We start from the raw sequence: 115,343 nt of genomic DNA, 5'->3' as shown, positions 1-115,343 counted from the left end.
TCGCCGTCGCCGGCATCGTCCATCGCACCGAGCGCCTTGTCGAACATGGCCATGTTGCCGGCGGCCTTGCGCACTTCCGAAATCCCGCGATGGGCGAAGATGTCGCCGATCTTGCCGACGGCGATGACGCGGCTTCCCCGCGCCGTCAGCCGGTCAAGCAAGGTCGGCTCCGGCGGCGGCACGGCATAGTCATGGCGATTGTAGGTCCGCTGGAAGGTACCGGCGGTCTCGCCGACGAACGGCCGTGCGATCACGCGTCCGATTCGGAGCGGATCAACCAGCCGGCGCACCACCTGACAGAATTCATAAAGTCGCTCCAGGCCGAAATGGACTTCATGCGCGGCGATCTGCAGGACCGAGTCGACGGAGGTGTAGCAGATCGGCTTGCCGGTGCGGATGTGTTCCTCGCCGAACCGTTCAATGATCTCGGTGCCTGGCGCATGGCAGTTGCCGAGGATGCCTGAAACCTCGCCCTCGCGGATCATCGCCGCGGTCAGATCAGCCGGAAAGGCGGGAACCGTATCCGGGAAATATCCCCAGTCGAAACGCACCGGCAGGCCCGCGATCTCCCAATGGCCGGAGGGTGTGTCCTTGCCGCTCGAAACTTCCTGCGCCGCGCCATGGAAGGCATTGGCGAGCAGATCCGTCCCGAAATGGGCAAAAGCCAATCCTGTCGCCGTCCCGGCTGCCTTGCCAAGCCCGAGCGATGCCATGTGCGGGACGAACAGCGGCCCCTGTCTAAGCCGCTCGCGATCCGCGCGCCCTTCGGCGCAAGCTTCGGCGATGTGCGCGAGCGTGTTGGCGCCGGCGTCGCCATAGCGTTCGGCGTCGGCCGCGCCGCCGATGCCGAAAGAATCCAGGACGAAGAGGAAAGCACGCGCCATCGGTCATTATCGCCAGTGTGGACGCCCAGACATAGGATCCCACGGTGGCATTGGCAATTCGGAAACCAAACGGCAATTGCTTGGCGCGATAGTACCAGTGCATGTCGCCCAAAAGTGCATACCGGTTTTGGGGCGACGACAAGCTCAATCCAGGATGTACAGTATCGCGCGCAGCGGGCATGGATATGGATCGAAGAAAGCACAGGACGGTCTTGTCATGAATGCCGCGCGGAAGGCATGCGCTGCCCTGGTGATGGTGCATGGCGCGCTCTGGTGTGGTCCGGCGCGGGCCGACTGGCGCGATGATATCGGCACGTTTCGCATCGGCATCGTCGCCGAGCCCGGCGCGGCCAACACCGTCCCGGGGCTGGCGCTGTTGACTCAATCCTTTACCAACGCGCTTGGCATGAAGGTGGAGTTCGTCGTTGCGCGCGACTATGCGGCACTGATCGAGGCGCAGGCCAGCGCCCGGATCGAATACGCCATCTATTCGGCGACGGCCTACGCCACGGCGCTGCAACGTTGTGGATGTGTCGAGCCGCTTGTGGCTCCGGTCGATTCCGACGGCGCGGCCGGCATCCGCTCCGTGCTGCTGACCAGGGACGGCAAGCTGCCCGACCTTGCGGCGATGGCGACGCACCGCATCGCCATGTCGCCGCCGGACAGCGTCGGGGGCTCGCTTTTGCCGCTGGCGGAGCTGGCGGCCGAACACGTCAGGATCGCCGAGGATTCACCGTTTCTGGTCCATGCCGATTCAGCGTCGGCGGCGGAAAAAATGCTCTTCGACGGCCGGGCCGACGCTTTGTTCGGCTGGGTGACGGCGACGGCCGACGGCCAGCCATTATTGTCCAACGGCACGCAGGCAAGGTTGGAAGAGGCCGGGCTTTCGCCGTCGGCATTCCAGGTCGTGTGGACCTCAGGCTTGCTGAGATACGGTCCCCATGCCGTACGCAGCGATCTCGACCCGGAAGCCAAGCGCCGGCTGACCGTCTTCCTCACCAACCTCAAGTCGACGACCCCGGATGTCTACGATCTGCTGGAATCGAAGCACTCCGGCGGCTTTTTGACCGTTGCACCAAAGGACTATGCGACGGCGCAAGCCATCGTGCGCCTGGTCTCGACAGAAGGTGGTCGGCAGTAGAGATCTTCAGCAATCGGCGCAGGGGATCGTCAGGCTTCTGCGCGGGCGCAGATAGTACGTCTCACCCATCGGGATCGTGGTGGTGAGGGATTGGGTCAATCCAAGCTTCTGCGGGCTGTCCGTCGACCAGCTGATGATCGGCGCATAGCTGAGATTGCTTTCGACGCGGATCAGGAAGGTGCCGGCGACGTTGAGCGTTGCCGGAACCGTGGTCGCGGTCCCTGCGGTAGCCCCGACGCTGTTAACGCCGTTGGCCACCTTGCGCGACCACACCACTTTCACCTGGGGCGGCGTATCGGTGGTGACCTGTATTGCCGTGATGGTGATGTTCGGCACCGAGCGGTTGTAGGGCTGAATGGTCGAGGTGCCGATCTTCATGATGGCGTCGAGATCCGCCTTGACGATGGTCGGCTGCTGCGTGACCAGATCGGCAACCATGCTGCCGATGCGGCTGACCTTCTTGCTGGTCTCGATGGCCTGCGACGCCTCCATGGTCATGAAGTACATGATGAGCAGGATCGGCACGATAAGAGCGAACTCGACCGCTGCCACGCCACGGCGATTGGAGCAGAACCCGGCAGCCTTGCGCCAGATCCCTGCAATTCCCGGATGTGCCCCCGCACGCATCATGTCATTGCCTTTTTCTTGTTGGTACTTGCTAACTCAATTGCCGAACGGCTCGTTCTGCCAGGTCACCGAGGCAAAATGCAGCGTCCGGCCGCCGCTCAGATTGGCCATCGACTTGGCCATCAGATCGGTCATGACGGGCCATTTGTAGAAGACCCGCAGCATGTTCTTCGATTCCGCCAGACCAGGCGTGTTTGCGAAAGTCTGTGAGTTCGTGCCTTGCATCAGAACGACATCGCCGTTCTGGATAGTGAAGGTCGCGGTGGCCGCGTCCGCGAAAGTCGGATACTCGCGAAGGTCCACGAGCAACTGATCGGGGCAATCCGTGGAGACGATGATCTCCAGCCTGCCGCAGATCAGGGTCGTCAACTTGGTCCCCGCGACATCCGCCGGCCGCAACTGGCCCGTGCGCAACTGGCGCGCGACATCGTCGGTGATGTTGGCCATCACCTCCTGGCCGGCAAACGAGATGCAGCTTTCAAGAATGGCGAATACGAGGAGGGCGAAGGGCAATGCGAGCAGCGCGAACTCCAGGGCCGTGCTGCCACGCCGGTCGCGAACGAAGCGCCCCAAAAACCTGGCGCTCTTGACCTTCTGCTGACCAGTTGCGCTGAATTCTTTGCCCATGCCCTGTTCCTGCCACCCCTGGACGGTTCCGACAGGTCTATTAGCGCAAACCAATTGAGGCCCGGTTTGAATGATCGTTAAAGTCCGCGCAGACCTCTTAACTGGCTGGTAACTTGGATGGCTGCTGAGAGGCCGCGCAGCCTATTTGCTCACGCTCATCTCGGCTTCGGAGGATTTTTCAGCCTCGCTCTTGTAGGAGCTTTCGCAATAGGGCGTGCAAGACATGGTCTGGACCTCGGCGCGCCGGTAAATGCGAACCGACGAGGCTGCCTGCCGCACGACCGTAACCTGCGCGTCGACGATCGGGTTGCCCTCCTGGTCGAGAACGACGAGGTTGGTGACACCGAACCCCTTGCCGGTGAGCACGATCGTCGATGCGTCCTGGACGGAGGCATCGGCGATTGCCGGATTGCCGACGACGATCGTGTCGGCGGGGCGCGACAGTTTCACGATCTTGGCTTGATTCATGATGACGTCGATATCGGCGCCGGCTCTGGCTGGCGTGATCAAGCTCGTGGCGGCAAGAAGCACGGCAATCAGGACTGAGGATCTCTGCACGGCCATCGAGGCGCTCCACGGCAAGCGAACTGTTCAACGGAACATGAACGAGATTGGTGAACCAACGGTTAAGTAGGCTTGCCGGTGCCGGATGTAGCGAGCGGCATGGCAACCCGCATGGCCGGATCCGGGCCGGGTCGCGATTTTCCTTGAGCCCTTGCCTTTTGCGGTATTGGCCTGGGAAACGGTACTTTAGCCCGGACTTAGCATGCAGTTAACCACGCACCCTGTTCGAGCCGGGAAAGGAATCGGTAAGGCTGTTTATTAAGCCGATCGAAAGAGCTTGTCCCTAGATTGGCAGCATCCGATCAACCATCACAGAAGTTGACGGAAGTGCTGTAACACGTGGAGTAGGAGCTCTCGAATGTCTAACCTTTTTGCACGTTTCGTGAAGGACGAATCCGGCGCGACCGCTATCGAATATGGTCTGATCGCCGCTCTCATCGCGCTCGCCATCATCACCGGCGCCGGCGCTCTCGGCAATGCGATCAACGCCAAGTTCACCTCGATCGGAACCACGCTGAACTCCAGCGGCAGCTGATCGGCCGTATCGCTGGGTATCCAGATTGCGTTCTGGAAAAGGGCCGCCACGTCGCGGCCCTTTTTCTATATCTTAGCCAATACAGGCGTCTTTTCGTTTACGGATCTCATCAATCGTTAATCGAGACAGCCTAGATTGAGCCCCTTGGAATTCGCAAATAGGCATGAGCGCCGATGCTTGAAGCCCTGATCTTCGTGGTCTTTCCGTTCTGCATGCTGTTTGCCGCGATCTCCGACATGCTGTCGATGACCATCGCCAACCGCGTGTCGGTGCTGCTCGTCGTCGTCTTCGCGCTGGTTGCGCCTTTGACGGGTATGGAATGGGCAGCCTATGGCTGGCACTTCGCCGCCGGCGCCCTAGTCCTGTCCGTGACGTTTGGACTGTTTGCAATGGGGGGCATGGGCGGAGGCGATGCCAAGCTGCTGGCCGCCACGGCTGTGTGGATGGGGCTGAACATCCATCTCGTCGAGTACCTTGTTGCCTCGACAATGATCGGCGGTCTGCTGACGCTCGCCATCCTGGTTTACCGGAAGTCGCCGCTGGCGACTATTACTGGCCGCAATCCCTTCCTGCGACATTTCGCGGATGACAAGACCGGGGTTCCCTATGGGATCGCGCTCGGCCTCGGCGGGCTGCTGACCTATCCGGATTCGCCTTTGATGGTATGGGCGCTGGCAAGGCTTGCCGGCTGAGCTCGATCGGATTTCCGTTACCCCTTGCCGCGTTGCCTGACCGAGCTTCGAAGGGAGCCATCAGGCCACTTGTACGCGTGGCGGCGGGATCGAGCTAATTTATGTAAACCTTAAATTAATCACGATCGTAAGCATTAAATTAACCTTGTTTTGACGATTGCCGCTGCAAAGTCCGGCTTGGCTACGTGGTTTGCCAAGGGCGAGGGTTCGGACAGATGCCAGCATCCCGACTGATTATTCTGAGCGTGGCGGTGGCCGCGGCGGGAGGCGCTGGCTACGTCGCAAAAAACATGGTCGCGGCGCCGCCTCCGCAGATCGTCGTCGATTCGGGGCCTCAGGCTCCCGCCGTACCCCTGCAGGACGTGCTTGTGCTCTCGGGCGATGTCGCGATGGGCAACGCGCTGCAGAACAACATCTCCTGGCAATCCTGGCCGGCCGACGGCGTCAACGCGAATTTCATCACCAAGGCCACGGCTCCCGACGCCCTGGAGAAATTGAAGGCGTCGATTGCCCGTGTGCCGATGTACGCTGGTGAGCCCGTGCGACGTTCCAAGCTGATCGGCGAGGGGCAGAGCTTCATGTCGTCCATCCTGCCTTCAGGGATGCGGGCGGTCGCCACGACCATATCGGCCGACACTTCGGCCGGCGGCTTCATCCTTCCAAACGATTTCGTCGACGTCATCATGACCCGCAGGGCGGATGCCAGCAGCGGCGGCACCGGTTTCAACACCGAAACCATCCTCAAGAACATCCGCGTCCTGGCGATCGACCAGACCATCCAGGAGGACGAGGAGGGCAAGAAGACCAGGGTGGGCCAGACGGCCACGCTGGAGCTCACGCCCAAACAAGCCGAGATCATCACCGTCGCCCAGCAGATGGCCGATCGCCTGACCTTGGCGCTGCGGGCGATCACGGACACCCAGGAAAAGAATGTGGGCGAGGCCGACTATCTCGTTTCCGGCAATGGCCGCAAGGGAACGGTGAGACTGATCAAGTCGGGTGAAGTTTCCGAAGTAGGGGCAAGGAAATGAGGCTAAGCGGTAAACTGCCGGCAATCGTAGCCGCGGCATTCGGCCTGCTGCTCGTCGGAACGAATGTGCACGGCGTTGTCGAGGCAAAGAGCACGCGGGTAACGGCCACGACCGCCAACCAGCGCATCAAGCTTGGGCTCAACAAATCGGTGGTCATAGATCTGCCGAGCGATGCCTACGACATTCTTGTCGCCAACCCGACCGTTGCCGATGCGGTAACCCGCACCGCAAGGCGTATCTACCTGTTCGGCAAAGCGGTCGGCGAGACCAATATCTTCGTCTTCGGGCCGAACGGCGAACAGATCGCCAGCTTGGATCTGGCCGTCGAACGCGACGTTGCCGGCCTGGAGGACTACATCAAGCGCTTCCTTCCGACCTCGACCGTCAAGGTGGAACTGCTGAACGACAACGTCATACTGACCGGAACGGTCGACACGCCTCTGGACGCGAAGCGGGCGGTCGATCTGGCGACGATCTTCGTCTCGGGCGGTGAAGCGACGACCGGGCAATATTCGCAGACTGCGGCCGGCGGCTCGGCTCAGAGCGGTGTCGACATCAACAACCCCGACCAGCAACGCCGTACCAGCAAGATCGTCAATCTGCTGCAGATCATCGGTGACGACCAGGTCACGCTGAAGGTTACCGTCGCCGAGGTCAGCCGCTCGGTGATGAAACAGCTTGGTGTCAATATGATCGGCAACGGCGGCAGCAATGGCATCAGCTATGGTGCAATCAGCGACAATTTCACGGGATTGGGTAAGGCACTGTCGCATTCTGGCCTGAGCATCGGCAACTCTTCACTGATGGCCTACATCAATGCCATGGAAGAGTCCGGGGTCATGAAGACGCTGGCTGAACCAACGTTGACCGCCGTATCCGGCGAGAAGGCGACCTTCAAGGTCGGTGGCGAATACAACATGGTGAGCGGCGTCTCCCAGAATGTATCCACCGACAACCAGACCGGCCTGACAACCTATAACATCGACAAGATCGAGTATGGCATCGGCCTGGAATTCCAGCCGGTCGTGTTGTCTCCCGGCCGCATCAGCCTGAAGGTCAGAACCTCGGTTTCGGAGCCGACAACCGAAGGATCCGTGCCGCTTTCCAATGGCGTGACGAGTCCTGGCACGAATATTCTGTCGCTACGCAAGCGCCTTGCCGATACGACAGTCGAGCTCCCGTCGGGCGGCTCCATGATGATCGCCGGCCTGGTTCGCGATGATGTCAGGCAGTCCGTCAACGGCTTGCCGGGACTGACGAAGATTCCCGTACTTGGAGCGCTCTTCCGCAGCAGGGACTTCGTGCGCAACGAAAGTGAGCTCGTCATCATCATCACGCCCTATCTGACGAAGCCGGTGGCGCGCAACGATCTTGCAAAGCCGGACGACAATTTCAATCCTCCGAGCGACGGCGCCGGCATGTTCCTTGGCAAGGTCAATCGCGTCTACGGCACCATGCAGACCGACAAGCCCAACGGCCGCTACCACGGCGTTGTCGGCTTCATCTACAAGTGAATGGGAAAGCGGACATGTCTCAGTCAGCGTTGAAGACAAGCACCACCGTAGCGACGATGCGCACCAGCCGTTCGCGGGTGGGCCTGCGGGCGTTGCCGCTCCTGGCGGTCGCGGTGACGGCCTTGCTGGCCGGCTGCGCCCAGCGCGACAGCATCACCGTTGGCGCCATTCCGGACGACTATCGCACCAATCATCCGATCGTCATCGCCGAGAAGAACCAGAAGATCGACCTGCCTGTCGGCGCCGGCGACCGCGGCATGACCGGTTCGCAGCGCGACACGCTGCTCGGTTTCCTTGACGGCTATGACAAGAGTGCCTCTCCGACACTGACGATCCAGATTCCGAGCGGATCGGCGAATGAGGTTGCCGCAAGGGCGGCCGGCCGTGATTTTGCCAGGCTCGCGGTCGCCAGCGGCATCAAGCGCAACCGCATCGTCGTTGTCTCCTATCAGGCTGGATCGAGCGAGTCGTCCGCCCCGGTTCGCGTCTCCTTTATCGCGGTGAGAGCCCAGACCGACAAATGCGGCCGCTGGCCCGACGATCTGGCGGAGACGTCGGAGAACAAGCACTACGCCGACTTCGGCTGCTCCTATCAGAACAATCTTGCCGCGCAGATGGCCAACCCTGCCGACCTGCTCGGGCCGCGCAAGCAGACCACCATCGACGCGGAAAACCGTGGCGCGGTGATCGATGTCTACCGCAGCAGAGGTATTTCGGATGAATTCCTCGGCAATTCGGAAGTGACGTACTGAGCCGAGCTCTCGAGGAAAAAGAAGCCACGGAAAGAACAGGCCACGGAAAAGAGCATGACCATGAGCAACCTTGCCTATGACGCCACCGTGGACGGCGATACATCGCCGCAGGACATCGCCGCGATGCAGGCGCTGCGCCCGGTTCCGCGCATCTCGATCCAGGCATTCTGCGAGACCGAGGGCGTTGCCAATCCGGTCGAGCGCGCCGGCGAGGACCGCCGCATGACCAAGGCGCATCTCAAGGTCCACATGGGCGGCGTTCCCACCGCGATCGAGTTCTATCAGTCGGCGCCGACACCGAACCTGATCCTGCTGGAGTCGCGCAGCGAACCAAAGCAATTGCTGGAGCAACTCGCCCAGCTCTCGGAATACTGCGATCCATCCTCGAAAGTGGTCGTGATCGGCCACTACAACGACGTTGGTCTCTATCGCGAGCTGATCCGCTCCGGCATCTCCGAATATGTCATCGCGCCGGTGTCGATGGCCGACATCGTCAGTGTCGTGTCGTCGATTTTTGTCGATCCGGAGGCCGAACCACTCGGCCGCTCCGTCGCCTTTGTTGGCGCCAAGGGCGGCGTCGGCTCTTCCACCATCGCCCACAATGTAGCCTGGGCGATGTCCTCCCTGTTCAAGTCCGAGGTCGTCGTCGCCGACCTCGACCTCGCCTTCGGCACGGCCAACATCAATTTCGACCAGGATCCGGCACAAGGCATCGCTGAAGCGGTGTTCTCACCCGAACGTATTGACGAAGTCTATCTCGACCGGCTGCTGACCCAGTGCGCGGAACACCTGTCGCTGCTCGCGGCGCCCTCGACACTGGAACGCGTCTACGACTTCGATCCCGATGCCTTTACGCAGCTTGTCGATACCGCGCAGCGCAGCGTGCCGCTTCTGGTGCTGGACGTTCCCCATGTCTGGACAGGCTGGGCCAAGAACACGCTGGTCAAGGCCGACGAGATCGTCATCACCGCGACGCCGGAACTGGCCAATCTGCGCAACACGAAAAACCTGGTCGACATGCTCAAGCGGCTTCGCCCCAACGACCCGCCGCCGAAGCTGATCATCAATCAGGCCGGCGTTCCCAAGCGGCCTGAAATTTCGCCGTCCGATTTCGCCGAGCCGCTCGGCCTGACGCCGATGTCGGTCATCGGCTTCGATCCGTTGCTGTTCGGCAATGCCGCCAACAACGGGCGTATGCTCGGTGAAATGGACGCCAAGAACCCGGTTGTCGCGACCATCAACGAGATTGCCCATGTGCTGACCGGACGAAGCGAGATCCGGGCGAAAAAGAAGGCCGGCCTGGGCAGTCTGCTCGGCAAACTCTCACGCAACAAGAAGTGACGCTTTGGAACCGGTAGTCGATCATGTTCGGTAAAAGAGGCAACGACGACGGCAACCGGTTCACGCCGGAATTCCGCCAGCCAGCACCGGCGCCAGCCGCGCCGCCGCCGGCGGGTCCGGCGGATACGGCGGTTCTTGCCCGGCCAACGACGTCGCCGCAGCCAAGCGCACCTGTCGCGCCGCCGGCTCGCCGCGCGGTCGAAGCGCCGCCGATCGCGCCGGAGCCGAGGCGGGGCCGCGAAAAAAGCGAAACCTACTACGACACCAAGAGCCAGGTTTTCTCGGCGCTCATCGACACGATCGACCTGTCGCAGCTCGCCAAGCTCGACCCCGAAAGCGCGCGCGAGGAAATCCGCGACATCGTCAACGACATCATCGCGATCAAGAATTTCGCGATGTCGATTGCCGAGCAGGAGGAACTGCTCGAGGACATCTGCAACGATGTGCTTGGTTATGGACCGCTCGAGCCATTGCTCGCCCGTGACGATATCGCCGACATCATGGTCAACGGGTCCAAGAACGTCTACATCGAAGTCAACGGCAAGGTCGAGCAGACCACCATCCGCTTTCGTGACAACCAGCAGCTTCTCAACATCTGCCAGCGCATTGTCAGCCAGGTCGGCCGCCGTGTCGATGAATCCAGCCCGATCTGCGACGCCCGTCTTCCCGACGGCTCCCGTGTCAATGTCATCGCGCCGCCGCTCGCCATCGACGGCACCGCGCTCACCATCCGCAAATTCAAGAAGGACAAGCTGACGCTCGATCAGCTGGTCAGGTTCGGCGCGATCTCGCCGCAGGGCGCCGAAGTCCTCAAGATCATCGGCCGCGTCCGCTGCAACATCGTCATCTCGGGCGGTACCGGTTCGGGCAAGACGACGCTGCTCAACTGCCTGACCAACTACATCGACCGCGACGAGCGCGTCATCACCTGCGAGGACTCGGCTGAATTGCAATTGCAGCAGCCGCACGTCGTGCGCCTTGAAACCCGTCCGCCCAACCTCGAAGGCGAAGGCGAGGTGACGATGCGCGACCTGGTCAAGAATTGCCTGCGCATGCGGCCCGAGCGCATCATCGTCGGCGAAGTGCGCGGACCCGAGGTGTTCGATCTTCTGCAGGCGATGAACACCGGCCATGACGGCTCGATGGGGACGATCCACTCGAACAGCCCGCGCGAATGCCTGAACCGCATCGAATCCATGATCGCCATGGGTGGTTATTCGCTGCCACAGAAAACCGTGCGCGAAATCGTCGTCGGCTCCGTCGACGTGATCATCCAGGCGGCACGTCTGCGCGACGGATCGCGTCGCATCACCCACATCACCGAAGTGATCGGCATGGAAGGCGACGTCATCATCACCCAGGATATCGTCCTCTACAACATCAAGGGTGAGGACGCCAACGGCAGGCTGCTGGGCGAACACGTCTCTACCGGCATCGGCCGCCCGCATTTCTGGGAGCGTGCTCGTTACTACGGCGAGGAACAACGCCTCGCCACCGCGCTCGAGGCGATGGAGAAACGTGCTGACTGAGGTATCCGCGGGCGTGAAGGTTCTGGTCGATGTTTGGAATTGACGGCACCGTATTGGCGTTTGTCGTGCTCGCCGGCTTCAGCGCCAGCGCGGTCGCCTATGCTTTCCTGTTCAACCAGATCAGCAACGAGAAACAGGCGGGTAAGCGGCTTGAAACGATCAAGGCCGCGGAGACGGACCGCTCCGTCGTCAAGGCAACGCGCGACCGCGCGGTGGACGCTGCCAAGCGCCGTAAATCAGTCCAGGATTCCCTGAAGGAACTCGACGAGAAGCAGAAAACCAAGGACCTTGCCGTCAAGAAGCCGCCACTGAAGGCCCAGCTTCGCCAGGCTGGGATGAAGGTTACGGTCGAACGTTTCTACATCTATTCCGCCATATGCGGGCTCGCGCTGACGATTGTCGCCTTCATGGCCGGGGCGCCGATGCTTGTTCTGCCAGGCGTGCTGTTGGCTGGCGCGCTCGGCCTGCCGCGCTGGTTCGTCTCGTTTCGCCGCACGCGCCGGGTCAAGGCTTTCCTCAACGAATTCCCAAACGCCCTCGACATCATCGTCCGCGCGGTCAAGTCCGGCCTGCCGCTGAACGATGCCGTGCGCCTGATCGCCAACGAATCCCCTGAGCCGGTGAAGACCGAGTTTCGCCGTATCGTCGATTCGCAGCAGATGGGCCTGTCGATACCCGATGCGACCTTGCGCATGCCCGAAACCATGCCGTGCACCGAGGCAAGTTTCTTCGGCATCGTCATCCAGATCCAGTCGCAGGCGGGCGGCAATCTGTCCGAGGCACTGGGCAACCTTTCGCGCGTGCTTCGTGATCGAAAGAAGATGAAGGCAAAGGTTCAGGCGCTGTCGATGGAGGCGAAAGCGTCCGCCGCCATCATCGGTGCGCTGCCCTTCATCGTTGCCTTCCTGGTGTACCTTTCGAGCCCGAATTACATGTTGCCGCTGTTCACCACCAGCATCGGCAATCTGATCCTCGGCGTCTCGGGTGTCTGGATGATGATTGGCATCTTCGTGATGCGCAAGATGATGAACTTTGATGTCTAGGGCCGCGACATGAGCGAACAAGTCGTCAAGTCACTGACTGATCCCAGCCTGCTGATCGCGCTGCTGGTCGCCATCGCCGTGTTCGCGACCGTCGTTACTCTGCTGCCGGCGTTTGGCGGCAACCAGCTGAAGGCACGCATGAAGTCGGTCGCGCTGGAGCGTGACGAGCTTCGCGCCAAGCAACGCGCGCGGCTTGCAAGCGAGGCCGATCGCCGTCGTAAGGGTCTGCGTGAAGAGCAGTCGGTCGGCATGCGCAACGTCGTCGACCGGCTCGATCTGCGCCGCGCACTGGCCGACGAGAGCACCCTGCAGAAGCTCAAGGTTGCCGGCTTCCGGGGACAGAACCCGCTGACGCGGTTTCTCTTCTTCCGTCTCGTGCTGCCTTTCGTCGGCTTCGCGCTGGCTCTGGTCTACATATTCGTGATGGGAGGGTTGCCGGACAAGCCGCTGGTCGTCCGGTTGTTCGTCTGCATCCTCGTTGCCTATGGCGGCTTTTACGCGCCGGTCGTCTATGTCAACAACCGCGCCACCAAGCGCAAGCAGTCGATCCAGATGGCTTGGCCCGATGCGCTCGATCTGATGCTGATCTGCGTGGAATCAGGCATGTCGGTGGAGGCAGCGCTGCGCAAGGTCGCCGACGAGATCGGCGCGCAGTCGGTGGCTCTGGCGGAAGAATTCATCCTGACCAATGCCGAGCTCTCCTATTTGCAGGAGCGCAAGCAGGCCTACGAGAATCTTGCGAGCCGTACTGGGCTGGAATCGGTCAAATCGGTGTCGCAGGCGCTTGTCCAGGCCGAGCGTTACGGCACGCCAGTGGCGCATGCGTTGCGTGTTCTCGCTGCCGAGAGCCGTGACCAGCGCATGAACGCCGCCGAGAAGAAGGCGGCCGCCTTGCCGCCCAAGCTCACCGTGCCGATGATCCTGTTCTTCCTGCCTGTGCTTTTCGCCATCATCCTGGGCCCTGCCGGTATCCAGGTCAGCCAGCGCGGCATCTTCGGCGATCATTCGGGGGCGGCGGCGTCAACCAGCCAATAAACTGCACGGCAAATTCCTGTGAAAATGCGAAAGCCGCGCTGCATGCAACGCGGCTTGGACCTAGTGGCGAAATCGCTTTGTCAGTTGGTTGCCGGCTTCGACTTATCCTGATCCTTGAGCTGGCTCCAGGCATTCTGCTGGGCCAGCATCTGCCTGAGATAGGCGACATTGGCCTGTGCCTGCTCGGGCGAGAGTTCCTGCGAGGCGATCTTCTCGGCCTCGTCGAAGCGTCCCTGCAGGCCGACGACCAATGCCAGGTTCTGGCGCACACGGCTGTCGGCGCCCGGCTGCTGGGCTGCCGAACGCATATAGGTCTCGGCGGTGCGCAGATCCCCCTCCAGCACATAGGACATGCCGAGGTTGGAGAGAACCGAGGGTTCGTTCGGCTTGAGTTCAAGGGCCTTGCGGTAGAGCTGGCGAGCCTCGTCCTTCTGACCGATCTGATCAAGGATGGCGGCTTCCGCCGACACCAGCTTCCAGTCGGGATATTCCGGCGTCTGGGCGCGGCGCACGGCGTCGAGCGCGGCCTCGAACTGGCCGTTGGCGGCAAGCGCCTTGCCATAGGCGGCAAGCACGTCGCGGTCCTTGGGGTAGACGATTGCCAGCTTGCGCATCACGGCAAGCGACTGGTCGGCATCGCCGTCCATCTGCAACGCCGCGGCGAAATTGGTCGCGATGCGCTTGTCGTTGGGATTTTTCGCATAAGACTGGCCAAGCACGGCGGTGGCATTGTGCAATTCGCCCGCCGACATCGTGTCCAGCGGCTTGCCGCTGGTTCGGCCGATCGAACCGGTGCTCATCTTGTCGGTGCCGCAACCGGCGACTCCAGCGGCGAGCGCCAGCATGAGAGCCGTGGTGATGAGCCGCTTTCCCCTGAGAGTCATCGTGCGGTTGGTCGGCATCGGCACCCTGGCCTCCATTCATGCGCGCGGCCATTGCGTGGCCATCTTCCCTCCCGCAGAAATATTCTGTTAACCCTAACGGAGAGTTAAGAAGCGCCGACTCGCGAAGGGTCGGCAGGAGAACATCGGATGCCTGTCGAACTCGTTGAGACGAAGTTACAAGCTGCGCTGCCGGTCCATCTGGTGGCCCGTGATGGCCTGGAGGCCGCGGGCCTTCCGCCACCTGCCGTTACCTGGGCCAAGGCCAATGGCTTTTCCGGCGAGGCAGGCAGGACGCTGGCCGTGCCCGGCGAAAGCGGCGCGCTTGCCGGCGCGCTGTTCGGTATCGGTGACGGGGAGGGCGCGCTGGCGCTCGGCGCATTGTCGAAAGCCTTGCCGGAAGGCGACTGGCATTTCGCCTCGGCCCCTGCCGAGCCGGAACTCGCGGCAATCGCCTTGGCGCTCGGTGGCTATGTCTTTACCCGCTACGGCAAGAAACCGGGCAAGGCGCTGCGCTTCGGCCTTCCGGCCGGTGTCGATGCGGCGCGCGTTCGCCGCATCGCCGATGGCGTCTTTCTGGCCCGCGACCTCGTCAACACACCGACCAGCGACATGGGGCCGGATGACCTGGAGACGGCGGCGCGGACCCTGGCCGGCGCTCACAAGGCCGAAGTCTCGGTGGTCAAGGGCGACGAGTTGCTGACGCGGAATTTTCCGATGATCCACGCCGTCGGCCGGGCCTCCGTTGGGGCCCCGCGCCTGATCGACATGATCTGGGGACAAGAGGGCGCGCCGAAGGTGACGCTGGTCGGCAAGGGCGTCTGCTTCGATACCGGCGGTCTCGACATCAAGCCATCATCCGGCATGCTTTTGATGAAGAAGGATATGGGCGGCGCGGCCAATGTGCTCGGCCTGGCCTCGATGATCATGGCGGCTGGGCTGAACGTGCGGCTGCGCGTGCTGATCCCCGCGGTGGAGAATTCGATTGCCGGCAACGCTTTTCGGCCCGGTGACGTGCTGGCGAGCCGCAAGGGCATCACTGTCGAGATAGGCAACACGGACGCCGAAGGGCGGCTCGTGCTCGGCGATGCGCTGGCGCTGGCCGACGACGAGGAACCACAGCTCCTTGTCGACATGGCGACGCTGACCGGAGCCGCCCGTGTCGCGCTTGGCCCGGACCTGCCGCCTTTCTACACCGGGGACGAGGCGCTGGCCTCGGATCTGGCGGCGGCATCGCTCGCGGTCGAGGATCCGCTATGGCGCATGCCGCTGTGGCGGCCTTACGACGCGAAACTGTCGTCGAAGATCGCCGACATCAACAACGTCACCACGGACGGGTTCGCCGGTTCGATCACGGCGGCGCTGTTCCTCAAGCGTTTTGTCGAGAAGACGGCGAACTGGGCGCATTTCGATATCTTCGCCTGGAATCCCGCCGACCGTCCCTACGGTCCCGCCGGTGGCGAGGCGCAGGGCATTCGGGCCCTGGAACGGATCATCTCGACACGATTTGGCTGATGTTACAGCCACAGGCAGAGCCGGCAAATCGCTTAAACTGAAACGGAACCGAAACAATTTGCCGTCATGCTGGCGCGATGTCGATTGCGATGCGCCCGAGCCAGGCCTTGCGACTGTGGCAGCAGGTGATGCTGTCGCAGGTGCGCGACGACGCGCCCGACCTGACAATGCGCCAGACGGCGATCCTCTTCACCATCTATCTCGATCCGCCGCCGCATACCGTTCGCGGGCTCGCCGCCCGTCTCAACGTCACCAAGCCGGTCATCACCCGCGCGCTCGACACGATGGGCGCGCTGAAGCTGGTATCGCGCCATCGCGACGAACTCGACAAGCGTAACGTGCTGATCAAGCGCACGGTCGAGGGCGCGCTCTTTGTCGAGCGCTTCGGCGATGGTATCATCGCCAGGGCCCACGAACTGCCCATCTGACCAACCAACCTTTACCGAGTTGCCGATTTGACCGCCAGAGACGCTCGCCTGCACGCCTTTCGTTCCGATCTTGCCGATGCCCGCCTGCAAGGGGAGGTCACGGCGGATCGTTTCGTCGCCGGCCGGCCGGCGCGGATTGCAGTGCCGGTGGCCGATCTGCGCAAGGCGCCTCGCGCGGATGCCGGCATCAACACGCAGTTCCTGTCCGGCGACGATGTGCTGGTCTTCGAGGATATCAACGGCTGGGCCTGGGTGCAGGGCGAGCGCGACGGCTATGTCGGCTATGTCGCCGCCAATCAGCTCGGCGGGCGGGAGCAGGCGCCGACCCATATCGTCTGCGTGCCGCGCACCTTCCTCTATCCCGGCCCGGACCTGCGCTTCCCGATCGCCGGACACCTGTCGATGGGATCGACGCTGACCGTAACCGGCGCCGCCGAAACACGAGGCACGCACTATGCCGTCCTGCCATCCGGCGAATCCCTGATCGCCGGGCATTTACGGCCGCTCGGTGATATCGCTGCCGACTATGTTTCGGTTGCCGAGATGTTTTTGGGAACGCCCTATCTCTGGGGCGGCGTCTCCGGTTTCGGCATCGACTGTTCGGGCCTTGTGCAACTGGCCATGCGGATGGCGGGCAAGGATGTGCTGCGCGATTCCGACATGCAGGCGAAGAGCGTCGGCGAACCGCTCGAACCAGGCCCGGATTTTTCGGGTCTCCGGCGCGGCGACCTCGTCTTCTGGAAGGGCCACGTCGCCATCATGATCGACACTGAGACCATGATCCACGCCAACGGTCACACCATGCTGGTGTCACGCGAAGGGCTGAAGGAAGCGGTCGACCGCATCGGCTACCTCTATGGCGGTCCGACAGGATTTAGAAGGCCGTGATCTTCTTCCTTCTCCCCGTTCAACGGGGAGAAGGTGCCCGAAGGGCGGATGAGGGGCGGCGCGAACCTGCGATTGTTCGCGCTGACAGCCAGCTTGCAATCGCTGGCGCCGCCCCTCACCTGCCTGCCGGCATCCTCTCCCCGTAAACGGGGCGAGGAAATGCTTCCACGATCCCGTTTTGTTCCGATTCTTCTTGGCGATTGCCCCTGGCCGCGCTACCTCTGGCGCGTGACAGTTGAGCCGCGCCTAGCCGAACAGAATGCCACCATGGCCCTGCCCGAGCCATTCGTCAGATGGTTCGGCGAAAAGGGCTGGTCGCCGCGCGCCCATCAGATCGAATTGTTGGCCAAGGCCCGGAGCGGGCAATCCGTCCTCCTGATCGCGCCGACCGGGGCCGGCAAGACATTGGCCGGCTTCCTGCCCTCGCTGACTGAACTCGCCGTCAGGCCAAGGCGAAAGCCGGGGCAGGCGCATCGCGGCATCCACACGCTCTACATCTCGCCGCTCAAGGCGCTGGCCGTCGACATCGAGCGCAATCTCGGCAAGCCGGTCGAGGAGATCGGACTGCCGATCTCGATCGAGACGCGCACGGGCGACACGCCATCCCACAAGCGCCAGCGGCAGAAGCTGGTGCCGCCTGACATCCTGCTCACCACGCCGGAGCAATTGGCACTGTTGATCGCCGCCTCCGACGCCAGGCGGTTCTTCGAGGACCTGCGCTATGTCGTGCTCGACGAATTGCATTCGCTGGTGACGTCGAAACGCGGCCATCTCTTGGCGCTTGGCCTGGCGCGGCTGCGCAGCTTCGTCCCAGGCATTCAAACGATTGGCCTTTCGGCGACCGTGGCCGAACCGGACGAACTGCGGCGATGGCTGGTCAGCCAGAATCCACCGGGTGATATGTCGGAACTTATTGTCGTCACCGGCGGCGCGAAGCCCGAGATTTCCATCCTCGATTCCGAGGAGCGTGTGCCGTGGGCGGGGCATTCGGCCCGCTACGCCACGCCCGAGATCTATCGCGAGATCAAGCGTCACAAGACGACCCTGCTGTTCGTCAACACCCGCAGCCAGGCGGAACTGCTGTTCCAGGAATTATGGCGGGTCAACGAGGACACCTTGCCGATCGCACTACACCACGGCTCGCTAGACGTCGCCCAGCGCCGGCGCGTCGAGAAGGCGATGGGCGACAACGCGCTGCGCGCCATCGTCGCCACTTCTACGCTCGATCTCGGCATCGACTGGGGCGATGTCGATCTGGTGGTGCATGTCGGCGCACCGAAGGGGGCGAGCCGGCTGGCGCAACGCATCGGCCGCGCCAACCACCGTATGGACGAGCCTTCAAAGGCGATCTTGATCCCCGCCAACCGGTTCGAGGTCCTGGAATGCCGGGCCGCGCTCGATGCCAACTATCTCGGCGCACAGGATACGCCGCCGCTGGTCGATGGCGGCCTCGATGTGCTGGCGCAGCATGTGCTCGGCTGCGCCTGCGGCGCACCGTTCCGTGCCGATGATCTCTATGAGGAGGTGCGAACGGCGGCACCCTATGCAAGCCTCGACCGGCCGACATTCGACCGCGTCATCGATTTCGTCGCCACCGGCGGCTATGCGCTGAAGAATTACGAGCGCTACGCCCGCATCCGCCGGAACAAGGATGGCCTTTGGCGGGTTTCCAATCCGCGCGTTGCCCAGCAATACAGGCTCAATGTCGGCACCATCATCGAAGTGCCGGCGCTCAATGTGCGTTACGTCAAGGCTGGCAGCAAAGGATCGGCTGCGCGCGGCGGCGCGGTCCTCGGCAAGATCGAGGAGGCCTTCCTCGAAACGCTGACGCATGGCGACACCTTCATGTTTGCCGGCAAGGTGTTGCGCTTCGAAGGCATTCGCGAAAATGAGTGCTTCGTGTCGAATGCGCCCGGCAGCGACGCCAAGGTGCCCTATTATGGCGGCGGCAAGTTTCCGCTTTCGACCTATCTCGCCGAACAGGTCCGCATCATGCTGGATGACCCGCAACGCTGGAGGGAGCTGCCGGAACAGGTGGCTGACTGGCTGCGGTTCCAGGCCGACAAGTCGATCCTGCCCAAGCGCGATGATCTGCTGATCGAGACCTTTCCACGTGGCAACCGCTATTATCTGGTCGCCTATCCCTTCGAAGGCAGGCTGGCGCACCAGACGCTCGGCATGCTCTTGACCCGCCGCCTGGACCGGGCGGGCGCCAGGCCGCTTGGCTTTGTCGCCACCGACTATGCGCTGGCCATATGGTCGCTGGGCGACATGGGCGCGATGTTCAAAGCCCGAAAACCCTCGCTCGGCGCGCTGTTCGACCAGGACATGCTGGGCGACGATCTCGAAGCCTGGCTGGCCGATAGCTGGCTTCTCAAGCGTACCTTCCGCAATTGCGCGCTGATTTCGGGGCTGATCGAGAAACGTCATCCCGGCCAGGAGAAAAGTGGCCGCCAGGTCACCGTGTCGACCGATCTCGTTTACGATGTGCTACGCAGCCATGAGCCCGACCATATCCTGCTTCAGGCGACACGTGCCGACGCGGCGGCCGGTCTGCTCGATGTCAGCAGACTTGCCGACATGCTCTCGCGCATACAGGGTCGAATCATGCATAAGAATCTGGAGCAGATCTCGCCGCTTGCCGTGCCGATCATGCTTGAGATCGGCAAGATGCCGGTCAACGGCGAAGCCGATGAAACACTGCTGATGGATGCGGCCACGCTAGTCGAAGAGGCCATGGGGCCGGAAATGGTCGAGGAATGAATTTCTCACTGGCGCGCACATCGCTGATCGCCGAGGCCGACTTGGTCCGCATCGCCGGCGAGCGCGCGGTCTGCGATCCGCGCGGCGTGCTCTATTTTCCCGAGCTCAGGCTTCTGGCCGTTTCCGACCTCCACTTGGAAAAGGGCTCGTCGCTGGCACGGCGCGGCACGCTGATCCCGCCTTACGACACCGGTGCGACCTTGCTCAGATTGCAGGCGGTCATATCGGACTACCAGCCGTCGATCGTCATCAGCCTGGGCGATAGCTTCCATGATGACGGGGGCGCCGAACGCATGCATGCGAGTTTTCGCGAGCGGCTGGAAGCGCTGATGGCAGGTCGTGACTGGTTCTGGGTCGCCGGCAATCATGATCCGGAAGCACCGGCCGATCTGCCCGGCGAAACAGTGCGGGAACTCGCCATCGGCTCGCTGCTGTTCCGGCACGAGCCGTCGAAAGCGCGCGTCGAGGGCGAGATTGCAGGCCATCTCCATCCCTGTGCGCGTATCGTCCAGCGCGGCCGTTCTGTGCGGCGGCGCTGTTTCGCGGGCGATGGCGGACGCATGATAATGCCGGCCTTCGGCGCCTATACCGGTTCGCTCAATGTGCTCGATCGCGCCTATGCCGGCCTGTTCCGCCTGGAATCCCTGATGGCCTATATGCTTGGCACCGACCGGATCTTCGCCATCTCCCGCTCGATGCTGCGGCCCGGCTGACTTCAACGTCCGTAGTACAAGGTCACCGTATGCTTCGCCTCGGCGAAGAAGAGCCAGCGCTCGACCAGCATGCCGGCGAACTGGACCATTGCGGCTAACACGGAAAAGATTGCCGCAAACGGCCAGGGCAAGGCAAAGGTGGCGGCGAGGAGCAGGACGGGCAGGGCGAAGGCCAGCAATTGCGTGATCTGGCGCAGGCGTGCACTGTGCTTGCGCGCGATGCGAAAGCCCATTTCCTTGAGCAGATAGTTCTCCTCGGTATGCGGCCATTCCAGCGACCGCACGGTGCCGCCGGCCAACCCCGTCGCGGTGTTGGCGGTGGTCGGGATATCGAGCCGGTCATTGTACCGCCAGGTCGTCAGCTTCCAGCCCCAGCCGGCAAGAGTGGCGAGCAGTGAGAACGCCAGCACGGCCATCGAGGCGGCGCCGAAGGCTTGCAGTAGTGCGTTCAACAGAACGCTCCCGGTCATGGCGGAGAAGATGAGATAGCCGGGCAGTGTATAGCGGCTGTGCCATTGGGCGATCGGCCTTAGCGATGCGTAGATCATGCCGGTGGTGCAGACGGTGATGATCGCACCGATGGCGGCGAGCAATCCGGCAATGGCCACCCATCCGCCAGTGCGGCCAAAGAGCACCCAGCCGATGCCGAACAGTCCCGCCGGGGTGAAGGTGATGACCGAGGCGACACCTTCGCGCGACAGCCATGAGCTGCGCCACTGCGAGAACGCCTGCCAGGCGCGCTCGGGCCTGCCGAGATGACCGGTTGAGGACAACAGCCCGGCCGCGATCAGGCCGAGCGCCAGCCCCAGGCCGACGAAGCCGAGCCAGAAATCGGGCGCAATGACCTGGAAACCTCCAAGCACGCCAAGCAGTGCGAGCAGGCCATAGCCGGCACCGGTGGCGGTGGTGAAGAAGACGACGGAGAAGGCAGGATGCATGGCTAGTTCGAAAGCATGCGGTCGACCCAGCCGAGGAAACCGCCCTCGGCCCGCACCGGCTCCAGCGGCTTCGCCGGCACCGATGCGGCGCGCTGGGTGCGGGCGCGCGGCGGCAGGTATTTGTTCGTCGGCTGGTAGCCCAGTTCCGGCATCAGGTCGACGCCGCCGCGTTCCATCACCAATTGCGAGACGGCGGAATGGGGATCGCCGAGGTCGCCGAAATGCCGGGCGCTGGTCGGGCAAGCGGCGACGCAGGCCGGTACGCGGTCTTCTTCGGCCAGATTGTCATTGTAGATGCGGTCGACGCACAGCGTGCATTTCTTCATCACGCCAACATCGGTATCGAATTCGCGTGCGCCATAGGGGCAAGCCCAGCTGCACAGTTTGCAGCCGATGCACTTGTCCTCGTCGATCAGCACGATGCCGTCCGAAGCCCGCTTGTAGGAGGCGCCGGTCGGGCAGACGGTAACGCAGGCCGGTGTCTCGCAATGCAGGCAGGAGCGCGGGAAATTGACCGTGCGCCCACCCATCTCGGTCGTGTGCTCATAGCTGTGCACGCGGTTGAACCAGACGCCGTCGACATGGCCGCCATAGGGGTCGATGTCGGTCAGCGGAGCCATGTGGCCGCCGGTGTTCCATTCCTTGCAGGCGGTGACGCAGGCCTGGCAACCGACGCAGGTGTCGAGGTCGATGACGAGACCGAGCTTCTTGTCGGTGTTGGCGGGAAGACAGGTCATTCGGTGGCCTCTCTTGCCCGGCGGAATTCGGCGCCGAAGCTCAGTCTGTCGGGTGAAGGCTCGAAATGTGGCGGTTGGCTGAAACGCTCGAACTGCGGCTCGGTGAAGCCGGCCTCCTCACCAGCGCATTTGACGATGCGCACGCGCAGGTCGAACCACGCCGCCTGGCCGGTGACCGGATCGGAGTTCGAATAGCGTTTGCCCTGCGCATCTGCCGAGGTCTGGTCGCCGATGATGTGGTTGAGCAGGAAGCCGCGATTGCTCTCGGCGGCATCGTCCTTCAGCCCCCAGCTGCCGCGCCTTTTGCCGATCGCATTCCAGGTCCAGACCGTGCTTTCGTTCACCCCGTCGACCAGCTTGATCTGCCCCTTCACCCGGCCATTGATGCTTTCGATCCACACCCAGTCGTCGTCGGCAAGGCCGAGACCGGCGCCGGTCCGGTGATGCACGAACAGCCGGTTCTGGCTGGTGATCTGCCGCAGCCAGGCATTTTGCGAGCCCCAGGAATGATACATGTGCATCGGCCGCTGCGTCAGCGCGTGCAGCGGGTATTTTTGCAGGTCGACCACGGCCTCCTCGAAGGGCATGTACCAGAACGGCAGCGGGTCCATGTAGGTCTCGATGCGCTGGCGCTCGCCCTTGGGCGGCAGCACGCTGCCATGGCCGCGCGCGGCAAGCCGGAAGCGTTGCAACGGCTCGGAGTAGAGCTGGAAGACGATCGGCTCGGGCTTCGGGATAAAACCCATCTGCACCGCGAAATCGAGATAGGAGCGATTGGCCATCTTGTAGTAGCGCTGGTCCTCAGTGAAGTCGTGATGCCAGAAGCCGCCATTGTCGATGTAGCGCTGCAACTGATCCGGATTGGCCTCGCCCTTGCCGATCGCAGTGCCGTCCTTGCCGCGCCAGCCCGCCAGGGGGCCGATGCCCGGCGTACGCTCATGATTGACGATGTAGTCGGCATAGTCGGCATATCTGGTCGATCCATCGTCCCTGACGAAGCCGGGCAGGCCAAGCCGCGCACCCAGCTCGATCAGCACCGACTGGAACGGCCTGACGTCGCGGTCCGGCTCGACGACGGGATGGCGGATGGCGTCACCCGGCCCGTCGGCATGGCTGATCGGTCGGTCGAGCAGGCTGATGCAATCGTGCCGTTCGAGATAAGTGGTGTCGGGCAAAACCAGATCCGCAAACGGCACGGTCTCTGAATAATAGGCGTCGGAATAGATGATGAAGGGGATCTTGTAGCGGCCCTCGTCATCATGGTCGGTCAGCATGGCAATGGTCTCGACGGTGTTCATCGAGGAATTCCACGCCATGTTCGACATGTACATCATCAGCGTGTCGATCGGGTACGGATCGCCGGCCCAGGCATTGCGGATGACGGTGTGCATCAGGCCGTGCGCGGCCAACGGCGCCTCCCAGGAATACGCCTTGTCGATGCGGAGCGGCGTACCGTCTTCATCGACCAGCAGATCGTCCGGCCCGCAGACAAAGCCGAGCGGCATGCCGTCGAGCGGCGTCATCGGTTTGACAGTCTTGCCTGATGGCTTCGGACCCGGCGGCGCCGACCGGGGGTAGGGCGGCTTGAAGCGGAAACCGCCGGGAACATCCACTGTGCCCAGAAGCACTTGCAGCAGGTGGATGGCGCGGCAGGTATGAAAACCGTTCGAATGGGCTGAAATACCGCGCATGGCGTGCATCGACACCGGCCGCCCCTTGATCGTGTCGTGCCGGCGTCCGGCCCAGTCGGTCCACGCCACCGGCAGTTCGATCGTCTGTTCGAAGGCGACATGGGCGAGTTCGGCGGCGATCCGGCGGATCGTATCGGCTGATATGCCACAGCGCTCGGCCACGGCATCGGGTGCGTAACTGTCATCGAGGTAGCGGTCGGCGATCAGCTGGAACACCGGCGTACAGCGGTGGCCGCCGACTTCGAAGCTGCCGGTCAGCGCCGGCTTCGCCTCTGGATCGGCGCCCTTGACGGCGCTCTTCGCCACCCTGTCCCAGGCCAGCGGATTGCCGTCGCCATCGCGGACGAACAGCCCATCGTCGGCGGCCCCCGGCTCCTGCACGACGAGGGCATGGGCGTTGGTGTAGCGGAGCAAATAATCGAGATCGACGCGGCCGGCCTTCAGCAATTCGTGGATGAGCGCGAAGACGAACAGGCCGTCGGTGCCGGGCCGGATGCCGATCCAGTCGTCGGCAATCGCATTGTAGCCGGTGCGGCACGGATTGATCGACACCACCTTGGCGCCGCGCGCCTTGAGCTTGCTAAGGCCGATCTTGATCGGATTGGAATCATGGTCCTCGGCGACGCCGAACAGCATGAAATATCTGGTGTTGTCCCAGTCGGGTTCGCCGAACTCCCAGAACGAGCCGCCGATCGAGTAGAGCCCGCCGGCCGCCATGTTGACCGAACAGAAGCCGCCATGGGCGGCGAAGTTGGGCGTGCCGAACTGGCTCGCCCACCAGCCGGTCAAGGATTGCGACTGGTCGCGGCCAGTGAAGAAGGCGAGCTTCTTGGGATCGGTGCGACGAACCGCCGAGAGCCGCTCTGTCGCGATCGAAAGAGCCTCCTCCCACTCGATCTCGTGGAATTCACCCGAACCGCGAGGGCCGCTGCGCAGCAGGGGTTTCTTCAGCCGCGCCGGGCTGTAGTGCTGCATGATGCCGGAGCTGCCCTTGCCGCAGATCACGCCGCGATTGACCGGATGATCCTTGTTGCCGTTGATGTAGCGGACCTTGCCGTCCTTGATGTGGACGTCGATGCCGCAGCGGCAGGCACACATGTAGCAGGTGGTCTTGGCGATGCTGTCGGAAATGCCAGGCGAGGTGTCGACGCCGTCGCCTTCGTCGGGCGCGCGCGTGTCGACTAGCGGACGTTGCGATGGTGCCGAATTCGCGCCGCGCGGCGGTCGGTGCCTCATGAGCCGGCGGTACCCCCGGACTTGGCCCGCGTTTTCGGCCCCGGGCCGCGCATGTAATGCTCTTCCGGGTGATAACGATCGCCGGCGAGCCGCCGCCTTATGCCACGGGCCCAATGCGCAAAAAGGGATCTGAACCGCCCGATCATTTTATTCGTCGCGACCTGATGGCCAGTTTTTTCTAACTTCGGCTCAAAAAGTAGAATAATGATATCGATCCGTCTAATCAGTTGTTCTTGTAAATTCGATCGATATTGGTTCTTAATGCCGATATGACCCTGGATCAGTTGCGCATTTTCGTCGCTGTCGCCGAGCGCGGCCATATGACCAAGGCGGCGGAGCTTTTGGGCATCTCCCAATCCGCGGCATCGGCCGCCATCCGCGCGCTCGAGGAGCAGCACGGCGTCCATCTGTTCAACCGCGTCGGCCGTAACATTGAGCTCGCCCAGACCGGTCATCGGTTCCTGCCGGAGGCCAAGGCCGTGCTGGAGCGGGCTGCCGCTGCCCGCAATGTGCTGGAACATGTCTCACAGACGGTCGCCGGCAGCCTCTCCATCGCCGCCAGCCTGACCATCGCCAGCTACTGGCTGCCGCGCCGGCTGGCCTCCTTCCATGAGGCCTATCCCGCGGTAAGGCTGAGCGTCAGCATCGGCAACACGAGGCAGGTAGAGGCTAGCGTGCTGGATGGAACCGCCGATCTCGGCCTAGTCGAGGGGCGTACCGAATCCGACATATTGCGCCGCGCCAAGGTCGACACCGATCGATTGATGCTGGTGGTCGCCGCATCGCATCCCGAGATCGCCGAAATTGCGCCGGGCCGCCCCGACATCAGGGGCCTGCGCTGGATCATCCGCGAGGGCGGTTCGGGTACGCGAGAAGTGCTGGAGGATCTGGCGCGTCGCGAGGGGATTTCGCTTGCCGATTTGCAGGTATTCCTGGTGCTGCCCAGCAACGAGGCGGTTCGCCAGGCGGTCGAGGCAGGTGCCGGCGCCACCATCATTTCGGAACTCGTCGTCGGCCGTGCCGTCGCCGAAGGCAGTTTGAGAGCGGTGCCGATCGAGCTGCCGCAACGCGACTTCGCCATGATCACCCATCGCGACCGCCAGGCCAGCCTGGCCCAGATGGCGCTCAAGGCGCATCTCGGCGCCGAAACGACTGGAAACGGTTCGGCGTGATCAGCCGAACTTGCGCTGGGCATCCAGCGCCAGGCCAAGCCCGACCGAGCCGAACATGTCACCGTCGATGACGGAAGCCTGCGGCACCAGCGACAGGATTTCCCGTCTCGCCAGCGGGATCGCGGTCGAGCCGCCGGTCAGGAACACCGCCGTGATGTCAGACGGCTTGACGTTAGCGTCGCGGATGGTCTCAGCCACCGTTGCGGTGACCCGCTCGATGTCCCGGGCGATGGTGGCGTCCAGCCCGTCACGCGTGATCCCGGCGGCGAACGCCACGTCGGACAACTTCACCGCGACTTCGGCCGACGATCGCTCGGTCAGCTCTATCTTGGCCTTTTCGACCAACGCCGCCAGTGCGTGCCCGTAACGATGCTCGACGATGTGGATGAAGCGGTCGACCAGGTCGGCGCGGGCGGCTTCGTAGCGGATCTGGCGCAGATGCGTCATCGCCTTGGCGGTATAGACCAGGTTGATGCGCTGCCACGTCGCGAGATCGACGAAATAGCTGGCCGGCAGGTTGCGCTTGCCGTCCTTGGTCGGGGTTAGGTAACCGAGCTGCGGCATGACATGGGCGATGCTGAGCAGCCGGTCGAAATCCGTGCCGCCGATATGCACGCCCCGGCTGGCCAGGATATCGTCCTTGCGGTCGGCGGATCGGGCCCGCTCCGGCGAGACGCGCACGACCGAAAAGTCGGACGTGCCGCCGCCCATGTCGATGATCAGCGCCAGTTCCTCGCGCGTCACCCTCTGCTCGTAGTCGAGTGCGGCCGCGATAGGCTCGAACTGGAAGGCGATGTGCTTGAAGCCCTGGGCGTGCGCGGCCTTTTCCAGGTCGCTCTGGGCATTCGCGTCGGCTTGCGCATCGTCATCGACGAATTGCACCGGCCGGCCGAGCACCACGGTCTCGACCAGATCACCGCCATCCTCCTCCAGCTTTTTCCTGAGATGACCGAGGAACAGGCCGATGATCTCCATGAAGCCGATCGAGCGCGCCTTGATGCGCGTCTTTTCATGTGCCAGCGAGCTGCCGAGCACGCTCTTCAGCGAACGCATCAGCCGGCCTTCCACGCTGTCGGTGTAGTTGGCGATGGCCTGGCGGCCAAAACAGATGCGGCCGTCCTCGAAGTTGAAGAACACCGCGCTTGGCAGCGTGACCTGGCCGTCCTCGAGCGTGACGAGGCGAGGTTGTCCATTGCGGACCACGCCGACAGTGGAGTTCGAAGTGCCGAAATCGATACCGGCGAATGCTGGTCGCAACGCAGCCTCCTGTGTCATTGGCGGCAGGCAGCGGATCGGCGCTCGCGGGCGACGCGTGCGCTGCGGTTTCGGGCGACCGGACCGCTCTGGCGAATTGACCACTCTGCCGGATTGAAATGTGCGTGCTTGCCCGTTGGGCGGGGAGGTGCGGTCTATAGCATGACGCGGAAAAGGGAAACCCCTTTTGGACGCCTCAATCCTTGCGGAAGATCAGCCTGCCGAGCCAGCCCGTCAGCATGGCCAGGGATATGGCGAAGACGCCATAGAGGAAGGAGTAGTCGTGGGCGACACGGAAGATCGACTGTTCGAAGCCGGACTTGCGGATTTCGAGCTGAGCCGAGCTCTCCTTGATGAACAGGCCGCTCTTGAACAGAAAGGCGCGGGCCTTGTGGGTGCCGACAGGCACGTTCGGCGCCAGCCTGACGGTAGCGCGGAACAGATTTTGCGACAGGAATTGCACACCGCCGACATTCTCGCTGTAGAGGCCGGTGGCCGTCTTGCGTTCGCGCAACGCAGCGGTGAATTCCTCGATCGTCGCCGGGCTGTCGCCGGGATCGGCCGGCTGCATGTACAGGTTTGAGGCACCGAGCGACAGCTGTTTGTAGCTGTTGGGTTCGGTGATGTCCTGCAGCGGCCGCGTCGTCGCCACCGAATAGGACATCGGCACATTCTCGAAGGCTTCGGAATCCAGGTTGACCCAGACGCCAAGCACCCGGTCCTTGCGGCGCACGACCACCGGTCGCGGCGGGCCTTCGAGCACGACGATGACATCGTAGCGGTTCTGGCGGGCGACCAGCGGGTCGGGGTTTTCCAGCGAGCCGAAGATGGTCAGGTCGGCGCCGGAAAAGCCGGCGGTGATCGAGACGTTGTCGGTGGAGAGCCCGATCTGGATGCCTTCCGGCAGCGGCGACTGTGCCTTCGCCGGGGCGGCGGCGGCAAGCAGTGACAGGGCAATCGCGGCTGCGAACGCTTTCGGGCCCGCCATCAGTTGAGGCCCGCGCCGGACAGCGAATAAAGATTGGGTGGGGTGACGAAAAGATCGATGGCGAGCCGGATCGCCACAGCCAGCACCAGCAAGGCCAGCAGCGCCCTGAGTTGCTCTCCGCGCAGCCGCTGGCCTGCCTTGGCACCATATTGCGCCCCGGCCACGCCACCCGCCATCAAGATGAAGGCCAGCATCACGTCGACGGTCTGGTTGGTGCTGGCATGGATCAGCGTCGTGAAGGCGGAGGTGAAGATGATCTGGAACAGCGACGTGCCGATAACGACGTTCGTCGGCACTTTCAGCAGATAGATCAGCGCCGGCACCATGATGAAGCCGCCACCGACGCCGGTGACTGACGACAGAAAGCCGATGCTAGCACCAAGGCCAAGCACCGGTATGACACTGACGAACAACTTCGACGCCCTGAATCGCATCTTGAGCGGCAGACGATGGATCCAGTTGTGCTGGCCGGATTTCTTCAGCACCGGTGCGGCGCCGCTTCGCGTGGCACGCAGCACACTGACGCTCTCGATCAGCATGATCGTACCGACGGTGCCGAGCAGCACGACGTATGAGAGCGAGATGAACAGGTCGAGTTGGCCGAGCTGGCGCAGGAAGCCGAAGACAAAGATACCACCGGTGGAGCCGACGATGCCGCCGGCCAGCAGCACCCCGCCGAGCTTGAAGTCGAGCGTTCCTCGCTTCATGTGCGACAGCGCGCCGGAGAACGACGAAGCGATGACCTGGTTGGCGCCGGTGGCGACCGCGATCGCCGGAGGAATGTTGTAGAAGATCAGCAGCGGCGTGATGAGGAACCCGCCACCGACGCCGAACATGCCCGACAGGAAGCCCACCGCCGCACCCATGGCCAGCAGCACGAAGACGTTGACGGAAATTTCCGCAATCGGGAGATAGATGCCCACCCGTCAGTCTCGATCAGTTTGCCCGTCGGCGAATACAGCCGTTGTTGGCAGTCTCGCACCGAAAAGCCAATTTTTCCTTGCGCCGACGCGGCGGCGGGGGCAAACCCCGTCGCCGCGCCGAAACAAAAAATATCTCAATCAGTTAACAGGCAAATGTGTGGCGGGAGCGTCGTGGAAACGACGCTTCCCTGTTATTTGCGCGCCAGCAGCGCCTGGACCAGTTTTTCATCGACGGCGCCGGTCGCCGGCAGCTTGTTGTCTGTCTGGAAAGCGATAATCGCGTTCTTGGTCTTGTCGCCCATGACGCCGTCGGCGCCGCCGGCATCGTAGCCGTTCTTGTTGAGGATGAGCTGGATGTTCTTGACCGCCTTCTTCATGTCGATGCCGGCGGTCGTCTGTGGCGTGCCCTCCTGCCAGGATTCGGGAATGTCGGCCGAATTGGTCGCGGCATTGAGTGGCTTGGCCTTCCACAATTCGGTGGCCGCACGCGCCCGCTGGAGCTGCTCGGGCCGCAGGGCGTTGGCGATCTCGTCGCGCTTGGCGGCCGCGTCCTTGTCGCCGGACTTGGCTACGAGCGCGAACCATTTGTAGGATTCCTCGAGGTTCTGCTTCATGCCGACGCCCTTGGCGGCGAGGATGCCCAGATTGAACTGGCTGTCCTTGACGCCGAGGTCGGCGGCCGCCTGGAACCAATGCGCGGCCGATTCATTGTCGGTCACGCCGTCCGCGGCCATGGCGAACAGCACGGCCAGATTGTGCATGGCGCTGGCATTGCCCTGCTCGGCGGCGAGTTGGTACCAGGTCTTTGATTTCTTGATGTCGCGGGCCACGCCGATGCCCTTTTCATAGAAATTGCCGATGCGGTATTCGGCGGGTGCGAAGCCGAGTTCCGCCGATTTCTCGTACCACTTGGCCGCTGCCGCCATGTCTTCCTTGACGCCGCGCGACTCGGCGTAGCGCGAGCCGACCTCGAACAGTGCCTTGGCGTCGCCGCCGGCGGCGGCTTCACGCAGAGCGGCGGGGCCTGCATCCGCCGGAATGTCGAACTTGGCCGTCGCCGCCGCCGCCGGGGCATCCGTCGGCGCTACGGCGCCGGTGGTCTCCTTCGTGATGGCCTCGCTGGCTGCCGTCGGCGCGGCCGGCTCGGAAGCCGTCGCATCCATCGGGGTCGTGGCAATGGGCGCGGCTGGCGCCGCAGTGGCCGAAGCCATTGCGTTGGATGCCGCGCTCGGGCCAGAAGAGTTGGCCGAAGCGGCAGGGGCCGCGGCGGGCTCTGCAACCGGCGCTGTATTCGCCATTGCGTCCGTGTCCGACGGCATCGCCAGGGCGGTCTGCGCCACCATGTCGTCCTTGCTTGCCGGCGCTGAGGATTCGGCCTGCCTGACGGAGCGGGCCGGCGCGCTGTCCGTGGCGGCCGGCTGGGCTTCCGCCTTCGGCTGGCTCGCTGTGTCGACGGATGCCGTTTGCACCGGTTGCGCGACGGCGATCGGCGCCGCGTCGTTGCTTGCCATTTGGGCGGGATCCGAGAGAAACGCCTTGCCGAGCTGCAGTCCGGCAAGCGCCAGCATGATCGCTGCCGCCGCCATCAGGATCGGCTTGCGCCGCGCCTTGAGCAGGTCGCCGATCCTCAGCGCCTTCACCGGGCCTTTGACCGTCGACTGGCGCTTCAAGGCGTCGGCCTCCGCGGCGGCGGCCTGCGCCGCGCGCCGCGCGGCTGCGATGAAATCCGATTTCGCGGCGTCGCTTTCGCTGAGCTTTGCCGGCTGCCCGCGCTCATCGCGCACCCGCTTCATGATGGCATTGAGGTCGGGTGCGCCGGAGCCGGGCTCCAGCGGCCGGTTGGCCACTTTCGGGTCGAGCGGCTCGTCGAGATCGACACTTGGGATGTCGTCGCTCGGCGCCGAGCCGGCCAGTGGCGGAAGTTCCGCCGACTTCTTGCCCTTGAAGGCGCGGGCCAGCCCGCCGAACAACGATTTACGGCCCGCCGGTTGTTCCTTCTCGGCAATGGTGTCGGACCCGAGCGCGGCCATGGCGGCGGCGGCGGCGGCTTCAGCCGGCGAGCGAGTGCTTAAGTCACCGCGTGGCTCGCTGCGCGTGCCCAGGTCGCTACGCGTACCGAAATCGCCACGTAGGCCCGGCTCGCCGCCCAAAATGGCGGCGGCGCGGCCGTCGAGATCCGCCATGTCGCCGGTCAGCGGCATCGGCTCGTCGATATCCAGGGACGGCGCCTCGACAGCCATCTTGGCGGTGCGCGCGCGGCGCTTGCCGGCGGCCTCTTCCTGGCGCGTCTCCAGAAGCTCGCTGACCGCCTCCGACGGTTCGCTGGTTTCCAGCGAGCCCAGCCTGTCGACGATCTTGAGCAGCGTGTCGTGGATGGCCTCGAAGGTTCGCGAATTGCGCTCGTCGGAACGCCGCGTCAGCGCTTCCAGCGTCTTCAGGTCCTGGGCGAGGCCGGAAACGGCCGTCGTGTTGGCGTTCGAACTGCCCAGCGAGCGCACCGCGCTCTCGGCCGCCTCGCGTGCCGCGCCAAGGATGGAATCGCGGGTGCCGGCCAGCGCCTTCTCGATTTCGTCGAGGCGTGGGCTGATGTCCTCGAATTCCGGCAGCGGCGTGCTCGGCCTGGACAGATGGGCTGAAAGGCCGGCGACCTGTGCCTCCAGGCTGCGGATCAGCGCCGGATCGATGCCCGCCACCTGGGCCGCCGATGCGTCGAGCCGGCTGGAGATGTCCTCGAGCCGGCTTTCCAGTCCACGGATCGCCGCTTCGCCGGCAGGATCGGGAGCACGCGTCTCCATGCGCGTGGCGAGTGCGGTGAAGCGGGCGTCGATGGCTTCCATGATGCCGGCGCTGTCGACCTGCGGCACGATGCGCTGGTCGAGCCGGTCGGCAACCTCGTCGAGACGGCGCTCGAGATCGCGGAACAGTATGTTGCCCTGTTCGATGGCGTCGCCCTGGCGGCGTTCCATCATCCCGGACAGCACGTCGAAGCGCTGCTCGAGCCCATGGAAGATGTAGTCGGCGTCGGGCATGGCCGGCGCCTGGTCGATCTTGTCGGCGATGAGGGTGATCTGCTTGGCCAGCCGTTCCATCGCCTGTTCGGGCAGATTGGCGCGGCCGGCGAGTTCGTCGACCCGGTTCGACAACGTGCTCAGGCGATCCATGACCGCGTTGCCGGGGTGGTCCTGCGCCACTTCCTCGATCTGCCGGGCAAGCGAATCGATGCGCTTCTCGATGCGTTCAATGGCCTCGTGGTCGACCGAATTGGCCTGTGCCGCGACGGTCGAGGCTACGATGGCGCGGGAAATCTCGTCCAGACGCTCGTCGATCATGGCAAGCGTGTCGCCGCTGCGATTGTCCTGCTGACCCGCAAAGTGCTCGACGGCGCCGGCGAGCGTACGCACCTTCTCCTCGAGCGAGCGCAGCGACAATGATTCGGGCAGATTGTTGACGGCGTTGCTGATCTGCTCCAGCCGGTCGGTCAGTGCCGCAAGGGCGGGATCGTCGGAACGTTTGCGCTGGTCGGCGTCGACGCGGTCCTCGAAAGCGGTCCAGCGACGGTCGAATTCGTCCCAGCGGCGGTCGACTTTCTGCACGCTCTCCTCGCGTGCCAGCGTGTCGAGCGCGGCCTTGACCTGCTCGAGTTCCAGCCGCAACAGGTTGACGCTTCTGTCGTCACTCTTCTCCGACAGCGACTTGATGGCACCGGAAAGCCGTTCGAATTCCACGCCGAGTTCGGCGCTGCCCTTGCCTGACGCGCCGGGCTTGGCGTTCGCCTGGAAGGCGCGGTCTATGTCTTTGCGCAGCGCATCGAATTCGCGCTGCAGGCCTGCCGTCATCTGGTGGCGCAGTTCCTCGCGCATGCCGCGCAACTCGCCGGCGATTTTGCCGACCATGGCGACGCTGTCTTCCTGGCCGCGCACGCGGTCGATGTCGCGGGCGATCGCCTGGTAGTTCTGGTCGAAGCTGGGGGCCGGCGCCGGGCTCTGCGGCCGCGGTAACGGCTGCGTTGCTGGCTGCGGATTCTCGTACCAGCGCTGCTGGGCGGTTGGCTGGGCGGCCGGATAACGCGGGTCCGCGGCGGCAGAGCGCGGATCGGAGGCGGGATAGCGAGGGTCGGCGCCGTATTGGCGCGGAGCCGGACGTGCCGTCACTTCCTCGCGGCTCTGTCCCAGCCGCTGTTCCAGCGTTTCCAGCGAGCGGTTCAGTTGCTCGAGCGTGGTCTGCGGCCTGCGCTGCCTGCCGGCGTTGAGTGTATCGAGATAGGACCGCTTGCTGTTCATCGGTGCGTCCGTCTTTCAGATTGGCCGGCTTGCGACCAGCTCCCCAAGTCCCCGCCGGAACGAAGGCGACCGCGCTGCGACGGTGGAAGACAAGCTTCCCGGGGTTTCACCCGCGCTCCGAAAAACCGTGAAAAATTCGATACAGGATAAACACGGGTAGCCGACGCGCCCACATTTCCCCCAACGTGGTAAACAACGCGTTAACCAAGCTTAAGAAGTTGCAAGGAAGTTGGCTTCCGCTGCCGGCGGTGCGGCATAAAGCACCTTCTGCGAACGCCCCTTGCGTCATGAGGCGGCTATCGGTATAGAATTGACGTAAACGTAAAAGGCGCATTCGATTGTGCTGTTTGCGATTTTGTTTGTCGAAACCACGGCTGGAAGCACGCCCCCGCTTCCAGTCAGGCGACGCATGGTCCAGGACCGCGACGCCACCAGACGGGGAAAGCCAGTGACCATGAAGCTTATCTCGGCCGGCGAGACCGCGGCCAATACCAATAATGTATCTGTCGAAGCTGGCGAGGATCTCGCCCGCATCGGCGAAATGGCCAAGAAATACGGCGTGACGCTGCGCACGCTGCGTTTCTACGAAGACAAGGGCCTGCTCAACCCGCAGCGCGACGGTTCGACCCGTCTCTACACGCGCCGCGACAAGGCCCGGCTGAAGCTGATCCTGCTTGGCCGCAAGGTCGGGTTCTCGCTGCGTGACGTCAAGCAGATGATGGATCTCTACGATCCGACCGGTTCCAACACCAAGCAGCTGCGGCTGGCGCTGGACAAGTCGGAGAAGCAGCTTGCCCGCCTGCAGAAGCAGCGCGCGCTGATCGACGACGCCATCAGCGAGCTCTCGGGCTCGATGTCGGCGGTACGCCAGATGTTGACCGAGCGCACGGCGCCGCAGGCGAGCGTCGCCAGCTAAACATACCGGCAGTTCCGACCTGTCGGATTTCTGGGCATCAAAGCCGCGTGGCTCCGCCGCGCGGCTTTTTCGTTGTCTGCATCACTCCTGTGGTTCCGCGGTGCTGGCCTGCACGACGTTGCGCCGCTAGCTTCACCAGTCATGGGTAGAACGGAAATCTTGTCGCATCGAGAAAATTGACGTTTACGCAAACGTCAATTTTTGCTACTCCGACTTCAACATGGGTCCGATGCTGCCCTGACATGAATTCGGGGCTTTCGGATCAGGTCCGCAGGGTGGAGAAAAAGCATGCCGACATACAGGGCTCCGGTCCAGGATACGCTGTTCGTACTCAACGAGGTGCTGGGCTATCAGCGCTATTCGAACCTTCCCGGATTTGCCGACGCCACGCCCGACGTGCTGGAGGCGATCCTCGCCGAAGGCGCCAAGCTTGCCGAAAACGTCATGCATCCGCTCAACCGCGTCGGCGACATGGAAGGTTGCGTGCGCCACGACGACGGCTCGGTGACGACGCCGAAAGGTTTCAAGGAAGCCTTCGACCAGTATCGCGAGGGCGGCTGGATGGGGCTGGCGGCGCCGGTCGAGTTCGGCGGTCAGGGCCTGCCCTATGCCGTCCACACCGCAGTCGCCGAATACATGGTCTCAGCCAACATGTCGCTGATGATGTATCCCGGCCTGACGCAGGGCGCGATCGCGGCGATCATCACCCACGGCACCGACGAGCAGAAAGCCCAATGGCTGCCCAGGATGGTCGAGGGCGCCTGGACTGGCACCATGAACCTGACCGAGCCGCATTGCGGCACCGATCTCGGCTTGCTGCGCACCAAGGCGGTGCCGAACGGCAATGGCACCTACAGGATTTCAGGCCAGAAGATCTTCATCTCGGCGGGCGAGCACGACATATCGGACAACATAGTCCATCTGGTGCTGGCCCGCATCGAGGGCGCCCCGGAAGGCGTCAAGGGCATCTCGCTGTTCATCGTGCCGAAGTTCAAGCTCGACGCATCGGGCAATCCAGGCGAACGCAACACGCTCTCCTGCGGCTCGATCGAGGAAAAGATGGGCATCCATGGCAATTCGACCTGCGTCATGAATTATGACGAGGCCGAAGGCACGCTGCTGGGCGAGGCAAATGGCGGCCTTAAGGCGATGTTCACGATGATGAACGAGGCGCGCCTAGGCGTCGGCCTGCAAGGCCTGTCGCTGTCGGAGATCGCCTACCAGAACGCCGTCGCCTACGCCAAGGACCGCTTGCAGGGTCGCTCGCTGTCGGGCGCCAAGGCGCCGGACAAGAAGGCCGACCCGATCATCGTCCATCCCGACATCCGCCGCTCGCTGATGACCATGAAGGCCTTCAACGAAGCTGGACGGGCGCTGGCGCTGTGGACGGCGATCAAGTCCGACATCGCGCATCGCTCCGCCGACGACAAGGATCGCCAGGCGGCCGACGACTACACCGGCCTGATGACGCCGGTAGTCAAGGGCGTGCTCACCGACAAGGGTTTCGACCACGCCGTCATGGCCCAGCAGGTGTTTGGCGGTCACGGCTACATCGAAGAGCACGGCATGAGCCAGTTCGTGCGCGATGCCCGCATCGCCATGATCTATGAAGGCGCCAATGGCATCCAGGCGCTCGACCTCGTTGGCCGCAAGCTCGGCCTGAATGGCGGCCGCGCCATCCAGGCATTCTTTAAGGAAGTCGGCGAGTTCTGTGAGGAGAACCGTTCCGACGAGAAGATGGCGCCGTTCACCAAAGGATTGAAGAAAGGCCTCAACGATCTTCAGGCCGCCACCATGTGGCTGCTGCAGAACGGCATGGCCAAGCCGGACAATGCGGGCGCCGCCTCCACCGACTACATGCATCTCTTCGGCCTCGTCGCCCTGGGCTACATGTGGGCGCAGATGGCCAAGGCTGCGCAGGGCAAGACCGGCGCCAACGGCTCTCAATCTTTGCATGAAAATAAAGGGGCGTTCTACGACAACAAGGTCGTGACGGCGCGCTTTTTCATGGAGCGGATCATGCCGGAGACCTCGGCGCACCTCGCCCGCATTTCGAGTGGCGCGGACACGCTGATGGCGTTGCCTGCGGAAGCGTTCTAGGTTCGGCGGGCCGGCGGCGCCGGCCCACAATGTCGGAACGCGGAGGAAATCGTGGCGACAAATCCAGCCGAAGTGCTCTCTTTGCCGAAGCCCGCCTGGGCGGCGGACGAGGTCGGCATGCTCTACGACATGGCGACCCGCTTCATGGCGGAGGAGATCGCGCCGCGCTACGACGAGTTCGAGAAGAACGAGATGGTCGACCGCGAGAGCTGGCTGAAGGCAGGGGCCGCAGGCCTGCTCTGCGCTTCGATGCCGGAGGAATATGGCGGCTCGGGCGGCACCTTCGCGCATGAGAGCGCCATCATCGAAGCCATCGGCCATATCGGCGTCGACGGTTTCGGCATCGGCCTGCACAATTCGATCGTTGCCCCTTACGTCCTCCATTACGGCTCCGAGGAGCAGAAGAAGAAGTGGTTGCCGAAGCTCGCCACCGGCGAACTGATCGGCGCCATCGCCATGACCGAACCGGGCGCTGGTTCGGACCTGCAGGGCGTCAAGACGCGCGCCCAGAAGGACGGCAACCAGTACAAGATCAATGGCTCCAAGACCTTCATCACCAATGGCCAGCTTGCCAACTTTATCATCGTCGTCACCAAGACCGATCCGGACAAGGGCGCCAAGGGCACCTCGCTCATCGTCGTCGAGACCGACGAGGTCGAGGGTTTCGAGCGCGGCCGCAACCTCGACAAGATCGGCCTGAAGGCCAACGATACCTCGGAACTGTTCTTCAACGATGTGCGCGTGCCGACCTCTAACCTGCTTGGTCACGAGGAAGGGCAGGGCTTCGTCCAGCTGATGCAGCAACTGCCGCAGGAGCGGCTGCAGATCGGCACAGGCGCCATTGCCATGATCGAGCGGGCGCTGGCGCTGACCATAGACTATGTCAAGGAGCGCAAGGCGTTCGGCAAGGCGATCATCGATTTCCAGAATACCCAGTTCAAGCTGGCCGAACTGAAGACCGAGGCCACCATAGGCCGCGTCTTCTACAATGATTGCGTCACCCGCCACATCAATGGCGGGCTCGATCCGGTGACGGCCTCGATGGCGAAATACTGGCTTTCCGATCTGCAGGGCAAAGTCGTCGACGAATGCCTTCAATTGCATGGCGGCTATGGCTACATGAATGAATATCCGATCGCCCGCATGTTCCGCGACGCTCGCGTCCAGCGCATCTACGGCGGCACCAACGAGATCATGAAATTGCTGATCGGCCGCTCTCTTTGAGCGTGACGTCAGGCGAACCCAAGGAGCACGAAAATGGCTGACGCTTATGTCTACGACGCCGTGCGCACGCCGCGCGGCAAGGGCAAGAAGGACGGATCGTTGCACGAGGTGCCGGCGGTGCGGCTTGCCGCCAAGACGCTGGAAGCGCTGCGCGACCGCAATGGCCTGGACACCGGCAACGTCGACGACATCATCTTCGGCTGCGTCGATCCGGTCGGCGAAGCCGGCTCGGTCATTCCGCGTGCCGCCGCCTTCGAAGCCGGCTACGACACCAAGGCGCCCGGCATGCAGATCTCACGCTTCTGCGCTTCGGGCCTGGACGCCATCAATTTCGGCGCCGCCAAGATCGCGCAAGGGGCGGACGAGATCGTCATTGCCGGCGGCGTCGAATCCATGTCGCGCGTCGGCATGGGCGCCTCCGGGGGTGCCTGGTTCATGGACCCTTCGGTCGGCCTGCCAGGCTGGTTCGTGCCGCAAGGCATCTCGGCCGACCTGATCGCCACCAAATATGGTTTCTCGCGAGACGATGTCGACGCCTATGCGGTCGAGAGCCAGAAGCGCGCCGCCAAATCCTGGGCCGATGGCCGCTTCAAGAAGTCGGTCATCCCGATCAAGGACCAGAACGGACTGACCATCCTCGACCATGACGAGCACATGCGTCCTTCGACCGACATGCAGTCGCTGGCCTCGCTCAACCCGTCCTTCGTCATGCCCGGCGAAATGGGTGGCTTCGACGCGGTCGCGGTGCAGAAGCACCCCGAGGTGGAGGAGGTCAACCACGTCCATCACGCCGGCAATTCGTCGGGCATCGTCGATGGTGCCGCCGCCGTGCTGCTCGGCTCCAAGAAGGCCGGCAAGGCGATGGGCCTGAAGCCACGCGCGCGCATCCGCACCTTCGCCAATATCGGCTCCGAGCCGGTACTGATGCTGACCGGCCCTGTCGACGTCACCGAGAAGCTGTTGAAGCGCGCCAAGATGAAGCTGTCGGACATCGACCTGTTCGAACTCAACGAGGCCTTCGCCTCCGTGGTGCTGCGCTACATGCAGGCCTTCGAGATCCCGCATGACAGGATCAACGTCAATGGCGGCGCCATCGCCATGGGCCATCCGCTCGGTGCCACCGGCGCGATGATCTTCGGCACGGTGCTGGACGAACTCGAGCGCCGCGACCTCAACACCGCGCTGGTGACGCTGTGCATCGGGGCCGGCATGGGCACCGCAACGATCATCGAACGCGTCTGACGGGGAGAGAAATCATGAGCTACAACAATTTCACCCTCGACACCGATGCTGACGGCATCACGTTGGTCACCTGGAACAGCCCGGACCGCTCGATGAACGTCTTCACCGAGGAGGTGATGCGGGAGTTGAACAGCATCGTCGATCATGTGGCGGGAGATGCCGCCATCAAGGGTGCGGTGATCACCTCCGGCAAGGATACCTTCTCCGGCGGCGCCGACATCACCTTGCTGCAGAAGATGCTGGCGACCTACGCTGCCGAAAAGAGCAAGGACGCGGACAAGGCGATCAAGGCGCTGTTCGCCAATGCCGGCACCATGACCGGCCTCTTCCGCAAGCTGGAAACCTGCGGAAAGCCGTGGGTCTCGGCAATCAACGGCACCTGCATGGGCGGCGCTTTCGAGATGTCGCTCGCCTGCCATGGCCGGGTCGCCGCCGACAGCGACAAGGTGAAGATGGCGCTCCCCGAAGTGAAAATCGGCATTTTCCCCGGCGCCGGCGGCACGCAGCGCGTGCCGCGGCTGACCGACCAGCAGCAGGCGCTGCAGATGTTGACCTCGGGCCAGAACCTGTCGCCGCAGAAGGCCAAGTCGATGGGCCTGATCCACGAAATCGCCGAGCCGGCCAAACTGATCGAGACAGCCAAGGCGATGATCAGGAACGGCCTCAAGCCGGTGGCGCCGTGGGACGAGAAGGGTTTCAAGCTGCCTGGTGGCCAGATCTATTCGCCGGCCGGCTTCAATCTCTGGCCGCCGGCCATCGCCATCCTGCGTCGTGAAACCCATGGCAATTACCCGGCCGCCGCGGCGATCCTGAAATGTGTCTACGAGGGCCTGCTGGTGCCTTTCGACACGGCGCTCAGGATCGAACAGCGCTACTTCACCGAGATCATGCAGACCAAGGAAGCGGCGGCGATGATCCGCTCGCTGTTCGTCTCGCTGCAGGAGTTGAACAAGGGCGCGCGCCGCCCGTCTGGCGTGCCGGAAACCAAATTCAAGAAGATCGGCATTCTCGGCGCCGGCTTCATGGGCGCCGGCATCGCCTATGTCACCGCCAAGGCCGGCATCCCGGTGGTGCTGCTCGACCGCGATATCGAGGCCGCCACCAAGGGCAAGGCGCATTCGGACAGCCTGGTCGCGGATCAGGTCAAGAAGGGCCGCGCCAAGCCCGAGGAGCGCGACAGGCTCCTGTCGTTGATCACGCCGACGGCAGACTATGCCGACCTCGCCGGCTGCGACCTCGTCGTCGAGGCGGTGTTCGAGGATTCGGCCGTCAAGAAGGCCGCCACCGAACAGGCGGAAGCCGTGCTGAAGTCGTCGGCGATCTTCGCGTCCAACACCTCGACCATTCCGATCACCTCGCTGGCGAAGAATTCGGCGCGGCCGAAGAATTTCGTCGGCATCCACTTCTTCTCGCCGGTCGACAAGATGATGCTGGTCGAGATCATCTTGGGCAAGAAGACCGGCGACAAGGCGCTGGCCACCGCGATCGACTTCGTGCGCGCCATCAAGAAGACGCCGATCGTCGTCAACGATACGCGCGGTTTCTACGTCAACCGCTGCGTGCTGCGCTACATGTCGGAAGCCTACAAGATGCTGATCGAAGGCGTGCCCGCCCCGATGATCGAGAATGCGGCCAAGGCCGCCGGCATGCCTGTCGGCCCCCTGGCGCTGACCGACGAGACGGCCATCGACCTCGCCCAGAAGATCATGAAGCAGACCATCAGGGATCTCGGCGACAAGGCGGTCGACCCCAAACAGATGGCGCTGATCAACACCATGGTCGACGATCATGGCCGCTTCGGCCGCAAGAACGGCAAGGGCTTTTACGACTATCCGGCCAAGCCGGCCAAGAAGAAGCTGTGGCCGGGCTTGAAGGACCTCTATCCGCAGCTCGCGCCAGAGAAGGTCGACTACGAGGAACTGCAGCAGCGCCTGCTGGTCACCATTGCGCTGGAAGCGGCGAGGGTGATGGAGGAAGGCATCGTCACCGATCCGCGCGAGGCCGATGTCGGTTCGATCCTGGCTTTCGGTTTCGCGCCCTATACCGGCGGTGCGCTGTCCTACATCGACGGCATCGGCGCCAAGCGCTTCGTCAAGATCGCAAAGGATCTGCAGAAGAAGTACGGCGCCGAGTTCAAGGCGCCCAAGCTGCTCATTGACATGGCCGAGAAGGGCGAAACCTTCTACCAGCGCTTCGATCCATATGCGAAAGGCGACGTGAAGCAGGCCGCCTGACGGGCGAAGGAAATGTATGTCTGGGCGCGCATGGCACGCATGCTGGCCACGGCGCGCAGCCGTGGCCCCTATAGGATGGGCGGTGAAAGCCGGCTGGCTTTTCGCTGCCTGCCGACAGATATCGATTTCAACATTCATCTCAACAATGCCCGCTACATGATGCTGGCGGATCTCGGCCGCATCGATCTGTTCGTTCGTGCGGGCCTGATTTCGCTGGCGCGCAGGAACGGCTGGGCGCCGATGATGGGTGGCTTGCAGGCGGTCTACGCACGCGAGATCAGGCTGTGGCGCCGCTTCGAAGTGGTGTCGTCGATCGAAACCTGGGAAGGCAGCCAGGTCATCGGCAAGCATCGCTTTGTCCTCGACAATGGCGAAACGGCTGCCTTGATCCTGACGACTGCTGGTGTCTACGACCGCAAGGCGCGCCGTTTTCTCGACATCGACGAGGTTGTCATGGCGCTCGGCCGAGCTGTGAACCCGCGACCGCCGACGCAGGAGGAACGAATTTTCATGACATCGCATCAGGGTTTGCGCAGCCTCGCCAAGGCGGGCGACTGATCTCGGCAATCGGTCTTCCTCAGCCGGGAAGAATATGCGCCGCTGGCGCACCACCGGTGGACAAACCGGCGATCGCAGACTAGAAGGAAAAGGCATTTTTTCCTGTCTCGAAGGAGAGCACGACATGCTCTCGCACGACCGCGTCTGGGCCGCCATCGATGCTCTTGCCGAGCGTTACTCGCTTTCGGCGTCAGGCCTGGCAAGGCGCGCGGGCTTGGATTCGACCGCCTTCAACAAGTCGAAACGTCTGTCCTCGGATGGCCGGCCGCGCTGGCCTTCGACCGAATCGCTGGCCAAGATCATCGAGGCGACGGGTGCCTCACTCGACGAGTTCACCGGCTTGATCGAAGGCCGCATGGCCGCCGCTCCCGCGCATAGGCGAACCGTGCCTTTGCTCGGCTTTGCCCAAGCCGGCGCCGGCGGCTTCTTCGACGATGCGGGTTTTCCGGCGGGGCAGGGCTGGGATCTGGTCGAACTGCCGGCGCAATCGACCGAAAGCTCCTATGCGTTGCAGGTGCAGGGCGATTCCATGCTGCCGCTCTATCGCAATGGTGACGTCCTGATCGTCGAGCCGGGTGCTGTCACCCGCAAGGGCGACCGCGTCGTCGTCAAGACGACATCAGGCGAGGTGATGGCCAAGGTGCTCGAGCGCCAGACCGTTAAGTCGATCGCGCTCGTCTCGCTCAATCCCGATCATCCTGACCGCGACATCGCGATGCGCGACGTCGAATGGGTGGCGCGGATTGTCTGGGCAAGCCAGTAGGCCGGCTGGTGCGGTTTCCTCATCTTGCCCTGGCGGTTGTGATGGTTCCGGTGATGGCGGCCCTGGTCGTCGCCGGCGGCCGCACGCTGAAAGGAAGCGAGAGCACCGTTGCGGTGGATCAGATCGATCCTGGCGCGGACAAGACCTCGCAAGCCGGCACCACTGATACCGGGGCTGAAGAGCCGGTCACGTCAGCCATACCAGCGCCCGCCGCTGCGCAGCCGTCAACGCTGGCGGTGCATTCGCGGGCGATCGATCCCGACGTTGTCGCGCCACCGGAGCTGCCCACCGGGGAGCTGGAACGAGTCGAGCCGCGCGAACCGCTGAGCAAGCTGGCGCTGGCCATGCCGCCCAAGCCGAAGATGCCCGACGACTGGAACGGCACGAAGCTGTTCCAGCCGGTCGCGACGGCCGCCGGCCTGATCGAGGCGAAAGGCTATTCAGTCGCGGTTTCCGGCATAGATGTCGTGCCACAGGACGAGACTTGCACCACGGACGGCAAGTCCTGGCCGTGCGGCATCCGCGCGCGCACGGCGTTCCGTGCCTTCCTGCGCGGCCGCGCCGTGGTCTGCACGGTGCCGCCCGAAGGCGGCCGCGACCGCATCTCGGCTGAATGCCGGATCGGCAAGCAGGATGTCGGTCAATGGCTGGTCGAAAACGGCTGGGCACGCGCCGCCAAGGGCGGCCCCTTTGTCGAGGCCGGCGAAAAGGCACAAAGCGCCAAGAAGGGCATTTTCGGATCGGCGCCGAACCTCGCGGGCATCTCGGCGGCGCCGGCGGCAATCGCCCCGGCGCCTCAGGCCCCAGGCTCGATCCTGGAAGGGGGCTCGATCCAGGAAGAGGGCTCGATCCTGGAAGAGGAGGGCGGCGCCCTCAAACCAGCTGACCAGCCAGCGCCTGCTGAATGAGCGCGCGGGTCTCGGCGACGCCGTAAAGCGCGGCGAACGAGCCGAAGCGCGGGCCGCGTTCCTGGCCGATGAGCACCTGGTAGATCATCTGGAAGAAGGCACCCGAAACGCCCGGGCCGCCTTCCGGGCTCTGCTTGGAGTGATCTTGATAGCGCTCGATCTTGCGCGCCACGTTGAGCGAAGCGTTCTGGATCGCCTCGCCGCCGGCGTCCGCCGGCAGCGCGCCAAGGGCTGCGTCCAGGGCCCGCAGCGCTTCGCGCTCGACCTCGTCGGCCGGACGGAAGGTCTTCGTCGGCTTCACGAAGTCGTCGAAATAGCGGATCGCATAGCCCGTCAGCCTGTCGAGTTCGGGATGGGTCGCCGGCGTCACGCCCGTGGCGTGGCGCGAGATGAAGCCCCACAGCACATCCTTGTTCTGTGCATTGGATGCGCTGACCAGGTTGAGCAGCAGCGAGAACGGCACCGGCATGTCGATGGCGGGCGGGTTGCCGTCATGCATATGCCAGACCGGGTTGCCCAGCCGCTCCTTCCAGTCCTGCCTGGGGTAGGCGGCGAGGAAGGTGTAATACTCGTCCACGGCCCTCGGAATGACATCGAAATAGAGCTTCTTGGCCTGCCGCGGCCGTTGGTACATGTAGAGCCCGAGGCTTTCGGTCGGCGCGTAGGTCAGCCATTCGTCGATGGTCAGGCCATTACCCTTCGACTTCGAGATTTTCTGGCCGTTTTCGTCCAGGAACAGCTCGTAGACGAAATGCTCGGGCGCGCGGCCACCCAGGATGTTGCAGATGCGGTCGTAGACCACCGCATTGGTCTGGTGGTCCTTGCCGAACATCTCGAAGTCGACGCCAAGCGCTGCCCAGCGCATGCCGAAATCCGGCTTCCACTGCAGCTTCACCTTGCCGCCGGTGATCGACAGCGTGGTCTCGGTGCCTTCATCGTCGAAGGTGATGGTGCCGGCCTTGGCGTCGACATGCTTCATCGGCACGTAGAGCACGCGGCCGCTCTTCGGCGAAATCGGCAGGAACGGGCTGTAGGTTGCCTGCCGCTCCGGCCCGAGCGTCGGCAGCATCACCGCCATGATCTTGTCATAGCGTTCGGCGGCGCGCATGAGCATCGCGTCGAAACGGCCCGACTTGTAATACTGCGTCGCGCTGGCGAATTCGTAGTCGAAGCCGAACGTGTCGAGGAAGCGGCAGAGCATCGCATTATTGTGGTCGGCGAAACTCGCATAGTCGCCGCCGAACGGATTTGGCACCGACGACAGCGGCATATGCAGATACGGTTCGAGCGCTGCCCGATCCGGCACGCTGTCGGGAATCTTGCGCATGCCGTCCATGTCGTCGGAGAAACACAAGAGCTTGGTCGCGACCTTGTCCTGCGTGAGCACGCGGAACGCATGGCGCACCATCGAGGTGCGCGCCACCTCGCCGAACGTGCCGATGTGCGGCAGGCCGGACGGCCCGTAGCCGGTCTCGAACAGGATCGTTTCGGGAAAGTCGGCGCCCTTGTAGCGCTCGATGATTTTTTTGGCTTCCTCGAACGGCCACGCCTTGCTCTCGGCCGCTGCCGCCAGCAGTTCGGGGTTGAGATCGAGGATGTTTGATCCCGCCATGGCACGGTTTTCCAAATTATTGCCGGCCCAGATCATTCGAAGACGTGGCCGGAGCAGGGTTTTTTCAAACCGGTCTCTAGGCGCGCCTGCCTTGGGCGTCAACGATTGCAGCGCTTTTTCCTTGCGGGCCTGGAGCCCTGTTCCTACCTTCGAAGCCCGTTCAAGGAGCAAACAATGCCGTCGCCGACCCCGCATGAGGCCCTGATCTATCTGATGGTCATCACCTCGGCCTCCGATCGTGACATGACCGATGTCGAATTGGCCCGGATTGGCGACGTTGTCCGCTCATGGCCGGTGTTCGAGGATTTCAGGCAGGACCGGCTGGTTTCTGTCGCCCAGGCTTGTCAGAAGCACTTGCATGAGAAGGATGGTCTGGAGGGTGTCCTGGCCCAGATTGCCGAAGCTTTGCCGGAGCGCCTGCGCGACACCGCCTATGCCGCCGCCTTCGAGGTGGCCGCCGTCGATCTCGAAATGCGCATGGAGGAAGTGCGGGTGCTGCAGCTGATCCGCCGCCAGCTCGATCTCGACACGCTGACCGTCGCCGCCATCGGCCGTGCCGCCAAGGCGCGGCTGCGCACGCTGACCTGAATATCGGCAGCCCCTAGAAAAAGCTGACCGGGAAATAGCGCAGATAGAACTCGGCGAAGGTGCCTTTCATCGAAACCTCCTGCAGCGCGTAGTCGAGTGCGGCGGCCAGCGCCGGATTGTCCGCCCTGGTGGCTATGGCCATGCCCGTGCCCAGATATTCAGGCGCCAGGTAAGGACCGCCTGCAAAACGGCAGCAGCCGGCCGCATCGGAGCCGCCGAGCCAGAAGGCGAAGCGCATGCCGTCGCCGAAGGCGGCGTCGATCTTGCCTGCCTTGAGATCGCGGTAGAGGGCTTCCGGCCCGTCGAAGGAGACGATCTGAACCGTGCTGAAATAGTCGCGCAGCATCCGTTCATGCGCCGAGCCGGCGAGTACGCCGACGCGCTTGCTGCGGAGCTTGTCGAAAATCGGTTCCGCGAACGCCGTGCTCTTCGGCATGATGAAGCGCGCTGGAAACTGCAGATAGGAGCGCGAGAAGGCGTATGTCTGTCGCGACTGCGGGGTTGCCGCGATGCCGGCGATGATGGCTTCGCCTTCGCCCTTCTCGAGTGCCCCTTCGAGCTCGCCCCACGGCAATGCCTGGATCTGGCACTTGTCGACAATGCCGAGTTCGGCGCAGATGGCGCGCGCCAGGTCGATATGGAAGCCGGACAACTTTCCCGCGCCATCGAGGAAATTGAAAGGCGGAAAATCCGTGGTCGTCAGGAAGCGCAGCCGTGGCAGTGCTGAAAGGTCGGGCTTCGGCAATCGTTCCTTGGCGTCCCACAACACCGGCACCTGTGGTTCGGCCGAGCGCGCCCCGGAAGCCATTGGCAGCGCCGCGATCAGCAGCGACGCCAGCACCAGGGACCTCCATTGGAACGCCACGATAGAACTCCCCCGCACTCGTGTTCGCACCGGTTTTGGTACGAAAATGGTGCAGGCACAATGGTTTTTGATTTCAACGCGCCGATTTCAGGATATGCTTTGGCGCGTTTGCAAAACAGCGGTGGCTGCCCTGGTGGGGGTACCAGGGTCGAGAACCACAACCGAAAATATGCTTATTGCAATCCGTGGTCGGTGGCCAAATGCAGACAACGCATGGACCATTGATATCAATGCACAAGGCAACATGGGGTTGATGTTGCGATGGGTCAATTCGATCGTACGCTGGAATACATAGACCAACTGCAGCACGCCGGAACGGCGGCGGTGGTCTGCGAGAAACTGTTGGGCATAACGTCGGATTTCGGTCTGACCGCGCTGATGGCCGGGACGGTTCCGCAGCCGGGCACGCCGGCCGGGCAGCAGAAGCAGCATGTGCTGCTTTGCGACTGGCCCGTCGAATGGCTGGAGCGCTACGTGGCGCGCAACTATGTCGACCACGATCCCGTGGTCAGCCACATGAAGCAGTTGCAGGCGCCGTTCCAGTGGCGCGAAGCCGCCCAGGGCGTTCGCATCGACAAGAGCAGCGGCGAAGTGATGGGCGACGCCGGCGCTTTCAAGCTGCGCGACGGGCTGGCCTTCCCGCTGATCACGCTCGATGGCCAGATCGTCATGGTGTCGCTGGGTGGCGAGGCCGTGGAGCTGTCGGCCGCCGAGTTCGGCCTGGTGTCGCTGGTCTCGACCTATGCCGTTGGCCGCGCCATGCAACTCCACACCGCGGCGACCACGACAATCGACCATATCGAGTTGACACCGCGCGAGCGCGAATGCCTGAAATGGGCCGCCGTCGGCAAATCGGAATGGGAGATTTCGCAAATCCTCGGCATCTCCGAGCACACGTCGGAGAAACATCTTCTTAACGCCAAAAGCAAACTCGGTGCCGTCAACCGGGTTCAGGCCGTCGCCGAGGCGATAAGGCGCGGCTACATTAGTTAGGTCGGCCGTGCCGACCTAGAACTTCTTGCCTACGCGATCACGCAATTTTCTCACTGAAGCACGGCCGTATCTTCCTCTTAAACCCAGGAGACGACGGAATGCTTTTTTGTCTTACAACTCAAGAATTGATGGAACGCCCCGACCTTTGGGAGGCCGTTCATCGTCTGCGCTACCAGATATTTGTCGAGGAGATGGGGTGGGAGGACCTGAGGCGCCCGGACGGATTCGAGGTCGATCAGTTCGACCATGACGAGGCGGTGCATCAGATCGTCATCAGAGGCAACGAGGTCGCGGGTTATCAACGGATGTTGCCGACCACGCGGCCCCATCTTTTGACCGAGGTCTTGACCGACCTTTCCGAAGGGACGCCGCCGTCGGGCCCCAACATCTGGGAATTGACCCGTTATGCGGTGGCGCCCGGTTTTCGCGACGGCCGTCGCGGCGTTTCGACCGTCGGCACCGAATTGATCGCCGGCTTCGTCGAATGGGGGCTGAAGCGCGGCGTCGACAAGGTCATCATCGAATTCGAGCCGATGTGGGTTTTGCGCGCCTTGCAATTGCATTTCCTGGCGACCCCGCTGGGCTATCAGCGCACCTACGGCAACCAGCAGGTCGTGGCGACCCTGCTCTCCTTCAACGAGCACACGCTGGACGTGGTGCGTTCGCGCCGCAATCAACATGCTCCGGTTATGGCCAGGGGATACCCCGACATGTTCGGCCAAAGGAGGGCGTCATGACATCGCCGATGGGCGCGCACCCGCAACCCGAATTGCGCAACCACACGCTGATCGTCACCGTGTCGTCGACTGACGGCCGCCCGGTGCTCGACAGAAGGGCCTATGAGAGCCTTGCCCGGACGTTCCATGAAGCCGCCGAGAATGACGAAGTGCGTGTCGTCGTGCTTCGTGGCCTGGCGGGCTGCTTCTGCCTTGGCGGAGATTTTTCCGAATTCCTCGACGCCACGAAGCATCAGAGGCTGATCGCCGCCGTCACCGACATGTTCCGCACGCTGGCAACGTTCCCCAAGCCCATCCTCGCCTGCGTTGACGGCGATGCCGTCGGCGTCGGCTGCACCATCCTGTTCCACTGCGACATGGTGATCGCCTCCAATGGAAGCACCTTCCGGGTGCCGTTCGTCGATTTCGGCCTTGTGCCGGACGCGGCGACCAGCATCCTTGCGCCGCAGAAGCTCGGCTATGCCGGCGCTTTCCGCTTCTTCTGCCTCGGCGACACGCTTCATGCCGAGGACGCCAGGGCGCTCGGCCTCGTCGCCGAGATCGTGCATGACGGCGTGGAGGAGGCGACGCTCGGCCGGGCCAGGCAGCTCGCCAAGAAGCCGGTTGCCGCCTTGCTGCAGACCCGTGGCCTGCTCAAGGGAAATACCGGCCCGCTGTGCGATCGCATCGACCAGGAGATATCGCTGTTCCAGCAGGCACTGCAGGACGACACCACGCTGCGGCGCCTGCAGCGGATCGCCAGGCTGGCGGCCTGAGCGACTGTTAAGATACCGCGCCGCGCCGCCCAACGGCCGCGCGGCGCAGTAGAGCAATGCCAGGAAAAGTGTGAAACAGTTTTCACGGGAGAAGCGCATAGCGCTTCCCCTTGGGAATTGCGTTAAAACAACGAGATAGAGCGGTTCGGCGTTTCCGTGAAACGATGAACCGCTCTAGCGTCAACCTTCCTTGCCGAGGAATGACGGCCCTTCGCCGATGATCTTGTTGTCCTCCTTGCCGACGATATCGAGATCGCGTCCCTCATAGGGCAGCGACAACAGGATGCGCCGCATCACCGCCAGCCGGGAACGTCGCTTGTCATTGGCCCGCACGATGATCCACGGCGCGAACGCCTTGTGGGTGTGTTCGAACATGGTGTCGCGCGCCTTGGTGTAGTCATCCCATTTGGTAATGCCGGCGACGTCGATCGGCGAGAACTTCCAGCTCTTCAACGGGCTGTAGCGGCGATCGTGAAAACGCTCGAGCTGTGTCTCCTGGCCGATGTTCAGCCAGAACTTGAAGAAGTAGATATCGTCGTTGACGATCATCCGTTCGAAATGCGGCGTCTCGTCAAGAAACTTCTCATGCTGCTCGGGCGTGCAGAAACCCATCACCGGCTCGACGCCGGCGCGGTTGTACCAGGAGCGGTCGAAGGTGACGAATTCGCCCGATGTCGGGAAATGGTCGACATAGCGCTGGTAGTACCATTGCCCCACTTCGGTCGGGGTCGGCTTGGTCAGCGCCACGTTGCGCGCCGTGCGCGGGTTGAGGTACTGGCGCAGCACGAAAATCGTGCCGCCCTTGCCGGCGGCATCACGGCCCTCGAACAGGGCCATCACCCGCTTGCCGCTCGCTTGCAGCCACGCCTGCGCCTTGACCAGCTCGATCTGCAGTTTCTCAAGCGTCTCGTCATACTCGTCGCTCTTCATCTTCTTGTCGTAGGGGTAGCCGCCCGCCGTCAGCTTGTTCCCCTCGACCCAGTCCGGAAGCTCGGGATTCTCGATGTCGAACTCGCGTTCCTTGCCGTCAATTTTGATCTTCAATGGCCCGGACGCCGGTGTTACGGGATTTTCCTTGGCTTTTTTCATCGAAACGAACCCTTTTAAGCTTATGGACTCATGCTATTGGGAGCCACTACAGCGCCGCGCGTCCGTTTGGAGGCGCATAGGACGCTATAGCACTTTGGATTTTGCGCATGATCCCTTCCGAAAATCGATTCCCGATTTTCCGGGTCATGCGCGCACCGGTCCAGCGGAAGTCTCCGCTGCCGTGTGACGGATCGGGCATGGGACGCGGGCGCGCAAGCGAATGACCGAGCTGGACGCAGAACAGAAAGGCATGGCGCACGCCATTGCTGTCAGGCTGTGGCAGAGCCGCTGGCTGCTTGCGGCTGGCGTCTTGGCAGTCCTGATCGCCTTTGCCTTCGCCAGTGTTTCCGCCTACGTCCTGGTGCTGGCGCTGTTTCTCTTGCTGGCAGCCGCGATGCTCCCGGCCGGCGGCCTGCGCCAGTCCGCCGAGGATGCTTCCGCGATCGAGGCAATAGGCCTGCAGCGCCTGTCGGGCGAATATCTGGCCGCGGCCGTCGCCGACCCGCTCATCATTTTCGACCATGCCGCTACCATCGTGCACGCCAATGCCGCCGCCTTTGCCGCCTTTGGCGGCATTGCGCCGGGCATATCGCTGCCGCTGAAGTTCCGGGCCCCGGAAATGCAGGCCCTGCTTGACAGCGTGCTGTCGGGAACGGTCGCCTCGGATGTCGTCGACTATACCGAGAAGCTGCCAGTCGAGCGGGCCTACCGGGTCAGCGCGTCCTCGGTCGGGCACGGCACCGACCTCTATGTGTTGGTGTTCAAGGACCAGAGCGAGGCGCGGCGTATCGACCGCATGCGCGCCGACTTCATCGCCAACGCCAGTCACGAATTGCGCACCCCGCTCGCCTCGATCGCCGGGTTCATCGAGACGCTGCGTGGACCGGCCCGCAACGATCCGGCGGCGCGCGAGCAATTCCTGCAAATCATGCAGAACCAGACCGGCCGCATGGCGCGCCTGATCGACGATCTGTTGTCGCTGTCGCGGCTCGAGATGAAGCCCTATCTCAAGCCGGGAACCGAGGTCGATCTGCGCCAGACCGTCGACAGCGTCATCGACTCATTGGCCCCGCTTGCCCGCGAAAACGGCCTTGTCATCGAGCGCGATTTCGCCAAGGGCCCTCTCGACGTGCCGGGCGATCGCGACGAGCTGTTCCAGGTCTTCGAGAACCTCCTGGAAAACGCCTGCAAATATGGCCAATCGGGAGGTCGCGTCCTGGTGACGATCGCGCACGCCGATGACGTTTCAGAACCCGGCATCGAGGTGACCATCAGGGATTTCGGCCCGGGCATTCCCGAGGAGCACATTCCGCGCATCACCGAGCGCTTCTACCGCGTCGACGTCGAGACCAGCCGGACCCAGAAAGGTACGGGCCTAGGCTTGTCGATCGTCAAGCACATCCTGACGCGTCATAACGCCAGGCTGTCGATCAAGTCAGAGGTCGGCAAGGGCGCTGCCTTCTCGGTTTATTTGCCGGCGCACTGATATTGCCCTAGTTTTCCACGGGACCGTTTCTTTTTTCTGTCATCCGGCTAGCGTATCAGCGGGGATTCGAGGAAACGACTCAAAGTTCAAGAACACGTGGGAAGGCATTTCATCCATGCAGTCCGTGCACATAATGAGCGCCTATGACGAGGAGCTGAAATACCTGTCGAAGCGCATCGCCGCGATGGGCGGCCATGCCGAGCGTATGGTCGAGCAGGCGGTCGCCGCTCTCGTCAATGCCGATCCGGGACTAGCCCAGAAGGTCATTCGTGACGACGCGGTGCTGGACGAAGGACAGCGGGAAATCGACGACAAGGCGATCATCATCATCGCCAAACGCCAGCCGATGGCGACGGACCTGCGCGAGATCGTCGGCGCCATCCGGATTTCCGCCGATCTCGAACGGGTCGGCGACCTCGGCAAGAACGTTGCTAAACGCGTGGTGGCCGTCATCGACGGCCGCCAGCCGACCAGCCTGTTCCGGGGCCTGGAGGCGCTGGCCAATCTGGCGTTGACCCAGCTCAAGGAAGTTCTCGACGTCTATGCCTCGCGCTCGGTCGAAAAGATCGGCTTCGTGCGCGACCGCGACGACCAGATCGACGCCATGTACACGTCGCTGTTTCGCGAATTGCTGACCTATATGATGGAGGATCCGCGCAACATCACGTCCTGCACACATCTGCTGTTTTGCGCCAAGAATATCGAGCGCATCGGCGATCATGCCACCAACATCGCCGAGACCATCTATTATATCGTCACCGGCGACCAGATGCCGGCCGAGCGGCCGAAGGGCGACAAGACGGACAAGATCAGCCTGTCCGCGGCGCTTCCGGCGAAATGACGTTCGTCCTCTCGAACGCTGGATCATATTGCGCTAAACTACCCCGGCGTTAAGCTTCTCAGGCCTTGATGGAGGTCCTGCGTTCAGGAGGCTGCGATGGAATATGTCCGAGAGTTCAAGCCCGCGGCGTCGACATCAGGCATCATCGCCTCCAGTGTCTATACGGCTGGGCGGCGCATTGCCGACATTCCGATCGAGGAAGCTGGCGAATGGGCCAAGAAATCGGGACATGTCGTCTGGATCGGGCTGCTCGAACCGGATCGCGAACTGCTGTTGCGCGTCAGGGCGCAGTTCCATCTGCATGAGCTGGCTATCGAGGATGCCGAGCATCCGCACCAGCGGCCGAAGATCGAGCAGTATGGCGATGCGCTGTTCATCGTCGCCCGCACCGCGCAGTTGATAGAAGGACGGGTGACTTTCGGCGAGACGCATCTGTTCGTCGGCTCGGGCTACATCGTCAGCGTCAGGCATGGCCCGTCGACCTCCTACGCAGCTGTTCGCCAGCACTGGGAAAGCTGCCCGCATTCGCTGGCCAAGGGCGAGGATTTCGTCCTCTACGCCATTCTGGATTTCATCGTCGACAATTACATGCCCGTGCTCGAGCAGATCGAGGACGAGGTCGAGGCGATCGAGGACAAGGTCCTTCTGAAGCCGATGACCGGTCCCGACATCGAACGGCTCTACATGCTGCGCCGCGATCTCCTGCGCCTGCGCAATGCGGCACTGCCGCTGGTGGAAGTCTGCCGCCGGCTGACCAGCGCCGAGCTGCCGCAGATCCATTCGGCCATGCACCCGCTGTTCCGTGACGTGACCGACCACATCCGCACCGTCCAGGAAAAGATCGACAGTTTGCGCGAGGTGCTGGCATTCGCGTTCGAAGCCAGTCTGCTGGTCGGTCAAAGCCAGGAAACGGCGATTTCGAAGAAACTCGCCTCCTGGGCGGCCATCCTGGCGGTGCCGACGGCACTAGCCGGCATCTACGGCATGAACTTCACCGACATGCCGGAACTGAAGATGGAATATGGCTACCCTATCGTGCTGACCACCATCGCGCTGATCTGCGCGTTTCTCTACTGGCGGTTCCGCAAGAATGGGTGGCTGTGAAGACAGGGCGGTAGGTTAGCATAAGGCGCTCTTCAGCGCGGCTCGAAACATATTGCCCTACTGCCTTACTGCCCTATTCCCCTCAGCGATTGCGTCTGCGCTCCGCCGCCGGCTGGAAGGCGACGCGGGCGTGATACTTGCAGTAGGGGCCGGTTTCGGCGGCCTCGTTACCGCAGAAGTTGAAGTCCTCCGACAGCGGATCGCCGTTCGGCCATTTGCAGGTGCGCTCGGTCAGCTCCACGAGCTGCAGATGCCGTGAGATCGGTACCACGACGTTCTCGACCGGGCGGATATAGTGCCGTGTCACCGGTTCGGCGTCGAATTGCGTCTGCAGCGCCGTCGCGCCGATCGATGTCGTCACGTGGCGTTGCGTGCTTGCGGCGCGCGCCACCGATTTCTGAACGGTCGATCCCTGTGCCGTTTTCTTCTGGCGCGCAGGCGTCGCCGTTGCGCGGCCGCGGCCCGACAGCTTAAGCCGGTGCACCTTGCCGATGACAGCATTGCGGCTCACCCCTCCAAGCTGGGCGGCAATCTGGCTTGCGCTCAGACCCTCCGACCACAATTTTCTGAGAAGTTCGACCCGCTCGTCAGTCCAGTTCATGAGACCGCGCTCCTGCTAAGCGTGCGGCAGTCAGAATCCATTCCCGACCCAGCACCACTGCTGGGGCAGACACCACATATACCTGGTGATTAGGTCCGCCGCACGAAATCTAGTTATTTCTCGACTACAATTACCTTATGCGCTGACTCGGTGACAAGAGTCCCAAGTGCAACACGAATCGGTTTTTTCGGTTTTCCCCAACTTGCCCGGTCGCTGATGAGCCGGCGTCTTGTCGGAGTGCTTGCCGCGCGCCACTACGCGACGTTTTCGTTGACTTCATGGCCGAAAAACACGATAAGCCGCACAAGGCCGCCGCTTTGGCGGCTTTTTTGATTTTCCGGTACCGGAGACGCATATAATGAGCGGTTCGGCGCTTTACGAGACCTTTGCTCGCGCACCCCTGGCTTTCGACCATGGGGAAGGCACCTGGCTGGTTACCGACAAGGGCGAGCGATATCTGGATTTTGCCGGCGGCATCGCGGTCAATTCGCTCGGCCACAGCCATCCGCATCTGGTCGCGGCTCTCACCGAACAGGCGGGTAAGCTCTGGCATGTCTCCAATCTCTATGAGATTCCCGGGCAGAGCCGGCTTGCCGAGCGCCTGGCCGATGCCACTTTCGCCGACAAGGTGTTCTTCACCAATTCCGGCGCCGAGGCGCTGGAATGCGCGATCAAGACGGCGCGGCGCTACCAGTTCGTCAAGGGCCATCCCGAGCGCTTCCGCGTCATCACCTTCGAAGGCGCCTTCCATGGCCGTACGCTGGCGACCATCGCGGCCGGCGGCCAATTCAAATACCTCGAAGGTTTCGGTCCCAAGGTTGAAGGCTTCGACCAGGTCGGCTTCGACGACATCGATGCGGCCGAAAAGGCGATCACGGCGGAAACCGCCGCGATCCTGATCGAACCGGTGCAGGGGGAGGGCGGCATCCGCCCGGTGCCGACGCAATCGTTGAAGCGGCTGCGCCAGCTCTGCGATCAGCACGGCCTGCTCTTGATCTTCGACGAGGTCCAGTGCGGCATCGGCCGCACCGGAAAGCTGTTCGCGCATGAGTGGACGGGCGTGACGCCCGACATCATGGCGATCGCCAAGGGCATTGGCGGTGGCTTCCCGATGGGCGCGTGCCTGGCCACCGACGAGGCCGTGGTCGGCATGACGCCGGGCGTGCACGGCACCACGTTCGGCGGCAATCCGCTGGCCATGGCGGTCGGCAATGCCGTGCTCGATGTGGTGCTGGAAGATGGCTTCCTCGAAGACGTCCAGCGCAAGGCGCTGCTGATGAAGCAGGGCCTTGCGGCGATCGCCGACGAGTTTCCCGATGTCATCGAAGACATCAGGGGCACTGGCCTGATGCTGGGTCTCAAATGCGCCATGCCCAACGCCAAGGTGAACATGGCGCTGCGCGACCAGCATTTGCTGGCGGTTCCGGCCGGCGACAACGTCATCCGCCTGTTGCCGCCGCTCACTGTCACCGACGCCGAGATCCACGAAGCGCTCAATCGCATCCGCGCCGGTGCCAAAGGCCTGGCGGATGCCATCGCCGTGGCCGCCGCGAAGTAATTCCGGAATATTGCTGATGTCTGTTCGCCATTTCACCGATCTTTCCACCGTTTCCGAGGGCGACCTGCGCTTCATGCTGGACGACGCGGTGGTGCGAAAGGCACGCCTCAAGGCCGGTGAGCGCACCCGGCCGCTCGAAGGCAAGGTGCTGGCGATGATCTTCGACAAGCCGTCGACGCGCACGCGCGTCTCCTTCGACGTCGGCATGCGCCAGTTGGGCGGCGAAACCATCATGCTGACCGGCACCGAGATGCAGCTCGGCCGCTCCGAAACCATCGCCGATACCGCCAAGGTGCTGTCGCGCTATGTCGACGCGATCATGATCCGCACCACCTCGCACGACCGGTTGCTGGAGCTGACCGAGAATGCCACGGTTCCGGTGATCAACGGACTGACCGACGACACCCATCCATGCCAGCTGATGGCCGACATCATGACCTTCGAGGAGCATCGCGGTCCGGTGGCAGGCAAGACCATCGCCTGGACCGGTGACGGCAACAATGTGCTGCACTCGTTGATCGAGGCCTCGGCGCGTTTCCGCTTCAACCTCAATGTCGCCGTGCCCGAAGGCAGCGAGCCGGCGCAGAAGCATGTCGACTGGTCCAAGTCGCATGGCGGCAAGCTGCATTTCACCCGCTCGCCCGAGGAGGCAGTCGACCAGGCTGACTGCATCGTCACCGATTGCTGGGTATCGATGGGCCAGGAGCATCGCGCCCGCGGCCACAATGTGTTCTCGCCCTACCAGGTCAATGCCAAGCTGATGGCGCATGCCAAACCGGACGCGCTGTTCATGCACTGCCTGCCGGCGCATCGCGGCGAGGAGGTGACCGACGAGGTCATCGACGGGCCGCATTCGGTGGTCTTCGACGAAGCCGAGAACCGGCTCCACGCCCAGAAGGCGGTGCTCGCCTGGTGTCTTGGTGCTTGATGTGTCTTGGTGCTTGACGTGTCTTGGTGCTTGAAGTGCACGGGCGCTTGATCTGCGGGGGCGCGATGCCTATCTGCGCCGCATCACGCAAATCAAGCGCGTTTGGACGCATGCACCCCAGGAGGGCGGCATGGCCGCGCCCTGGAGTATTGTCATGTTGGAAACGCATCAAGTGACCGAATATCACCCCAAACTCGGCGAATTCGGCTATGCCGGCGACGATCACGTCGTGCCTTTTGAGGTCGGCCCGCTCGACGTGCGCGGCCGCACGGTCCAACTCGGACCGATGCTCGACGCTATCCTTGGCCGCCACGACTATCCCGAGCCGGTGGCCCGCCTGCTGGCGGAAGCCTGTGTGTTGACGGTGCTGCTCGGCACCTCGCTCAAATTCGAAGGTAAGTTCATCCTGCAGACCCGCACCGACGGGCCGGTCGACATGCTGGTGGCGGATTTCACGACGCCCTCGGCCCTGCGTGCCTATGCGCGCTTCGACGCCGATCGGCTCGAGGCATTGGTTGCGGCGGGCGAGACGTCGCAGCAGACGCTGCTCGGCAGCGGCGTGCTGGCGCTGACCATCGACCAGGGCGCTCACACCCAGCGCTATCAGGGCATCGTCCAGCTTGACGGCGAAACGCTGGAAGACGCGGCGCGCACCTATTTCCGCCAGTCGGAGCAGATCCCGACGGATATCAGGCTCTCGGTCGCCAAACTGTTGACGCCCGCCCACGGCGGTGCACGTGAGCAGTGGCGTGCCGGCGGCATCCTGGCGCAGTTCCTGCCCCAGTCGCCCGAGCGCATGCGCGTTCCAGACATTTCGGGCGGCGACGGCGATCCGCGCGACGTGACGAACGATCCGGCCGACAATTCCTGGCAGGAATTGCTGGCACTTCTCGGCACCATCGAGCCGACCGAACTGATCGACCCGACGGTCGGCGCCGAACGGCTGCTTTATCGCTTGTTCCACGAGCATGGCGTGCGCGTCTTCGGCGGCGTCCCCGTCGCTGACCAATGCTCATGCTCGCGCGACAAGATCCGCGGTATCCTCGAGGGTTTTTCCGCGCAGGAGATCAAGGACTCGACCGAGGACGGCGGTATCCACGTCGCCTGCGAGTTCTGCTCGACGCAGTATGACTTCGACCCGGCGGAGTTTGCGAGGCAGTGAGTCTTTTCCTTCTCCCCGTTCACGGGGAGAAGGTGCCCGAAGGGCGGATGACGGGCAGCACCGACTTTCGCTAGATGGCAGCAGTGCGCATCGAGCGGGAAGACAAGTCTCCCGAGTCGGCGCCGCCCCTGATTGTCCTGCCGGAGGTTCGTTACTCGAAAAGCCAAGCAATTGGCTTTTCGTCCGCTACGCGGACCGTTTCCTCAACGCCCCGTGAAACGGGGAGAAAGAGGCTAATTCACCGTGCGCCGCGTCCCCGGAAGGTCGAGCGAAAACGCCGGGATGGCGATATCGAATGTCTCGCCACGCTTGTTGCGCATCGTGTAGCGCCCGACCATGATGCCTGACGGCGTCGAGAGCGGGCAGCCGGATGTGTATTGATAGCTGTCGCCCGGATTGAGTTCGGGCTGGTCGCCGACGACGCCCGGGCCGCTTACTTCCTCGACCCGGCCGGTACCGTCGGTGATGTGCCAATAGCGCGACAGAAGCTGCACGAATTCGTCCGACTGGTTGTCGATCGTTATCTGATATCCCCAGACATAACGGTTCTCGGAAGGATCGGAACGGTCCTCGAGGTAGAACGGCCTGACCTGCACTTCGATGTTGCGCGTGACGGCGCGGTACATAAGCGGCTCCAAAACAATCCGATACCTTTCGGTGCTCCCGACGGGCAGGTCAACATGCGCGTCTTGTCGCGCCCTGTCCTGAAAGGCACGTGCCGGCAAACAATGTCATTTGAGTGACACATGACAATGGTGGTGTGCGCGGACGGGCGACTCGGGCGCCCTGTCTGTTGAAAGCGGCCACGATGCGGGCCGTCTCTTCTGGAGTGACCAAATCTCGATGGAACTCACTCTCATAGCCGCCTCGCTTTCGACTGCTCTTATCCTTTCAAACTCAGCCAGTATTTTGCTTGCCGCTTCGCAGCTGAAACGGCGCGCCACAATCGCGCGGCCAACCGGTAAATCGCCGCCGGTGTCGATTATCGTACCTGTGCGTGGCGTCGAGCCGTTCACGCGGGAGACGCTGGAACGCGCCTTCTCGCTCGACTGGCCGCGCTACGAGTTGATCTTCTGCGTCGCCCATGCCGACGACCCGGTGGTCAAATTGATCCGCGCCGCCATTGGCCGCTCTCCAAAAGTGCCGGCCCGGCTGTTGATCGGTGACGACCGTGTCAGCGCCAATCCCAAGCTCAACAATTGCGTCAAGGGCTGGGAAGCCGCGCGGCACGATTGGGTCGTCCTGGCCGACTCCAACGTGCTGATGCCGAGGGACTACATCCAGCATCTGATGGCGGCGTGGCGGCCAGGCACCGGCCTTGTCTGTTCGACACCGATCGGTTCGCGGCCGGATGGCTTCTGGGCCGAGGTCGAATGCGCCTTCCTCAACACGCTGCAGGCGCGATGGCAGTATGCCGGCGAGGCGCTCGGCCTCGGCTTTGCCCAGGGAAAGAGCATGCTATGGAACAAGCCGATGCTGGATGCCAATGGCGGTATCCGCGCGCTGGCCGCCGAAATCGCCGAGGACGCGGCCGCGACCAAGCTGGTCAATGGGCTTGGCCTGCGCGTCAATCTCGTCGCCGCGCCCTTCGAGCAGCCGCTTGGCCGGCGTAGGTTTGGCGAGATCTGGTCGCGCCAGGCCCGCTGGGCGCGCCTGCGCCGGGTCACCTTCCCGCTGTTCTTCGCGCCCGAAATCCTCACCGGCGCGGTTGTGCCGCTGGTGCTTGCGCTGGTTGCGGCGGCAAGCGCCGGCCTCAGCCTCCCGTTCACGGCCATCGCCGTGCTGGTGGCCTTCTACCTTCCGGAATGCGCGCTGGCCTGGTCCAAGGGCTGGTACCTGTCGCCGCGCATGGTCGCGGCGATCATGGTACGCGACCTGATCTTGCCGGCGATGTGGGCACGCGGCTGGCTCGGCGGTGCCGTCGACTGGCGCGGCAATGCGATGACCATAGGCACCAAGGCCGCCGAACTGGAAGAGACGCCATCGCGCGCTTGATTGCCGCGCGGCGCGGCCTGGCAACCCTACTTGGCGGCCTGCAATGCCTGCGCGATGTCCTCCAGAAGGTCGTCGGTGTCCTCCAGGCCGACCGACAGCCTGAGCGTCCCAGCCCCGATGCCGAGCTCGGCGCGCGCCTCGTCGCTCAAATTCTTGTGCGTCGTCGTCGCCGGATGGGTGATCAGGCTCTTGGCATCGCCGAGATTGTTGGAGATCAGCACGATGTCGAGCGCGTTTTGCACGGCGAAGGCCGTCTGCTTGCCGCCCTTGACGTCCAGGCAGATCAACGTCGAACCGCCGGACATCTGCTTCTTGACGATATCGGCCTGCGGATGGTCGGCGCGGCCGGGATAGATGACGCGGGCGATCTGCGGTTGCCCGGCGAGGAAGTCGGCGATCTTAGCCGCGCTCTCCGTTTGCTGGCGCACGCGCACCGGCAGCGTCTCCAAGCCCTTCAGCAGCGTCCAGGCATTGAACGGCGACAGGCTGGGGCCGGTGTGGCGGAAATAGTCGTGCAGGTTCTCGTCGATCCACTTCTTGTCCGACAAGATGACGCCACCGAGGCAACGGCCCTGGCCATCGATGTGCTTGGTCGCCGAATAGACGACGATGTGGGCGCCAAGCTGCAACGGCTTCTGCTGCAGCGGGGTGGCGAAGACATTGTCAACGACAAGCCGCGCGCCGATCGAATTGGCGAGCGATGCGACAGCGGCGATGTCGACCACTTCCAGCGTCGGGTTGGTCGGGCTTTCCAGGAAGAACAGCTTGGTGTTCGGCCTGACCGCCTTTTCCCAATTGGCGATATCGGTGCCATCGACCAAGGTCGCCTCGATGCCGTAGCGCGGCGCCAGCGTGTCCACCACCCAGCGGCAGGAGCCGAACAACGCGCGCGCCGCCACGATATGGTCGCCGGCCTTGACGCTGCACAGAAGCGCCGCGGTCACCGCCGCCATGCCCGATGCCGTGGCGCGTGCGTCCTCCGCGCCTTCCAGCGCGCACATGCGCTTCTCGAACATGTCGACGGTCGGATTTGCGTAGCGCGAATAGATGAAGCCAGGTTCCTCGCCCTTGAAACGGGCTTCGGCCGCCTGCGCCGTTTCATAGACATAGCCCTGGGTCAGGTACATCGCCTCGGAGGTCTCGCCGAATTGGGAACGCAGGGTTCCGCCATGCACGAGGGCTGTTTGAGGCTTCCAGTTGCGCTTCTTGCTGCTCATCGCTTTTGTTCCAGACACAAAAAAACCGGCCGCGAAAGTCGCAACCGGTCCATACGGCCTCGCGGCCAACGGTCCTTTAGCGACTTGTTTAACGTGGCTGCAAGCCGACCGGCCAAATCACCACGGGATAACGACCCTTTAGACCCGTACCACGCTTGCGTCAATTGCCGGCTTCATTAAGAGGTTTGTACCAGGCAGGTTCCGCAAGAGTGTCCAGCGGTTTTGCGGCAAGAACCTGCCACAAAGAGACCGGCCTTCGAGCGGAGCCAGACTTTGCGGCAGACAGGCATTCTTCCCGATCAGGACATTTCGGCGCTGTTCCAGTCCGGCGCGCTGAAGTCGCCGCGCGCGCTCGATGCCGACCAGATCCAGCCGGCGAGCCTCGATCTCAGGCTCGGCGACACGGCCTTCCGCGTACGCGCCTCCTTTCTGCCCGGCCCCGATCATCGGGTTGTCGACAAACTCGACCGGCTGAAGCTGCATGAGTTCAGCCTCGCCGATGGCGCCGTGCTGGAAACGGGTTGTGTTTACATCGTGCCGCTGCTGGAAAGCCTTGCGCTGTCGTCGACCGTGTCCGCTTCCGCCAATCCGAAGAGCTCGACCGGACGGCTCGACATCTTTACCCGTGTCATGACCGACCGTGGCCACGAGTTCGACAAGATCGCCGCCGGCTACAACGGTCCCCTCTACCTCGAAGTCAGCCCGCGCACGTTTCCGATCGTCGTGCGCACCGGCTCGCGCCTGTCGCAGATCCGCTTCCGCACCGGCAACGCCCTGCTCTCGGAAGCCGAACTGCATGAATTGCATACCGCGCAGATGCTGGTCGCGACCGAGCCGCCGAATATTTCGGGCGGTGGCATCGCGCTGTCGATCGACCTCAAGGGCGACAGTGACGGGCTGGTCGGCTATCGCGGCAAGCATCACACCGGCCTTGTCGATGTCGACAAGCGCGCGGCGCAGGATGTCGTCGATTTCTGGGAGCCGATCCACAAGAGCGGCGCCGGCGAACTGGTGCTCGATCCCGACGAATTCTACATCCTCGTCAGCCAGGAAGCGGTGCATGTGCCGCCGCTCTACGCCGCCGAGATGACACCCTTCGATCCGCTGGTCGGCGAATTCCGCGTCCACTATGCCGGTTTCTTCGATCCGGGCTTCGGCCATTCGGCGTCAGGCGGCACCGGCAGCCGGGCCGTGCTCGAAGTGCGCAGCCATGAAGTGCCGTTCATCCTCGACCATGGCCAGATCGTCGGACGGCTGGTCTACGAGCATATGCTCAAGCGGCCGCAGGCGCTCTACGGCACCGATCTCGGCTCCAACTACCAGGCGCAGGGCCTGAAGCTCTCCAAGCATTTCCGCGCGGCGCGCTGAGGTCCTAGTAAGAGAGATGCCCGGCAAGGCAGAAGGGAGCGCGGTCCCGCCGCCCCGTTCTCCGTCATTCTAGGGTCTGCGCGCGTCGCTTCGCTCCTTGCTCCGCCCTAGAATGACGAATGGATCGGCTGCGAACTCCCCTCTGGCCCGCCTCACAGCGCCTTCACCACCACCTTCACCGGCTTTTCGATCTCGAGCGGATTGCGCAGCGGCAGGCCGAAATCCCCGGCCTCTATCTCGAACATATCGCCGGCCTCGGTCTTGATGCCGTCGGCGAACGACAGCGTCGCCGTGCCGAACATGTGTACGTGCACGTCGCCCGGCTGGCGGAAGGCCGAATACTTGAAATGATGATGTTCGAGATTGGCGATGGTGTGTGACATGTTGGCTTCGCCCGACAGGAAGGGCTTTTCCCATAGCGTGTTGCCGTCACGCACGATGCGCGAAGTGCCCCTGATATCGGAAGGCAGGTCGCCGATCAGGATCTCCGGTCCGAACGAGGCGTTGCGCAGCTTGGAATGGGCAAGGAACAGATAGTTCACGCGCTCGGTCACATGGTCGGAAAATTCGTTCGACAGCGTAAATCCGACACGAAAAGGCGCGCCGTCATCGCCGATGACATAGATGCCGGCGATCTCGGGTTCTTCGCCGGCGTCCTTGGCGAAGGCCGGGGACAGGAGTGCGGCACCCGGCGCCACGGCCATGGTGCCGTTGCCCTTGTAGAACCACTCCGGCTGCACGCCGATCTGGCCCTTGGCGGGCTTGCCGCCCTCCAGTCCCATGCGGAACATCTTCATGGAATCAGTGAGCTGCTCCTCGCCATCGGTGCTGAGCTTCTTGTGCATGGAATCGCGCGTCGCCGCCGAGCCGAGATGCGTCAGTCCGGTGCCGGTGAGATGCAGGTGGGCCGGATCGGGGTGATTGATCGGCGACAACAGTCGCCCCTTTTTGTAGGCGGCATCGAGATCGATCGTCTCGCCGAGCCCCTTGCGCTCGATCAGGGTGGCAAGGCCGACGCCCGTGCGGGCGGCTTCCATCGCCAGCGAATAGACGCTGCGGGCGCCGTTGATGATCCGGGTCTTGCCGCCACTGCGGGCAACGACACGGATCGTCTCGGCGTCGTCGAGAATCTGCGAGATCAGCATGATCAATCCTCTCTCATGTGCCTTGGCATGGCTGCCGCTGCGGCAAACCTTCCCAAGCGCGGCCGGGTCGTCGCCCATGCCACGGGTGTAATTCTCCGTTCGGATTGCGATCGTGGGGCTTGGTTCCTTCAGGGAACTTCTTGGTGCCGGACGGTTGCCGGCAGCGCCGCGATGTGACCCGTATGCCTTTCTTGTTGCCTCGTCGGAGCGGTTCGGCCGCTCCAGTATTTTGTTCTACGCAATTCCTGTGGGAAACCGCGATACGCTTTCCTGGAACTGGTCCTGTCAGGCCTTGTTCTTGTTGTAGACGTCGAAGATCACGGCGCCGAGCAGCACCAGGCCTTTGACCACCTGCTGCCAGTCGACATTGACGCCCATGATCGACATGCCGTTGTTCATCACGCCCATGATAAAGCCGCCGACCACGGCGCCGATGACCTGGCCGACGCCGCCCATTGCCGAGGCGCCACCGATGAACACGGCGGCGATGACGTCGAGTTCCGAACCGAGACCCGCCGCCGGCACGGCCTGGCCGAGCCGCGCCGCGATGATCAGACCGCCTAGCGCCGACAGCACGCCCATATTGATGAACACCAGCAGCGTCAGCCGCTCGGTATTGATGCCCGACAGCTGCGCCGCCTTGGGGTTGCCGCCCATCGCGTAGATACGGCGGCCGATTGTCATGCGCTTGGTGACGAAGACGAACAACGTGATCAGCACGCCCATGACGAGCAGCACCACCGGCAACCCGCGATAGCTGGCGAACTCATAGACCAGGAACAGAGCCAGCGCGCTGGCAACCAGCGTCTTGATGACGAACAGGGCAAAGGGCTCGGCCTCGTAGCCATGGCGTTCGCGCTTGCGCCGAGTGCGGAGCCCGAAATAGGCATAGGCCACCACGGCGATCAGGCCAAGCACGACCGTCGTCATGTGCAGCGTCAGGCCACTGCCCAGGATGGTCTTTCCGGCCGCGTTCACCGTCGGCGGGATCAGCGTCAGCGGGCCGATCACATCCGGAATGAAGCCGGAGCTCAGTGCCTTGAAGTCGTCCGGAAGTGGCCCGACCGAGGATCCGCCGCCCAGCAGCGCCTGGCAGATGCCGCGGAAGATCAGCATGCCGGCCAGCGTGACGATGAAGCTCGGTATGCGGTGATAGGCGATCCAATAGCCTTGCGCCGCGCCGATCAGGCCGCCGACGATCAGGCAGACGATCGAAACCACCAGCGGATTGCTGAGCGGTCCGAGCTGCCAGATGACCATCATGTTCGCCGCCAGCGCGCCGATGAAGCCGGCGACCGATCCGACGCTGAGGTCGATGTAGCCGGAAACGATGACCAGCAGCATGCCCAGTGCCATCACGATGATGAACGAGTTCTGCTGCACCAGATTGCTGAGGTTGACCGGCTTGAACAGCGTTCCCGACGTGGTGAACTGGAAGAACAGCATGATGACGATCAGCGCGATGATCAGACCGTATTCGCGCAGGTTCGTCGTCAGCGCCGAGACGGCAATGCGTGGGCGCTGTTCTTCGGCGATGTTGCCCTGTGGGGCGGGGGCGCTTTCGGTGCTCATGCTGCTTTTCCTTCTCCGCGAACGATGGCGCGCATTATTTTTTCCTGGCTTGCGTCCGCCGCGGCCATTTCGCCGACGATGCGGCCTTCGTTCATGACGTAGATGCGGTCGGTGATGCCGAGCAATTCCGGCATCTCCGACGAGATGACCACGATCGCCTTACCTTCCGAGGCAAGCCGCGCGATGATCGTGTAGATTTCGTACTTGGCGCCGACGTCGATACCGCGTGTCGGCTCGTCGAGGATCAGAACGTCCGGGTCGGCGAACAGCCATTTCGACAGCACCACCTTCTGCTGGTTGCCGCCGGAAAGATTGCCGGTCAACTGATACACGCTGGAAGCGCGGATATTGGTCTTCTTGCGATAGTCGTTGGCAACGGCCAGTTCGCGCAAATCGTCGATCACGCTGTGGCGCGACACGCCGCCGAGATTGGCGAGCGTTATGTTGTGCTTGATATGGTCGATGAGGTTGAGACCGTAGGTCTTGCGATCCTCGGTCACGTAGGCGATGCCGTGTTGGACCGCCTTGCTCACCGACGAGACGTCGACCGGCTTGCCCTTGAGGAGCACCTCGCCGGTGATGCGACGGCCGTAGGAGCGGCCGAACAGGCTCATGGCGAATTCGGTGCGGCCGGCACCCATCAGTCCGGCTATCCCGACCACCTCGCCCTTGCGCACGTTGATGTCGATGCCCTTGATCACCTGCCGCTCGGCATGCAGCGGGTGATAGACCGACCAGTTCTTCACCTCGAACACGACTTCGCCGATGTTAGGCTCGCGCGGCGGATAGCGGTCGTCGAGCGAGCGGCCGACCATCGAGGTGATGATGCGGTCCTCGGAGATGTCCTTCTTGGCCAGCGTCTCGATGGTGCGCCCGTCACGGATGACGGTGACCTTGTCGGCGACCCGGTTGATTTCGTTCAGCTTGTGCGAGATCAGGATCGAGGTCATGCCTTGCCGCTTGAATTCGAGCAAAAGGTCGAGCAGCGCCTGGCTGTCCTTTTCACTGAGCGACGCGGTCGGCTCGTCGAGGATCAGAAGCTTGACGTCCTTGCTCAGCGCCTTGGCGATCTCGACCAACTGCTGCTTGCCGACGCCGATATTGGTGATCAGTGTCTTGGGGTCCTCCTTGAGGCCCACCTTCTTCAACAGGGCGGCGGTGCGCGCCTCGTTGGCATCCCAGTCGATCACGCCGTAGCGGGCGTTCTCGTTGCCGAGGAAGATGTTTTCGGTGATTGACAGCATCGGCACCAGGGCAAGCTCCTGGTGGATGATGACAATGCCCTTGTGTTCGCTGTCATGGATGCCCTTGAACTGGCATTCCTGACCCTGAAAGACGATCTGGCCGTCATAGGTGCCCGCGGGGTAGACGCCTGACAGCACCTTCATCAGCGTCGACTTGCCGGCGCCGTTCTCGCCGACCACGGCGTGGATCTCGCCTTCCTCGACGCTGAGGTTGACGTTCGACAGCGCCTTCACGCCCGGGAACGTCTTGGTGATGTCGCGCATCTCCAAAATCGTCGAAGTCATAAGGCCAGGCTCCTCCTGTCGCATGTCGCTCAAAAGTGCCAGCGGTTCGAGACAACGACATGCACGGAAACAAATACTTAAAGCGCATCGCATGGATCGGATCGCAACCGACGCGCTTTAAGTCCGGCTGAAACAATACCGGGGTCGCTTGCGAACGGAAAGGGGCCCTGCGTTGGGCAGGACCCCTATCTTTGTAACAGAGATTACTTCAGGTCTTCGGCCTTGATGTAGCCGGAGTCGACGACCAGCTTCTGGTAGTTCGACTTGTCGACCTCATGCGGCGTCAGCAGGATCGAGGGAACGACCTTGACGTCGTTGTTGTAGGTCTTTTCGTCGAGGCCGTCAGGCTTGCCGCCCGACAGCACCTTGTCAACCAGACCGACGGTGGCCTTGGCGAGGTCGCGGGTGTCCTTGAACACGGTCGAGTACTGCTCGCCCGTGATGATCAGCTTGACCGAGGCGGTCTCGGCGTCCTGGCCGGTCACGATCGGCCAGGGCTGAGCGGCCGTGCCGTAGCCGACGGCGCGCAGCGAGGCGGTGATGCCGCGCGACAGGCCATCATAGGGCGACAGAACACCATCGACGCGGCTGCCGTCCGAGTAGTTGGCCGACAGCAGGTTGTCCATGCGGGCCTGAGCAGTCGCCGCCAGCCAGCGCAGCGTACCGACCTTGTCCATACCCATCTGGCCGGACTTGATCTTGATCGAGCCGTTGTCGATCAGCGGCTGCAGGACGGAAATCGCACCATTGTAGAAGAAGAAGGCGTTGTTGTCGTCGGGCGAGCCGCCGAACAGTTCGACGTTCCACGGCTTGGTGTTCGGGAAGCGCTCCTTGAGGCCCTTGACCAGTGAATTGGCCTGGATCACGCCGACGCCGAAATTGTCGAAGGTGGTGTAGTAGTCGACATTCTTGGTCTTCTTGATCAGGCGGTCATAGGCAACGACGACGACGCCCGCATCAGCGGCCTTCTGCAGCGCATCCGAAAGGGTAGTGCCGTCGATCGAGGCGATGATCAGCGCCTTCGGGCCCTTGGTGATTTCGTTTTCCAGCTGGCTGAGCTGGTTGGGGATGTCGTCCTGCGCATACTGCAGGTCGACCGTGTAGCCGAGAGCCTCGAGCTGGGACTTGACGGCGTCGCCGTCGTTGATCCAGCGCTGCGAAGTCTTGGTCGGCATCAGCACGCCGACAAGACCTTTGTCGGCTGCATGCGCCGAATAGGTCATGGCAGCGATGCCAAGCGCCGCGACTGCGGCCAGTGTCTTGATGATTTTCACTTAAACTCTCCCTGGTTGATGGACGCGGCACCCCGGGGGTCGCGGGCCGCGCAATCGTGCAGAAGCGCCAAGGCGCCACTGCCGTCATATCGATCTCCGGTATCCTCCCATGGTCCCGAGCCGCTGATTTCAATCGATACGATTTTCATCGTCGGCGACCGTTGCGTCCCGGAACACGCTGACGTTGTGACCCTTTTGCCATAACTGTCAAATGCGATCTTTGATGGTTGCTATATCACAAGTGGTATACGCTATGGGGGATGACAGCTTGCCGGCACATGCCGGGGGTTGCAAGCGGAGGTAGGGAGAAACCATGGCGGCGTTACGGAATCCGGCTGCGGTCTCAAATAGTTATAATGATACCCCGGGTGATGGCGAAACCCTGCTGCGCAGCGGCCTCAGCCTGCGGCACATGCGCATGATCGTCGCGCTCGACGACCATGGCCGGGTGAGCGCGGCGGCGCAGGTCATGAACATTTCGCAGCCGGCGGCGTCGCGCATGATCGGCGAGATGGAGGCGGTGCTCGAGGTCAAGCTGTGCGAGAGGCTGCCGCGCGGCATCACGCTGACGCCCTACGGCAAGGCGCTGGCAAGGCGTGCGCGTTCTATCCTGCTGGAGATGCGAGAGGTCGATCGCGAGATTTCCGAGCTCAAGGCGGGCAAGGGCGGCTCCGTGTTTCTCGGTGCCGTGACGGCGCCGGCGATCGAGCTGGCGGTGCCGGCGATCCGCGAAATCCGCCGCATATATCCACGCATCGAGATCACCATGCAGGTCGAGACCTCCAATGTGCTGGCGCGCGAACTGATCGCCACGCGCCATGATTTCATCATCGCGCGCATCCCCGACGACCTCAATCCGCGGCTGTTCGAATCGCGTGTCATCGGCGTCGAGAAAGCCTGCCTGATCGTGCGCCGTGGTCACCCGCTCACCAGAGGCGGCGTGGTGCGGCTGGAAGACACCGCCGCCTATGACTGGGTCTTCCAGTCGGGCGGCTCGCCGCTGCGCCAGGCGATGGAGAGCAATTTCCTCAACCGCAACATCGCTCTGCCGGACCGGATCCTCAACACCAGCTCGTTGCTCTTGACGCTGGTCATGGTCGCCCAGTCCGACGCCATCGCGCCGGTTTCGGTGCAGGTGGCGAAGTTCATCCAGAATCCCGAGGGGCTCGCCGGCGCCATCGATGTCGTCCAGACCGAATTCGACATCGAGGTCAGGCCCTACAGCCTGATCACTGTCAGGAACCGCGCGCTTTCGCCGGCCGCCAAGATGCTGCACGATTTCATCCTGCGCGAAGTGGGATGATGGAACCGGAGCGGCACTGGCGCGTTCAGGCCAATCGGCATGCTCGCTGGAGTCCGTTTTGGGCGAGAGGGAATGAGCTGCCGGTGGTCAACAACTCGGGAGGTTTTGATGGAACGTCGGTTGTTTCTTACAGGACTGCTGGGCGTTGCGGGGGCCGTGGCATTCGCGGGCGTAGCTGGCCCCGGCCGCGCCGTCGCAGGTGTTCCCCAGGGCAACGGAATTCTCGATCAACTGGACAAGCCGGATCCGGCTGTCTTCGAAGGCGATGACGACGTCGAGGTGGAGCAGGTCTCCCATCGCCGCTGGCATCATGGCCACCACGGCCGGTGGCGCCGTCGCCACGGGCGCCGTCGCGGCTGGAGACGGGTTTGCCGTCGCTATTGGCGCCATGGGCGACGTCATGTCCGTTGCTGGCGCGAGCGTGTATGGCTCGGCGTTTGGCTGTAACGGCTCGTTGGCGAGACCGGCCACGGCAGCGTGGCCGGTGTCGTCACCACGGATGCCCGAGTTCAAGGTTTGCGTCGTGCAATCGGTCCCCGACAACCAACAGTGACGAAACGGTCTACCAGCCCAAGATTGATTTGACCGAATCACATTAGATGTTTCTAATTGAATTGCTGTCGGGCAGGGGGCCAGCAGAAGGAGCAGAACCATATCCTGGACCGGCCATACATTTACAGGTCAGCGGCAACCCCTACGCATGAGAGGTGTTGCGATAGTGACCGAAGCCCGCAGTGGCTCCGAATGGCTGGGCAGCCTGGCAAACAGTACCGGAATACTGGGCCAGTCGGCTGAATGGCTCGATACGGATACATTGGGCTTCAGGCCGAAATCCTTCGACGAACTCCTGTCGGCCGTGATTGATCGCGGCGGGACCGCCAATGCCAGGTTCGCTGTCAAACTGTTTCCACGGCACCTCGACTGGTCGCAGGCGAAGTACGGCACCGACTTCCTCGCCGAATGCGTCCGGCGTCATGCCATGGGCGTGGTCCTGCTCGAGCGCCGGGACCGTCTTCGCCAAGCGATCTCCTACTGCCGGGCGAAGGCGTCAGGTCGTTGGAGAAGCACGATGGACGGCGCTGATATGGTTCCGCAATACGACTTCGCCGGTATCTGCCAGGCCTACTTCCTGATCGGGCAGAGCTATGCCTTCTGGGAGGCCTATTTGCGCATGGCCGACCTGCCTTACGATCATCTGTTTTACGAAGATCTCTTGGAGGATCCTCGTCCCTACGTCGCATCCGTGGCTCGGCAGCTATCGGTTGAAATGCCGAACGGGGAGTTCAGAACGAATTTGCGGCTGCAGCGCGACAACCGCACCGAAGAGTGGGCCGAGCGGTTCCAGAGCGACGCGAAATCCAGGGGCCTGCTGGCGCATCTGCCCAAGAAGGTGGCGCCCCGGAATATCGAGAACCTTGCCCGGTTCCTTCTCAAGAAGCAGATGCGCATCGGCCAGGCTTAGATCCCGTGCCGGCTCTGCCTGCGCTTTTCGACCGCATAGGAAGCCCAGCGGCAGCACATGCCCGCTATCGACGTTGCCGCACCGCCGAGAAGGCATGAGGCAAGCATCGGATCTTGTGAGGCACTTTTCCAGCTGACCACCGCCAGCAATATGACGCTTATGGTCGAAATCACGTAGCCAACACCTTTCAGCGCATGGGGCGAAACCTTAGCCATCGAACTCTCCCTTTCGGTTACGGTGTGAACAACCGGCGTCCAAAGCAGTTCCCGCGTCGCTGGCAGAACGGGAACCTTTTGCCTCTTCGCGCGTGCTACTGCGAAAGAGAACTCGGATGGATGAGCCATGACAAACTTCTTGAACCTTCCGACGAAGTCCGGAGGCCTGTTTCGCGTCGTTGTCGAAACGCCGAGGGGGGCAGCGGCAAAACTCGCTTACGAGCCAAAAAGGGGCGTCTTCCAATATTCGCGACCGCTGCCGGTCGGCAACACATACCCCTATGATTGGGGATTTGTGCCATCAACCCTGGGCGATGACGGGGATCCGCTCGACGGCATGGTGATCCATCAGGCGGCCACGGCGCCTGGCGTCGTCATTCAGTGCGACTTGCTCGGCGCGCTGCGAGTGAAGCAGAAGGATTCCGATGGAAACGCAATCCGGAACGATCGCTACATTTTCTGCCCGCGCAAAGAGGATGCCCCAGACAAGCCCTTGGCCGCAGACCACGTGTCGCAAGATTTGCGCCGGGAGATCGAACAGTTCTTCTTGTCCTCCGTGCTGGGCACGGGCAAGACCATCAAGCTGAAGGGTTGGCAGGATGCAGCCGATGCCGCCAAATCGCTCAGCAAGGGTGTCAAGGCTTTTCGGCGCAGACACCAGCGTTAGCCTTGCCGGTACAAGGTGGAACCGCAGGCCTTTTCGCGGGCTAGATCAGCTCAACCCAAGCGGAAAGCAGATCATGGACCACTCGAACCACGCCCGCCTCGTTGGCCGGTTGCGGTTGTGCACGGCACGAACTGGTATGGAGCGGGTAGCGGGAATCGAACCCGCGCGTTCAGCTTGGGAAGCTGACAAGCTACCATTACATCATACCCGCACCCGCCCTCGTTACCATGAGGTTCGGGCTTCGGGCAATCGCAAAGCGATCTTCAAATTGATGCTTTCGCAGTTCCCTCGGCGCTGGTCCGCGATTTCTATTTTGCCTTCGCGACTTTGTTGCTGGCGGCAAAGCTTGGCCAGTATTTCGAGATGGCGAGCGTCGCGCCGGCGGAAGAGAAATGACCGTAGTCGAAGTAGAGAAACTGCCTGGTGCCGGCGTCGGCGTAGGAACAGCCGCCCGCGTCGCACAGATAGGCCAGCGGGTCGATGAAATCTGCCCCTTTGACGAACAGCTGCACCTGTTTGTTGATGTCCGGATCCATCGCCATCGGCCAGGACGTGTTTGCGACATGCTCCCGCTTGGCGAAGAAGGCGATCTTCTGGACGTCGGCGATGAATTCCGGAGATTGGCCGATGACATAGACCTTGACGCCCATGTCACGCAGCCGGTCGACCGTCGTCTGCAGGCCGTCGAAGCCCCTGGCCTGGTAGTCGGTCCATCGGCCGCTGAGGATCACTGCCTGGATGTTGGCCTCGCGGATGATCGACAGCGCCCGTTCGTTGAAGCGAGTGCAGGCTGGCCGGGCGTAGGAGAAGTAGGTCAGGTTGGGCGGGCAGCCGGCGTAGGTGTACTGGATGACATTGGCCTGGATTTTCTCGGCATTGGCCTCCAGCCCCGATACATAGTGCGCGGCGAAGGAATCGCCCCACAGCAGTACATTGGTTGCAAAGCCATGCGTGCGGGTGCAGTCGGCGAGGTTCCAGTTCTCGATGCGGCTCGCGCCCTCGTTGAAACAGACGCCGTTGCGCCAGTCGCCCACCAGCACCCGTTCCGTGGAGAAGTCCGGGAACCTTTGTGGAAAACCCTTGCCCAGCGCACCGGCCGCGCCGGCGGCGCACAGCAAGGCGATCGCCGTCGCCGAGAAGGCGAAGATCGGCAATGGAGCGGTGAAGGCGCCCTTCCGGCGGAAGGGCTGCTCGACATACTGCCACGAGAATGTCGCCAGGGCGATGCTGGCCACCGTCATCGCCATGATCGTCGGCACGCCGATGGCTTTCAGCGAGAGATAGTGGACGAACGAATTGATCGGCCAGTGAACGAGGTAGAGCGAATAGGAGATGAGGCCGACCCAGACCAGCGGGGCGAGCTGTAGCAACTGCGTGGCGACAGGCACCGGCCTGTCGGCGTGAGGGGTGCCCGCATAGATCAGCAGCGCCGTTCCGATGCAGGGAAACAGGGCATTGTAGCCCGGAAACGGGTCGCTCTCCGAAATCGTCAGGAAGCCGAAGCCGATCAGGCCAAAACCTGTCAGGCCGATCAGTTCCGTCAGCGGACGGCTGGCGGGCGCCGGCGGCTTTTTCAGCATCAGAATGGCGCCAAGCGCCAGTTCCCAGATGCGCGTCGGCAGCAGGTAGAAGCCGGCGGTCGGCGCCAGCGTGGTTGCCATGACCGCCAGCGCAAAGCTGCCGATGGCAATCGGCAGCAATATCGTCAGCCAGCGCTTCGAGGCGTATCGGTAGATCAGATACACGAGGATCGGCGCGAAGATGTAATACTGCTCCTCGACCGAAAGCGACCATGTGTGCAGCAGTGGCCGCAGTTCCGCGTCGATGGAGAAATAGTTGGTCGTCTTCCAGAAATAGATGTTCGACCAGAAGGTCGAGGCCGCGATCACGCTGAGGCTGTACTCGTGAAGGTCGGACGGCAATAGGATGAACCAGGCGGCGATGCTCGCAAGCACGATGACGAAGGTCAGCGCCGGCAGGATGCGCCGCGCGCGGCGCCAGTAGAAGCGGCCGATAGAGAACTGGCCGCGCTCGAGATCGTCGAGCAGACTGCCGCTGATCAGATAACCCGATATGACGAAGAAGATGTCGACGCCGGTGAAGCCGCCGGGAATGGCGGACACCCCGAAATGGAAGAGCACGACGGGCAGCACCGCCACCGCCCGCAGGCCATCGATGTCGCGCCTGTAGTTCATCTGGCCGCTCCGCATGATGTGCTCGGCGGTATTCGCATGGCGCAGCTTGGAGCACTGCTCATGCGGCGATGTGCCGATGCTGTGAAAAATGCCGGTTCATTGGTCACACAGGCCCATCCTCTGTTGCGCAACTTTGCTGCACTGCAACATAGGTGTCAAGGCAAACCGGCATTCGATTGGCGAACCCGATTTGCGCAGGCGCCGAAAAATCAGGCGCCGGGCAGGTAGATCACGGCATCGTCATCCGCATAGGCCCGCTTCCAGCCCAGCTCGGCGAAGAAGGGGATCCGGGTGTCGTCGGCTGTAAGAAGTGCCCAGCCGATCGCGTATGTCTTCAGTTGGGCCTCGAGCAGCGTTTTTCCGTCGCTGTGCCCCGTCGCCTCGTCGGTTTTCGTGAACCCGCCCAGGAACAACTGGTCCGTCCTGCCGTCGATGTAGGTCCTGATGCCGTGGAAAATCAGCGTGCCGCCGAAATTGTAGGAATTCAGCACGTTGCCGGACAAATGATGATCCCGGGCGAATGCGAGGGCGCCGCTGGCGGATGTCTTCGGGCTCGGCGCCACCTGGTAGGCACCGCCGAGGATCAGGACCGCGCCGACCAGCAAGACAGCCATGGCGCCGCAGATCGCGTAGAACCGGCTGGCGAAGAGTTTTTCCAGCCCGTCACGCTTTTCCGCCATCCAGGTCGTGGTCGAGAGTGACGGGTATTGCAGTGCGACCTCGGCCGCGATCACCACGGGGATCAACAGGAAGGGCAGATACACAAATCGCAGATGGGTGAGATAGACATGCAAGGCGAAGACGATGAACAACGCCTTGGCCCAGCCGATCCGCGGCCTCGAGACCAAAAGCCCGAAGAGCGCCAGCAGAATCGCCGCTTCCTGGAAGAGTTGCTCCTGCGCATTGAACGGTCGCCATTCCAGGATAAGCGGCACCGCCTCGTTGCCATAGGCCACGGTGAACGTCGCCAGGATGGCTTTCACGCCATAGGGATGGATCAGGCTGACCAGCGGGCAGAGCAGGCCGAAGGCGACCCATTTTGCCAGGAGTCCAGGTTTCGACAGGCCGATCCGCGACAGCAGGTCCAGCCCGGCGAAGCCGGCGATGACGAAGCTCAGGGTGAACGTGGCATGCAGATTGGCCCACAGGACGACAAGTGCGAGCAGCCACAGAGGCGGGCCTCTCTCTTCTCGCGCGGCCCGAAACAGCATTGCCGTCCAGACGACGATGATCGGCAAGGTGAAGACGTGGGGGCGCGCCGTGTAGATCGGGGCGACCAGGAAAGCCGCGGCAAAGGCCAGCGCTATCGCCAGTATCGGCTTCAGCCAGGCGCTGAGAAACCATCCCGTCAGGAAGACGGTCAGGCCGACCGTGGCGATGATCAATGTGACGACGCCATTCCAACCGCCCGCCCGGTAGGCAAGGGCCAGAAACACCTGCCCCAGCCATTCCTTGGCGATCCAGGGTTGGCCGGCAAACGTATAGGAATAGGGATCGACGACCGGAAACGTCCGGTTTTCAAGGAAGTCCAGTCCGACCTTCACCTGCCACCAATTGTCGGGATCCTGCAGGATCGCACCGGCAAAGGCGGTGAGGACAGCAGCGACGAAGCAGGCGCAGACAAAGCAGAATATCAGCCTGATGCGTTGCGCGTCCCCGAGCGACGGCGTCGCCGTCGCGATTGCAGCGGCCTGGTTCATGTTTGCGGCTCCGGGCCACTTGCGTTCGTTGCCGCCAGCGCGTCGGCGTCATCCGCGCCGCCGACAAAGACGAACCGGGCCGAGCCGAGATAGAAGATGACCGAGTAGAGGCAATTTCCCGCCAGATGCACAAACGGGTTCTCGATGAAGCCGGCAGACATGCCTCCGATCACGACGCTGAGATTGGCGCCATAGGCGACGATGAAGGTGATCGCGTATCGCGCGACCGCGCCGGAGCGAAAGCCGCCGGCACGCGCGAACGTCCACTGGCGGTTGAGGAAGAAGCCAAGGGTGAGGCCCGCGGCGTAGCCTGCCGCGTTGGAGACGATATCGCCGAGGCCCAGCGTCAGCCCGGCCAGGATCAGCGAATATCCAAGTGCCGTGTTGAGAAGCCCGACGACGCCAAAACGCAGCATCCGCGAGACATCAGACGGAAGAGCCGACCGCATCCTGCCGTTCCCGTTGCATCCGGTCGACCTTCGCCTCAGCCACGCGCGGCTCTTTTCGCCATCTCCTGCAGGCGATGGACGGGCAGGTCGCTGTCCTTGGCCGGCCGGTCGCGCGAAACGATTTCGCTGACGAAATAGAGAGGTCGCCGCTTCGTCTCCATATACATGCGGCCGAGATACTCGCCGAAGATGCCAAGCACCAGAAGCTGGACACTGCCCAGGATCAGCATGATCGCGGCAAGGCTCGTCCAGCCGGGCACGACGTTACCCCTCGACCATTCGAGCAGCGTGTAGCCAAGCACGACCAGGCCGAGCAGGCCGAACATCATCCCCAGCAGCGAGGCAAACCGCAACGGCACGATCGAAAAGCTCGTCATCGCGTCGACCGCCAGAAGAACCATCTTCTTCAGCGGGTAGTGGGTGGTGCCGGCAAAGCGCCGATGCCTTTCATAGGGGAAGGCGACCTGCCTCAGTCCGATCCAGCTGACCATGCCACGGATGAACCTGTAGCGTTCGGGCATCGCATTCAGATGGTCGAGCGCCCGGCGGCTCATCAGCCGGAAGTCTCCGGAGTCCGGCGCGATGTCGACATCGACCATCCGGCCGAGCAAGCGGTAGAACATCGAGGCTGAAGCCAGCTTGAACCAGCTTTCGCCGTCGCGCTTCACCCTCTGGCCATAGACGACATCGAAGCCTTCATCCATCGTCGCCATCATCGCGCCGAGCAGTTCGGGCGGATCCTGGAGGTCGGCATCGAGAATGAGAATGCGCTCGCCGCGGCAGAACTCCAGCCCCGCGCTGAGCGCGATCTGGTGGCCGTAATTGCGGGCAAGGTCGATGGCGACCACATGGTCGTCCTTTTCGGCCAGTTCGAAAATGGCCTCTCGGGTGCCGTCGGTCGCCCCGTCGATGACAAGCACGATCTCGTAGGAAGGGCTGTGCTCGAGGCATACGGCACTGACGCGTCGGTGAAGCTCGGCCATGCCGTCGCGCTCGTTGTAGCATGGCACGACGACCGACAGCGTGACTGCGCGGTGCGCGCCGATTTTTCCCGTTCCCACCAAAGCCTGGCTCCCGCTCTTGCAATGGCAATAGCGGCAATTGGTTAGAAAACAGATAAGCCAGGGATCGACATGGGGCCGTCGACCGGCCGGCGCCATGGGCTCGGCACCGTCACGAACGCACCGGCAACTCCATGCGGATGCGGGCACCGGGCCATGAGCCGGTCAGGATGCGGATCGTTCCGTCATGCAGCAACGCGATCTGCCGGGCGAGGTTCAGTCCCAGCCCCGCTCCGCGCGACTGTGGCTGCAAGCGGTAGAAGGGCTCGAAGACGTTCTCGCGCTCTTCCGGAGGGATGCCCGGGCCTTCGTCACGCACTTCGATGCCGCCGCTGCCATCGATGGCGATCGTGATCGTGCCGCAGCCGCCGCCATGCTCGATGGCATTGCGCACGAGGTTGGCGAGTGCCCGCTCGATCTGCAGCACGTTGACCTCGACATGTCCGTTGTCGGGCGATGGCTCGAAGGCGAGGTCGTAGCCGGCCTCGATGGCCAGCGGGGCGAAGTCGGCGGCGACTCGGCTGACGAGGTCGCGGAGGTCGACGATCTGGCGCTGGTCCGACGGGCGGTCGAGCAACTGATAATCGAGCAGTTGCTGGGCAAGGTGCGACAGGCGCTCGATGTCATGGAGCAGGCGCGCGCTCTGTGGCTCCTGCTTCAACAGTTCGGCGCGCGTGCGCAGGATGGCGATCGGCGTGCGCAGTTCATGCGCCGCGTCGGTGAGGAAGCGGTTATGCCGGTCATAGCCCTGCGCGAGGCGGGCGAGCGCTTCGTTGAAGGCATGCACCAGCGGCGCGATTTCCTGCGGCACCTGCTTGACCGGCAGTTGCATGGCGCGGGTGCCGATATCGATGCGCGCCGCCTGGCGAACGGTGTCGACAAGGCCGGCGAAGGAGCGGCGCACCACGGCCGGCGTGGTCACCAGCGTCGTCGTGCCCATGACGAGGATGATGGGCAACAGCAGGATCGCGATCACGATCGCGATCGCCGGCAAGGCGCGCTCCCAGTTCCTGCTGCCGTCCGGATTGCGCACGACCTCGACGGTGGCCGAAATGTTGATCTCGAGGCCGTCGGTCTGCTGGCGCGACGACTGCGTCGCGGCGACGATCTGTACCGTTCCGGCCTTGGTCGCGGCGTTTTCGATATAGGCTTCCGGCCGCATGTCCTTGTCGGAGAATCCGATCGTGGCGTGATCCGCCTCGCCAAGCAGGTCGCCGAAATTCTTCGTATAAACGTCAGGGATGGTGCCGGAGCGCACGCTCTCGCCGCTGCGGTCGCGGACGATGTACCATACATTGGGGAACCCCTTGCGAAACGCGGCGAGTTCTTCCGTTTCGCGCACGATCAGCCTGCCGTCCTCGTCCCGGTCGACGGCATCCTTGACGGCCGCGACCGCAGCCTCATTGTCGATCAGCAGGCGCGGATTGGCGATCCACAGAGCCGCCGCGCAAAGCACGATGAAGATGAGCAAAGTCGCCGCCTGCAGCAGGATCAGCCGCCGGACCAGGATCCACTGCAGCGAGCGCGTGCGCACCTTCTTCACGAGGCTGCCCGCAGCAGATAGCCGAGGTTGCGGATCGCCCGGATCTCGATGCCGGCGGCGACATCGTCGAGCTTGCGGCGCAGCCGCGAAATATGCGCATCGAGCGCGTTGGACCCGATCTCGTCGTCCAGTGCGTAGACGGCCTCCTCAAGCGCGCCGCGCATGATGGTCCGCCCCGGGCGGCGGATGAGCGTTTCGAGCACCAGCCTTTCGCGCCGCGGCAGATCGAGCGCCTGGTCTTCGACCAGCGCCTCGCGGTGGCGAAAATCATAGGTGAGGCGGCCGACCATCGTCTGGTTGGCGCGCGAGGTGAACGATCGCCGGTGCAGGGCATGAAGCCGCGCGACGAGCTCCACCGTGGCGAAAGGCTTGACCATGTAATCGTCGGCGCCGGCGTCGAGCCCGGCGACGCGCTCGTCCAACCCACTCATTGCCGTCAGCGCGATGACGGGCACATCCAGGTGCAAGGCACGCAGGCGCGGTATGAGGCTGAGGCCGTCGCCATCGGGCAGCCGGCGGTCCAGCACCACGGCGTCATGATAGCCCAGACGCGCCACGGCCTCGGCGTCGGCCAATGTCGCGGCGTGGTCGACGATGATGTTCAGACGCTCGAGAGCGGTCTTCAGCACCGAGGCCATTTCCGGTTCGTCCTCGATCAACAGGACGCGCATACGTATTCTCCTTTATCCGCGGCCAATGGGTGCCGGTGGCCGCGGCAATTCATTCGCATTCGAGCTTCGGCTGGCGGAAATTGGTGATGAACCAGCGGCCGCCGGAGGCGCGGGCGTAGAATGTGTAGAAGCATTCCCGACGGTCGATATAGCCGGGCGTTTCGGTCTCTTCATAGACGGTTCCGTGCTTTGTCTGGCGAACCTCGCCGCTCGATGTCCCGGAAACCGCCGAGGTCGACACTTTGCGCCACTGATAGGCGCGTTCGCCCTGGCCGAGATCAACGATCGCCGTTGGCGGACCGTAATCCAGGACGACCGATTCGACCGGCTGCCCGACATAATTCTTCATGATGTCGGAGGCGCAGCCCGCGAACGTCAGCACGATTGCGATGAACGATGCCTTCGAGGCTCGAATGAGATGGTGCGCACCGTGCATGAACATGGCTGATTCCCGTCGTGAAATTCATGCGCGGGACCTAGATCGCGAAGATTACATCGACATTGCGACGACACGCTTGGACCCGGCCTGTCGCCTGAAAAGGTCGTCTGGTACATTCTGAAAACAGCGCGTCTGCGCGACGCCATTCAACGGCATCGCGCAATCGCATTTAAACAATTCCATTCCTAGAACCGGTAGTTGATGCCGGCCTTCAGCTCATGGCTGCCGATCGTCGTCTTGGACTTGCCAAGAGCCGATGTCGCCTCGACGTCGGGGGTGCGGACATAGTCGTACTCGACCTTGGCGGACAGCCCGCCGGCAAAGCCCTGTTCGATACCGGCGCCGAGGAGATAGCCGACCTTCCACCCGTCGACGCTGCCGACATTGTCGCCCTTGCCGAACTTGGTCAGGGCAACGCCGCCGGTTCCAAACAGCAGCGTCTGGTCGAAGCTCACGCCAGCCTTGGCCTTGGCGGCGCCGCGCCATTTCTCCTTGATCTTGCCGCCCCGGACGTCATGTTCGGCGCCGCCCAGATACGAACCTTCGATCTCGGCGCCCAGAACCGCCGGACCCATCTGCTGGTTGTAGCCGGCCTGGACGCCGCCACTGAGGCCATTTCGGTCTGCAAAGGGATTTGGCATCCCCGTGAATGCCGTGCCGCCATGGACGCCGACATAGGCGCCGCTCCACTGGAAGGCGGGGGGATCATTGTAGGCGGGTGAAAGGTCGGCGGCCATCGCCGGCCCGAGAAGGCCCAAAGCGAGGGTACCCGCCGTCAAGACGATCTTTGCTTGAGAGGACACGAGCATTACTCCAACACAAAACGCGCATCCGGCAATCGGTACGCAGGTTAATTCCCGGGAGCACGACCGTTGCGGCGGTCAGGCTCCGATTTGGCGTCTTTCAGGGACGGCTGCGCGGATTTGGGGCCGGCTCTTTTGCCGGCTGGGGTAAGGGGGAGAGCGCCGCGCGGCCCATCACCTGAAAGACGTGGAGTGTCTCGCAGGTGAAAATTGCACGCACATTGCGCGATATTGGAGAATGACGATTTTGTTCTTTATTTTCAATAAATTAAAATTATCTTGTTTACTTCTATTTAAGAATTTTGGCCTTCGGAAGCCTGCGGTCTCGATCACTTGTTCGAGATGAACAGCCTCTCCGATTGCGCGGCTGTCTCGCGGCGACGTACAGAATCCGCTAATCTCTGGCCGAACGCCAGGGTTCGCTGTGATCAGGGCAATTCGGGGGGATTTGCTTTGCGGATCGTCTATTTCCATTCGGATACGCATCCCTATGACAAGGCGATCTATCCCGGCGTGGGCCCGGCCTTCGCCAAGCCACTCTCCTGGGAGGCTCGGCCGATCAGCCAGCTAGGCCGGGGCGATTATGATTGCGCCATCGTCGACAACCGTCTCGAACCAGGCGACGTCGAGATGCTGAAAGCGCATCTGGCGGCTCCCGCGAGCCGTCGGTCGCCGCTTTTCTTCCGGGTCAGCGATCCGGACATGCCGGAGACGACCAATCCTTGTGTCAGGTTCATTTTCGATTGCGCCGACCATCCCGGCGTTCATTATGCCACGACCTATGATCCCGAGGGACCCTTCCTGGCCTTCGTGACGACGCTGAAGGTCTCCCGCGTCGTCCATCTGCCCTACCCCTACGATTCCTCGCGAGAGGTCGAGGTTCCGTTGGCTGGCCGCCGGCGCAAGATCTTCCTGTCGGGCAGCAATTCCAAAACCCTGTATCCGCTGCGCTACGTGCTTCGTCGCCGACGCTCGCGGCTGCCATGGCTGAAATTGTTGATCTTCGACCTGAAGCATCCCGGCTATCCGGAGGCCGGAAAGCCGCCGCGTCACAATATCACCCATGCGCGTTTTGTCGGCCTTGCCGCTGAGTTCACCCATTTCTTTCTCTGCGGGGCGCGTTACAATTCCGAACTGATGAAATACGCCGAATGCGCCTATGCCGGCTGTGTGCCGGTTGGCGTGCCGGCCACTTCGCTGAATGCGGCCGCAGGGCGGTATTTTCGACCATACACCGCTCGCGGATTCGATCTTCTGAGGGATGTTTACCAGGCAATCCCGGCGCTCGAAGAGCGGGCGGCCGGCTACAGGGCCGCTATGCGTGACTTGAGGTCGCCCGCCAGGATCATCCGGGAGTTCACGGCCGAGGTCAGGAGCATCGAGCGCCAGTGACTGTCATGGATGCGGAATGTTCAGAGGCAGGGCCGGACGGCGCCATAGAGCCCGTCGTCAACGCCCTCTGGATCGGAGCATCGCTGGACGACCTGCATGCCGCCTGCCTGCGTTCCTTCGTGCTGGCGGGGCATCGGATGCGTCTTCATTGTTACGACGTCCCACGAAATGTTCCCCCCGGCGTCGAAACGGTCGACGCCTCGAAGCTGATGTCGAGGGACCAGGTCGTCTATTACCGGTCGAACGGAAGTCCGTCGCTCTTTTCCAACCTATACCGCTTGAAGATTCTGGAAGCCGGCTTAGGGCTCTATGTCGACTGCGATGTGTTTTGCCTCAGGCCAATCCCGAAACAGGACTATATTTTCGGTTTTCAGGCGAGTGATCAGCTCAACGGCGCGGTGCTGAAATTGCCGGTTGGCAGCCAGATACTGCTTGAGATGCTGAAGTTCGCTGACGATCCCTACTATATCGTGCCATGGCTCGTCGGCTCAAAGCGGCTGCGCTACAAGCTCCGCAAATTCATCGGCCTGCCGATCCACATCTCCAATTACGGGTGGGGTAAGTTGGGGCCTGAGGCGATCACTTATTTCGCCGGCAGCACCGGCGTCATTCGTCACGCGGCGCCTATCGACGTCTTCTATCCGGTCAGCCACCATCAGGTCGCGATGTTGCTCGATCCGAACCTTTCGCTTTCGCATATCGGCACGCCACGCACGCTGTGCATTCATTTGTTCGACCATACGCTGCGCCAATGGATGACGGGCCGCGCTGTCCCGGATCGTTCACCGCTCGGTCAGATGCTCGAGCGATGCGGGTTTTCAACGGCTGGCGGAAGCTAGCAGCGAATGCCGGCTTGACGCGGCAGTTTTCGCGCACCAACGACGCTGGCTTGATGGATGGTCGCCGAGCACGTATCTCTGGGCCGTGCCCTTGAGTCTGGGCGTTTCAATCGGGAGACGGCCTTGTCCGCACTGACGCGCTTTCTCGGCGACTCGCCGCTCAGGGTAATCCTGAAGCTGCTGGTGGTGTCGTTCCTCGTCGGCCTTGTCATGAATGCCTTCGGCTGGTCGCCGATGGATGTGTTCTATGCCATTCGGAGGTTCTTCACCGACCTCTGGAACCTGGGCTTCCACGCCATCGACCGCTTCCTCGGCTACATCCTGCTCGGTGCCGCGATCGTCGTGCCGGCTTTCATCCTGCTCAGGATCGCCAACTACCGCAAATAGAAGCATGATCCCGAAAAGTGGGAACCGGTTTCGCGGACAAACGGTTTCCGTTTGTCCAGAGATCATGCTCAAGAAAGATCGTCAGGCGTAACCCGACGCGGCCTCGAACAGGATGGCGTGGCGCGCGGCAAGAGCGGGCACGTCAGTGGAATAGCCGCCGCCGATGACGCCGCAGACTGGAATGCCGAGCCCGCGAAAATGGCCGATGACCATCTCGTCTCGGCCGCGCAGGCCGTCATTGGAAAGTGCCAGCCTGCCGAGCCGGTCCTCGGCATGGACGTCGACGCCGGCATTGTAGAACACGAGATCCCAGTGCGCCTTGGCCGATAGCTGCGGCAGGATCGTGGTCAGCCTTTCCAGATAGGCGGTGTCGCCCGTCCCGTCGGGCAGCGCGATGTCGAGGTCGGAGGCGATCTTGCGCACGGGGTAGTTGCGGTCGCCATGCATGGAAAAGGTGAACACGCGCGGATCGCCGGTCAGGATATCCGCCGTGCCGTCGCCCTGATGCACGTCGAGATCGACGACCAGGATGTTTTGTGCCGCGCCCTCGGCGAGCAGCACCAGCGAGGCGACGGCGACGTCGTTGAAGGTGCAGAAGCCGGCACCTTGCGCGCGCCGCGCATGATGGCTGCCGCCGGCGGTGTTGCAGGCGATGCCGTGGCGCAAGGCAAGCCGCGCCGCCAGGGCCGTGCCGCCGGTGGCGAGCTGCGCGCGAAGCGAAACGCGCGGGCCGATCGGAAAGCCGATCTCGCGCTCGATTTTTTCCGGCACCGAGCAACTGATGACCTGGTCGACATAGCCGGCCGCATGGGCAAGCGTCAGCCATGATGCCGGTGCCGGGGTCGCGGTGTTGAGCGCCTCGGGCTCGGCCATGCCGCGTCCGCGCAAGGCCTCCATCAGCAGCGGGTACTTGCTCATCGGGAAGCGATGGTTGGTGGCGAAGCCGGCGTCGTAGTCGGGATGGTGGACGATCTGCAGGGGCATCAACGGAATCCGGCGGCTTCACGCCAGACCGGGATTTCGGTTGGCCGTCGCGGCAAGAATGATTGCGCGGTGGCCGGTAAATGGGGCACATCGGCTTCTCGATCAAGCCGCAACCAGCAAGGTAGCTATCCCTTGGACAAGGGTGCAACCCCAGCCGACGTCAGATCCTTTGACGTCACCAACCGATCCGTGCTCGCCATTGCGGTGCCGATGACGCTCGCCTATCTGACCACGCCGATGCTCGGCCTGGTCGACACGGCTGTTGTCGGGCAATTCGGCGACGCGGCCCTTCTCGGCGGCCTGGCCGCGGGCGCGCTGGTCTTCGATGTCGTTTTCACCAGCTTCAATTTTCTGCGCTCTGGCACCACCGGCCTCGTTGCCCAGGCGTTCGGGCGTGGCGACCCGCTCGAGGAACAGGCGGTGTTCTGGCGCGCCGTGCTGATCGCGGTCGTTGCCGGCGTGGTGTTTGCGGCGCTTTCGCCGTTGATCGCCGCCGGCGGCCAGTGGTTCATGGATGTCGGGCCGCGCGTCAGCGAAGCGATGGGCGTCTACATCAGGATAAGGCTGCTTGCCGCACCTTTTTCGCTGATCAACTATGCCATCCTCGGCTATGTGCTGGGGCGCGGCGAGGGCGGGCTCGGTCTGCTGTTGCAGCTGGTGCTCAACGGCATCAACATCGCGCTTTGCTTCCTGCTCGGCCTGAAGCTCGGCTGGGGCGTTGCCGGCGTCGCCTGGGCGACCGTCATCGGCGAATTCCTGGCCATGCTGCTGGGTCTGGCGATCGTCGTGCGCCGGTTTCGCGCGACACCGCCCTTGCCCCGCCATCGGCTGCTCGACCTGGCTGCATTTCTGCGCATGCTGTCGCTCAACCGCGACATCATGATCCGCTCGTTCTCGCTGCTTGCCGCCTTCGCGCTGTTTACCCGCCAGGGCGCGCAGTTCGGTACGGTGACGCTGGCCGCCAATGCGGTCTTGATGAATTTCTTCCTTGTCGCCGGCTATTTCCTCGACAGTTTCGCCACCGCCGCCGAGCAGCTCGCGGGTCGTGCCGTCGGCGCGCGCGCCGAGTTGCCCTTCCGCCGGGCGGTGCGGCTGACCCTATTCTGGGGGTTAGGGCTGGCCGGGGCCGCGACGCTGGTGCTGCTGTCGGCCGGCGCCAATCTGGTTGCCATCGTCATCACCTCGCAGGAGGTCCGCGCGGTGGCCGACATCTACCTGCCGTGGGCGGCGTTCACCGCGTTGAGCGGCGTGCTGGCGTTCCAGATGGATGGCGTCTTCATCGGCGCCACCTGGTCGCGCGACATGCGCAATATGATGTTGCTGTCGTTCCTCGTCTTCACCGTCGCGCTGCTGACGCTGGCGCCTGCTTTCGGCAATCATGGCCTGTGGGCGGCGCTGCACGTCTTCCTGCTGGTGCGGGGCTTCAGCCTGTTGACGATTTTGCGGCTGCGGGTGCGCACGGCGTTCAGCTGAGGGGCTTCGACGCCCATTGATCGAGGTGGCTATCGCGCAACTCACGAATGGATCTGAGCCGCTCCTTTTCCATCAGGCCCGCCATCCCGGCGACGATACGGCCGGGAAGCGCCGGCCCGGCATAGATCATGCTGGTGTAGAGCTGGACGAGATCGGCGCCCGCGCGGATCTTTTCCAGCGCCGTGTCGGTGGAATCGACGCCGCCAACGCCGATGATGGCAATGTTCGGGCCGAGCAGCTTGCGCATCCTGGCCAGCACGATGGTCGAGCGTTCGAACAGCGGTTTGCCCGACAGCCCGCCAGCCTCGCGCGCGGCATCGCTGCTGCGCAAGGCCGGCCGCGAAATGGTGGTGTTGGAGACAATGACGCCGTCGATCCGTTTTTCGATGATCTCGGCGGCGATGTCCTCCAGTTCTGCCTCGACCAGATCCGGCGCGATTTTCAGGAGAACCGGCGGCTGCGCTGATGCGGCGGCGCGCGCGGCCATGACGCGTGACAGCAATTCGCCGAGCTGCTCGCGCGCCTGCATGTTGCGCAGGCCGGGCGTGTTGGGCGAGGAGATGTTCACCGTCAGATAGCCGGCAAGGGGCGCAAAGCGGGCGACGCCGCGCTCATAGTCGCCGATGCGGTCGGTGCTGTCCTTGTTGGCGCCGATGTTGACGCCGACGATGCCGGGGCGCTCCTTGCGCGCCGCGAGGCGCTTTTCGGCCGCGGCATGGCCTTCATTGTTGAAGCCCAGCCGGTTGATCACCGCCTCATCCGCCGTCAGCCGGAAGATGCGAGGCTTCGGGTTGCCGGCCTGCGGCAGCGGCGTGACCGTGCCGACCTCGGCAAAGCCGAAACCGAGGCCAAGCAGCGCGTCGGGCACCTCGGCGTTCTTGTCGTAGCCGGCGGCCATGCCGAGCGGATTGGGGAAATCGAGGCCGCAAAGACTGACCTTCAACCTGATGTCGCGCACCGGCCGCGCACCGACTGGCAGGCCGCAGCGCAGCGCCGCGATCGACATGCCGTGCGCGGTTTCCGGATCGAATGTGAACAGCAGTTTCTGGCCGAGCCGGTCGAGCACGCTCATTGCCCCTCCAGCGCAGGGAATTGGTGCGTGCCATCGGCGCCGAGCGGCAGCGGTCGCACCCATTTGACGGCTGTCAGTTCCAGCACGCCGTAAAGATGCGGGAACAGCGCGCCACCACGCGAGACCTCATATTTCAGGGCATCGCCCAGGCTGGTGCCGTCGATGGCGACCAGCAGCAGGTCTGTCTGGCCGGAAAAATGCTTTGCCGCGGTTTCCCGGACCTGTGCTGCCGTGGAGAAGTGGATGAAGCCGTCGGCGATATCGATCGGCGCCCCGGTGAAGCGGCCATCGGCTTCGGCCTCGCGCCAAGGCGCTTGCGGGGTTATCTTGTAGATAATCTGTGACATGGTTGCGCTATAGAGCAATTCTAGGAAAAGTGTGAAACGGTTTTCCGTCCGGAATTGCGTCAAAAAGATTCCGAACCAGTCGTGCGGGAAAGGCCATGCCAAGGGTCTTCCCCATTTCCGGCGCAAACATGCGATATTTCAGGCTTTTGCCATGGAGGACAACATGCGTCTGCAACACATCTTGATCCCCGCCGCGCTCGTTTCACTGGTCGCGGTATCAGCCTATTCCGAAGAAACCGACCGTTACCGGCTGGAAAAGTCGGCCACCGGTTATATCCGCATGGACACCCAGACCGGCGCGATGTCGATCTGCGAGGAGCGCTCCGGCCAGCTCGTCTGCAAGATGGCGGCTGACGAACGCGCCGCGTTCCAGGACGAGGTCGACCGCCTGCAGACCTCGATGAAGGCGATGGACGAGCGCCTCACCAGGCTCGAGAATTCGCTCTCCGCCCGGCTCGAATCGAAATTGCCGAGCGAGGAGGATTTCAACAAGACGATGAGCTACATGGAACGCTTCCTGAAGGGCTTCATGGGCATCGTCAAGGATATGGACAAGGACAATGGCGGCGGCGCCCAGCTCAATTTGCAGAAGACCTGAGGGCTACAAGCAAGGGAAAACGCCGCGCGCTGGTTTTGCCGCTTGAAAACAGCGCGCCGCCCCTCATAATCGTCCAACTGATCCCGCAAAAAGCAGTAAATCGGGGATTCGGGGAGGGACATTTGCCGTCAGGCTATTCTTTCGTCATCGCCGACGATCATCCGCTGTTTCGCGGTGCGCTGCGTGAGGCGCTTGCCGGCATCGGCAATGTCGCCGCGATCCACGAGGCCGGCGATTTTGAAAGCGCCAAGGCATTGGTCGTGGCCAATGAGGATATCGATCTGGTGCTGCTCGACCTGTCGATGCCGGGCGCCAGCGGTCTCTCCGGCCTGATCTCGCTGCGCGGCATTCATCCCACGGTGCCGTTGATCGTGGTGTCGGCGCATGACGATCCGGCGACTATCAGGCGCGCGCTCGATCTCGGCGCTTCCGGTTTCATCTCCAAGTCGGCCAGCATGGAGGAGATCCGCGACGCCGTGCAATCGGTACTTGCCGGCGACATCGCGGCGCCTGTCGGCGTCGATCTCGGCGTCGAGCGCGATCCCGAAATATCCGACCTGATCAAGCGGCTGCAGACGCTCACGCCGCAGCAGACCCGCGTGCTCGGCATGCTGGCGGAAGGCCTGCTCAACAAGCAGATCGCCTATGAGCTCGGTGTCTCCGAAGCGACCATCAAGGCGCATGTCTCGGCCATCCTGCAGAAGCTCGGCGTCGACAGCCGCACACAGGCGGTCATCCTTCTATCCAAGATCGGCGGTGACCCACTGCAACAGGCGAACTGACGCCGGAATCCGACGCCTGCGACCTATTCGGCGGCCGATGCCAGCGGCCTGACCCTGGCCATCATCGAGCGCAGCACCGCCGGTTTCAGCGGCTTGTTGATCACCGGAATGTCGAGCCCGCTTGCCGCTGCCCGGACCTCGTTGGACCGGTCGGCGGTGACCAGCACGGCCGGCAAGTCGTCGCCATGGATCGCACGCAGCCGGGCAATAATGTCGAGACCGGTTTCGCCGTCGAGATGGTAGTCGGCAAGCACGATGTCGGGGCGGTGTAGCGCGGCGTTCTCCAGGTCCCGCGAGCCGGTCACCGTGTCGACATTGCATCCCCAGCCTTCGAGCAACAGCCGCATGCCTTCGAGGATGCGGGCGTCGTTGTCGATGCAGAGCACATGCAGCCCCGCCAGCGAAGCCGCGGCGCGGGCGGGTGCCTTGGCCTCGACCTCGCGCTGCGGTTGCTGCACCGCCGCCACGGGGAGGATGACGGAAAATCGCGTGCCTTTGCCGGGATTGGAGAAGATGCGGATTTCGAGCCTGAGCACGCGGGCGATGCGGTCGACGATGGAGAGGCCGAGGCCGAGGCCCTCGGCTTCCCGCGCGCCTTCGTCCAGCCGGGTGAATTCATGGAAGACGGTGTTCAGCTTGTCGCCGGCGATGCCAATGCCGGTATCGATGACCTGGATTTCTGCCAGTTCGCCGCGCCGCCTGACGCCGACCAGGATGCGGCCCCTGCGTGTATATTTGATGGCGTTGGAAACGAGATTCTGGATCAGGCGGCGCAGCAAATTGCGGTCGGTCATCACCGTCAGGGAAGACGGCATGATCGTCAGGCCGAGCTTTTTCTCCGCCGCCATTGGCCGAAAATCATTGCCGATCTGGCGCAGCAACCCGTCGAGGCTGAAGGCAGTGTCGTCGGGCTTCATCGCGCCGGCGTCGAGGCGTGAGATGTCGAGTACGGCGCCGAGAATTGTCTCCACCGATTCCAGCGAGGATTCGATATTGACCGCCGCCTTGCCGGCCGGTCCCTTGCCGGCCTTCTCGATCAGCGAGGAGCAATAGAGCCGGGCGGCGTTCAAGGGCTGCAGAATGTCGTGGCCGGCGGCGGCGAGGAAGCGCGTCTTGCCGAGATTGGCCTCCTCGGCCAGCATCTGGGCCTGCGCCAGCTCTTCGTTGACCCGGGTCAACTCGATGGTGCGGGTCTTGACGCGTTGCTCCAGCGATTCATTGGCACGCTTCAGCGCCAGATCCTGTTCGACGCGTCCGGAGATGTCGGCATAGGTGGCGACGATGCCGCCATCGGGCATCGGGTTGGAGCGCAGTTCCAGGATGCGGCCGCTGGTCTTCAGCTCCATCTGCCAGGGGCTGACGAAGCTGGTCAGCCGGTTGAGCATCGTCACGCGCTGGTCGGCCGGGATGTCGCCGCGCTCGGCGAGATGACGCAGGATCTGGTCAAGCGAGACGCCGACCTGACCCATCTCGTCGGGCAGGTCGAACAGTGCCCGATATTGGCGGTTCCAGCAGATCAGGCGGAAATCCCTGTCGAAGACGGTGATGCCTTGTTCCATCTGGTCGAGCGCGATCTGCAGCAGGTCGCGATTGTGCTGCAGCGCCTCGGTGGCGTCGTCGAGCAGGCGGAAGGCATCCCGGGATTCGCGGTCGTGGCGCCGAAACAGTAGCGACAGGATCAGCCGCGCCGAGGAGGAGCCGACGGCGCTGGCCAGAAGCTGCTCGGAGAAGCGGATGACGTCCATGCTCGCCTGCTCCTTGCCGTGCAGCGAGGTGCCGCTGGTCTTCTCGAACGACTGGAAGGAACGCTCGGTGCGCTCGACGCCGAGATAGCGTGCGATGGTGTCCTTGAGGTCATTGACGGTAACGGCGGTGCGGAAGCGGCGCAGGCTCGGCATCGGTCCGGCTTCCCTGGGCACGAAGATTGACGCCTGGATCCGTTCCAGCGGCACCGATGCGCGCGACAGCGAGCCAAGCACGAAAAACAGCGTGTTGATCGACAGGCTCCACAACACGCCATGGTTCAGCGGCTCTGCCATGGTGCCGAACAGCGCCTGCGGCCGCAAGGCCTCGAAACCGAACAGCCCATGCACGAGGATATCGGTATCGGGGGCTGCAAGCGATGGAAACAGCAGCGTGTAGCCCCAGACGATGATTCCGGCGACCATGCCGAGCGCGGCACCCCTTCCGTTGGCGCCGCGCCAGATCAGCCCGCCGATCAGTGCCGGCGCGAACTGCGCGATGGCGGCGAACGACATCAGGCCGATCGACGACAGCCGTGCTGAGTTCGTGCTCTCGCGGTAATAGAGAAAGGCGATGAACAACAGGATGAAGATCGCCCCGCGCCGCACATTGAGAATCAGCGTCGACCAGTCCTCATTCTCGGAGGTGGAGGTCTTGAGCAGGCGGCGCACGAACAGCGGAATGACGAGGTCATTGGAGATCATGATCGACAGCGCCACGCTTTCGACGATCACCATGGCGGTCGCAGCGGACAGGCCGCCGATGAAGGCCGCCATCGCCAGAACGTCATGGCCGCTGAACAGAGGCAGCGACAGCACGTAGAGATCGCTGCTGGTGCCGGTGCCGACCAGCGACAGGCCGGCGAACGCTATCGGCAGCACGAACAGGTTGATCGCCACGAGGTAAAGCGGGAACACCCAGGTCGCGGTGCGCAGTTCGGCCTCGCCGCGGTTCTCGACGATGGTGACGTAGAACTGCCGCGGCAGCATGATGATGGCAAAGCCGCTCAAACCGGTCAGCACCAGCCAGGTGGCGAGCGAGGTGTTGTAGCCCATGGCCTGCCGCACCTGCGTATTCTCGGCCAGCTTGGCGAACATGTCGCCGGGGCCGCCGAAGATCAGGAAGGTGACCATCAGGCCGATTGCCAGGAAGGCGGCGAGCTTGACCACGGTCTCGACCGCCACCGCCAGCACCAGCCCGTCTTGATGTTCGGTGGCGTCGGCATGGCGCGTGCCGAACAGCACCGCAAACAGCGCCAAGAGCATGGCGACGACAAGCGAGATGTCGCTGACGAACGGATCGAAGGACGGTGGTGATCCCGTATAGTGCTCGACCATCAGGCTGACCGAGCCGGAGATCGCCTTCAGCTGCAGGGCGATATAGGGTACCGCACCGATGGTAGCGATCAGCGTGGCGATCGCGGCGACAGTGAAGCTTTTGCCGTAGCGCGCGCCGAGAAAGTCGGCGATCGAGGTGATCTTCTCGGTCTTGGCCAGCCGCACGATGCGATTGAGCAGTGGAAAGCCGAACACGAACACCAGCACCGGGCCGGTATAGATGCCGAGGAATTCGAGGCCGCGTTCGGAGGAGAGCCCGACCGAGCCGAAGAAAGTCCAGGAGGTGCAGTAGATGGCTAGGCTGAGCGCGTAGATGAACGGCCGTGCCCGGCCCGGCCCTGAACTGGCCGAGCGGCGGTCGCCCAGGCTGGCGATGGCGAACAGCAACGTCACATAGGCGATCGCGATGATGACGATGAACAAGCCCTGCACGCCTGGAATTTCCTCCTTTGCCGTCTTTTTATCCGGCTTGTTCGAACGCAATCACAGCTTGGGGCTGGAGTCCATTGCGGCTTTGGCAGCATGATCATGCTCCTGAGATTCAGGAGGAGAGCCCGGGCGCTTCCAACGTGTCGTAGCGGGGGTGTCGTGACGGAAGGAGAAAGCGGTTGTTTTCTCCTTTTTGCCCATGTTGCAACTTCAGGTTTTTGTTATGGTGCGTCAGGTCGATGCCGCAAGGACGGAACGGCAGCGCGGCCGGTCATTACAAGGAGGGTCGAATGCTGAAGGAATTCCAGGAGTTCATTTCCAAGGGCAATGTGATGGACTTGGCGGTCGGCGTCATCATCGGCGCGGCCTTCGGCAAGATCGTCGATTCCCTTGTCAACGACATCATCATGCCGATCGTCGGTGCGATCTTCGGCGGCCTGGATTTCAACAACTATTTCTTTGGCCTTTCCGCGGCCGTGACCGCCACTTCGCTGGCCGAAGCCAAGAAACAGGGCGCGGTTTTTGCCTATGGCAGTTTCATTACGGTGGTGCTGAACTTCATTATTCTCGCCTTCATCATCTTCCTGATGGTCAAGGCGGTGAACAATCTGCGCAGGCGGCTCGAGGCCGAGAAGCCTGCCCCCGCTGCCGCACCGCCCCCCGCTGATGTCGCGCTGCTGACCGAAATACGCGATTTGCTCGCCAAGCGATAATTCAGGCAGCCTTCGCTGGACCAAAACCCCGGTCGCTCACGGCCGGGGTTTTCTGTTGTCGTATCTGGTAAAGAGCGGCAACCCTGCGTCAAAGCAAAGAGTTAGAAAACGGATTGTCCATGAGCCTGATCGAAAGCTTTCGTGCTGAAGCCCGCGCCGCGCCAGAAAGCGGCATTGTCGCCGTCGTCAATTACGGCCGCCTGCGCGACGGCCTGATCCCGCTCTGGGCCGGCGAGGGCGACCTGCCGACACCTGCCTTCATCACCGATGCCGCGTCGAAGGCGCTGGCCGGCGGCGAGACGTTCTACACCTGGCAGAGGGGCATTCCCGACCTCAGGCAGGCCCTGGCACGCTATTACGCCAGGCATTTCGGCAAGACGTTCCCGGAAGAGCAATTCATCGTCACCGGATCCGGCATGCATGCCATCCAGATGTCGCTGACCGCTCTCGCCGGTGCCGGCGACGAGGTAATCTACCTGTCGCCGGCCTGGCCGAATTTCGACGCCGCCGCGGCCTTGTCAGGAGCCGTCCCGGTGCCGGTCACATTGGATCATTCTGGCAATGGCTGGTCCTGCGACGTCGAGAAGATCGCCGCGGCGATGACGTCGCGTACAAAAGCCCTGTTCATCAACACGCCGTCGAACCCGACCGGCTGGACCGCCGATCATGAGACCTTGCAGGCGATCCTCGATCTCGCGCGCGCCAGGAATGTCTGGATCATTGCCGATGAGATCTATTCGCTGTTCCACTACGGTCATGGCCGGGCGCCGTCCTTCCTCGACATCGCAACGGAGGAAGATCGCATCCTGTTCGTCAACTCCTTCTCCAAGAACTGGTCGATGACCGGCTGGCGTGTCGGCTGGATCAAGACGCATCCGAGTTTGCAGCAGGTGTTCGAGAACCTGATCCAGTATTCGAATTCCGGTGTTGCCCAGTTCATGCAGCGCGGCGCCGTCGCGGCCCTTGACGAGGGCGACGGTTTCGTCGCCGAACAGGTGGAGCGGGCAAGGCAGGCGCGCGACCTGGTCTGCGGCATTCTCGGCGCCACCGGCCGCGCCCGGTTTACCGTGCCGCAAGGCGCCTTCTATCTGTTCTTCACCGTCGACGGCATCACCGATTCCCGCTCCGCTGCCTTCGACATCGTCGACAAGGCCAATGTCGGCCTGGCGCCCGGCACCGCTTTCGGTCCCGGCGGCGAGGCGTTTTTGCGCCTGTGCTTTCACCGCCGCCTCGACCAGGTCGAGGAGGCGGCAGACAGGCTGGCGAAGTGGATGAAGAGTGCTTGAACTGCCCTGGAGCCGGATGAAACTCGCTCTGGTGTGCCAGATGGCCGCCGGAGTAGCGTTTCAGACGGCTTCAGCCGCCTGACTTGGGCACCAGCAGAGGCACGATCCGGTCGCTCTTGGCCACTGGCGGACGGCCAGCGGAGCCATAGGGGATGCCGAGTGCGTCCCATGTCTCGACCAGCGCGTCCTGCAATCCCGCGATCAATGCGTCGGAATGGAACGGCGTCGGCGTGATGCGCAGCCGCTCGGTGCCGCGCGGCACGGTCGGATAGTTGATCGGCTGGATGTAGATGCCGTGCACGCCAAGCAGCCGGTCGCTCGCCATCTTGCAAAGCTCGGGGTCACCGACCAGCACCGGCACGATATGGGTTGGCGACTCCATCACCGGCAGGCCGGCGGCCGCCAGGATCTGCTTGGTCCGGCTCGCCTGCTGCTGCTGCGCGTCGCGTTCGGCCTGCGATTGCTTGAGATGACGGATCGAGGCGGTGGTGGCGGCGGCGATCGCCGGCGGCAACGCCGTGGTGAAGATGAAGCCCGGCGCATAGGAGCGAACCGCGTCGATCACCGCGCTGGTGCCGGTGATGTAGCCGCCCAGCGTGCCGAACGCCTTGGCCAGCGTACCCTGGATGATGTCGATGCGGTCGGCCAGGCCCTCGCGCTCGGTGATGCCGCCACCGCGTGGGCCGTACATGCCCACGGCATGGACCTCGTCGATATAGGTCATGGCGTTGTAGCGTTCGGCGAGCTCGACGATCTCTCTGATCGGCGCGATGTCGCCGTCCATCGAATAGACGCTTTCGAAGACGACCAGCTTGGCGCGTTCGCGTCCCGCCGCCTGCAACAGGCTTTCCAGATGCGCGATGTCATTGTGGCGGAAGATCTTCTTCTCGGCGCCCGAGCGCCGCACGCCTTCGATCATCGAGGCATGGTTCAACTCGTCCGAGATGATCAGGCAGTTGGGCAAAAGCCGCGCGATGGTCGAGATCGAGGCTTCGTTGGAGACGAAGCCGGAGGTGAAGACCAGTGCCGCTTCCTTGCCGTGCAGGTCGGCAAGCTCATGCTCGAGCTCGACCAGCGGGTTGGAAGTGCCCGAAATGTTGCGGGTGCCGCCGGCGCCCGAACCCATTTTGCCGGCCGCGTTCTGGAACGCGGCGATGACGTCGGGGTGCTGGCCCATGCCGAGATAATCGTTGGAGCACCAGACGGTGATTTCCTCGGCGCGGCCATTGGAACGCCATATGGCGCGCGGAAACTTGCCCGCGATGCGCTCAAGGTCGGCGAAGACACGATACCGACGCTCCGCATGGAGCTGGTCGATCGCTTCTTCGAAGAACCGCTGGTAGTTCATGTCGGCTTCCCAATTTTGCGCGGGATCATAATCATTGCCCTATTGGTCGTCCACCGGGCCGGTTTGGTCAAAATGCCACGCCCCGCACCTGTTCCTAACGCTGACGGATCGTGGCCTATTCCACTGCACGGCACGCCTTGTGGATCACGTTTGTTTCAGCCCAATGCCACATCAAGTGAATGCCGGTTACCAAGGGTTCTAATGGCCATCTGTTAGGCTTTCCAGTAAGGCGGTTGTTGAGACAGTTTCCAATAAATCTTGGGTAAGCGAGGTCGCGGATGACGGTTTTGGTGACAGGCGGCGCCGGCTATATCGGCAGCCACATGGTCTGGGAATTGCTGGATGCCGGCGAAAGCGTGGTGGTTCTCGACCGGCTTTCGACCGGCTTCGAATGGGCGGTGGCGCCGGAGGCAAAGCTGGTCGTCGGCGATGTCGCCGACAAGGACCTGGTCGGATCGATCATCAGGGATAACAAGGTCGACGCGATCATCCATTTCGCCGGTTCCATCGTGGTTCCGGAATCGGTCGCCGATCCTCTCGCCTACTACGAGAACAACACTTCGAAGACGCGCACGCTGATCGAAACCGCGGTGCGCGAGGGTGTGCCGCATTTCATCTTTTCCTCGACCGCCGCCGTCTATGGCGGCGCCGGGCTCGAGCCGGTGCGCGAGGATGCCCGCCTGGCGCCGGAGTCGCCCTATGGCCTGTCCAAGCTGATGAGCGAATGGATGCTGCGCGATGCCGGCCTCGCGCATGACATCCGCTATACGGCGCTGCGCTACTTCAACGTCGCCGGCGCCGACCCGAAGGGCCGCACTGGCCAATCGACGCCGGGCGCCACCCATCTGATCAAGGTCGCCTGCGAGACCGCGCTTGGCAAGCGTCCCTTCATGCAGGTCTTCGGCACCGATTATCCGACCCCCGACGGCACCTGCATGCGTGATTATATCCATGTCAGCGACCTGGCGGCGGCGCATCGCTTGGCCCTGCAACGGCTGCGCGCCGGGGGACCGAGCCTTGTCGCCAATTGCGGCTACAGCCACGGCTATTCGGTGCTCGAAGTGATTGAGAGCGTTCGGCGCGCCTTTGGCCACGATTTCGAGGTCAAGATGGGCGACCGGCGTCCCGGCGACGCGGCTGCGGTGGTCGCCAATTCGGATCTCGCGCGAGCCGAACTCGGCTGGACCCCGCAACGTGACGACCTCGACCAGATCGTTGCCGATGCGCTTGCCTGGGAGCGCATCCTGACCGGCAAGAACTCCGCGAGGGGCTGAACCGGCGAGCTGTTGGGCCAAGGGCTCGCACGCCTTGCCGGGAAACGCTATTGAGGACAGGTCGACGCGACGCGTGGCGCGGCGCCCGGTTTGATCCCGTGGGGGCGGAATGAAGGTATTGGTGCTGGGAGCCGGTGTCGTTGGCACGGCGGCTGCTTATTTTCTTGCCAGCGACGGGCACGAGGTGACCGTCATCGAACGCCATGAGGCCGCGGCGCGCGGCACCAGCCAGTCGAATGCGGGCCTGGTTTCGCCGGGCGATGCAACCGCCTGGGCTTCTCCGTCGGCGTTGAAGACCTTCCTTCGCGGGCTCTGGAACCATGAACTCGGCATCAAGGTCAGGCCGACCCTCGATCCCTATTTCTATGCCTGGAGCCTGCGCTTCCTGCGTGAGTGCACCGTGGCGCGCATGCGCGCCAACACGCGGGTCAAACTGCGGCTCGCTCTGTATTCACGCGATTGCATCAATGCCGTTTCTGAGCAGACCGGCATCCACTACGATGAACGCAAACGCGGTATCATCTATTTCTTTCGCTCGCAGAAGAGCCTTGACTCCGGCACCGACAACTACCGCTTCCTGGCGGAACATGGCCTGCCGATCGAGATAGTCGGCCGCGAGCGTCTGGTTGAGCTCGAGCCAGGCCTTGCCGCCGTGAAGGAAAAAATTGCCGGTGGCGTCTATTCGCCGATAGACCAGACGGGCGATTCCAAGCAGTTCGCCGACAAGCTGGCCGCTTACGCCGCTGAAAAGCTCGGCGTCAATTTCCTGTTCGGCACAACGGTGACTGGCCTCGACATCGATGGCGACAGGGTTCGCGCCGTCATGACATCGGCCGGCCCGGTGGCGGCTGATGCCGTTGTCATTTCCATGGGCCCGGAAAGCGGACTGCTCGGCCGCCGTTACGGCATCGACCTGCCGGTCTATCCGGTGAAGGGCTATACGATGACGGTGCCGCTTGATGAGTTCAGGGGGCCGACCATGGGCGGGGCGGATGAAGATCAGCTTCTTGCCTATTCGCGTCTCGGCAACCGGTTAAGGATGTCGTCGACCGCGGAGTTCACCGGCTTTGACCGCACCTTCAAACCGCGCGACTTCAACTCGATCCTGAAAACCAGCAAAGACCTTTTCCCCGGAGCCTTCGACGAGAAGAAGGCGCTTCTCTGGGCAGGACTGAGGCCGATGATGCCCAATTCCGTCCCGGTGTTCGGCCGGGCGAAGTACAGCAACCTCTATCTCGATACCGGCCACGGCCATCTTGGCTGGACCCTGGCTTGCGGTTCCGGGAAGTTGATCACCGACCTCGTCGCCGGTCGCAAGCCGGAGATCGATCCGCAAGGGCTGGTCTACCAGGGATAAGGATGCCGGGACCGCAAATCCTGTCGGTCTTTAGCAGGCGCATCTTGTGATCAGGACCGCGTGTCGACCGCTGCACGCCACGCGCTGACATAGCTGGCCCAGACCGGATCCGCCGGCGGCTCGAGCCGCTCGCCCTTGCCACGCATCGCAAATTGATCCGATGCCAGCAATGCCGCGCCGATGCTGGTGCCCGTGGCTGCTTCCGAAGCGATGACGGTGCGCATTGTCGCCGCCGCCAGCATGCCGACAAACAGGCTGTTGCGGGCGAAGGGACCTTCGACAATGGTCGGGCCGTCGGCGCCGATCAGGTCGAGGCAGGTCGCCGTCATCAGCGCCAGATAGAACGAGATGGCGGCGAAGCGCTCTCCCTTGCCGATGCCGTCGGCGTCAAGCCATGTCGCTTCATGGTGCGGGAAGGGTCCCGATCCCTGCTGGGTCGACGGCAGCAGCAGCATCTTTCTTGTCAGGACCGCCAGCACATCGCTGCCGCTGCAATCCAGCGGCCTTTCTGATGTCAGCATGGAAAATTCGCGGCCACCCATGAAGCGGGCCGACGGCACGGGATGGCCCAGCGCATTGACATTGACCAGTGTGTCGCGCGCCGGATCGAGATCCACCATCTTGCCACCCACAGCCATCGACACCACCCAGGTGCCGGTCGATACGACGGAGAAGGGCGGCGTGTCGGACAGAAGGTGCGGCAGCAGCGAGGCGTTGGAATCGTGCAGGCCGCAGAAGACAGGCGTTTGCGGATCAAGGCCGGTGCGCTCGGCAAGCACCGGCAGGATAGGGCCAAGCCGCTCCCCGGCAGGCCGCACCGGCGCCATCAGGCTACGCCAGCCCAGACTGTCGACCATTGATGAGAAATCGTCGCCCCAAGGGTTCCACATATCGGTGTGGCAGCCAAGCGATGTCACCTCGTTGGCGGCGACGCCGGTCAGCCGCAGCGCCCAGTATTGCGCATACATCAGCATCGCGGCGGCCCTGGCGAATTCCACCGGAAAACGCTTCTCAAGCCAGAAGAACTGCGCGCCGAGATTGAGGCCGAGCGGCAGGCGCGGCGTGCCGGTTTCAGAGAAGGGCGGGCGGATCGCGTCATAGTCGGCAGCCAGCCTGTCGGGGCCGTCGAACTCATAGTCGAGGACGGGCAAAACGAGTTCACCCGAAGCGTCGACCAGCGCGCCGGTCGCGCCGTGGGTGGTGATCGAGATGGCGTCGATGCGCTGCTCGCGGTTGAGGTCGGCAAGGCTGTTGAGAATAAAGGTCCACAGCGCCTCGACATCGTGATGCGGGTAGGGCGCCTGCCGCGCCGGCGCGTTGGCCATGCGGCGCAACGCCACCTCGCTCAACGTGCCGAGGTCGACCAACGCCACCTTGGCATTGGTCTTGCCGATATCGATGACGGCGATATGGCGCGGAGCACTCATGCCATATGGAACACGGTTTCCAGGGACACGGCCAGCGGCTCGTTGTCCGGCTTCGTCTCCATGATGTCGGCCATGTGAGCCCACCAGCGCTGCATCACCGGATGCTTCGGCAGCTCGCCCATGACATGGTCGTCGCGCCGCCACAGCACGCCGAACAGGATGTTGGTCTCCTCGTCGAGATGGATGGAATAATCGGAAACGCCGGCCTGCTTCAGCAACTCGACCAGTGATGGCCAGATCTCGTCGTGGCGCTTTTTGTACTCGGCTTTCATGCCGGGCTTGAGCCGCATCTTGAACGCATATTTCTCGGGCATCAGCTGTTACCACGCAGCCGCCGCCAGACGATCGGCAGCGCGATGACGATGATCAAGAGCAGGCCGATGAAGATCGACATGACGATGCCAGGCACGTTGAGCAGGCCGAGCCCGAAAGTCACCAGCCCCATGATGAAGGCGGCGAGTACGACGCCGACAATGCTGCCGGCGCCACCCAGAATGCTGACCCCGCCGAGCACCACCATGGTGATGACTTCGAGCTCATAGCCCTGCGCGATCGACGGGCGGGTCGAGCCGAGCCGCGAGGTGATCAGCACCGAGGCGATGCCCGACATTAACCCGGTCAGGCAGAACAGGATGAATTTGATACGGCCGACGCGCACGCCCGAAAACTGCGCCGCCACCGGATTGTTGCCGATGGCAAAGACGCGGCGGCCGAAACTCGTGCGGTGCAACAGGAACCAGTAGACGACGGCTGCAGCGAGGAAGAGCACCAGCTCGAACGACACCACCCACCAGACATAGCCCTGGCCGAAGAAAGCGAAGCTTTCGGGATAACCCTTGTAGGCCTGGTCGCCGAGGATGATGAAGGCGATGCCGCGGAACAGGCTCATCGTGCCGATGGTAACGACGATGGAGGGCAGGCCGAGCCTTGTCACCAGCAGTCCGTTGAAGGCGCCGCAGCCGAGCCCGACGACGATGCCGATCGCCACCAGTTCCGGCGTGCCTACACCCGCCTGCACCGCCATGCCCATCATGGTCGAGGCGAGCGCTATGATTGCGGCCACAGACAGGTCGATCTCGCCGGAAATGATCAACAGTGCCATGGCAAAGGCGATCAGGCCCTTCTCGGTGAAATTGAAAGTCAGGTCCGACAGCGAATAGGGGTCGAGGAAATAGGGCGAGGCAAAGCTGTTGATGGCGAAGATGGCGGCGGCCACCACGACCAGCAGCGCCTCCCACGAGTAGATGGCCGAGCGCAGCGGTTTGTCGAGCCGGTCGGGAACATGGCGTGGGGCAGGGATGTCGGTCATGTCAACGCCTCCACTTTTCTTAGGATGATGCGGCCTTGCTGGCGTTCGCCACGAGCATTCAGCACGACGGCGAGAATGATGGCGCTCCCCGAAATCGCCATCTGCCAGAAGGGCGAGATGTTGATGACCGGCAGCGCGTTGGAAATGATGCCGAGGAACAGCGCCCCCAGCACCGCGCCGCCGACCGAGCCGATGCCGCCGGCGATCGAGATACCGCCGATGACGCAGGCGGCGATGATGTTGAGCTCGTAGCCGTTGGCGACCTCGACCGAGGCAATGACGTAGCGCGAGATCCAGAGATAGCCGGCAAGGCCGCCGATCATGCCGGAGATGCAGAAGACGATGAATTTCGTCCGGCCGACATCGATGCCGGTATAGACCGACGCCGTTGGATTGACGCCGATGGCGTAGATCGAGCGGCCGAGCGCGGTGCGCGTCATCAACACGAAGAACAGCGCGATGACCAGGATGGCGATCCACGACAGCACCGGAATGCCGAGAAACGCCGCGCGCTGGAAGCCGATGAAGTCAGGGCTCATCTTGTCGGCATTCACCCAGGCGCCGCCGGACAGCACGAAGGTGGCGCCGCGATAGATGGTGAGCGTGCCCAATGTCACCACGATGGAAGGGATGTTCAGTCGCCACACCAGCAAGCCGTTGATGGCGCCCAGCACCAGCCCGACCAGCAGCGCAATGACGATCAGCAGGGGGATCGGGATTGCCGGATGCGCGGCGTTCAGCATCGCCACCACCATGCCGGTGAAGCAGAGGTTCGAGGCCATCGACAGGTCGATCGACCGGGTCAGGATGACGACCATCTGGCCGAGCGCCAGGATCATCAAGATCGAGGTGTCGTTGAACACCTGCCGCAGATTGCCGGGGTCGGCAAAGGCGGGAAAACGCGTCGAGATCAGTCCGATCAGCGCGATGATGGCGGCAGCCAGCCAGATTTCGCGGTATTTCAGGAAAGCCTTCATGCCGCGATCCCCGCTGCCGTCCGCACCAGCGTTTCGGCGTCCAGGTCCTTGTTGTCATAGACCGCCGCGACAAGACCCTCACGCATGACCACGACCCGGTCCGACATGCCGAGAATCTCCGGCAGTTCCGACGACACCATGATCACTGACAGGCCTTGCGCCACCAGTTCGGCCATGAAGCCGTGCACGGCGGCCTTGGAGCCGATGTCGATGCCCTTGGTAGGTTCGTCCAGGATGATTACTTTTGGCGCGGTCGCCAGCCATTTGGCGATGACGATCTTCTGCTGGTTGCCGCCCGACAGCGTGCCGACATCCTGGCTGAGCGAGGACGCGCGCAGATCGAGGCGCTCGGTGTAGGAGCGGGCAAGCGAAAATTCTTCCGACAGCCGCAGCAAGCCTGACTTGGATGTGCGCTTGAGCGACGGCAGCGAGACGTTCTGGAAGATCGGCAGGCCGATCACCACGCCCTGCTTGCCGCGTTCTTCCGGCACATAGACGATGCCGGCCTCGATCGAGTCAGCCGCCGATTTCGGCGCGATCACCTTGCCGTCCAGCGTGATCGTGCCGCCTGACGTGCGGGTGATGCCCGATATCGCCTGCATCATCTCTGAGCGCCCGGCGCCGACAAGGCCATAGAAGCCGAGGATCTCGCCCTTGTGCAGTTCGAAGCCGATGTCGTGGAACTCGGTCGGATGCGACAGGCCGGCGACGGAAAGCACCGGCGCGCCGATCTCGGCCTTGCGCTGCGGGAATATATGATCGACCGAACGGCCAACCATCATGCGCACGATCTGGCTCTGGCCGGCATCCCTGATCAGGCCTTCACCGACCATCTCGCCGTCGCGGAACACCGTGTAGCGTTCGGCGATGCGGTAGATCTCGTCGAACTTGTGGCTGATGAACAGGATCGCCTTGCCTTCGCTCTTGAGGAACTCGATCAGCAGGAACAACTCCTCGATCTCCTTCATCGAGAGCGCGGCGGTCGGCTCGTCCATGATGACGATCTGGGCGTCGATCGACATGGCGCGCGCCACGGCGACCAGATGCTTGTTGGCGATGCCGAGGTCCTTCAGCCGCGCGTCGGCGTCGATATGGCCGGCATGCATGGTGTCCAGCACTTCGCGGGCATTCTTGCGCATCGTGCGCCAGTCGATGGTACCGAAGCGCGAGCGCGGCGCATGGCCGAGAAAGATGTTTTCAGCGACCGTCAGGTCGTCGAACAGCACGGTTTCCTGATGGATGGCGGTGACGCCATGGCCGAAGGCGGCATGCGCGCTAGGCAAGGTGACCGCCTGGCCGTCGATGCTGATCGTGCCGGCGTCCGGCTGGTAGATGCCGGTCATGATCTTGACCAGCGTCGACTTGCCGGCGCCGTTTTCGCCGATCAATGCGGTCACCTGGCCGGGATAGAGCGACAGGCTGACATTGTGCAGCGCGCGCACGCCGGGAAAGCTCTTCGAGATGCCGGACAGCGTCAGGCGTGGCGTGGAGGCCGCTGGTCCCTCCTTCACCGTGCTGTGCTGGGCTGTCGTGTCCATGGTCGTATCAAGCCCTGAAACAAGGTCCGTTTAAAGTCGCGGCGGGACGTGAGCCCCGCCGCGACAGCTTGAGAGCGTCCGAGATCAATAGATCTTGGAGAACTTCTCGATGTTGCTCTTGTCGAACTGGAAGGGCGGAGCCATCGCAGCCGAGTTGGTGTCGTCGAGCGTGACCTTGCCGACGCGGCCGATCGACAGCGTCGCGCCGGGCTTGGCCTCTTCCTTCTTCACCGCCAGGTCGTGGGCGAGGTAGACGGCGGAGTAGCCGAGGTCGATCGGGTTCCAGAGCGCAACCGCCTGGCTGGCGCCGTTGTCGATGAACTTCTTGAACTCCGACGGCAGCGCCAAGCCGGTGACATTGACCTTGCCGATCAGGTTCTCGTCGGTGACGACCTGGGCGGCGGCAACGACGCCGACGGTGGTCGGCGCGATGATCGCCTTGAGGTTAGGATAGGACTTCAACAAGCCCTTGGCCTCGTCCGTGCTTTTTGCGGAGTCATCATCGCCATAGACGGTCGCGACCAGTTTGATCTTGGGGAACTTCTCCGGCAGGATCTTCTTGGCCGCGTCGATCCAGGCGTTCTGGTTGGTGGCGGTCGACGAGGCCGACAGGATGGCGACGTCGCCGCCTTCCGGCAGATAGTCGGCGGCGAGCTTGATGATGGTCTCGCCGATCAGGCCGGTGTCGGACGGGTTGAGGTGAAGCTGGCGACCTTCCTTGGCGACGCCCGAATCCCAGGAGATGACGGTGATGCCGCGCTCCATGGCCTTCTTCAGCACCGGTACCAGCGCGTCGGCGTCATTGGCCGAAATCGCGATTGCATTGACCTTCTGGGCGATCAGCGAGTTGACCACTTCGATCTGCGCTTCGGCGGTCGCCTTGGTCGGGCCGGTGTAGATGATGTCGACATCGCCGAGTTCCTTGGCCGCCTCTTCGGCGCCCTTGTTGGCGGCATCGAAGAAGCCGTTGCCGAGCGACTTCACCACCAGCGCGATCTTGACGTTCTCGGCATAGGCGGCATTCACGAACATGGCGGCCGAGAACGCGGCCGTCACCATCAATTTCTTCAGAAAGCTCATCGTATATCCTCCCTTTTTGCGTTGCATTCCATCACCGCTGCGGGCGCGTCTCAGGCCTGCAGTGAAGATTCTTCCTTTGCCGACTTGCGGGCGACGATCAGCGTCACGCCGGCGGTTTCCAGCATCTTGGCCTCGCGATCCTCGATGCCGTCATCGGTGATGACGGTGGCGATGCGCGACAGGCCGCACAGGATCAGGCTGGAGCGTTTGCGGAATTTCGAGGAATCGACCAGCACCACCAGCTCGTCGGCCTGGTCGATCAGCTTTTGCTCCGCCTGGATCAGCAGCGGATCGCCTTCCATCAGCCCGAGTGGCCCAAGCCCCTGCGCGCCCATGAACATGCGGCGCGCATAGAAATTGCGCGTCACGTCATTGTCGAAGGGCGAAAGGATGATGTTCTGCTCGCGGTAGATGGTGCCGCCCGACAGCATCACCGTGTTCTTGGAATGCTTGAGCAGGTGCTCAGCGATCGGGAACGAATTGGTGAAGATCGGCATACGGCGGCCGGTCAGGAAATGCACCATTTGGAAGGTGGTGGTGCCACCATTGATGATGATCGGCTCGCCATCCCCGCACAATTCGACCGCTTCGCGAGCGATCGCCCGCTTCTGCGAAGCATTGATCGTTTCGTTGACGGAAAAGGGCCGGCCAGCCAGGCCGATGAACTGTGGCGGCGAGATTGCCTCGGCGCCACCGCGCACCCGGCGCAGGCGCTTCTGGACATGCAGAGCAGCGATGTCGCGCCGGATCGTCGCCTCGGAGGACTCCGTCAGGTCGACCATTTCCTGCACCGTCACCACAGGCTTTTCCTGGACGGCAGACAGAATGATCCTGTGGCGCTCTTTTTCGTGCATGGTTCCTCCCTGCCTGGCCATCTAGGCACTCAAAACGAGCAGTGTCAATCATTTCCGATCATATAATTTCATTGTGCAGTGCAATATGATCGATATTGATCGTTTGTGATTGACAAGCAAGGCGCTTACGTAGACATTCCCGCCAAAATGGACTGCGCCTTTTTGCGTCCCAGGGAGGATATCCATGCTCGACAAGCGCTCCGGCTCGCGCCTCGCCAATCTTTGGGATGATGCGAAGGCCAAGGGGATGAGCGATCCAGAGCTTCTGGTCTATCGCTCGAACACGCTGGGTTCCGACAAGCGCGTCACCAATTATGGTGGCGGCAACACCTCTTCCAAGATCCGGCAGAAGGACCCGCTCTCGGGCGAGATTGTCGAGGTGCTGTGGGTCAAGGGCTCAGGTGGCGACAGCGCCTCGATCAAGCTTGACGGTTTCGCCACCCTCTACATGGACAAGTTGCGCGCGCTGAAAGGCCTTTATCGCGGCGTCGAACATGAGGACGAGATGGTGGGATATCTGCCCCACTGCACCTTCAACCTCAATCCGCGCGCGGCCTCGATCGACACGCCGCTGCACGCCTATGTGCCGAAGCCTTTCGTCGACCACATGCATCCCGACGCCATCATCGCCATTGCCGCGGCGAAGGATTCCAGGGCGCTGACCAAGGAAATCTTCGGCGACGCCATCGGCTGGCTGCCGTGGAAGCGGCCGGGCTTCGAACTTGGCCTTTGGCTGGAGAAGTTCTGCCTCGAGAACCCCACCGCGAAAGGCGTCATCCTCGAAAGCCACGGCCTGTTCACCTGGGGCGACACGCCTAAGGAATGCTACGAGACGACGATCTCGGTGATCAATCAGGCGATCGAGTGGTTCGAGCGCCGCTCCGAGGGAGTGGCCATCTTCGGCGGCGAAGTGGTCAAGTCGCTCGATGCCACCAAGCGCCGGGCCATCGCGGCGAAGCTGATGCCCAGGATTCGCGGCCTGATCTCGGAAAAGAGCCACAAGCTCGGCCACTTCGACGATTCACCCGCCGTGCTCGAATTCGTCAATTCCAGGGATCTGAGGCCGCTGGCCGCACTTGGCACCTCATGCCCGGACCATTTCCTGCGCACCAAGATCCGGCCGCTGGTCATCGAGTTCGATCCGGCCAAGCCTGATGTCGATGCGGTGATCGCGCGCCTCGCCGACGACGTCGCCGAATATCGTGTCGGCTATCAGGCCTATTACGACAGCTGCAAGCATCCGGACTCGCCCGCCATCCGCGACCCGAACGCGGTGGTCTACCTGATGCCCGGCGTCGGCATGTTCACCTTCGCCGGCGACAAGGCGACCGCGCGCATCTCCGGCGAGTTCTATGTCAACGCCATCAATGTCATGCGCGGCGCCTCGACCGTCTCCTCCTATGTCGGCCTGCCGGCCCAGGAAGCCTTCGACATCGAGTACTGGCTGCTCGAGGACCTGAAGCTGCAGCGCATGCCGAAGCCGAAGTCGCTTGCCGGCCAGATCGCGCTGGTCACCGGCGGCGCCGGCGGCATCGGCCGCGCGACCGCCAACCGGCTGCTGCGTGAAGGCGCCTGCGTGGTGCTGGCCGACATCGACGAGGCGGCACTGGCCAGCGCCAATGAGGAACTGGCCAAGGCCTATGGCAAGGATTTCGTCCGCCCGGTGGTCATCAACGTCACCTCCGAGGACCAGGTCGTCTCCGGCTTTGCCGAGACGGCGGTCGAGTTCGGCGGCATCGACATCCTGGTCTCCAATGCGGGGCTCGCCTCCTCGGCGCCGATCGAGGAAACCACGCTGGCGCTGTGGAACAAGAACATGGACATACTGTCGACCGGCTATTTCCTGGTCTCGCGGGAAGCGTTCCGGCTGTTCCGAGTGCAGAAGATCGGCGGTAACGTCGTCTTCGTCGCCTCCAAGAACGGCCTTGCCGCCTCGCCCAACGCGGCCGCCTATTGCACTGCCAAGGCGGCGGAGATCCATCTCGCGCGCTGTCTGGCGCTGGAAGGCGCGGAGGCGCAGATCCGGGTGAATGTCGTCAATCCGGATGCCGTATTGCGCGGCTCGAAGATCTGGACCGGCGAGTGGAAGGAACAGCGCGCCGCCGCCTACAAGATGTCGACCGACGACCTCGAGGAGCATTACCGCTCGCGCTCGATGCTGAAGCGTTCGGTGTTTCCCGAAGACATCGCCGAGGCGATCTATTTCTTTGCCTCCGACATGTCGGCCAAGTCGACCGGCAACATCATCAACGTCGACGCCGGCAACGCGCAAAGTTTTACGCGCTAGGCGCGCTTCCCTTCCGTTTTACGGGCAGAAGGTGCCCGAAGGGCGGATGAGGGGCGGCGCCAGCCGAACGTAGTCTTGGGAGGAAGTGCATTGTCCGAATTGATCATCTCCGCCGACGTCATCGAAAAGAGCAACGCCGCCCGCAAGGCCGGCCTCGAGCGCGACTATGCCTCGCTCGGCGAACGCCTTGAACGTCGCGGCATCGCCATCGACTTCATCCGCGCCAAAGTCGAGAAATTCGCCGTGGCCATCCCGTCCTGGGGCGTCGGCACCGGGGGCACCCGCTTTGCCCGGTTCCCCGGCGCAGGCGAGCCGCGCGATATCTTCGACAAGATCGAGGATTGCGCCGTCATCAGCCAGTTGACGCGGGCGACGCCGACCGTCTCGCTACATATTCCGTGGGACAAGGCCGATCCGAACCGGCTGAAGCAGGCGGCCTCACGCTTCGGCCTCGGCTTCGACGCCATGAATTCCAACACCTTCTCCGACGCCAGGGACCAGAAGCTGTCCTACAAATTCGGCTCACTGTCGCATGCCGATGCCGGCACCCGCCGGCAAGCGGTCGAGCACAATCTCGAATGCATCGAGATCGGCAGGACGCTCGGCTCCAAGGCGTTGACGGTGTGGATCGGCGACGGCTCGAATTTTCCCGGCCAGGTCAATTTCGCGAAGGCCTTCGAGCGCTACCTCGAAGCCATGAGGGAGGTCTATGCCGGACTGCCCGCCGACTGGAAGCTGTTCACCGAGCACAAGATGTATGAGCCGGCCTTCTATTCGACGGTCGTGCAGGACTGGGGCACCAACTACCTCATCGCCAAGGAATTGGGTGACAAGGCGTTCTGCCTGGTGGACCTCGGTCACCATGCGCCCAACGTCAACATCGAGATGATCGTATCGCGGTTGATCCAGTTCAAAAAACTCGGTGGCTTCCACTTCAACGATTCCAAATATGGCGACGACGACCTCGATGCGGGCTCCATCGATCCCTACCGGCTATTCCTCGTCTTCAACGAATTGGTCGACGTCGAACTGTCGGGCGTCGAGGGTTTCGACCCGGCCCACATGCTCGACCAGAGCCACAATGTCACCGATCCGATCGAAAGCCTGATGCTGTCGGCGGTCGAGGTGCAGCGCGCCTATGCGCAGGCGTTGCTGGTCGACCGCAAGGCGCTCGAAGGCTTCCAGGACGGCAATGACGCGCTGATGGCGACGCAGACGTTGAAGGCGGCCTATCGCACAGATGTCGAGCCGATCCTGGCCATGGCGCGGCTGAACACCGGCGGCGCCGTCGATCCCGTCGCCGCCTATCGCGAAGCTGGCTACCGCGCCAAGGTTGCGGCGGAACGCCCGGCGGTTGCCGGCGGCAGCGGCGGCATCGTGTGATGTGCCTGACGCCCTATTTGATCTGGGCCACCGCCATTGGTGGTGGACAGCTTCGCCGGCAGGGTCTTTCCTAGGCGCACGCAACGCCGGGAGTACCGCCATGCCCTTGACCCGCCGGACGCTGATTGGCGTCACTCTTTCGCTCGCAATTGCCCTCACGCCGTCGGCAATCGCCTTTGCCGCGTCGCCAGCGCCCGCCAAGGGCGAGCACGGCATGGTGGTCACCGCCCAGCATCTGGCCTCGGAAGTCGGCGTCGAGGTGCTGAAGAAGGGCGGCAACGCCGTCGATGCGGCGGTCGCCGTCGGCTATGCGCTCGCCGTCGTCTATCCCAACGCCGGCAATATCGGCGGCGGCGGCTTCATGACCATCCGCTTCAAGGACGGCAAATCCACCTTCCTCGATTTTCGCGAGCGCGCGCCGCTCGCCGCGACGAAAACCATGTATCTCGACAAGGATGGCAACCCGGTGAAGGGTGCGAGCCTCGACGGTTACCTCGCGGTCGGCGTGCCGGGTTCGGTGGCGGGCTTCGAGATGGCGCGCGAAAAATACGGCACGCTGGCGCGGCAGGACCTGATGGCGCCGGCTATCGCCTACGCCAAGGATGGGTTTGTGTTCGATCAGGGTGATGCCGCCTCGTTTGCCGGCAACGCCGACCGGCTGGCGAAGGATCCCGCCGCCGCCGCCATCTTCCTCAAACCCGACGGCAAGCCTTATGGCATCGGCGAGCGGCTGGTGCAGCCAGATCTCGCCGCCTCGCTTTCTGCGATCTCGGAGAAGGGCGCCGATGCCTTTTACAAGGGCGCCATCGCCGACGCCATCGTCAAGGCAAGCGGCGCCAAGGGCGGCATCCTGGCCAAGTCCGATTTCGAGCAGTATGCCGTGCGTGAGTTGAAGCCGGTGACCTGTTCCTATCGGGGCTACGAGATCATCTCCTCGCCGCCGCCGAGCTCCGGTGGCGTCATCATCTGCGAAATCCTCAACATCCTCGAAGGATATCCGCTGTCCTATCTCGGCGCCGGCTCGGCCGAGACGGTGCATGTCATGGTCGAGGCCATGCGGCATGCCTATGTCGACCGCAACTCGGCCCTCGGCGATCCCGATTTCGTCGACAATCCGGTCTCGAAGCTGCTCGACAAGAACTATGCGAAAGACATCCGCGGCAAGATCGATCCGTTCCGGGCCGGCGTGTCACAAGACTTGATGCCCAAGGGTTTCGGCGAATCGAAGGAGACCACCCATTATTCGATCATCGACAATGACGGCAACGCGGTGGCGGTCACCTACACGCTGAACGGTTCGTTCGGCGCCGGCGTCGTCGCCGACGGCACCGGCATCCTGCTCAACAACGAGATGGACGATTTCACCCAAAAACCCGGCGTGCCCAACCTCTACGGGCTGGTCCAGGGCGAGGCCAACGCCATCCAGCCGAAGAAAACGCCGCTGTCATCGATGAGCCCGACCATCGTCGCCAGGGACGGCAAGCCGTTCATGGTCATCGGCAGCCCGGGCGGTTCGCGCATCATCACCATCACGCTGGAGGCCATCGTCAACGTCGTCGACCACGGCATGAACATTCAGGAGGCGATCGACGCGCCGCGCATCCACCACCAATGGCTGCCGGACAAGATCTATGTCGAGCCGTTCGGACTTTCGCCCGATACCGAAAAGCTGCTGGCCGGCATGGGCTACCACCTCGATCTCGGCGACCAGACCTGGGGCAAGGCGGCGGGCATTCTCGTCGGCGGCAACAGCTTGGGCGAGATCGAGAAGGGTGGGGGCGCCCGCTACAACGGCGCCATCGACAGCCGCGCGGCCTCAGGCGAGGCGCTGGGATATTGATACCCGGACGGCCCCCTGGACGGGCGCCGGTTCAAGGCCTCGCAGGGGCCGTCAGGTAACCAGCGTTATGGTCGATGCGATCAGCATCAGCGCCGCGATACCGACGAACAGCGCATAGATGCGCGGCCTGTCGAGCAGCAGCGCATTTCCTGAAATCCAGGCCGATGTTGCGCCGCCCAGCGCGAAGAGGAACCCGTTGCGATGGCCAAAAGTCATCGACGCGGCCATCAGCCCGCCGATGATCAGGGCGCCAAAGACGATGATCACGGCGACCGCGTATTTCTCGAAATCATTGTTGCCGATTCCCGGCCCGATCGCGTTCAGATTGGGCAGGTCATCCGGGTCGAAGGGGTTCGCCGACCCGTATTCGTCTTGACCGATCGATTCTCGCATCACTCGTTCTCCGCTGACGGGCAACAAACCATCAACACTTGTCCAGTGCAACCCGATCGCACGCCCCTCTATGCGTTGGCCGTCATCTTCAACACGTTCCGGCGGCGCTTGTCACCGTTTTTTCGGACACCTGGCTCGAATGCAACACGCGTCCGTGCTCGGACGGTACGCCGCCATCCCATTCCATATGGACCGTGGTCTCGGGGAAAAGAAGATGGCGCCGATCAACTCGGCGCCGGCGTGCGCCGAGCGCTGCGGCGGGGAGTCGCAGCGCCCAGCCAGGTGGATTGTTGGCTTCCGGCTGCATCTTCAATCTTGACTATGAAAGTCATGTTTTATAGTCAACCGGCATGGGCCGCTCGAGGCCGGAGTTCGCGAACAGGCACGCCAAATTGGAAACAGACCAGCAGACCAGTCCTGCGGGGACAGGCTATCGTTCGCGCGGTTGGATGACCCGGCGCGGCGCGCTCGCGCTGTTCGGGCTGCCCCTGGCTGCCATCATGTCGCGACCAGCCGAGGCAAAGCCGCTACGTATCATCTGCCTGGACGACGGACTGGCGGAAACCTTGCTCATGCTCGGCGTCACGCCGGTCGCTGTAGCCGACCGCGAAGTCTGGGAGAAGTGGGTGGTCGAGCCGCCGCTGCCGCCCGAGGTTGCCGATATAGGCACGATCCTAGAACCCAACCTCGAATTCCTGCAGCAGCTTCGTCCCGACATCATCCTCTCTATTCCCTATCTCGACGGCATCAAGCCGCAGCTCGAACGCGTGGCGCCGGTGACGACGATCGGCATCTATACGCCAGACGGCCAGCCTTATCGGCGCGCCATCGAGGCGACCCGGCAACTGGCCACCCTCGTCGGCAGGGAAAGCGAAGGCGAAGCGCTGATCGCGGCGACGGAGACGTATTTCTCGGATGTCAGGCGGCAATTGGCGCCGCTTTCGGCGCGGCCGGTCTACATCGTCAACTTCCTCGATCCGCGCAATGTCCGCGTCTATGGGGAAAAGAGCCTGTTTCAGGCGGTGTTCGACCGTATCGGCATCCGCAACGCCTGGACAGGCGAGACCAATTACTGGGGATTTGCGACCGTCGGCATCGACGGGCTGGCGACGTCGGACGACGCGCGCCTTGCCTATCTCGAACCCTTGCCCGAAGGAGCGGGCAGCACGCTGACGCAAAGCCCGGTCTGGAACGCCATGCCTTTCGTGCGCAACCGCTCGATCATGCGTTTGCCCCCGGTGCTGATGTTCGGCACGCTGCCGTCGGCGAGCCGCTTTGCCAGGCTGCTGGCCGAGGCGCTGACAGCGGAGCGCGCCGGTGGCTGAACAGCAAGTAATCTCGTCCGACGACACCAGCCTTGTCCCCGCTCGGGCGTCGTCATCTCGCCTATCAGGCCGATATCCCTTGGGCGCGATCCTGCTTTGCGTCGTGCTTTTTGGCGCCGCCGCTGCCGCGACCCTCTCCAACATGTCTGTGCAATTGCCGCCGGCGCTCTGGCTCGATGCACTCGCCGGCCCCGATATCGGCGACATGCGGCAGGTGCTCGTCCATTACGCCTTCCTGCCCAGGCTTGCCGTCAGCCTTCTCAGCGGCGCTGCCCTCGGTCTGGCCGGGACGGTGCTGCAGCAGGTCCTGCGCAACCCGCTTGCCTCGCCGGAAACCGTCGGCGTCTCGGCCGGTGCCTATCTGGCGCTAGCGCTGGCGACGCTGCTTGCGCCGTCGCTGCTTGCCTACGGCCGCGAATGGGTGGCGCTCATCGGCGCGTTCACAGCCCTTGCCGCGGTCTTCGCGCTGTCCTGGCACAAGGGCCTGTCGCCGCTTTCGGTGGTGCTCGCCGGGCTTGTCGTCAGCCTCTATGCCGGCGCCATCGGGGCCGCCCTGGTGGTGATGCGGCATGAATGGCTGGCCAGCCTGTTCATCTGGGGCGCCGGGTCGCTCGGCCAGCAGGACTGGTCGACGGCGCTATGGCTGTTGCCGCGCCTGGGCGCCGCCGCGCTGCTGATCGGCCTGATGGTGCGGCCGCTGACCTTGCTTGGCCTCGACGATGAAGGCGCGCGCAGCCTGGGCGTTCCGCTCGGCGCCTATCGCTTCGCCGGACTGGCGGCGGCGGTCGCGCTCATCGCCTTTGTCGTTGCCGCCGTCGGCGTCATCGGCTTCGTCGGCCTCGCCGCAGCGACCCTTGCCCGCATCGGCGGCGCCCGTCGGCTTGGCCAGCAATTGGTGATGGCGCCGCTCATCGGCGCCGCCTTGCTTTGGGCCGCCGACCAGGGCGCGCAGGTCGCGACCGGGCCGCAGGGCGATCTTCTGCCGACCGGCGCGATGACGGCGCTTCTCGGCGCACCGCTGTTGCTCTGGCTGCTGCCGCGCCTGGCGCTCGGGCTGGAAACGCCAGCGCTCGGGTCACAGCATCTGCCACGCGCTGGTCGCTCGGGCCTCGTGCTCGCAGCGATCGGCGGCCTGCTGCTTCTACTGCTCGCATTGGCCTTGCTCTACGCACCCGGGCCGCATGGCTGGACATTCGCCTCCGGCGATCAGCTGCAGCCCTTGCTGTCCTGGCGGCTGCCCCGGGTGTGTGCCGCCCTTGCCGCCGGCGCCATGCTGGCGCTGGCCGGGCTGATGATGCAGCGGCTGACCGGCAACCCGATGGCCAGCCCCGAAGTGCTTGGCGTCAGCGCCGGTGCCGCGCTCGGCATGATGGTGGCGCTGTTTTCGCTTTCCGATGCCGGCCGCTCCGTCCAGACCGTGGCCGCAACCATCGGCGCCTTCGCCGCCTTGCTGGTGACGCTGGCAATCGGCCGCCGTGCAGCCTACGCGCCGGAACGGCTGCTGCTGGCCGGCGTCGCGCTGACCGCGCTGTTCGACGCGCTGATCCTGGTGCTCACCGCCACCGGCGACCCGCGCGCCATGCTTCTGCTCAACTGGCTCACCGGCTCGACCTATGGCGTCGACGCGGGTTCGGCCTTCTTCACCTCGACGGTTGCCCTTTGCCTGTTCCTGGCGTCGCCACTCTTCATGCGCTGGCTGGACATGTTGCCGCTCGGCTCCGCCGCGGTGCAAAGCCTTGGTGTGAACCTGCGGGCAACGCGGCTGCTGGTGCTCTTCATGGTTGCCGCACTCACCGCCGCCCCGACGCTCGTGGTCGGGCCGCTGACCTTCATCGGCCTGATGGCGCCGCACCTTGCGCGCCGCCTCGGCCTGTCGCGCGCGTTGCCGCAAGCGATCGGCGCGGTGCTCGTCGGCGCGCTGATCATGGTCTGCGCCGACTGGATCGGCCGCACCGCCATCTTCCCGCGTCAGATCCCGGCCGGCATCGTCGCCACGCTGATCGGCGGCCCGGTGTTGATGTGGCTCTTGCGCCGCAGCTGACTTTTTGCCCTTTGGAGATATCCATGCCCAAGTCGATGGCGACGCCCGCCCTGATCGCCGATACCACCGTCCATGACCTTCCGTCGGCGGGAGGTGGAGATCCCTGGCGGGTGTTCATTCATATACCATCCGAGCCGGCGCCGGAGGCCGGCTGGCCGGTGCTCTACATGACCGACGGCAATGCGGTCATCGGCACGGCGGTCGACGCCATGCGCGCACAAGCCTTCTATCCCTTGGGCACCAATGTCGGCTGGGGCGTCATCGTCGCCATAGGCTATCCCGGCGAGGGCGCCTATGACCCGCTGCGCCGCTCATGGGACCTCGGTCCGCCGCCCGGCAAGACCTATCCGCCCTTCTACGACGGCACGCCTGAGGTAAGGACCGGCGGGGCAGGAGATTTTCTGACCTTCATCGAGGATGAGCTGAAGCCGTGGGTCGCCGGCCGGACCAGGATCGACGAGAAGCGACAGGCGCTTTATGGCCATTCCTTCGGCGGCCTGTTCGCGCTCTACGCGCTGTTCACGCGCCCGCTTTCGTTCCGCACCTTCATCGCCGCCAGCCCCGCCATCTATTGGGAGGACCGCGCCATCGACCGTTTTCTCGAGCCTTTCGAGACGGCTGTCCCCGATGGCCTGCAGGCCGACGTGATCCTGTCGGCCGGCGAGTACGAGACCGAGAAGCTGGCGCCGTTCCAGATAGGGGCGCAAGACGAGGAAAAACGCCTGCTGCAGAAGAAGCTGACCCGCACTGACGAATTCGCGCGGGCAATGGCCGAGCGCCTCGACGCATTGCCGGGGATGCGCGCGAGTTTCGAATTGCACGCCGGCGAAAACCACATGTCGATCCTGCCGGTAACGGTCAATCGTGCGGTGCAGGCTGCGTTTGCGGTGCGGTAAGGGAATGCGGCCTTGCTGAACACCTGCCTCGGCAAGAA

At 63.1% G+C, this 115,343-nt stretch carries 101 protein-coding genes, 1 tRNA gene and 1 riboswitch (1 of these 103 running past the window's edge); of the genes, 55 read left to right on the top strand and 47 right to left on the bottom strand.

Translation table 11 applies throughout. The features are described from left to right. A protein-coding gene (locus EB233_RS31620) for a phosphopentomutase (protein WP_064990567.1) crosses the window boundary here: on the bottom strand, nucleotides 1-884 show its 5' portion. The gene continues 358 nt to the left of window position 1, outside the view; 884 of the gene's 1,242 nt are visible here — the first part of the coding sequence; the start codon lies at nucleotides 882-884; the stop codon falls past the left edge of the window. A gap of 217 nt (nucleotides 885-1,101) precedes the next feature. Here EB233_RS31620 and EB233_RS31615 point away from each other — a divergent pair, with 217 nt between their 5' ends. Beyond that, nucleotides 1,102-2,025, top strand: coding sequence for a phosphate/phosphite/phosphonate ABC transporter substrate-binding protein (locus EB233_RS31615; protein WP_064990743.1), 924 nt, complete (start codon nucleotides 1,102-1,104; stop codon nucleotides 2,023-2,025). Between the two features lie 6 nt (nucleotides 2,026-2,031). On the opposite strand, the gene EB233_RS31610 is transcribed toward EB233_RS31615, so the two are convergent. The 3 genes from EB233_RS31610 to EB233_RS31600 form a co-directional block, all read right to left on the bottom strand. Beyond that, complete coding sequence (locus tag EB233_RS31610; protein WP_064990568.1) at nucleotides 2,032-2,655, bottom strand: TadE/TadG family type IV pilus assembly protein; 624 nt, start codon at nucleotides 2,653-2,655, stop codon at nucleotides 2,032-2,034. A 33-nt stretch (nucleotides 2,656-2,688) separates the two neighbouring features. After that, entirely contained in the window at nucleotides 2,689-3,279 is a 591-nt protein-coding gene (locus EB233_RS31605; protein WP_064990569.1) for a TadE/TadG family type IV pilus assembly protein, read from the bottom strand. A 141-nt stretch (nucleotides 3,280-3,420) separates the two neighbouring features. Then, a complete protein-coding gene (locus tag EB233_RS31600) occupies nucleotides 3,421-3,843 on the bottom strand; it encodes a pilus assembly protein N-terminal domain-containing protein (RefSeq protein WP_064990570.1) in 423 nt (140 codons plus the stop codon). A 358-nt stretch (nucleotides 3,844-4,201) separates the two neighbouring features. On the opposite strand from EB233_RS31600, the gene EB233_RS31595 reads away from it, so the two are divergent. The 9 genes from EB233_RS31595 to EB233_RS31555 all read left to right on the top strand — a co-directional run bounded on the left by EB233_RS31595 (nucleotide 4,202) and on the right by EB233_RS31555 (nucleotide 13,315). Further along, entirely contained in the window at nucleotides 4,202-4,378 is a 177-nt protein-coding gene (locus tag EB233_RS31595; RefSeq protein ID WP_027043512.1) for a Flp family type IVb pilin, read from the top strand. A 173-nt stretch (nucleotides 4,379-4,551) separates the two neighbouring features. Next, entirely contained in the window at nucleotides 4,552-5,070 is a 519-nt protein-coding gene (locus EB233_RS31590) for an A24 family peptidase (RefSeq protein ID WP_027054498.1), read from the top strand. A gap of 215 nt (nucleotides 5,071-5,285) precedes the next feature. Beyond that, a complete protein-coding gene (gene cpaB, locus EB233_RS31585; RefSeq protein ID WP_064990571.1) occupies nucleotides 5,286-6,101 on the top strand; it encodes a Flp pilus assembly protein CpaB in 816 nt (271 codons plus the stop codon). After that, nucleotides 6,098-7,615 carry a type II and III secretion system protein family protein gene (locus EB233_RS31580; protein WP_064990572.1) on the top strand — a complete coding sequence of 506 codons (1,518 nt, stop codon included), beginning with the start codon at nucleotides 6,098-6,100 and terminating at the stop codon, nucleotides 7,613-7,615. Before cpaB ends, EB233_RS31580 begins: the two co-directional genes overlap by 4 nt. Before the next feature lie 14 nt (nucleotides 7,616-7,629). Then, nucleotides 7,630-8,367, top strand: coding sequence for a CpaD family pilus assembly protein (locus tag EB233_RS31575; protein ID WP_064990573.1), 738 nt, complete (start codon nucleotides 7,630-7,632; stop codon nucleotides 8,365-8,367). A gap of 54 nt (nucleotides 8,368-8,421) precedes the next feature. Then, a complete protein-coding gene (locus EB233_RS31570; protein ID WP_032917747.1) occupies nucleotides 8,422-9,708 on the top strand; it encodes a CpaE/TadZ family protein in 1,287 nt (428 codons plus the stop codon). Nucleotides 9,709-9,731: 23 nt separating this feature from the next. Then, complete coding sequence (locus tag EB233_RS31565) at nucleotides 9,732-11,237, top strand: TadA family conjugal transfer-associated ATPase (RefSeq protein WP_064990574.1); 1,506 nt, start codon at nucleotides 9,732-9,734, stop codon at nucleotides 11,235-11,237. Nucleotides 11,238-11,266: 29 nt separating this feature from the next. After that, on the top strand, nucleotides 11,267-12,280 hold the full coding sequence (locus EB233_RS31560; RefSeq protein ID WP_064990575.1) for a type II secretion system F family protein: 1,014 nt from the start codon (nucleotides 11,267-11,269) through the stop codon (nucleotides 12,278-12,280). 9 nt (nucleotides 12,281-12,289) lie between these two features. Continuing rightward, nucleotides 12,290-13,315 carry a type II secretion system F family protein gene (locus tag EB233_RS31555; protein WP_064990576.1) on the top strand — a complete coding sequence of 342 codons (1,026 nt, stop codon included), beginning with the start codon at nucleotides 12,290-12,292 and terminating at the stop codon, nucleotides 13,313-13,315. Nucleotides 13,316-13,395: 80 nt separating this feature from the next. On the opposite strand, the gene EB233_RS31550 is transcribed toward EB233_RS31555, so the two are convergent. Continuing rightward, nucleotides 13,396-14,217, bottom strand: coding sequence for a tetratricopeptide repeat protein (locus EB233_RS31550; RefSeq protein ID WP_027054490.1), 822 nt, complete (start codon nucleotides 14,215-14,217; stop codon nucleotides 13,396-13,398). Nucleotides 14,218-14,346: 129 nt separating this feature from the next. Here EB233_RS31550 and EB233_RS31545 point away from each other — a divergent pair, with 129 nt between their 5' ends. The 5 genes from EB233_RS31545 to pdeM all read left to right on the top strand — a co-directional run bounded on the left by EB233_RS31545 (nucleotide 14,347) and on the right by pdeM (nucleotide 20,503). Next, entirely contained in the window at nucleotides 14,347-15,711 is a 1,365-nt protein-coding gene (locus EB233_RS31545; protein ID WP_064990577.1) for a leucyl aminopeptidase family protein, read from the top strand. A gap of 77 nt (nucleotides 15,712-15,788) precedes the next feature. Further along, the gene (locus tag EB233_RS31540) at nucleotides 15,789-16,139 is read left to right on the top strand and encodes a MarR family winged helix-turn-helix transcriptional regulator (protein WP_010913361.1); all 351 of its coding nucleotides are present in this window, start codon (nucleotides 15,789-15,791) and stop codon (nucleotides 16,137-16,139) included. Between the two features lie 27 nt (nucleotides 16,140-16,166). Further along, entirely contained in the window at nucleotides 16,167-17,027 is an 861-nt protein-coding gene (locus EB233_RS31535; RefSeq protein ID WP_064990578.1) for a C40 family peptidase, read from the top strand. 228 nt (nucleotides 17,028-17,255) lie between these two features. Next, nucleotides 17,256-19,790, top strand: a complete 2,535-nt coding sequence (locus tag EB233_RS31530; RefSeq protein ID WP_064990744.1) for a ligase-associated DNA damage response DEXH box helicase — start codon at nucleotides 17,256-17,258, stop codon at nucleotides 19,788-19,790. Beyond that, nucleotides 19,787-20,503: a ligase-associated DNA damage response endonuclease PdeM gene (gene pdeM / locus EB233_RS31525; protein ID WP_064990579.1), complete on the top strand. Its 717-nt coding sequence runs from the start codon at nucleotides 19,787-19,789 to the stop codon at nucleotides 20,501-20,503. Before EB233_RS31530 ends, pdeM begins: the two co-directional genes overlap by 4 nt. Before the next feature lie 2 nt (nucleotides 20,504-20,505). Here the strand turns inward: pdeM and EB233_RS31520 are convergent, their stop codons facing one another. From EB233_RS31520 to EB233_RS31505, 4 genes are read right to left on the bottom strand one after another with little or no spacing between them, the layout of a single operon-like run. After that, complete coding sequence (locus EB233_RS31520; protein WP_064990580.1) at nucleotides 20,506-21,441, bottom strand: dimethyl sulfoxide reductase anchor subunit family protein; 936 nt, start codon at nucleotides 21,439-21,441, stop codon at nucleotides 20,506-20,508. Nucleotides 21,442-21,443: 2 nt separating this feature from the next. Further along, entirely contained in the window at nucleotides 21,444-22,178 is a 735-nt protein-coding gene (locus tag EB233_RS31515) for a 4Fe-4S dicluster domain-containing protein (protein WP_064990581.1), read from the bottom strand. Beyond that, nucleotides 22,175-25,105 carry a molybdopterin oxidoreductase family protein gene (locus tag EB233_RS31510; protein WP_064990582.1) on the bottom strand — a complete coding sequence of 977 codons (2,931 nt, stop codon included), beginning with the start codon at nucleotides 25,103-25,105 and terminating at the stop codon, nucleotides 22,175-22,177. The genes EB233_RS31515 and EB233_RS31510 overlap by 4 nt, the downstream gene beginning before the upstream one ends. After that, nucleotides 25,102-25,425 carry a hypothetical protein gene (locus tag EB233_RS31505; RefSeq protein WP_081294169.1) on the bottom strand — a complete coding sequence of 108 codons (324 nt, stop codon included), beginning with the start codon at nucleotides 25,423-25,425 and terminating at the stop codon, nucleotides 25,102-25,104. Before EB233_RS31505 ends, EB233_RS31510 begins: the two co-directional genes overlap by 4 nt. Between EB233_RS31505 and EB233_RS31500 the strand changes: the two genes are divergently transcribed. Continuing rightward, the gene (locus EB233_RS31500) at nucleotides 25,375-26,277 is read left to right on the top strand and encodes a LysR family transcriptional regulator (RefSeq protein ID WP_064990583.1); all 903 of its coding nucleotides are present in this window, start codon (nucleotides 25,375-25,377) and stop codon (nucleotides 26,275-26,277) included. The two genes, EB233_RS31505 and EB233_RS31500, sit on opposite strands and share 51 nt — an antisense overlap. Here EB233_RS31500 and EB233_RS31495 read toward each other — a convergent pair whose 3' ends face one another. From EB233_RS31495 to EB233_RS31480, 4 genes are all read right to left on the bottom strand, one after another. After that, nucleotides 26,278-27,534, bottom strand: coding sequence for an Hsp70 family protein (locus EB233_RS31495; protein ID WP_064990745.1), 1,257 nt, complete (start codon nucleotides 27,532-27,534; stop codon nucleotides 26,278-26,280). A gap of 193 nt (nucleotides 27,535-27,727) precedes the next feature. After that, nucleotides 27,728-28,519, bottom strand: a complete 792-nt coding sequence (locus EB233_RS31490; RefSeq protein ID WP_027054479.1) for a TIGR02186 family protein — start codon at nucleotides 28,517-28,519, stop codon at nucleotides 27,728-27,730. After that, nucleotides 28,519-29,442 carry a sulfite exporter TauE/SafE family protein gene (locus EB233_RS31485; protein WP_064990584.1) on the bottom strand — a complete coding sequence of 308 codons (924 nt, stop codon included), beginning with the start codon at nucleotides 29,440-29,442 and terminating at the stop codon, nucleotides 28,519-28,521. Before EB233_RS31485 ends, EB233_RS31490 begins: the two co-directional genes overlap by 1 nt. A gap of 191 nt (nucleotides 29,443-29,633) precedes the next feature. Next, on the bottom strand, nucleotides 29,634-33,722 hold the full coding sequence (locus EB233_RS31480; protein ID WP_064990585.1) for a peptidoglycan-binding protein: 4,089 nt from the start codon (nucleotides 33,720-33,722) through the stop codon (nucleotides 29,634-29,636). Between the two features lie 454 nt (nucleotides 33,723-34,176). Here EB233_RS31480 and EB233_RS31475 point away from each other — a divergent pair, with 454 nt between their 5' ends. The 8 genes from EB233_RS31475 to EB233_RS31440 all read left to right on the top strand — a co-directional run bounded on the left by EB233_RS31475 (nucleotide 34,177) and on the right by EB233_RS31440 (nucleotide 43,667). Then, the gene (locus tag EB233_RS31475) at nucleotides 34,177-34,638 is read left to right on the top strand and encodes a MerR family transcriptional regulator (RefSeq protein WP_081294197.1); all 462 of its coding nucleotides are present in this window, start codon (nucleotides 34,177-34,179) and stop codon (nucleotides 34,636-34,638) included. Between the two features lie 288 nt (nucleotides 34,639-34,926). Next, on the top strand, nucleotides 34,927-36,738 hold the full coding sequence (locus EB233_RS31470; protein WP_064990586.1) for an acyl-CoA dehydrogenase: 1,812 nt from the start codon (nucleotides 34,927-34,929) through the stop codon (nucleotides 36,736-36,738). A 51-nt stretch (nucleotides 36,739-36,789) separates the two neighbouring features. Then, entirely contained in the window at nucleotides 36,790-37,962 is a 1,173-nt protein-coding gene (locus EB233_RS31465; RefSeq protein ID WP_081294170.1) for an acyl-CoA dehydrogenase family protein, read from the top strand. A 33-nt stretch (nucleotides 37,963-37,995) separates the two neighbouring features. Then, nucleotides 37,996-39,204, top strand: coding sequence for an acetyl-CoA C-acetyltransferase (locus EB233_RS31460; protein WP_064990587.1), 1,209 nt, complete (start codon nucleotides 37,996-37,998; stop codon nucleotides 39,202-39,204). Nucleotides 39,205-39,218: 14 nt separating this feature from the next. Then, complete coding sequence (locus tag EB233_RS31455) at nucleotides 39,219-41,438, top strand: 3-hydroxyacyl-CoA dehydrogenase NAD-binding domain-containing protein (RefSeq protein WP_064990588.1); 2,220 nt, start codon at nucleotides 39,219-39,221, stop codon at nucleotides 41,436-41,438. Nucleotides 41,439-41,450: 12 nt separating this feature from the next. Next, nucleotides 41,451-41,996 (top strand): thioesterase family protein, encoded by a 546-nt coding sequence (locus EB233_RS31450; protein ID WP_064990589.1) that lies wholly within the window; start codon nucleotides 41,451-41,453, stop codon nucleotides 41,994-41,996. Between the two features lie 124 nt (nucleotides 41,997-42,120). After that, complete coding sequence (locus tag EB233_RS31445; protein ID WP_064990590.1) at nucleotides 42,121-42,759, top strand: S24 family peptidase; 639 nt, start codon at nucleotides 42,121-42,123, stop codon at nucleotides 42,757-42,759. Between the two features lie 8 nt (nucleotides 42,760-42,767). After that, nucleotides 42,768-43,667, top strand: a complete 900-nt coding sequence (locus EB233_RS31440) for a thermonuclease family protein (RefSeq protein ID WP_425487725.1) — start codon at nucleotides 42,768-42,770, stop codon at nucleotides 43,665-43,667. On the opposite strand, the gene EB233_RS31435 is transcribed toward EB233_RS31440, so the two are convergent. Continuing rightward, nucleotides 43,633-45,279: a lysine--tRNA ligase gene (locus EB233_RS31435; protein WP_064990748.1), complete on the bottom strand. Its 1,647-nt coding sequence runs from the start codon at nucleotides 45,277-45,279 to the stop codon at nucleotides 43,633-43,635. The two genes, EB233_RS31440 and EB233_RS31435, sit on opposite strands and share 35 nt — an antisense overlap. Nucleotides 45,280-45,453: 174 nt before the next feature. Between EB233_RS31435 and EB233_RS31430 the strand changes: the two genes are divergently transcribed. Continuing rightward, complete coding sequence (locus EB233_RS31430) at nucleotides 45,454-45,867, top strand: tellurite resistance TerB family protein (protein WP_027054467.1); 414 nt, start codon at nucleotides 45,454-45,456, stop codon at nucleotides 45,865-45,867. Nucleotides 45,868-45,880: 13 nt separating this feature from the next. Here the strand turns inward: EB233_RS31430 and EB233_RS31425 are convergent, their stop codons facing one another. Beyond that, the gene (locus EB233_RS31425; protein ID WP_027054466.1) at nucleotides 45,881-46,732 is read right to left on the bottom strand and encodes an ABC transporter substrate-binding protein; all 852 of its coding nucleotides are present in this window, start codon (nucleotides 46,730-46,732) and stop codon (nucleotides 45,881-45,883) included. A 261-nt stretch (nucleotides 46,733-46,993) separates the two neighbouring features. On the opposite strand from EB233_RS31425, the gene EB233_RS31420 reads away from it, so the two are divergent. From EB233_RS31420 to EB233_RS31410, 3 genes are all read left to right on the top strand, one after another. Next, a complete protein-coding gene (locus tag EB233_RS31420; protein ID WP_027054465.1) occupies nucleotides 46,994-47,725 on the top strand; it encodes a helix-turn-helix transcriptional regulator in 732 nt (243 codons plus the stop codon). Between the two features lie 98 nt (nucleotides 47,726-47,823). Continuing rightward, nucleotides 47,824-48,462, top strand: coding sequence for an acyl-homoserine-lactone synthase (locus tag EB233_RS31415; protein ID WP_064990592.1), 639 nt, complete (start codon nucleotides 47,824-47,826; stop codon nucleotides 48,460-48,462). An 8-nt stretch (nucleotides 48,463-48,470) separates the two neighbouring features. Next, a complete protein-coding gene (locus EB233_RS31410; RefSeq protein WP_081294198.1) occupies nucleotides 48,471-49,217 on the top strand; it encodes an enoyl-CoA hydratase-related protein in 747 nt (248 codons plus the stop codon). 180 nt (nucleotides 49,218-49,397) lie between these two features. Here EB233_RS31410 and ppk2 read toward each other — a convergent pair whose 3' ends face one another. Further along, entirely contained in the window at nucleotides 49,398-50,306 is a 909-nt protein-coding gene (gene ppk2, locus EB233_RS31405; RefSeq protein WP_064990593.1) for a polyphosphate kinase 2, read from the bottom strand. Between the two features lie 220 nt (nucleotides 50,307-50,526). On the opposite strand from ppk2, the gene EB233_RS31400 reads away from it, so the two are divergent. The 3 genes from EB233_RS31400 to EB233_RS31390 all read left to right on the top strand — a co-directional run bounded on the left by EB233_RS31400 (nucleotide 50,527) and on the right by EB233_RS31390 (nucleotide 53,737). Then, nucleotides 50,527-51,792 carry an ATP-binding protein gene (locus tag EB233_RS31400; RefSeq protein ID WP_064990594.1) on the top strand — a complete coding sequence of 422 codons (1,266 nt, stop codon included), beginning with the start codon at nucleotides 50,527-50,529 and terminating at the stop codon, nucleotides 51,790-51,792. 115 nt (nucleotides 51,793-51,907) lie between these two features. Continuing rightward, a complete protein-coding gene (phoU, locus tag EB233_RS31395) occupies nucleotides 51,908-52,633 on the top strand; it encodes a phosphate signaling complex protein PhoU (protein ID WP_027054461.1) in 726 nt (241 codons plus the stop codon). Between the two features lie 96 nt (nucleotides 52,634-52,729). Then, nucleotides 52,730-53,737, top strand: a complete 1,008-nt coding sequence (locus tag EB233_RS31390) for a magnesium and cobalt transport protein CorA (protein WP_064990595.1) — start codon at nucleotides 52,730-52,732, stop codon at nucleotides 53,735-53,737. A gap of 82 nt (nucleotides 53,738-53,819) precedes the next feature. Here the strand turns inward: EB233_RS31390 and EB233_RS31385 are convergent, their stop codons facing one another. After that, a complete protein-coding gene (locus EB233_RS31385; protein ID WP_064990596.1) occupies nucleotides 53,820-54,338 on the bottom strand; it encodes a GcrA family cell cycle regulator in 519 nt (172 codons plus the stop codon). A 358-nt stretch (nucleotides 54,339-54,696) separates the two neighbouring features. Between EB233_RS31385 and EB233_RS31380 the strand changes: the two genes are divergently transcribed. From EB233_RS31380 to EB233_RS31370, 3 genes are all read left to right on the top strand, one after another. Further along, the gene (locus EB233_RS31380; protein WP_027054458.1) at nucleotides 54,697-55,896 is read left to right on the top strand and encodes an aspartate aminotransferase family protein; all 1,200 of its coding nucleotides are present in this window, start codon (nucleotides 54,697-54,699) and stop codon (nucleotides 55,894-55,896) included. A 16-nt stretch (nucleotides 55,897-55,912) separates the two neighbouring features. After that, nucleotides 55,913-56,824 (top strand): ornithine carbamoyltransferase, encoded by a 912-nt coding sequence (gene argF / locus EB233_RS31375; protein ID WP_027054457.1) that lies wholly within the window; start codon nucleotides 55,913-55,915, stop codon nucleotides 56,822-56,824. Nucleotides 56,825-56,954: 130 nt separating this feature from the next. Further along, nucleotides 56,955-57,986 (top strand): Hsp33 family molecular chaperone, encoded by a 1,032-nt coding sequence (locus EB233_RS31370; RefSeq protein WP_081294171.1) that lies wholly within the window; start codon nucleotides 56,955-56,957, stop codon nucleotides 57,984-57,986. A 233-nt stretch (nucleotides 57,987-58,219) separates the two neighbouring features. Here the strand turns inward: EB233_RS31370 and apaG are convergent, their stop codons facing one another. Further along, nucleotides 58,220-58,612 carry a Co2+/Mg2+ efflux protein ApaG gene (gene apaG / locus EB233_RS31365; protein ID WP_013897267.1) on the bottom strand — a complete coding sequence of 131 codons (393 nt, stop codon included), beginning with the start codon at nucleotides 58,610-58,612 and terminating at the stop codon, nucleotides 58,220-58,222. Between the two features lie 217 nt (nucleotides 58,613-58,829). Here apaG and EB233_RS31360 point away from each other — a divergent pair, with 217 nt between their 5' ends. Then, nucleotides 58,830-59,981: a ceramide glucosyltransferase gene (locus EB233_RS31360; RefSeq protein WP_064990597.1), complete on the top strand. Its 1,152-nt coding sequence runs from the start codon at nucleotides 58,830-58,832 to the stop codon at nucleotides 59,979-59,981. A 26-nt stretch (nucleotides 59,982-60,007) separates the two neighbouring features. Here EB233_RS31360 and EB233_RS31355 read toward each other — a convergent pair whose 3' ends face one another. After that, complete coding sequence (locus tag EB233_RS31355; RefSeq protein WP_064990598.1) at nucleotides 60,008-61,198, bottom strand: O-succinylhomoserine sulfhydrylase; 1,191 nt, start codon at nucleotides 61,196-61,198, stop codon at nucleotides 60,008-60,010. A 56-nt stretch (nucleotides 61,199-61,254) separates the two neighbouring features. After that, nucleotides 61,255-61,332, bottom strand: a riboswitch (SAM riboswitch). 139 nt (nucleotides 61,333-61,471) lie between these two features. On the opposite strand from EB233_RS31355, the gene EB233_RS31350 reads away from it, so the two are divergent. Further along, a complete protein-coding gene (locus EB233_RS31350) occupies nucleotides 61,472-62,566 on the top strand; it encodes a 2'-deoxycytidine 5'-triphosphate deaminase (RefSeq protein ID WP_064990599.1) in 1,095 nt (364 codons plus the stop codon). Between the two features lie 152 nt (nucleotides 62,567-62,718). Here EB233_RS31350 and araD1 read toward each other — a convergent pair whose 3' ends face one another. From araD1 to chvE, 4 genes are all read right to left on the bottom strand, one after another. Next, the gene (araD1, locus tag EB233_RS31345; RefSeq protein ID WP_064990750.1) at nucleotides 62,719-63,711 is read right to left on the bottom strand and encodes an AraD1 family protein; all 993 of its coding nucleotides are present in this window, start codon (nucleotides 63,709-63,711) and stop codon (nucleotides 62,719-62,721) included. Between the two features lie 285 nt (nucleotides 63,712-63,996). Then, entirely contained in the window at nucleotides 63,997-65,283 is a 1,287-nt protein-coding gene (mmsB, locus tag EB233_RS31340) for a multiple monosaccharide ABC transporter permease (RefSeq protein ID WP_064990600.1), read from the bottom strand. Then, nucleotides 65,280-66,812, bottom strand: a complete 1,533-nt coding sequence (mmsA, locus tag EB233_RS31335; RefSeq protein WP_064990601.1) for a multiple monosaccharide ABC transporter ATP-binding protein — start codon at nucleotides 66,810-66,812, stop codon at nucleotides 65,280-65,282. The genes mmsB and mmsA overlap by 4 nt, the downstream gene beginning before the upstream one ends. A gap of 203 nt (nucleotides 66,813-67,015) precedes the next feature. Then, entirely contained in the window at nucleotides 67,016-68,086 is a 1,071-nt protein-coding gene (gene chvE / locus EB233_RS31330) for a multiple monosaccharide ABC transporter substrate-binding protein (protein WP_027054448.1), read from the bottom strand. 313 nt (nucleotides 68,087-68,399) lie between these two features. Here chvE and EB233_RS31325 point away from each other — a divergent pair, with 313 nt between their 5' ends. Further along, on the top strand, nucleotides 68,400-69,389 hold the full coding sequence (locus tag EB233_RS31325; protein WP_064990602.1) for a LysR family transcriptional regulator: 990 nt from the start codon (nucleotides 68,400-68,402) through the stop codon (nucleotides 69,387-69,389). A gap of 87 nt (nucleotides 69,390-69,476) precedes the next feature. On the opposite strand, the gene EB233_RS31320 is transcribed toward EB233_RS31325, so the two are convergent. Further along, the gene (locus tag EB233_RS31320; protein ID WP_155765379.1) at nucleotides 69,477-69,902 is read right to left on the bottom strand and encodes a hypothetical protein; all 426 of its coding nucleotides are present in this window, start codon (nucleotides 69,900-69,902) and stop codon (nucleotides 69,477-69,479) included. A gap of 205 nt (nucleotides 69,903-70,107) precedes the next feature. Here EB233_RS31320 and EB233_RS31315 point away from each other — a divergent pair, with 205 nt between their 5' ends. Next, nucleotides 70,108-70,851: a Stf0 family sulfotransferase gene (locus EB233_RS31315; protein WP_244277715.1), complete on the top strand. Its 744-nt coding sequence runs from the start codon at nucleotides 70,108-70,110 to the stop codon at nucleotides 70,849-70,851. Here the strand turns inward: EB233_RS31315 and EB233_RS31310 are convergent. Then, nucleotides 70,848-71,066: a hypothetical protein gene (locus EB233_RS31310; protein WP_064990606.1), complete on the bottom strand. Its 219-nt coding sequence runs from the start codon at nucleotides 71,064-71,066 to the stop codon at nucleotides 70,848-70,850. The two genes, EB233_RS31315 and EB233_RS31310, sit on opposite strands and share 4 nt — an antisense overlap. A gap of 127 nt (nucleotides 71,067-71,193) precedes the next feature. Here EB233_RS31310 and EB233_RS31305 point away from each other — a divergent pair, with 127 nt between their 5' ends. Continuing rightward, complete coding sequence (locus EB233_RS31305) at nucleotides 71,194-71,733, top strand: inorganic diphosphatase (RefSeq protein ID WP_064990607.1); 540 nt, start codon at nucleotides 71,194-71,196, stop codon at nucleotides 71,731-71,733. 137 nt (nucleotides 71,734-71,870) lie between these two features. Here EB233_RS31305 and EB233_RS31300 read toward each other — a convergent pair. The 9 genes from EB233_RS31300 to EB233_RS31260 form a co-directional block, all read right to left on the bottom strand. Beyond that, nucleotides 71,871-71,944: transfer RNA gene (locus tag EB233_RS31300), tRNA-Gly, on the bottom strand. A 97-nt stretch (nucleotides 71,945-72,041) separates the two neighbouring features. After that, a complete protein-coding gene (locus EB233_RS31295; protein ID WP_064990751.1) occupies nucleotides 72,042-73,928 on the bottom strand; it encodes an acyltransferase family protein in 1,887 nt (628 codons plus the stop codon). 209 nt (nucleotides 73,929-74,137) lie between these two features. Further along, on the bottom strand, nucleotides 74,138-75,628 hold the full coding sequence (locus EB233_RS31290; RefSeq protein ID WP_064990608.1) for a hypothetical protein: 1,491 nt from the start codon (nucleotides 75,626-75,628) through the stop codon (nucleotides 74,138-74,140). After that, nucleotides 75,625-76,077, bottom strand: a complete 453-nt coding sequence (locus tag EB233_RS31285; protein WP_064990609.1) for a GtrA family protein — start codon at nucleotides 76,075-76,077, stop codon at nucleotides 75,625-75,627. Before EB233_RS31285 ends, EB233_RS31290 begins: the two co-directional genes overlap by 4 nt. A gap of 35 nt (nucleotides 76,078-76,112) precedes the next feature. After that, the gene (locus EB233_RS31280) at nucleotides 76,113-77,138 is read right to left on the bottom strand and encodes a glycosyltransferase family 2 protein (RefSeq protein WP_081294199.1); all 1,026 of its coding nucleotides are present in this window, start codon (nucleotides 77,136-77,138) and stop codon (nucleotides 76,113-76,115) included. A gap of 112 nt (nucleotides 77,139-77,250) precedes the next feature. Further along, the gene (locus tag EB233_RS31275) at nucleotides 77,251-78,681 is read right to left on the bottom strand and encodes a sensor histidine kinase (protein ID WP_064990611.1); all 1,431 of its coding nucleotides are present in this window, start codon (nucleotides 78,679-78,681) and stop codon (nucleotides 77,251-77,253) included. Next, the gene (locus tag EB233_RS31270) at nucleotides 78,678-79,352 is read right to left on the bottom strand and encodes a response regulator transcription factor (RefSeq protein WP_064990612.1); all 675 of its coding nucleotides are present in this window, start codon (nucleotides 79,350-79,352) and stop codon (nucleotides 78,678-78,680) included. Before EB233_RS31270 ends, EB233_RS31275 begins: the two co-directional genes overlap by 4 nt. Nucleotides 79,353-79,401: 49 nt before the next feature. Next, complete coding sequence (locus EB233_RS31265; protein ID WP_425487743.1) at nucleotides 79,402-79,788, bottom strand: hypothetical protein; 387 nt, start codon at nucleotides 79,786-79,788, stop codon at nucleotides 79,402-79,404. Between the two features lie 188 nt (nucleotides 79,789-79,976). Then, nucleotides 79,977-80,594 carry an outer membrane protein gene (locus EB233_RS31260; RefSeq protein ID WP_064990752.1) on the bottom strand — a complete coding sequence of 206 codons (618 nt, stop codon included), beginning with the start codon at nucleotides 80,592-80,594 and terminating at the stop codon, nucleotides 79,977-79,979. Nucleotides 80,595-81,047: 453 nt separating this feature from the next. Between EB233_RS31260 and EB233_RS31255 the strand changes: the two genes are divergently transcribed. The 3 genes from EB233_RS31255 (at nucleotide 81,048) to EB233_RS31245 (ending at nucleotide 83,212) form a co-directional block, all read left to right on the top strand. Next, the gene (locus EB233_RS31255) at nucleotides 81,048-81,986 is read left to right on the top strand and encodes a hypothetical protein (RefSeq protein WP_064990614.1); all 939 of its coding nucleotides are present in this window, start codon (nucleotides 81,048-81,050) and stop codon (nucleotides 81,984-81,986) included. Then, a complete protein-coding gene (locus tag EB233_RS31250; protein ID WP_171892279.1) occupies nucleotides 81,983-82,825 on the top strand; it encodes a glycosyltransferase family 32 protein in 843 nt (280 codons plus the stop codon). Before EB233_RS31255 ends, EB233_RS31250 begins: the two co-directional genes overlap by 4 nt. A 123-nt stretch (nucleotides 82,826-82,948) precedes the next feature. Further along, nucleotides 82,949-83,212 (top strand): DUF6460 domain-containing protein, encoded by a 264-nt coding sequence (locus tag EB233_RS31245; protein WP_064990615.1) that lies wholly within the window; start codon nucleotides 82,949-82,951, stop codon nucleotides 83,210-83,212. 81 nt (nucleotides 83,213-83,293) lie between these two features. Here EB233_RS31245 and EB233_RS31240 read toward each other — a convergent pair whose 3' ends face one another. Next, entirely contained in the window at nucleotides 83,294-84,196 is a 903-nt protein-coding gene (locus EB233_RS31240; RefSeq protein ID WP_064990616.1) for a histone deacetylase family protein, read from the bottom strand. 132 nt (nucleotides 84,197-84,328) lie between these two features. On the opposite strand from EB233_RS31240, the gene EB233_RS31235 reads away from it, so the two are divergent. Next, entirely contained in the window at nucleotides 84,329-85,669 is a 1,341-nt protein-coding gene (locus EB233_RS31235) for an MATE family efflux transporter (RefSeq protein WP_064990617.1), read from the top strand. On the opposite strand, the gene EB233_RS31230 is transcribed toward EB233_RS31235, so the two are convergent. Continuing rightward, nucleotides 85,662-86,741 (bottom strand): quinone-dependent dihydroorotate dehydrogenase, encoded by a 1,080-nt coding sequence (locus EB233_RS31230; RefSeq protein ID WP_064990618.1) that lies wholly within the window; start codon nucleotides 86,739-86,741, stop codon nucleotides 85,662-85,664. The two genes, EB233_RS31235 and EB233_RS31230, sit on opposite strands and share 8 nt — an antisense overlap. Beyond that, nucleotides 86,738-87,088: a DUF952 domain-containing protein gene (locus EB233_RS31225; protein WP_064990754.1), complete on the bottom strand. Its 351-nt coding sequence runs from the start codon at nucleotides 87,086-87,088 to the stop codon at nucleotides 86,738-86,740. The genes EB233_RS31230 and EB233_RS31225 overlap by 4 nt, the downstream gene beginning before the upstream one ends. Before the next feature lie 163 nt (nucleotides 87,089-87,251). On the opposite strand from EB233_RS31225, the gene EB233_RS31220 reads away from it, so the two are divergent. Continuing rightward, a complete protein-coding gene (locus EB233_RS31220) occupies nucleotides 87,252-87,686 on the top strand; it encodes a hypothetical protein (protein ID WP_064990755.1) in 435 nt (144 codons plus the stop codon). Nucleotides 87,687-87,808: 122 nt separating this feature from the next. Continuing rightward, nucleotides 87,809-88,468, top strand: coding sequence for a response regulator transcription factor (locus EB233_RS31215; RefSeq protein ID WP_064990619.1), 660 nt, complete (start codon nucleotides 87,809-87,811; stop codon nucleotides 88,466-88,468). Between the two features lie 23 nt (nucleotides 88,469-88,491). Here the strand turns inward: EB233_RS31215 and EB233_RS31210 are convergent, their stop codons facing one another. Continuing rightward, nucleotides 88,492-91,980 (bottom strand): PAS domain-containing hybrid sensor histidine kinase/response regulator, encoded by a 3,489-nt coding sequence (locus EB233_RS31210; RefSeq protein WP_064990756.1) that lies wholly within the window; start codon nucleotides 91,978-91,980, stop codon nucleotides 88,492-88,494. A 287-nt stretch (nucleotides 91,981-92,267) separates the two neighbouring features. On the opposite strand from EB233_RS31210, the gene mscL reads away from it, so the two are divergent. Both mscL and EB233_RS31200 read left to right on the top strand, forming a co-directional pair. Beyond that, nucleotides 92,268-92,690, top strand: coding sequence for a large conductance mechanosensitive channel protein MscL (gene mscL, locus EB233_RS31205; protein WP_064990620.1), 423 nt, complete (start codon nucleotides 92,268-92,270; stop codon nucleotides 92,688-92,690). Nucleotides 92,691-92,809: 119 nt separating this feature from the next. Then, complete coding sequence (locus EB233_RS31200) at nucleotides 92,810-93,976, top strand: pyridoxal phosphate-dependent aminotransferase (protein WP_064990621.1); 1,167 nt, start codon at nucleotides 92,810-92,812, stop codon at nucleotides 93,974-93,976. Between the two features lie 70 nt (nucleotides 93,977-94,046). On the opposite strand, the gene hemA is transcribed toward EB233_RS31200, so the two are convergent. Further along, nucleotides 94,047-95,324, bottom strand: a complete 1,278-nt coding sequence (hemA, locus tag EB233_RS31195) for a 5-aminolevulinate synthase (RefSeq protein WP_064990622.1) — start codon at nucleotides 95,322-95,324, stop codon at nucleotides 94,047-94,049. A 278-nt stretch (nucleotides 95,325-95,602) separates the two neighbouring features. On the opposite strand from hemA, the gene galE reads away from it, so the two are divergent. After that, nucleotides 95,603-96,598 (top strand): UDP-glucose 4-epimerase GalE, encoded by a 996-nt coding sequence (galE, locus tag EB233_RS31190; RefSeq protein ID WP_064990623.1) that lies wholly within the window; start codon nucleotides 95,603-95,605, stop codon nucleotides 96,596-96,598. A 109-nt stretch (nucleotides 96,599-96,707) separates the two neighbouring features. Further along, nucleotides 96,708-97,955, top strand: a complete 1,248-nt coding sequence (locus EB233_RS31185) for a D-amino acid dehydrogenase (protein ID WP_064990624.1) — start codon at nucleotides 96,708-96,710, stop codon at nucleotides 97,953-97,955. 50 nt (nucleotides 97,956-98,005) lie between these two features. Here the strand turns inward: EB233_RS31185 and EB233_RS31180 are convergent, their stop codons facing one another. From EB233_RS31180 to EB233_RS31150, 7 genes are all read right to left on the bottom strand, one after another. Beyond that, nucleotides 98,006-99,382: an FGGY-family carbohydrate kinase gene (locus EB233_RS31180; protein WP_064990625.1), complete on the bottom strand. Its 1,377-nt coding sequence runs from the start codon at nucleotides 99,380-99,382 to the stop codon at nucleotides 98,006-98,008. Then, entirely contained in the window at nucleotides 99,379-99,696 is a 318-nt protein-coding gene (rhaM, locus tag EB233_RS31175) for an L-rhamnose mutarotase (protein ID WP_027055498.1), read from the bottom strand. Before rhaM ends, EB233_RS31180 begins: the two co-directional genes overlap by 4 nt. Beyond that, a complete protein-coding gene (locus tag EB233_RS31170; protein ID WP_064990626.1) occupies nucleotides 99,696-100,691 on the bottom strand; it encodes an ABC transporter permease in 996 nt (331 codons plus the stop codon). Before EB233_RS31170 ends, rhaM begins: the two co-directional genes overlap by 1 nt. Next, nucleotides 100,688-101,668: an ABC transporter permease gene (locus EB233_RS31165; protein ID WP_064990627.1), complete on the bottom strand. Its 981-nt coding sequence runs from the start codon at nucleotides 101,666-101,668 to the stop codon at nucleotides 100,688-100,690. The genes EB233_RS31170 and EB233_RS31165 overlap by 4 nt, the downstream gene beginning before the upstream one ends. After that, entirely contained in the window at nucleotides 101,665-103,206 is a 1,542-nt protein-coding gene (locus tag EB233_RS31160) for a sugar ABC transporter ATP-binding protein (RefSeq protein WP_064990628.1), read from the bottom strand. Before EB233_RS31160 ends, EB233_RS31165 begins: the two co-directional genes overlap by 4 nt. A gap of 84 nt (nucleotides 103,207-103,290) precedes the next feature. After that, on the bottom strand, nucleotides 103,291-104,286 hold the full coding sequence (gene rhaS, locus EB233_RS31155; protein ID WP_027055502.1) for a rhamnose ABC transporter substrate-binding protein: 996 nt from the start codon (nucleotides 104,284-104,286) through the stop codon (nucleotides 103,291-103,293). A gap of 50 nt (nucleotides 104,287-104,336) precedes the next feature. Continuing rightward, nucleotides 104,337-105,140 carry a DeoR/GlpR family DNA-binding transcription regulator gene (locus EB233_RS31150; RefSeq protein ID WP_013897232.1) on the bottom strand — a complete coding sequence of 268 codons (804 nt, stop codon included), beginning with the start codon at nucleotides 105,138-105,140 and terminating at the stop codon, nucleotides 104,337-104,339. Between the two features lie 184 nt (nucleotides 105,141-105,324). Between EB233_RS31150 and EB233_RS31145 the strand changes: the two genes are divergently transcribed. The 3 genes from EB233_RS31145 to ggt all read left to right on the top strand — a co-directional run bounded on the left by EB233_RS31145 (nucleotide 105,325) and on the right by ggt (nucleotide 110,650). Further along, nucleotides 105,325-107,427 carry a bifunctional rhamnulose-1-phosphate aldolase/short-chain dehydrogenase gene (locus EB233_RS31145; RefSeq protein WP_064990629.1) on the top strand — a complete coding sequence of 701 codons (2,103 nt, stop codon included), beginning with the start codon at nucleotides 105,325-105,327 and terminating at the stop codon, nucleotides 107,425-107,427. 90 nt (nucleotides 107,428-107,517) lie between these two features. Beyond that, the gene (gene rhaI / locus EB233_RS31140) at nucleotides 107,518-108,810 is read left to right on the top strand and encodes an L-rhamnose catabolism isomerase (RefSeq protein ID WP_064990630.1); all 1,293 of its coding nucleotides are present in this window, start codon (nucleotides 107,518-107,520) and stop codon (nucleotides 108,808-108,810) included. A gap of 100 nt (nucleotides 108,811-108,910) precedes the next feature. Next, nucleotides 108,911-110,650: a gamma-glutamyltransferase gene (gene ggt / locus EB233_RS31135; RefSeq protein ID WP_064990631.1), complete on the top strand. Its 1,740-nt coding sequence runs from the start codon at nucleotides 108,911-108,913 to the stop codon at nucleotides 110,648-110,650. 51 nt (nucleotides 110,651-110,701) lie between these two features. Here ggt and EB233_RS31130 read toward each other — a convergent pair whose 3' ends face one another. Beyond that, a complete protein-coding gene (locus EB233_RS31130) occupies nucleotides 110,702-111,043 on the bottom strand; it encodes a hypothetical protein (protein ID WP_080511918.1) in 342 nt (113 codons plus the stop codon). A 449-nt stretch (nucleotides 111,044-111,492) separates the two neighbouring features. Between EB233_RS31130 and EB233_RS31125 the strand changes: the two genes are divergently transcribed. From EB233_RS31125 to EB233_RS31115, 3 genes are read left to right on the top strand one after another with little or no spacing between them, the layout of a single operon-like run. After that, nucleotides 111,493-112,368: an ABC transporter substrate-binding protein gene (locus EB233_RS31125; RefSeq protein ID WP_064990633.1), complete on the top strand. Its 876-nt coding sequence runs from the start codon at nucleotides 111,493-111,495 to the stop codon at nucleotides 112,366-112,368. Then, on the top strand, nucleotides 112,361-114,409 hold the full coding sequence (fhuB, locus tag EB233_RS31120) for a Fe(3+)-hydroxamate ABC transporter permease FhuB (protein ID WP_081294175.1): 2,049 nt from the start codon (nucleotides 112,361-112,363) through the stop codon (nucleotides 114,407-114,409). The genes EB233_RS31125 and fhuB overlap by 8 nt, the downstream gene beginning before the upstream one ends. Nucleotides 114,410-114,432: 23 nt before the next feature. After that, nucleotides 114,433-115,305, top strand: a complete 873-nt coding sequence (locus EB233_RS31115) for an alpha/beta hydrolase (protein ID WP_064990635.1) — start codon at nucleotides 114,433-114,435, stop codon at nucleotides 115,303-115,305. The last annotated feature ends 38 nt before the right edge of the window (nucleotides 115,306-115,343 follow it).

This window comes from Mesorhizobium erdmanii (assembly GCF_013170725.1).
Lineage (GTDB): Bacteria > Pseudomonadota > Alphaproteobacteria > Rhizobiales > Rhizobiaceae > Mesorhizobium > Mesorhizobium erdmanii.
Note: the sequence above shows the minus strand (reverse complement) of the source record. Positions and strands in the feature narration are given on the sequence as shown.

Bases quoted from the DNA above. Each gene is read 5' to 3' on its own strand.
- EB233_RS31420 (WP_027054465.1), top strand. From the start codon at position 46,994: ATGGGTCAATTCGATCGTACGCTGGAATACATAGACCAACTGCAGCAC.
- EB233_RS31170 (WP_064990626.1), bottom strand. From the start codon at position 100,691: ATGACCGACATCCCTGCCCCACGCCATGTTCCCGACCGGCTCGACAAA.
- EB233_RS31220 (WP_064990755.1), top strand. From the start codon at position 87,252: ATGCGTCTGCAACACATCTTGATCCCCGCCGCGCTCGTTTCACTGGTC.
- ppk2 (WP_064990593.1), bottom strand. From the start codon at position 50,306: ATGAAAAAAGCCAAGGAAAATCCCGTAACACCGGCGTCCGGGCCATTG.
- EB233_RS31360 (WP_064990597.1), top strand. From the start codon at position 58,830: ATGGAACTCACTCTCATAGCCGCCTCGCTTTCGACTGCTCTTATCCTT.
- EB233_RS31285 (WP_064990609.1), bottom strand. From the start codon at position 76,077: ATGCGGTCGGCTCTTCCGTCTGATGTCTCGCGGATGCTGCGTTTTGGC.
- mmsB (WP_064990600.1), bottom strand. From the start codon at position 65,283: ATGAGCACCGAAAGCGCCCCCGCCCCACAGGGCAACATCGCCGAAGAA.
- apaG (WP_013897267.1), bottom strand. From the start codon at position 58,612: ATGTACCGCGCCGTCACGCGCAACATCGAAGTGCAGGTCAGGCCGTTC.
- EB233_RS31325 (WP_064990602.1), top strand. From the start codon at position 68,400: ATGGCGGCGTTACGGAATCCGGCTGCGGTCTCAAATAGTTATAATGAT.
- EB233_RS31165 (WP_064990627.1), bottom strand. From the start codon at position 101,668: ATGAAGGCTTTCCTGAAATACCGCGAAATCTGGCTGGCTGCCGCCATC.
- EB233_RS31225 (WP_064990754.1), bottom strand. From the start codon at position 87,088: ATGTCACAGATTATCTACAAGATAACCCCGCAAGCGCCTTGGCGCGAG.
- EB233_RS31615 (WP_064990743.1), top strand. From the start codon at position 1,102: ATGAATGCCGCGCGGAAGGCATGCGCTGCCCTGGTGATGGTGCATGGC.
- EB233_RS31480 (WP_064990585.1), bottom strand. From the start codon at position 33,722: ATGAACAGCAAGCGGTCCTATCTCGATACACTCAACGCCGGCAGGCAG.
- EB233_RS31570 (WP_032917747.1), top strand. From the start codon at position 8,422: ATGACCATGAGCAACCTTGCCTATGACGCCACCGTGGACGGCGATACA.
- EB233_RS31505 (WP_081294169.1), bottom strand. From the start codon at position 25,425: ATGGCCGCGCTCGGCGACAGCGACGAAAATGCGCAACTGATCCAGGGT.
- EB233_RS31160 (WP_064990628.1), bottom strand. From the start codon at position 103,206: ATGGACACGACAGCCCAGCACAGCACGGTGAAGGAGGGACCAGCGGCC.
- araD1 (WP_064990750.1), bottom strand. From the start codon at position 63,711: ATGCTGATCTCGCAGATTCTCGACGACGCCGAGACGATCCGTGTCGTT.
- EB233_RS31590 (WP_027054498.1), top strand. From the start codon at position 4,552: ATGCTTGAAGCCCTGATCTTCGTGGTCTTTCCGTTCTGCATGCTGTTT.
- EB233_RS31595 (WP_027043512.1), top strand. From the start codon at position 4,202: ATGTCTAACCTTTTTGCACGTTTCGTGAAGGACGAATCCGGCGCGACC.
- hemA (WP_064990622.1), bottom strand. From the start codon at position 95,324: ATGAACTACCAGCGGTTCTTCGAAGAAGCGATCGACCAGCTCCATGCG.
- mmsA (WP_064990601.1), bottom strand. From the start codon at position 66,812: ATGACTTCGACGATTTTGGAGATGCGCGACATCACCAAGACGTTCCCG.
- EB233_RS31575 (WP_064990573.1), top strand. From the start codon at position 7,630: ATGTCTCAGTCAGCGTTGAAGACAAGCACCACCGTAGCGACGATGCGC.
- EB233_RS31515 (WP_064990581.1), bottom strand. From the start codon at position 22,178: ATGACCTGTCTTCCCGCCAACACCGACAAGAAGCTCGGTCTCGTCATC.
- EB233_RS31565 (WP_064990574.1), top strand. From the start codon at position 9,732: ATGTTCGGTAAAAGAGGCAACGACGACGGCAACCGGTTCACGCCGGAA.
- EB233_RS31490 (WP_027054479.1), bottom strand. From the start codon at position 28,519: ATGGCGGGCCCGAAAGCGTTCGCAGCCGCGATTGCCCTGTCACTGCTT.
- EB233_RS31580 (WP_064990572.1), top strand. From the start codon at position 6,098: ATGAGGCTAAGCGGTAAACTGCCGGCAATCGTAGCCGCGGCATTCGGC.
- EB233_RS31415 (WP_064990592.1), top strand. From the start codon at position 47,824: ATGCTTTTTTGTCTTACAACTCAAGAATTGATGGAACGCCCCGACCTT.
- EB233_RS31390 (WP_064990595.1), top strand. From the start codon at position 52,730: ATGGAATATGTCCGAGAGTTCAAGCCCGCGGCGTCGACATCAGGCATC.
- EB233_RS31270 (WP_064990612.1), bottom strand. From the start codon at position 79,352: ATGCGCGTCCTGTTGATCGAGGACGAACCGGAAATGGCCTCGGTGCTG.
- EB233_RS31445 (WP_064990590.1), top strand. From the start codon at position 42,121: ATGCTCTCGCACGACCGCGTCTGGGCCGCCATCGATGCTCTTGCCGAG.
- EB233_RS31355 (WP_064990598.1), bottom strand. From the start codon at position 61,198: ATGAGCAGCAAGAAGCGCAACTGGAAGCCTCAAACAGCCCTCGTGCAT.
- ggt (WP_064990631.1), top strand. From the start codon at position 108,911: ATGCCCTTGACCCGCCGGACGCTGATTGGCGTCACTCTTTCGCTCGCA.
- EB233_RS31460 (WP_064990587.1), top strand. From the start codon at position 37,996: ATGGCTGACGCTTATGTCTACGACGCCGTGCGCACGCCGCGCGGCAAG.
- EB233_RS31455 (WP_064990588.1), top strand. From the start codon at position 39,219: ATGAGCTACAACAATTTCACCCTCGACACCGATGCTGACGGCATCACG.
- EB233_RS31200 (WP_064990621.1), top strand. From the start codon at position 92,810: ATGAGCCTGATCGAAAGCTTTCGTGCTGAAGCCCGCGCCGCGCCAGAA.
- EB233_RS31180 (WP_064990625.1), bottom strand. From the start codon at position 99,382: ATGAGTGCTCCGCGCCATATCGCCGTCATCGATATCGGCAAGACCAAT.
- EB233_RS31430 (WP_027054467.1), top strand. From the start codon at position 45,454: ATGCCGTCGCCGACCCCGCATGAGGCCCTGATCTATCTGATGGTCATC.
- EB233_RS31555 (WP_064990576.1), top strand. From the start codon at position 12,290: ATGAGCGAACAAGTCGTCAAGTCACTGACTGATCCCAGCCTGCTGATC.
- EB233_RS31600 (WP_064990570.1), bottom strand. From the start codon at position 3,843: ATGGCCGTGCAGAGATCCTCAGTCCTGATTGCCGTGCTTCTTGCCGCC.
- pdeM (WP_064990579.1), top strand. From the start codon at position 19,787: ATGAATTTCTCACTGGCGCGCACATCGCTGATCGCCGAGGCCGACTTG.
- EB233_RS31435 (WP_064990748.1), bottom strand. From the start codon at position 45,279: ATGGCGGGATCAAACATCCTCGATCTCAACCCCGAACTGCTGGCGGCA.
- EB233_RS31130 (WP_080511918.1), bottom strand. From the start codon at position 111,043: ATGCGAGAATCGATCGGTCAAGACGAATACGGGTCGGCGAACCCCTTC.
- EB233_RS31185 (WP_064990624.1), top strand. From the start codon at position 96,708: ATGAAGGTATTGGTGCTGGGAGCCGGTGTCGTTGGCACGGCGGCTGCT.
- rhaM (WP_027055498.1), bottom strand. From the start codon at position 99,696: ATGCCCGAGAAATATGCGTTCAAGATGCGGCTCAAGCCCGGCATGAAA.
- EB233_RS31605 (WP_064990569.1), bottom strand. From the start codon at position 3,279: ATGGGCAAAGAATTCAGCGCAACTGGTCAGCAGAAGGTCAAGAGCGCC.
- EB233_RS31380 (WP_027054458.1), top strand. From the start codon at position 54,697: ATGAGCGGTTCGGCGCTTTACGAGACCTTTGCTCGCGCACCCCTGGCT.
- EB233_RS31295 (WP_064990751.1), bottom strand. From the start codon at position 73,928: ATGAACTACAGGCGCGACATCGATGGCCTGCGGGCGGTGGCGGTGCTG.
- EB233_RS31520 (WP_064990580.1), bottom strand. From the start codon at position 21,441: ATGCATCCTGCCTTCTCCGTCGTCTTCTTCACCACCGCCACCGGTGCC.
- EB233_RS31510 (WP_064990582.1), bottom strand. From the start codon at position 25,105: ATGAGGCACCGACCGCCGCGCGGCGCGAATTCGGCACCATCGCAACGT.
- EB233_RS31610 (WP_064990568.1), bottom strand. From the start codon at position 2,655: ATGATGCGTGCGGGGGCACATCCGGGAATTGCAGGGATCTGGCGCAAG.
- cpaB (WP_064990571.1), top strand. From the start codon at position 5,286: ATGCCAGCATCCCGACTGATTATTCTGAGCGTGGCGGTGGCCGCGGCG.
- EB233_RS31240 (WP_064990616.1), bottom strand. From the start codon at position 84,196: ATGCCCCTGCAGATCGTCCACCATCCCGACTACGACGCCGGCTTCGCC.
- EB233_RS31265 (WP_425487743.1), bottom strand. From the start codon at position 79,788: ATGCACGGTGCGCACCATCTCATTCGAGCCTCGAAGGCATCGTTCATC.
- EB233_RS31290 (WP_064990608.1), bottom strand. From the start codon at position 75,628: ATGAACCAGGCCGCTGCAATCGCGACGGCGACGCCGTCGCTCGGGGAC.
- phoU (WP_027054461.1), top strand. From the start codon at position 51,908: ATGCAGTCCGTGCACATAATGAGCGCCTATGACGAGGAGCTGAAATAC.
- EB233_RS31400 (WP_064990594.1), top strand. From the start codon at position 50,527: ATGACCGAGCTGGACGCAGAACAGAAAGGCATGGCGCACGCCATTGCT.
- EB233_RS31550 (WP_027054490.1), bottom strand. From the start codon at position 14,217: ATGCCGACCAACCGCACGATGACTCTCAGGGGAAAGCGGCTCATCACC.
- EB233_RS31125 (WP_064990633.1), top strand. From the start codon at position 111,493: ATGACCCGGCGCGGCGCGCTCGCGCTGTTCGGGCTGCCCCTGGCTGCC.
- EB233_RS31305 (WP_064990607.1), top strand. From the start codon at position 71,194: ATGACAAACTTCTTGAACCTTCCGACGAAGTCCGGAGGCCTGTTTCGC.
- EB233_RS31150 (WP_013897232.1), bottom strand. From the start codon at position 105,140: ATGCACGAAAAAGAGCGCCACAGGATCATTCTGTCTGCCGTCCAGGAA.
- EB233_RS31145 (WP_064990629.1), top strand. From the start codon at position 105,325: ATGCTCGACAAGCGCTCCGGCTCGCGCCTCGCCAATCTTTGGGATGAT.
- EB233_RS31385 (WP_064990596.1), bottom strand. From the start codon at position 54,338: ATGAACTGGACTGACGAGCGGGTCGAACTTCTCAGAAAATTGTGGTCG.
- galE (WP_064990623.1), top strand. From the start codon at position 95,603: ATGACGGTTTTGGTGACAGGCGGCGCCGGCTATATCGGCAGCCACATG.
- EB233_RS31310 (WP_064990606.1), bottom strand. From the start codon at position 71,066: ATGGCTAAGGTTTCGCCCCATGCGCTGAAAGGTGTTGGCTACGTGATT.
- EB233_RS31475 (WP_081294197.1), top strand. From the start codon at position 34,177: ATGAAGCTTATCTCGGCCGGCGAGACCGCGGCCAATACCAATAATGTA.
- rhaS (WP_027055502.1), bottom strand. From the start codon at position 104,286: ATGAGCTTTCTGAAGAAATTGATGGTGACGGCCGCGTTCTCGGCCGCC.
- EB233_RS31470 (WP_064990586.1), top strand. From the start codon at position 34,927: ATGCCGACATACAGGGCTCCGGTCCAGGATACGCTGTTCGTACTCAAC.
- EB233_RS31540 (WP_010913361.1), top strand. From the start codon at position 15,789: ATGTCGATTGCGATGCGCCCGAGCCAGGCCTTGCGACTGTGGCAGCAG.
- mscL (WP_064990620.1), top strand. From the start codon at position 92,268: ATGCTGAAGGAATTCCAGGAGTTCATTTCCAAGGGCAATGTGATGGAC.
- EB233_RS31410 (WP_081294198.1), top strand. From the start codon at position 48,471: ATGGGCGCGCACCCGCAACCCGAATTGCGCAACCACACGCTGATCGTC.
- EB233_RS31370 (WP_081294171.1), top strand. From the start codon at position 56,955: ATGGCCGCGCCCTGGAGTATTGTCATGTTGGAAACGCATCAAGTGACC.
- EB233_RS31560 (WP_064990575.1), top strand. From the start codon at position 11,267: ATGTTTGGAATTGACGGCACCGTATTGGCGTTTGTCGTGCTCGCCGGC.
- EB233_RS31500 (WP_064990583.1), top strand. From the start codon at position 25,375: ATGACCCTGGATCAGTTGCGCATTTTCGTCGCTGTCGCCGAGCGCGGC.
- EB233_RS31230 (WP_064990618.1), bottom strand. From the start codon at position 86,741: ATGAGCGTGCTCGACCGGCTCGGCCAGAAACTGCTGTTCACATTCGAT.
- EB233_RS31545 (WP_064990577.1), top strand. From the start codon at position 14,347: ATGCCTGTCGAACTCGTTGAGACGAAGTTACAAGCTGCGCTGCCGGTC.
- EB233_RS31115 (WP_064990635.1), top strand. From the start codon at position 114,433: ATGCCCAAGTCGATGGCGACGCCCGCCCTGATCGCCGATACCACCGTC.
- argF (WP_027054457.1), top strand. From the start codon at position 55,913: ATGTCTGTTCGCCATTTCACCGATCTTTCCACCGTTTCCGAGGGCGAC.
- EB233_RS31450 (WP_064990589.1), top strand. From the start codon at position 41,451: ATGTATGTCTGGGCGCGCATGGCACGCATGCTGGCCACGGCGCGCAGC.